Here is a 115,343-nt window from a genome sequence, read left to right as displayed (position 1 = left end):
TAATTTGTCTCGTACATGGCTCTTCCTCCCTCAACCGTGAATGGCGTGCCAGACGCGATCGGGCGTCGCCGGCATTTCCAGCTTGTTGTTCCCGATGGCGTCCGTGATCGCATTGATCACGGCAGCCGAGGCGCCGATCGCGCCGGCTTCGCCACAGCCCTTGACGCCGAGCGGGTTGCCCGGACACAGCGTCGTGGTGTGGGAGAGCTGGAACGAGGGCAGGTCGTCCGCGCGCGGCATGGTGTAGTCCATGAAGGACGCGGTCATGAGCTGACCGGTGCCGTCATAGACCACACCTTCGAGCAGTGCCTGGCCGATGCCCTGCGCAAGACCGCCATGGACCTGGCCCTCGACGATCATCGGGTTGATCAGCCGGCCGAAATCGTCGGCTGCGACGAAGTTGACGAAGGAGGTCTTGCCGGTGCCCGGATCGACCTCGAGCTCGCAGATATAGGCGCCGGCCGGGAAGGTGAAGTTGGTCGGGTCGTAGAACGCCGTCTCCTTCAGGCCGGGCTCCATGCCATCGGGCAAATTATGTGCGGTGTAGGCGGCGAGCGCGACCATCGGCAGCGCGATCGACTTGTCGGTGCCGGTGACCTTGAACTCGCCGTTCTCGATCACGATGTCGCTCTCGGACGCCTCGAGCGCATGCGCCGCGATCTTCTTGGCCTTGGCCTCGACCTTCTCCATCGCCTTCACGATCGCCGTACCGCCGACCGCGAGCGAGCGCGAGCCGTAGGTACCCATGCCGAACTGCACCTTGTCGGTGTCGCCATGGACGATCGAGACCTGGCTGATCGGCACGCCGAGCCGCTCTGCGATGATCTGGCAGAACGTCGTTTCGTGGCCCTGGCCGTGGCTGTGCGAACCGGTGAGCACCTCGATGGTGCCGACCGGGTTGACGCGGATCTCAGCCGACTCCCACAGGCCGACGCCGGCACCGAGACTGCCGACGGCCTTCGATGGGGCGATGCCGCAGGCCTCGATGTAGCAGGAGATGCCGATGCCGCGCAGCTTGCCGTCGGCCTTCGCCTTGGCCTTGCGGGCCGGGAAGCCGGCATAATCGATCGCCTTCATCGCGGCATCGATCGAAGCGTGGAAGTCGCCGATATCATACGCCATGATCACAGGCGTCTGATACGGGAACTGGGTGATGAAGTTCTTCTTGCGCAGCTCGGTCGGATCGACCTTCAACTGCCGCGCCGCCGTCTCCATCATTCGCTCGATCAGATAGCTCGCCTCGGGGCGGCCGGCGCCGCGATAGGCGTCGACCGGTGTGGTGTTGGTGTAGACGCCGATCACCTCGGCGTAGATCGACGGAATCACGTACTGGCCCGACAGCAGCGTCGCGTAGAGATAGGTCGGGACCGCCGAGGAGAACAGCGACATATAGGCGCCGAAATTGGCGTGGGTCTTCACCCGGAGGCCAAGGATCTTGTTGTCCTTGTCGAACGCCATCTCCGCCTTCGAGACATGGTCGCGGCCATGCGCGTCGGTGAGGAAGGCTTCCGAGCGGTCACCGGTCCACTTCACCGGACGGTTGACCTTCTTCGAGGCCCACAGCGCCACCATCTCTTCCGGATAGATGTAGATCTTGGAGCCGAAGCCGCCGCCGACGTCAGGCGCGATGACGCGCAGCTTGTGCTCGGGTGCGATGTTGTAGAACGCCGACAGCACGAGGCGGGCGACGTGCGGGTTCTGCGACGTGGTGTAGAGCGTGTAGTGCTCTTCGGCCTCGTCGTAATGCGCGATCGCCGCGCGCGGCTCCATCGCATTCGGCACCAGGCGGTTATTGGTGAGGTCGAGCGTCACCACATTGGCCGCCTTGCTGAAGGCATCCTTGACTGCGGCTTCGTCGCCGAGATGCCAGTCATACACGATGTTGCCGGGAGCTTCGGGATGAAGCTGGGCGGCGCCCGGCTTGATCGCGGCCTTGATGTCAGGCACCGCGGGAAGTTCTTCGTAGTTGACGACGACCGCTTCGGCGGCGTCCCTGGCCTGGTTCTTGGTCTCGGCGATCACGACCGCGACCGCCTGTCCGACAAAGCGCACGGTCTCCGGCGCCATCGCCGGCCACGCGCCCATTTTCATCGGCGAGCCGTCCTTCGAGGTGATGGCCCAGCCGCAGATCAAATTGCCGACCTTGTCGTCGACGATCTGCTGTCCGGTCAGCACTGCGATCACGCCGGGCATCTTCATGGCCTCGGCTGAATCGATGCCCTTGACCTTGGCATGCGCATGCGGGCTGCGGATGAAGTGAGCGTAGCTCATGCCGACCATTTTGACGTCGTCGACGTAACGTCCCTGTCCGGTGATGAACCGGCGATCTTCCTTGCGCACGACACGTGCGCCAATTCCTTCAACACCCATTGTCTAGTCCTCCCGACCGGAGATTTCGATTTGCCGCCGTTTCCATCGAGACCGGCGGTGGTGAGCTTGATCGTACGCGGTGCGTGGCGCGCTATTCGGCGGCCTGCGCAACCTTCATGCGGCCGGCAGCGTCGAGCACTGCCTTGACGATGTTGTGGTAGCCGGTGCAGCGGCAGATGTTGCCTTCGAGCTCGTGGCGAACCGTTTCCTCGTCGAGCTTGCCGCCATGCCGGTGCACGATGTCGACCGCGGACATGATCATACCGGGGGTGCAATAGCCGCACTGCAGGCCATGATTGTCGCGGAACGCCGCCTGCATCGGGTGCAGCTCGTCGCCCTTGGCGAGGCCTTCGATCGTGGTGACGTTGCAGCCCGCGGCCTGGCCGGCCAGCATGGTGCAGGACTTGACCGCCCGTCCATCGACATGGACGACGCAGGCGCCGCATTGGCTGGTATCGCAGCCGACATGGGTGCCAGTGAGGTTCAGGTTTTCGCGCAAGAGGTGCACGAGGAGGGTTCGGTCCTCAACGTCGACCGAGACCGCCTTGCCGTTTACCGTCAGTTTGACTGTAGACACGCGTTTCTCCCACTAGCTTCGTTATGGGCCCAGTAGACCACGCTTCATGTGGGTCGTAACCGCGATCAAAGTCGTAGTCGCGACCCTGTCATGAAGGCGCCGGGCAGTGCCTGCGATCCTAGCAGGCGGCCGTTCAATGGGCAATTTGCAAGCAGCCGGCGGCGTGCTCCGGCGCGACGAAATTGCCCGGCAGCGCAAGCGGTTTTCGGCAAACTGACGGTGCTCGCCGCACGCCAAAATCGTCGCCGCGATCGCTACTACCTTCCGCCTATAACGACGCATAAGCGTTGCTGTCATTTTCATCGCCGACGCAGCGGCACAAGATCGCTGGTTCATGAAATTCGGTAGCGATCCGCGCGCGCGATGCATCCATCGCGGCAACAAAACCATATTGGAGGAAGCCAATGAAGCTGAGGAGCGGGATTTTCTTTGCCGGCGTGTCGCTGGTCGCCATGGTGCTGGCAGGCATTGGTGCGTCGAAAGCGAATGATTCCGTCGTGAAAGCGGCATCCGATCCGAACGGATGGGCGATCGCCGGCCACGACTACGGCAATACGCGTTTCAGCCCGTTGAAGCAGATCAATTCCGAGAATGCCGCCAAGCTGCAGCTGGTCTATTCGCTGTCGCTGGCTTCGCTCCGATCCAACGAGTTGTCGCCGGTCGTGATCGGCAAGAACCTGTATGTGTCGACCTCGTGGGGCCCGAAATACGTCTATGCGATCGATGCCGCGACCGGCGCGCGCAAATGGACCTGGCAGCCCGACATTCCGGATGACGTGCTCCAATATGCCTGCTGCGACGTCAACAATCGCGGCGTGTCCTATGCCGACGGCAAGATCTTCGTCGGCCGGCTCGACGGCAAGCTGACCGCGCTCGACGCCGAGACCGGCAAGGAGCTCTGGACCTCGACGGTCGTCGACTACAAGCAGGGCTCGGTCATCACCTCGCCGCCGCTCGTCGTCCGCGACAAGGTCATCACCGGTTTCGGCGGCGGCGAATATGGCGTCCGCGGCGCGTTGCAGGCCTTTTCGCTCAAGGATGGCAAGCTGCTCTGGCAGACCTACACGGTGCCGGCGCCGGGCGAGCCCGGCAGCGAGACCTGGAAGGGCGACACCGGGCTGCATGGCGGCGGCGCCGCCTGGCTGGTCGGCTCCTATGACGCCAAGTCCGACACGGTCTACTGGGGTACCAGCAATCCGGGGCCGTGGAATACCGCAGTGCGCTCCACCGGCGACGGCAATTTCGGCAAGCTGACCAACCTCTACACGGCCTCGACGCTGGCGATCGATCCCAACACCGGCAAGATCAAGTGGCACATCCAGGGCACGCCGGCCGACGCCTGGGACTATGACGGCGTCAACGAGCTGCTGCTCGCCGACCTCAAGATCAAGGGCACCGAGACGCCCGTGCTGATGAAGGCGGACCGCAACGGCTTCTTCTTCGTGGCCAACCGCGAGACCGGCAAGATGATCTCCGCCGAGAAATACGTCTTCGCCAACTGGGCCAAGAAGTGGGACATCAACACGATGCGGGCGGAAGAGGATCCGGACAAGCGTCCGGGCCCGGGCCATCCCGCCAAGGACATCTGCCCGAACCTGATCGGCGGCAAGAACTGGCAGCCGATGTCGTTCAACCCGCAGACCGGCCTCGTCTACATCCCGAGCAACAATGTCTGCATGGACTGGTCGGTCTCTGACGTGAACTACAAGCGCGGCGTGTTCTATCTCGGCGCCGAATTCCCGACCAAGCCGGGCCCCGGCGGCTTCCTCGGCGAACTCGTGGCCTGGGATCCGATCGCCAACAAGAAGGTGTGGAGCATCAAGGAAGACCTGCCCTTCAACGGCGGCACGCTGACGACCGGCGGCAATTTGGTGTTCTCCGGCAATCTGCATGGCGACTTCCGCGCCATCGATGCCAAGAACGGCAAGGTGCTGTGGAGCAAGAACCTCGGCAGCGGCATCGGCGCAGGTCCCGTGACCTATTCGGTCGACGGCAAGCAGTATGTCGCGATCGTGGTCGGACGCACCGCGGCGCTGCCGGCCTTCCTCGGTGACATCGGCAAGAAGATGGTCGCCGCGGCGCCCGAAGGCGGCTCGCTGTTCGTGTTCGCCCTGCAGTAACGATCGTCAAGGAGGCAGCATTGTCCGTGTCTTGCATCGCCCGAAACGAACTGCGCACCCCCTCGCGCAACACGCGGTTGGAACATGCAATCCGGACCGTGCTGCTCTCCGCCCTGCTTATGGTGCCGGCCCTGGCGGCCGGTGCCGACGAGACAAAACCGCCGCTGCGGCTCTGCGCCGACCCGACCAACCTGCCGTTCTCGAGCGACGACCCGGGCAAGCCCGGTCTCTATCTCGAAATCGGCCAGGCGGTGGCGCAGAAGCTCGGCCGCACGGTGAGCACCAATTGGTACAAGTCCTATTTCGGCAAGCGCACGGTGCGGGAGACGCTGCTCAGCAAGCAGTGCGACGCCATGGTCGGCCTGCCTTTGATCGACGATTTCATGGGCCCGGCGGTGATCTTCTCGAAACCGATCGCCCATGAAGGCTACGCGCTGGTCGGCAGCAAGGATCGCAAGCTTGCCGGCGTCGACGACCTCAGGGGATTGCGGGTTGCGGTGCAGTATCAATCGACGCCGCAGAACCTGCTCGCGCTGCGCGACGACGTCCAGAAGGTGACCGTGCTCAGCCCGGAGGAGGGCATGGCGGCGCTCGAACAGGGCAAGGTCGACATCGCCTTCATCTGGGCGCCGGTGGCGGGTTGGCTCAACAAGACCAGCTACGGCGACAAATATCAGATCGTGTCGACCGAGGGCGACGGCCTGCTCTGGGCGACCGCGATCGGTTTCGCCAAGGCGTCCGGCGCGCTGCGCGATGAAGTCGACGGCGTGCTGCCGTCGCTGCAGCCGGAGATTTCCGCTCTGTTTGCCAAATATGGCGTGCCGAACGGCGCCCCGGTGAAGTTCGGACAGGCCGACCGGGCGACGACGTCGTCCGTCGGCGCCAGCGAGCCCGTCACGGTCGGGCAGGCGGCCGCGGCCGAGAAACCGGTTCAGACCGCCGCGACCGCCGGCGATGCCAAAGGGGATGCCACCGCCGGGCGCGAGGTCTTTAACGGAACCTGCGCGCATTGCCACGGCCCGGACGCGGTGCAGGCCGAGCGAAAGATCGATCTCAGGCTGCTCAAGAAGCGCTATGCTGACGATATGGAATCGACTTTCTGGAAGACGGTCCATGACGGGCGGCCAGCCAAGGGCATGCCGGCCTGGAAGGACGTCTTCAACGACGACGAGCTCAGAAACGTATATGTCTATCTGCAGAGCGTGCAGGATACCGGCGGATCGAACTAGAAGCTGGGATTCGCATAGGAGCGTTTTCGAGCGAAGTGGATACCGGTTCGCGTGAAGAAAACGCGTCAGAACATGAATCGAGAGCCCCGTTCCGATCCAATCGGAACGGAGGCTTGAGCAGTGCGAGGGTCCTCATGATGGGGTTCCTGATCATCGACGATCACCCCCTGTTCGGGGAGGCGCTTGGCAACGCCATTCGCATCTCGCATCCCGATGCCCGGATCTATGAGGCCACCTCGATCAAGGGGGCGCTTGGCATTCTCGCCAGCGAGCCGAATATCGACCTGGCGCTGCTCGATCTGCTGCTGCCCGACGTGGTCGGCTTCTCCGGCTTTCAGAAGATCAGGGATCGCTATCCGCGGCTGCCGATCGCCATCGTTTCGAGCGAAGAGGACAAGCATACCATCCGCGAGGCGCTCGAGATGGGCGCGGTCGGCTATCTGCCGAAGTCGACCTCGCTCGGCGAGCTCTCGCAGGCGATCGCGCGTGTGCTGAGCGGGTCGGTCTCGGCGCCGCGGGATTTCGTCGCGGTCGGTGCGCTGGAACAGTCCGAGACGGCGCGGACGCTGCGCGAGCGCATTCAGAAGTTGACGCCGCAGCAGATCCGCGTGCTCCATCTGATCATCCGCGGCCTGCAGAACCGCGAGATCGCCGCCGAGCTCAAGCTCGCGGAATCCACCGTGAAGGCGCATGTCACCGAGATCCTGCGCAAGCTGAAGCTGTTCAGCCGCAACAAGGCGATCATCGAGCTCGGCAAGATTCCGCTTCCGGTCCCGGAGGCCTGCTCGGGCGCAAAGGCGGAGAAGGCGCCCTAGTGTGCTGAATGCGAAGTTCGTGCGATTTCGCGGCAGCCACTTTCACGAACTTCGCATTCATAAAGCACACTAGAATCATAAGTTTGCTAGTGTCCTTATCGAATCCGAAGTTCGCTCCGAAGGTGCGGCAAATGATGCGAACTTCGGATTCGGGACACTAGCCGTGCTGCACTGCGAGGCGGGCGCATTGGAAATCCTGCCTATAGGCTGCCATCCGGCTTTGAGATAACGTCGTGCGCACAATGGCTGTCATGAGCATCCGAGGGAGGACGGCGCAGCATTGACCACGACCGTGCCCCTGGCGGACGAGCCGCTGCCCGGCAAGGCGGGTGCGCCTCGATTGCTGATCGTCGAGGACCACCCGCTGTTCCGTGCCGCCCTGATCGGCGTGATCGGGGCCGAATTTCCCGACGCCGAGGTGCTGCAGGCGACGTCGATCGACGGTGCGCTGGATGTGATCGCGGCGCGCGACGGCCTCGATCTGATCCTGCTCGATCTGTCGATGCCCGGCACCACGGGCCTGCTCGGCGCCTACCGGGTGCGTGCCGCCGCGCCGCGCAGCGCACTCGTGATCGTGTCGGCGCATGACGATCCCCGGATCGTCGGCGGCGCGATCTCGCTCGGCATTTCCGGCTACATCCCGAAGTCGACGCCGAAGCTCGAGCTGGCGCGGCTGTTGCGTGGCATCCTCGAAGGCGCGGTGTGCCTGCCGCCGCGCTTCCGCGATACCGCCGCCGCGCGGAAGGCCCAGGCCGAGACGCGCGAGCTGGTTCAGCAGCTCGGCCAGTTCACCGCGCAGCAGCTTCGCGTGCTCGACATGATCTGCCGCGGCCTGCAGAACAAGCACATCGCCTATGAGCTCGATATCTCGGTCACCACCGTGAAGGTGCATGTCTCGGAGATCCTGCGCAAGCTCGGCGTGCGCAGCCGCACCGAGGCCATCATCGCGCTGTCGAAGCTGGACTTCGGCAAGCACGACCACGCGCCGGTGACGGCCACGCCGTCGTCGCATGGCGCGGAATCATAACCGCGCACCCGACTGCTCCGCCGCCAGCAGGAACGACAGCAGTGAGCGCATCTCGGCGGGCTTGATCGGCTTCTTCAACAGCTCATGGCCGAAGGCCGATACGTCGGAGGCAGCCTTGGCCGAGTAGTCGGCGGTCACGATGATCGCCGGTACCTTGGCGTTGATCGCGCCGCGGATGACATCGACGGCCTGAATTCCGGTCTCGCCATTGTCGAGATGCAGATCGGCGATGATGGCGTCGGGAATGCCGTCGAGCGCGTGGATGCGCTCGAGCGCCTCGGTCTTGGAGATCGTCACCGCGACGTCGCAGCCCCATTTCTCCAGCAAATGGGCGAGCCCCTCGGCGCTCGAGAGGTCGTTCTCGATCAGCAGGATCTTGGCGCCCTCCATGCCGCCATAGCGATAGTCGACGCTGGCCTGCTCGCGCACCGGGATCGCAACCGGATCCTGGGTGCGGGGCACGGTGACCGAGAACACCGAGCCTTTGCCGGCGCGCGAGCTCAGCCTGATGTCATGGCCGAGCAGGTCGGCAAACCGGCGCACGATCGAAAGACCTAGCCCGATGCCGGCCTTGTCGCCGGCGCTGGTCTCGCCACGCTGAAACTCGACGAAGATGGCTTCGCGCTGCGCTTCCGGAATGCCCGGCCCGGTGTCGTGCACCTCGATGCAGATGTCATCGCCCCTGGTCCGGCATCCCATCAGCACGCTGCCGCGCTGGGTGTAACGCAGCGCATTGGCGACAAGGTTTTGCAGGATCCGACGCAGCATCAGCGGATCGGAGCGAACCACCGCAGACGACGGCATGATCCGGAAGCCGAGATTGCGCTTGGCGGCGGTCGCGACAAATTCCTGCTCCAGCGGCTCGAACAGCGAAGCGATCGCGACCGGTCCGAATTCGGGCCTGAGCACGCCCGCATCGAGCTTGGAGATGTCGAGCAGCGTCCGCAGCATGTCCTCGAGCGTCGCCAGCGAACGGTCGATCTGATCGGTCAGCGCGACGCTCTTCGACTCGCTTGCCATCTCGGTCAGCGCGGACAGCGTCAGCCGCGCCGCATTCAGCGGCTGCAACAGATCGTGCGTCACCGACACCAGCACGGATGATTTCAAAGAGCTCGCCGCCTCGGCTTGCTGCTTGGCCTGCAGCAGGCGACCATTGGTTTTCTCCAGTGATTGCAGCGCCTGCTTGAGCTGCTGGGTGCGGTCGCGCACCTGCTGATCCAGCGCAATGGCTGTTTCAAACAGAGAAAAGGCGTTGAGCTGCTGATCGGTCGATCGCTCGACGCGCGACATCAGCGCCGCGTTGATCTTGCGCAGCTTCTCGGCCTCGCGTTCGAGCGCCGCAATTCGCGTGGTCTTGGTATCCGTCATTGCGGCGCGAGTGCCCGCTTGCCGATGGCGATGCCGGTCAGCGTCTGGTTGACATGCATGGAGCGATACTGCTCGCCATAGGTTTGAAAGCCAATCACTTTGTTGCGGCGATAGAGCTCCGACATCTCCCGCGACAGCTGGCGCTGCTCGACGTCGAGCCGGCGCAGCACGCATTCGAAGCCGATGAACATCGAGACCTCGCCGAGATCCTCGGTCAGCTCCTTGAGCAGGCGGCTCGTCACATCGATCGGGTCACGCTCGCGCGCCACCGTCAGCACCATGCCCTCGTCGATGGCGCAGAAGAATTGCAGCGATCCGTCCGGGTTGGTGCGCTGGATCGACCGCGCGTAATAGGCGCCGCCGACACGAACCAGCACAGGATGCGCGGCGAATGAGAACAATTCGAGCTTGCTGTCGCTGAGGCCGACGGCACGGGAATATTCCAGCGCGGCCGGCTCGGCATTCAACTCCTTGACGATGCGGTGCTCGATGTCGGCCTCGGTCACCACCATCTTGGTCGAGGTCGGTTCGAAGTGATCGCACTTGAACAGGCGGAACGGCAGCCGGGTCCGGATCAGGATCAGGACGGCGGCATCGGTAAAGGCCTCGCCGCCATGGAAGACCCACGATTTCTCGAAGCGCAGGCCGTCGCCGGCGGAGCCGCCGACCACCGGGATGTCGCCGAGCGACGCATAGATCGCCGACATGATGGTCTCCTCACGCTGGCACATGCCGTCGATGAAGAGCAGCCCGAAGGAATCATGGGTGTGATCGCAGTGCTCGGTGCGTTGCGCGAATTCGTTCTGCAATTCGGTGCAGATTGAGCGGCCGTGATCGACCCGAAATGTCGAAAGGTCGAACAGCGGCCGGGCCGCGATGACGAAATCGGCCGCATTGAAGCCCATCGCGACGACGCTGTCCTCGTCCCAACCGCCGGGCGACAATTCGCCTGCCGTGGTACAGCCGAAGATCGGAACGTCCGGCATCCGGCTGGACAGTTCGGCAATGAATGTCTGCGGCTCATAGACCGGCGACACGAACACCACGAGCATCGCGAGATCAGCTGCCGCCAATTGGCGCGCGATCTCGTCGGCTGCTTCCCGCGGCCCGTCGGTCTTTGCCTGCACCACGACAATGCTGTCGGCGGCGCTACCGTTCTGCTTCGCCAAAGGCGCTCTCCCTGACCAGAATTTTTTGCTTTTCTTGGCGCGGCCGATTGAACCCGCGCGGGTCGTGAGGGCATCCGGGCCAGGCCGCGATGGCTCGCGTTCCGGCTCGCCCGTGTCTTTCAGGTCGTGAGGGGAAATGCCATTGGCCGGACTATTGCGCCGGCAGCTACGCTCGCCGCAAGCGCCAGTGGCGCCGGTCGACGCGATGACATGGGACACCTCCCGATGTGTTCTCCTGGCCCGGGCAGGGACAGGTTTGATCGGTTCTAAACTATCGGGCCGGACCCGCGCGTCAATCACCTTACCCACCCGCCTAGCCCGACCAAGGTAGTATCGCGCCGGGCCGGCCGGCCGCTGCCCATTTACCGGGCCTTATCGATTCTGCCTGAGTTTTGCGCTCCGGGGTCTGGGGCGGGTTGCTGCCGGACCCCGCGTGGTTTTCAGAATGAAGACGGGGGTTGGAATGCCGGGGCTGAAGCGATCGTTGTCGATCAGGATCCCAACCCTCAGATTTCGCGCCAAGATCATGCTCGGCTTTGCCGTCACGCTGGCGCTTTCGGCAGCCACCATGGGCTTTGCCTATATGGGCTTCGAGCGGGTCTCCGCCGGCGTCGGCTCCTACCGCCAGAGCGTCGCGGAAGCCGATCTGGCCCGCAACATCGATCGCGAATTGATCTCCTACCGTTCGCTGGCGCGCTACTTCGTCGCGACCGGCAAGGAGGACGACGCCAAGGCCGCGCTCGCCGCCGAGGGCAGCCTGAAGGATGCCATCATGGCGTCGATGAAGGGCACCACCAATCCGGCCCGGCTCGAGCAGATCACCAAGCTGGAGCGCGAATTCCGCGCCTTCACCAAGATCTTCGCCGAGATCGTCCGCATCAAGGACGACAGCGCACAGACCGCGCAGAACAAGCTGACCCGCAGCGCAACCTCGATGCGCTACAAGCTCGACGATCTGCCGAGCAATGCCGATGATTCCGAGCTGCAGTCGATCCAGTTCGGCGCCAAGAAGGTGGCCGACCAGCTCCAGTCGATCACCGGGGCCGTCAATACCTTCGTCGTCAACGGCGACAAGACGGTCGCCTCGAGCGCGCTCGCCCGGCTGAAATTCGCCGACAATCTGGTGAAAGCGATCACCTCGAATAACGAGCGGATCACCCAGAGCGTGAAGGACATCACCGCGCTGCTCGAAGAGTACCGCGAGGCCCTCGCCAAGCTGATCGCGAATGCGAAGTCGATCGACGAGCTGACCGTCGAGATGACGGAGTCCGCGGCCGCCATCAGCCAGGGCGCGGCGGCGATGAAGTCCGATCTGCTCGCCGACCAGAAGCGGCTTGAAAACGAATTGCACACCATGATCGGCGAGACCGAGCGGCTGATCCTGATGCTGGCCGCCGGCAGCTTCGTGCTCGGGCTGGTCTGGGCGTTCCTGCTGGGCAAGGGTATTTCGCGACCGATCGCGGCGATGTGTGCGGCAATGCGCGAGCTCGCGGCAGGCAATTTCGGCGTCGTGCTGCCGGGTCTCGGCCGCCGCGACGAACTCGGCGAGATGGCCGGCGCCTTGGAGGAGTTCAAGGTCCAGGCGATCGCCAAGGCCGAACGCGATGCCGCGACCCAGGAAGCGCAGAACAAGGCAAGTGCGACCGCGCGGCGCAACGAGCTGATTCGTTTTGCCGACGAATTCGAATTTGCCGTCGGCTCGATCGTCTCCAACGTGTCGGCCTCCGCCGTGCAGCTCGAATCCGCGGCCGGTACGCTGACCCGGACGGCGGAGACCACGCAGAATTTGTCGAGCCAGGTCGCCGGCGCCTCCGAGGAAGCCTCCAGCAACATGCAATCGGTCGCCTCCGCGACCGAGGAACTGTCGGCGTCTGTCGACGAGATCGGCCGTCGCGCCAAGGAGTTGAGCCAGATCGCCGATTCAGCCGTGCGTCAGGCCGAGCAGACCGACGCGCGGATCGGCAAGCTCTCGCGCGCTGCGCAGGAGATCGGCGACGTCGTCAAGCTGATCACGGCGATCGCCGAGCAGACCAATCTGCTGGCGCTGAACGCCACCATCGAGGCGGCGCGCGCCGGCGACGCCGGGCGCGGCTTCGCGGTGGTCGCCGCTGAGGTGAAGTCGCTGGCGAGCCAGACCGCCAGGGCCACCGACGAGATCTCCACTCATATCTCGGGCATGCAGGCGGCGACGCAGGAATTCGGTCGCCGCGATCAAGGAGATCGGCGGCACCATCGGCCAGATCTCCGGGATCGCGACCAACATCGCAAGCTCGGTCGAGCAGCAGAGCGCGGCAACGCAGGAGATCGCGCGCAGCGTGCAGAACGTCGCGCAGGGCACACAGGAAGCGGCGTCCAGCGTCACCCAGGTGAATCGCGGCGCCACCGAGACCGGAGCTGCCTCCGAAGAGGTGCTGAACTCGGCTCGCTCGCTGTCGGTCGAGAGTTCGCGGCTGCGCGAAGAGCTCGACCGCTTCATGGCGAATATCCGCGCGGCGTAAGGCGCGCGCGGGTCTACCAATTGCTGATCTATTATCGTCGTCCCGGCGCAAGCCGGGGACCCGATAACCACCACCGTTCGTTGGCGTACGGACACTGGCCGCTTGCCCTTTCCGATGGCCACGGCGTATGGGTCCCGGCCTCCGCCGGGACGACGCCGTTGGTTGGCGAGATGATGCGGCTAATCCCGTCCGAACTGGTGCTTCAACTCGACCTTGGCGCGCTCCAGGCGCGACCGCTCGGTCTTCGGCAGCGTCTTGCCGGCGCGGTTGATATAGAAGGTCAGCATCGAGAGCGCGGAACGATAGGCGCCGCTCTTGCGGCGCGCGCTGTGCTGGGCGGATTGCTTCAGCGATGATGCGATCTTCTTCGCGCTGGTCTGCTTGAACACACCGTGCTTGAGGTCGAGCGCGTCGCTCTCCTTGGTCACCCGCTGCGACCAGCGCTTCGCCGTCCTCTTGCTTGCGCCACGCCTGCGACGCGTCGTGCTCGTGGACCGTGCCGGTGATGTCCTTACCGTCTTGCGCGTTGCTTTCTTGTGTGCGGCCATCGATGCCTCCGTGTCTTTTGAGCCGAGAACAGTTCGCTGCGATCGCGGTTCCTATGCCGCATTGCGGGAACCCTTGCCGGCCTGCGGCGTTGACGTCGCGTGGCGGGCACTACGTTTGCCGCAATTCCGGGTGAGTGAGCCTTGGAACAGATCGTTCCGGGGTTTTTCTCATTGGTCGATTCTGATGACAGTGCAGCCGACACAATTGAGTTCCGCGACGACGCAAGAGGCCGTGGCTCCGGTCACGCCGAACGATGACCGCATCATCGAGACCTCGATTCCGGTCCGGCTCGACAATCTCAGCTGGAGCCGCTTTCACACCCGCGTCGTGCTGGCGCTCGGCATAACCTGGATCCTCGACGGGCTGGAAGTGACGCTCGCGGGTGCATTGTCGGGCGCGCTGAAGGACAGCCCGACGATGAGCTTCTCCAACGCCGATGTCGGTCTTGCCAGCAGCGCGTATCTCGCCGGCGCCGTGCTCGGCGCGCTGGGTTTCGGCTGGCTCACCGACCGGATCGGACGCAAGAAGCTGTTCTTCATCACGCTCGCGCTTTATCTGTCGGCGACCGCCGCGACCGCGCTGTCGTGGAATGTCGCGAGCTACGCGCTGTTTCGCTTTCTCACCGGTGCCGGCATCGGCGGTGAGTACACCGCGATCAACTCGACCATCCAGGAACTGGTGCCGGCCCGCTATCGCGGCTGGACCGATCTCGTCATCAACGGCAGCTTCTGGATCGGGGCGGCGATCGGTGCGCTGAGCGCCATCATCCTGCTCGATCCCGCGTTCCTTGCGCCGGACCACGGCTGGCGGATCGCCTATTTCACCGGCGCGGTGCTCGGCCTCGTCGTGCTGTTGATGCGGATGTGGATTCCGGAAAGCCCGCGCTGGCTGATGATCCACGGCTACCCCGACCGGGCCCACAAGATCGTCGCCGATATCGAGACCTCCGTGCTCGGCCACGAACAATCGAGCGCAGACTTCGAGAAGATCAGGCTGCGGATGCGCGATCACACGCCGCTGCGTGAGGTCGCGGTGACGCTGTTCTCCACCTACCGGCAGCGCTCGCTGGTCGGGCTCACGCTGATGGCCGCGCAGGCGTTCTTCTACAATGCGATCTTCTTCACCTTCGCGCTGATCCTGACCGACTTCTTCGGTGTCGCCGCCAGCAATGTCGGCTGGTACATCCTCCCCTTCGCCGCCGGAAACTTCCTCGGGCCGCTGCTGCTCGGCCGCCTGTTCGATACGCTCGGCCGCCGCACCATGATCGCGCTGACCTATGGCATCTCGGGCGTGCTGCTGGCGCTGTCCGGCTATCTGTTCTCGATCGGCGTGCTCAGCGCGCAGACCCAGACCATCGCCTGGATGGTGATCTTCTTCTTTGCCTCGCCGGCCGCGAGCGCCGCCTATCTTACCGTCAGCGAGACGTTTCCGCTGGAGGTCCGCGCGCTCGCGATCGCCGCCTTCTATGCGATCGGCACCGGCATTGGCGGCGTGATTGGACCGGCGCTGTTCGGCGTGCTGATCGACACCGGATCGCGCAACAGCGTCTTCGCCGGCTACCTGCTGGGGTCGGCGCTCATGATGGTCGCCGCAGCGGTCGCATGGCGCTATGCCGTCGCGGCCGAGCGGAAATCGCTCGAATCTGTCGCGCGACCACTGGCATGTGTGGAGTAGACTATGACGAAACATGACGTGGCCGAGATGCCCATGGATGATGACATCGCCCCTGACGCCAGGACGGACAGCGTGCCGACGCCGGCGTCGCTGATTCCGCCGCTCCGCCAGGCCGCGGTGCTGCTCGACATCGACGGCACCCTGCTCGATTTCGCGCCGACGCCGCGCGAGGTCTGGGTGCCGCCCGAACTGTCGACCACGCTGAAGCAGCTGCATGAGCGCACCCACGGCGCGCTGGCGCTGGTCAGCGGCCGCTCCCTCAATGACATCGACCTGATCTTCGCGCCGGAAGTGTTTCCTGCGATCGGCGGCCATGGCGCCGAGATGCGGCTGCAGCCGGACAGCGAGGCGGTCGCCGCACACGCGCCGCCGCTCGACAAGGAATTGAAGCGCCGTCTTGCCGCGATCGCAAAGCTCAGCCCCGGCATTCTGCTCGAGGACAAGGGCTATTCGCTGGCGCTGCACTATCGGCTGGCGCCGCAGGCGGAGAAGGCGATCTACGAAGCGGTGTCGCTGATCCGCGCCGAGCTGCCGAATGCGCCGATCGAGGTGCTGCCGGGCAAGAGCGTCTGCGAGATCAAGCATTCCGGCTTCACCAAGGCGACCGGCGTGCTCGAGCTGATGACGCATGAGCCGTTCAAGGGGCGGCGCCCGTTCTTCATCGGCGACGACGTCACCGACGAGACCGTGTTCGCGATCATGCCCGATTTCGACGGTCTAGCGTTCTCCGTCGGCCGTCGCGCAACCGGCGTCGCCGGACATTTCGACGGACCGAGCGATGTGCGCGAATTCCTCGCGCATCTGCTCGACGTTGATAGGGACGTCAGCCTGTCCTAACCGAAACGCATTCATCGCAGCCGAATCGAATACGGTGCTTTTGCGTCGTGGCGTCAACCTCGCGCGTAATTTTCTTTTCGCGAGTTCCCGCGAGTTCCGTGCGTGTTCGCCAGAATTTGGTTTCAATTGGGAGATTCCTTGATCAGGAACCATCTTGATGAATGGTTGTTAATACGCGAGTTGACCAACAGGAGGGGACCTGGTGAACCTCGTCGTCGTATCGAACCGCGTCTCGCGCGGAAAACCCAATGAACCCATGACGGGGGGGCTGGCTGCGGCATTGTTGCCGGTGGTGGAAAAGACAGGGCAATATGGGTTGGTTCCAGCGGACGCGTCCGCGACGGGAACCTGAAGGAACCTTTCGCAGAGGTCGAAGCGCTCGGGGCGGGCGCGCTGGCGATGCTCGATCTGCCGGCCGCGCACTATGGCGGCTATTACGAAGGCTTTGCCAATTCGGCGCTGTGGCCCGCGATGCATTCGCGCGCCGATCTGATTCGTGCGTCTCGCGAGGACTACGCGAGCTATCGCGAAGTGAACGCGTTCATGGCGCGCGCGTTGCTGCGCTTCCGCAAGCCGGATTCCGTGTTCTGGGTCCAGGACTATCATTTCCTCGCGCTCGGCGCCGAGCTGCGCGACCTCGGCGTCACGCAGCCGATCGGCTTCTTCCTGCACACGCCATGGCCGGCGCGCGCGGTAATCGCGGGCGTGCCCAATCATCGCGAGCTGATCGAGGCGATGCTGTCCTATGACCTGATCGGCTTCCAGACCGATGAGGACTGCGAGAACTTCCTGAGCTATGTGCAGCACGATCTCGACTTCGAGGTGCGCGACGGCGTGATCAATTCGTCGTTCGGCCGCACCCGCGCCGCGGTGTTTCCGATCGGCATCGATCCCGGCAGGTTCGCGCAGCAGGCGACCAAGGCGATGACGCATCCCGACGTGACGCGGCTGCGGCGCAGCCTCAACGGCGAGAAGCTCGCGATCGGCGTCGACCGGCTCGACTACTCCAAGGGCCTCGTCAACCGCATCAAGGCGTTCGACAAGATGTGGACGCTGCATCCGAACCTGAAACGTTCGGTGTCGCTGCTGCAGATCGCAACGCCCTCGCGCGGCGCGATCGAAGCCTACGGCAATCTGCAGAGCGAGGTGGCGAAGCTCGTCACCGACGTCAACGGCGTGCATGGCGAGGTCGACTGGACGCCGATCCGCTACCTCAACAAGGGCTTTGGCCAGGGCGTGCTCGCAGGCCTTTACCGCACCGCGCAGGTCGGCGTCGTGACGCCGCTGCAGGACGGCATGAACCTGGTCGCCAAGGAATATGTCGCCGCGCAAAACCCGGCGGACCCCGGCGTGCTGGTGCTGTCGAAATTCGCCGGTGCGGCGAACGAGCTCGACGCCGCGCTGCTGGTCAATCCGCACGATATCGACGGCATGGCGCGCACCCTGGCGACGGCCCTCGCGATGCCGCTGACCGAGCGGCGGATGCGCTGGGAAGCCATGATGGAGAAGCTCAACAGCGGCACCATCCAGCAATGGTTCGCCGATTTCATCGAGGCGCTGCAGGATACGCACAATGCGGGAAACGCGGCGCTGCCGGAGCCACCAACCCTGTGGCCGCGCCGCACGGCGGATTTTGCCGCGCGCTATCACTGAGCGAGCATGACGATGCAGGATGGGTGCGTTGGTTCGCCCATCCGCGGTTCTGTCGTCCCTGCCTAGTGCGCAATTGCGCACGGGAGCAGGGACCCATACGCCGCGGTGGATGTTGTGAACGGGCTCGTCGTAGCAGCATCGCGCAATAATCGGCACTTGTGGTTATGGGTCCCTCTTTCGCTGGGACAACACTGAGTGTGTTGCGCGGTCAGTGGTCATAACCTCGCATTCCCGCGACGGGGCTCGCGAACGCGAGAACCCGGCATCCATTCTTCCACGAATGAGGCGGCCCAATAGATTCCCGGCTCTCGCCTGCGGCGAACCCCCGGAATGACGAAACGGCGGGTTGATCGCATGCACTCATTGATTTGCGCCGGTCCCTGACCGACCGCCGGCCAAAATCGCGCGCGGCCGCGCGCAAGGCCGCGGCGCGCGGCCGCCATCGTTATCAATTTACCCAATGTTTTCAATCTGTTGTGGAAATTTCGCGCTCCCGGCCTGCGCTCCCTTGCAAAATCCGCCTCAGCCCTTCAAGAGAGGGCCTCCCGGAGAGATGGCCGAGTGGCTTAAGGCGCACGCTTGGAAAGCGTGTGTGCGGGAAACCGTACCGTGGGTTCGAATCCCACTCTCTCCGCCATTTGACCTTGCACGCCAAACGACGATTGCGCCCGCTTGGGTTGGCAAGTTGTGCTGAATGCACGCCCATGGCCAAGGCAACAACAGAAGCCGTTTATGAGACCTGGTCGGGGCGGAATGTAAAGAATCGCCGCACCGAAGCCGCCCGTCGTCGGCGGAACGACAACAACGCGGCAAAACGCCATCGCCGATGCCGGCCTAATTTCAAACCGCGACAGAACCGTACGAGACGTCGATCCCTCGCTGCTGCGGCGTAGGACACGCACAATGGATAATCCGGAAGGAGTAGTGGGCTCCCCCATGGGGAGAAATAGCGCGCGCCGATGAACTGCATGAAACTACGACAAAATCACCGATCGGCAAGGGTGGAGATCCCATGGGACAGACCGCAAAAAGGGAATTGCACCCGTTGCGCATGCTGGCGCTGCTGATTCCGCTGCTCACGACCGTTCCGCTGTCAAACGTGGATGCACAGGCGCAACCTGCTGCACCGCGTCAATTGCGCCGTGAGCCGCCGCCGCAAAAGCCGCAGGTGACGATGAATGCCTGGACGATCGGCCTCGCCGGGGGCCTGCTCGAGGGCGCGCCCATTCGTCTCGCGGCCGAAATCGCCCGCGTCGTAGACGATGGCGACAAGCTGCATGTGTTGCCGGTCGTGACGCGCGGGCCGACGGAGAATGTGAACTCGCTGCTGTATTTGCGCGGCATCGATGCCGCCATCATCAATTCCGACGTGCTCGAGGAATACAGGAGCCAGGTGCCGGATATCCAGCAACGGCTGGCTTTCGTGCTGAACCTGTTTCCGTCCGAACTGCATATCTTCGTTCGTCCCGAGATCCAAAGCCTGAGCGATCTCGCCGGCAAGAAGGTGAACTTCAATAATCTGGGTACCGCGGCGGCCTATTCGGGGCCGCTGATCTTCAGCCGCCTTGGCCTCGATGTGGAAAAAACCTTCATTCCCCATCAGGTCGCGCTCGAGCAGATGCGCAAGGGCGAGATGGCCGCGGTCGTCTTCATCACCTCGAAGCCGGTGGATGCCTTCGTGCGCGGCCGCTGGGACCCGGGGTTCAAGTTCCTGCCTGTTCCCTATGACAGGAGGTTCGAAGACTTTTATCTTCCCGCCTCGCTCGAGGCCACGGAGTATCCCAATCTCATCAAGCAGGGCGAGCGCGTCACGACAATCGCCGTGCCGACCGCCCTGGTGGCTTTCAACTTTCCGGCCAAATCGAACCGCTATGAGCGCCTTGCGCGCTTCGTGGAGTATCTGTTCTCGCGGATCGACAAGCTGCAGCAGCCGGGCTTCGACCAAAAGTGGAAGACGATCAATCTCGCCGCGACCGTTCCCGGCCTGACGCGCTTCCCCGCAGCGCAGGCGTGGCTCGATCGCGAGCCGCGCGCCGCCGCAAATACATCGCAATGAGACGCGCGGCGACCTGCGCGGTGGCTGGAGTCTTGCTCGCAAGCGGCATTGCTTCGGCGCAGGCGGCAGGATATCGCCAGATCGCTCAGCTCCGCGATTGCTCCGCCAAGGAACGCTCCGAACGGCCGGAGTGCTCCGAGAAGACACCGCGGGCGTCGGCGCTGCCCCAGGCGAACCTGGGTAACAGCTGGGTCGTCAGCCTGACGACTTCACCGCTCGACTATTCACCGGTCGCCACCGCCACGACGTCATCGCGCGACGGTGCTGGCGAAAGCGCAATGACGCTTTCGATTCGCTGCCATGGCGGGCGGAGCGAACTGATCGTCGCGGGCTCCCGCGTGTCCGGTCGCGGCGATGGATATGCGATTTCCTACCGCATCAACGACGGTCCGCCGCAGCGAGTCGCGGCAGCTGTGCCTGCGTCCGGGACCGGCGTTGCGTTCGGCGGTGACGTGGTTCGCTTGCTGCAGTCCCTTCCGGACGGCGGAGGTCTCAATATTCACCTCGCACCCCGTACCGGACCGGCGCTGGATGCGGTGTTTCCGTTGGGCGGGATGGATGTGGTGCGCGCGAAGATCACCGCTGCCTGCAGGTGGCCACAACCGACCGCAAAACCCAACGGCTAGAGATTTCAATAACGTGTCTTTAACAGGAGGTATCCATGCGCGTGTTTCAGCATATTGCGAAGGTAACCATCATCGGAGCCGCAACGGCGCTCCTGGCCGCTTCATACGCTGCGGCGGAGCAAGGCGGCGGACGGTATTGGACACCGACAACAACGAACCGCACTGCGGACTATCAGCACGTTTCAGAAAAGGTCCAAAGGGTTCATATCTCGCGCAAGGCGACCACCCACAAGAGGGAACGATCTCCTCTCGACGCCAACGCCCGGCTTCCATCCAACGCCAAGTCGCACAACCTGATCCTGCAGGTGAACACGAACGATCCCGCAGCCATGAATCTCGCGCTCAACAACGCAGTCAACGTTGCGCAATACTACAAGGATCTCGGCGAGAAGGTGAAGATCGAGGTGGTCACCTTCGGACCCGGCCTGCACATGCTGCGCGACGACACCTCGCCGGTGAAAGCCCGTCTCGAGGAAATGGCGCTGAGCACGCCGGAGGTCTCGTTCAAGGCCTGTGGCAATACCCAGGAAAAAATGCACAAGGCCGAGAACAAGGACATCCCGATTGTTCGCCAGGCGGAGGTGGTGAAGTCAGGCGTCGTGCGCGTGATGGAACTGCAGGAGAAGGGCTGGTCCTATGTGAAGCCGTGACCTGTGGCCTAACCCGAAAGGGGTGGGTGGGGTCCTCCATGCGGGCTGTAGGCTTCGCGCTGCGGTACGGCGCATAATGCCGTACCTCAACAGATCGTGTCGCCGTGCGACAGGTGATTGCGGATGGGCCCGGTGATCCTCAAGGACAAGGCAGTTGCCGGCTGCGACATCGCAGATTCGTCGCGCCGCCTGCTGCCCAAGGCGGGACGGTCCGCGCTGTCGTGGACGACTGCTGCCATGCTCGCAATGGTGTGCGCGCCGGAAACACGGGCTTCCCCAGATCCGGCCCGCCCTTCGACGCAACCGCAGCATTCGGCGGCTGCCGGTAGTCCCGGTTTCATCGAAGCGGCAAGGAACGGCGCTCCCGAAGCCTTGCCGCCGGGTCGAGGCGGCAATGACAGACCGGTGCAGGTCGCCCAAGCGAGCGTCGGCGACACGGGGCAGGCCTCGAAACGGGAATACAACTGGGCGGAGTCGCTCTCCTGCGAACTGACGAATGCAAGACGTGACATCGAGTTGCTGCAACGTCTCGAGCAGGAGCGCTATCGGGCCGAGTCGCTGGAGCAGAGTCTCGCGGCGGCGCGCCGCGATATCGAGGCCCAGGCCGCGTTGGCGGGCAAGGCGGTCCAAGAGAAGCAGGCCGCGCAGGACGGAGCGGAGCTGCTGAACTCCCTGCAAGAGACGCGTGAGCGGGCGGAGCGCCTGGAGCGGGACCTGGCGGCAGCGCGGCGTGATGTCGAAACCCAGACTGTGCTGGCGACAAAAACAGGTGAGGAAGCGTCTCGGCTGAAAGCAGCGGCGGAAGGCGGTGGGGCGGATCTGCAGCGGGAGCGCGAGCGGTCCGCGCGGCTCGAGCAGGATCTCGAGGCATTGCGCCGCAACGTCGAGACTTCAGACGGCGCTGGCGGCAAAGGCAGGCGAGGAGGTTTCCCGGCTGAAGGGGATGCGTGAAAGCGGCGCTACGCAGTTGCAGTCGGCCCTGCTACGGGAGCGCGAGCGGAGCGCGCAGCTGGAGCAGGATTTGGCGGCAGCGCGGCGCGATGTCGAGACCCAGATGGCGTTGGCGACAACGACGAAGCAAGAAGCCCTGCGGCAGAAGCAGGCAGCGGACGTCGGAGCTGCCGAGCTCAGGCAATTGCGCGAACGAGCCGAGGCGCTGGCACAAGACCTCTCGCTGTCGCGGAGCTCGATCTACGCATACGAAGCCCAAGTCCGCAAATCCGGAGACGAAGCGACGGAGCTCAGGCAGGCGGTTGCAAGCTGTACGGCCTCGGCCGGCAAATTCACACCCGACGAAGGTGAGCGGTTCGCGCGGCTGGAGCGGGATCTTGCGGCTGCCCGCAGCAATGTCGAGACCCAGGCCGCGCTGGCGACCAAAGCAGGCGAGGAGGTTTCCCGACTGAAACAGCAAAGCGAAAGCGGAGCGGCCGAGTCGCAGGGCTCCCTGCAAAAGGAGCGAGAGCGGTCCGCAAGGCTGGAGCAGGATCTCGCGATCGCGCGGCGTGATGTCGAGGCCCAGACCGCGCTGGCGGCAAAGGCGGCCGATGAAGCCCTGCGGCAGAAGCGGACGGTGGAGGCCGAGGCCGCCGAACTGCGGGAATCGCGCGCGAAGGCCGACGCGCTGGCACAGGAGCTTTCCCAGACGCGAAGCACGATCTACGCCTTCGAGGCGCAGGCCCGCAAAGCCGGTGAAGAAGCAGCGGAGCTCAGGCAGGCGGCTGAGAACGGCGCAGCTCACAAAGCCACACCGGACGAACGTGAGCGACTGGTGCGGCTGGAGCAGGATCTTGCGGCTGCCCGCAGCGATGTCGAGACGCAGACCGCACTGGCGGCGAAAGCAAGCGAAGAAACCGCCCGACTGAAGCGGGAAAGGGAAAGCGGTGCGGCGGAGTTGCAGAACTCACTGCAAGCGGCGCGGGCTGACCGGCTGGAGCTGGATCTTGCGGCAGCGCGGCGCGATGTCGCGACCAAGACGGCGCTGGCGACGAAAGCAGACGAGGAAGTGTCCCGGCTGAAGGCGGTGGAGAAGAGCGGTGCGGCCGAGCTGCAAAAGGAGCATGAGCGGTCCACCAGGCTGGAGCAGGATCTTGCGGCAGCGCGACGTGATATCGAGAGCAAGGCCGTGCTGGTGAGCGAAGCGGGCAAGGAAACGTCCCGGCTGAAGGCGGCGGAGAAGAGCGGTGCGGCCGACCTGCAAAAGGAGCGTGAGCGGTCCGCCCGGCTGGAGCAGGATCTTGCGGCGGCGCGACGTGATGTCGAGAGCAAGGTCGTGCTGGTGACCGAAGCGGGCAAGGAAGCGTCCCGGCTGCAAGCCGTGGGAAAGAGCGCTGCGGCGGACCTGCAAAAGGAGCGAGAGCGGTCCGCGCGGCTGGAGCAAGATCTGGCGGCAGCGCATCGCGACAGCGAGACCCAGACGGCGCGGGCGGCAAAGGCAGGCGAGGAAACCTTGCTGCAGAAGCAGGCGGCGGAAGCCAGCGCTGCCGAATTGAGGCAATTGCGCGCCAGGATCGACGTGCAGCCACAGCACCTCCCTTTGTCGCGGAGCGCAATCCATGCGTATGAGGCCGAGGATCGCAAGGCGCACGGCGCGGCGTTGACGACCGGTGCGACCGCGCGGGACAAGTCCATCGAAGTCGCCACCAATCCAACCGCCGAACGGACGCGAGCGGCGCCTGCTCGCACGGTTGCGCAGCCGGCTCCCGAGCAGGCTGCGGAAGCGGGAGGGCTGGTTGCGCGGGCGAGCTCCTTGTTGCGTCAGGGCGACATAGGCGCGGCGCGGCTTGTACTCGAGCGCGCCGTGGAAATGGGCAGCGCCCAGGCGAGCTTCGCGCTGGCAGAAACCTACGATCCCCTGATTCTTGCGAAGTGGGGGACTTACGGCACGCGCGGCGACGAGCGCAGGGCGCAAGACCTCTATGCCAAGGCCAACGCCGCGGGAGTCCATGAGGCGAAATCGCGTCTGGAAGCGCTGCGCCGATAGCGCATCTGCCAATCCACCGGCAATTTCACCGCCATCGTCCTAACGACGGGCACCACCGCGATCAGCTTCGCTCTCACGCGAGTGGCGCCTCGCCCGGCCGCAACGTCCGGCGACCGGCTTCGCTTTACCGTTCGCGCAGGGCCTCCTGCCGGTACCGTGCCAGCGGCGAAAGCAGGTAGCTGATGATCCTGCGCGTGCCGGTCTTGATTTCGACCGTCACCGCCATGCCCGGCCCGAGCTTGACGAGCTTGTCCTCGATTTGCATGTGCGTCCGGTCGAGCGAAACGCGCGCGGCATATTCCAGCTCCTGACCTTTAGGCTCGCTGCTGCTCTGCGCCGCGCCCAATGTCCGGTCATTGGGGTTGCCCTGTTGCTTTTCGCGCGTGATGGCATCCGTCGACACGCTGAGCACATCGCCATGAAGCAGCCCGTATCGGGTGAAGTTGAACGTATCGACCTTGATCTCCGCCTTCTGGCCGGGATGAACGAAGCCGATGTCGCGGTTCGAGAGCATGGCCTCAATCTCGAGCTGGCTCTCGCTCGGGACCACGACGGCCAGCGCCTGAGCGGGCGTCACCACGCCGCCCACCGTATGAACAGCAAGCTGCTGCACGACGCCGTCGACCGGTGCGGTCAAGCTCTGCAGTTTCGTTCGCCGATCCGCCTTGACCACCTCCTGCGCGGCGCTCGCAGCCTTCTGCTCGGCCTTCGCAAGGGCATCATAGGTCGCGCGGCGATACTCCGCGGCGGTCTTGTCCTTGGTCTCCTTCAGCAGCGCGATCGCCGCATCGGCTTCGCGCAGCCGGCTCTGCTGCAGGACGAGGTCCTGCTGCATGGCGACCAGCTCCTGATATTCGGAGAGATAGACGACCTTCGACGCCAATGCCTTCTCGACGAGACCCTTGCGGATGTCGACGCGCTCCTTCAGTACCGGGATCGTCGCCTCCAGCTTGTCGACGCTCGCCGATGTGGTCGCCCGTTCCGCTTCCTTCTGCCCCTGCTGGCGCTCGATTTCAGAAAGCTTTGCGCTCTGCTCGGCGCGCTGGCTGATCAGGAACTGGCGATGCATCTCGATTTCTGCCGCACTTGCGTTTTGCGGCGGCCGGAAGGCCGCGAGCGGGTCTGCGGCCAGCGCGGCGCGCAGCCGCGCGACGTCCAGCTCGGCTGCAAGCAGATCGCTCTTCTGGCGCTCCTGGTCGGCTTCCGTCATTGTCGGGTCCAGCTCGATCAGGACGTCACCGGCCTTGACGCTCTGGCCGTCGCGGACGCGGATGGCGCGGACCACACCGGTCTCGAACGGCTGGATCAGCTTGGTGCGCCCGCCCGGCACGATCTTGCCGGTCGCGCTGGCGACGATATCGACGCTGCCGAGCGTCGCCCACAACAGCGCGATGCAGAACGCGGCGATGATGCAGGCCCCGATCGCGCGCCCGATCGGCGATGGCGGCGATTCGGCGATCTCGAGCGCCGCCGGCAGAAAGGCGATTTCGTGCTCGCGGCGGCGAGGTTCGCGTCTCGGAAACGCGACGACATTGCGGCTAGCGGACGTCATGGATACCGGCCTGCAGATAATGGAGGTTGGCGTAACGGCCGTTGGTGCGGATCAGCTCGTCATGGCTGCCGTCCTCGACGATGCGGCCATGCTCGAGGGTGATGATCCGGCTTGCATTGCGCACGGTCGAGAGCCGGTGGGCGATGACGAACACGGTCCGTCCGGCGGAAATCCGCCTCATGTTCTGTTGGATCGCGCGTTCGCTTTCGTAGTCCAGCGCGCTGGTCGCCTCGTCCAGGATCAGGATGCGTGGATCGGTGATGAGTGCACGTGCGATTGCGATTCGCTGGCGCTGCCCGCCGGACAGGCTGCTTCCGCGCTCGCCCACAACGGTGTCGTAACCCTCCGGCAGTTCGAGGATGAAGTCGTGAGCGCCGGCTAGCTCTGCCGCTTCGATGACGCGCTCCATCGGCATCGCCGGATCGGCCAGCGCGATGTTGTCGCGAACCGTGCAGTTGAACAGTACGTTCTCCTGCAACACGACGCCGATCTGGCGCCGCAGCCAGCTCAGATCGACCATCGCGAGGTCGACGCCGTCGACCAGCACGCGCCCGCTTTCCGGGACATAGAGACGCTGGATCAGCTTGGTGATGGTGCTCTTGCCCGAACCCGACGAACCCACGATGCCGATGACTTGGCCTGGCTCGACGCTGAAGGACACGTCGTGCAGCACCTCGGGGCCGTCGATGCGGTAGCGGAAAGTCGCGTGCTCGAATGTGACCTGACCGCGGATCGGTGGCAGCGCCGCGCGGGCCGGCGTGAAGCTCGGCTCGGGAATGGTGTTGAGGATGTCGCCGAGACGATCGATCGACAGGCGGGCCTGATGGAAGTCCTGCCAGATCTGCGCGAGTCGCAGAACCGGCGCGCTGACACGCGCGGCCAGCATGTTGAACGCGACGAGCTCACCGACAGTCAGGTCCCCGCTGACCACCAGGCGGGCGCCGAAGTAAAGAGTTGCGGCGATGACCAGCTTGTTGATCATCTGGACCGCCTGGCTCGCCGTGTTGTTCAGGCTGAGCACGCGGAAGCTTGCGGACACATAGCCGGCGAGCTGCTCCTCCCAGCGGCGCTGCATCTGCGGCTCGACCGCCATGGCCTTCAGCGTCTCGATACCGGTGACGCTCTCGACCAGGAAGGCCTGGTTCTCGGAGCCGCGATTGAATTTCTCGTCGAGGCGCCGACGGAACAGCGGCGCGGCTCCCGCGGAGATGCCGATGTAGAGCGGGAATGACGCCAGCACGATCCACGTCAACGTCGTCGAGTAATAGAACATCACCGCAAGGAAGACGACGGTGAACAGCAGATCGATCACCAGCGTGAGCGCCGAGCTGGTCAGGAACTGGCGGATGTTCTCGAGCTCGCGGACGCGCGCCACCGAATCGCCGACGCGGCGGGTCTGGAAATAGGCGATCGGCAGCGCCAGCAGGTGACGGAACAGCCTGGCGCCGAGCTCGACGTCGATACGGTTTGTCGTATGCGCGAACTGATAGACGCGCAGCGTCTCGAGGACGGCCTCGAACACGGTCAGTACGACAAGCCCGACGACCAGCACGTCGAGCGTGCTCATGCTTCGATGCACGAGCACCTTGTCGATCACCACCTGGAAGAACAGCGGCGAGACAACGGCGAAGATCTGAAGGAAGAACGACGCCGCCAGCACCTCGCCGAGCAGGCGACGATACTTTTGCATGGCGCCGACGAACCAGGAGATATCGAAGCGCCGCGCGAGGTCGGTCAGGCTGGCGCGCCGGGCCATCAGGATGATGCCGCCGTCCCAGATCGCCTCGAGTTGGGCCTGGGTGATTGCTTCGGGCCGCGGAGACAGCGGGCGCTGAACGAGAAGCTTGTCGTCGATAACCTTGCCGAGGATCAGGAAGCTGCCGTCGCGCAGCACCGCAATTCCCGGCAGCGGGGTGACGGCAAGCCTGTTCCAGCTGGTCCTCTGCACCTTTGCCTTGAGTCCGAAATCCTTGGCGCAGCGCAGGATTTCAGTAACGCCGAGGCGCGCCGCGCCGATCCGGTGACGAATTTGGCCGGGGTCGGCAGCGATGCCATGGCAACGCAGCAAGATCGCCAGCGCAATGAGCCCGGATTCATCGTCATGTTCGGATTCGACGCCGGCGGCCGGGGATTCGGTGTTTGTGTTCGCCGGATGGATTGCGGCATCGTCGCGAGGCCCGCGCATCAGGATGCCAGGTCTCATCGCCCAGAAGCTCTTCGTGAGACCGTCACGAGCCCGCATCAGGCCCTCGCCGGCGCGGTGCATCAGGCCGGCGCCCAGGTCAAACGAGCGCGTGCGGAAGCCGGCAAATGCATGACGTGCGCGCTGCGCGAGGCTCTGTGATCCAGCACAGATCAAACCGCCATCCCAGATCGCTTCGAATTCCGCGCGCGTCATCCGACTCGGATGCGGCGAGGTCGGGTGCAGCACAAGCGCCACCTGGTCGTCGATCTTGCCCAGCAGCAGAAATCCGCCGTCACGCAGCGAGGCGATTCCGGGCAGCTGGATACCCGCAAGGCGGGTCCAATCCATTGTCCGCGAGCGGACCTTGACCCCGAATTCGCGCGCGCAGCGAAGCATCGCGCGGACGCCGATCTCGTCGCTCCCGCAACGATCGCGGAGCTGGTCCGGCACTGTATTCACGCCATGGAGGCGCAGGAACAGAGCTAGCGCGCGAAGCCCTAGATCTGCGGCGGGGGCATTTCCGTTCTGGATCGCCATTCTTACTCAACCCTTCGCGGCTACCCGGCCGCGTTAGTGTTCCTTCTCATGCATTTCCAAAGACTGGGAATTCCAATGCCGCGCATCGACAGAGCATGCGACATACCGCTTGCTCGCGGCCAAAAGGCGCAAGCAACATCAAAGCACTAGGGCCTCGAACCGCGAGGGGATTTCAAAGCAGTGGGATTTTAGACCTGCCCCCCGACTGCTGAACCGGTTCGTTAATGCGCAAAAATGGCGAAAAAAGTTTCAAATCTTGATTTTTGCACCGTTATGTTGCGCGCAAATTTGCCGCATACCCGAAGCTGTTGCGCCAGCACGCATTTTGATCGCTCGGAAACAGATGCGAGCGATGAAGCCAACCGAGACCAGGACCCGCGCGTGACAGTCTCCTCGCCGTTACCGTCCGCGATCGACCGCCTGTTTCCAATTCCCAACACGTTGATGGTACTGCACCCGGCGCAGAGCCCCCGGGTGCAGTAGCCGGATCAACCCTGAGGTTTGCTCAGGAACGAGTTGTGCGTCCAGCTGTTCGCATTCGACATGGCCGCCGCGATCTGACCAGCGTCGACCCGACCGGAGCTGCCGGCCAGATACTGGTTCAGCAGCGCAAAGCCCTGGCTTGCCTGGGACGCTCGCGTGCCTTGATCGGCCCAACCGGTCGTCTGTGCTGCGTTCGCCAGGGTGCTGGTGTCCCCGCCCATCTGCTGCTGCAACTGCGCAAAGCCGTGGTTTGCCCAGCTCCCGGCGTTTCCGCCAGTCGAACTGGACGGCCGGGGATCCGTCACGCGGATCGTCTGCGGGTCCGACGACATCACAGCGCCGGTGGTCGGATCCATAGCGCTCGCGGTCAGCGTGAGGTTCGCGACCGGATGAGCATTGCCCTTGTAGTACGATGTCAGCGTCAGTCCGCTGTCGACCTGCGCGGACGTCAGGGTGATGTTGTTGCCCCTGAGCGTCGTGCCGTCGCCGGTCGTGATCGTCTCGTATCGCGGCAATCCCATGATACTGAGGGTGAGGTTATCGTTGGGGTCGGTCGTCGTAATGGTCGTCCCCAGGTCGACCTGACCGCCTCTGCCGGCCACCCAGAGCGACTTGTCCGCGACGTCGAGCACCGGTGCGGTCACGCTTGGAGTCGTGGGGGTTGTCGGCGTCGTGGGGTCGGTCGGCGTCGTCGGCTGCGCCGGTATCGTGGGATCGGTCGGCGTCGTCGGCGTCGTCGGTGTCGTGGGCGTCGTCGGCGAAGAGGTGCCCTTCAGCGGAGGCGGCAGATCGGCCTGCAACTGCGCAGAAGTCATCGAGGTGAAGTAAAGGGTCTTGTAGTTCGTCGTCAGTGCGACCCAATCGCTCATCCCGGCACCGGGATTGTTGGAGAAGCCATCGACGTATGCGGCCGTCGAGTTCGACCACCAATCAGCTCCCAGATCGGCAACGAGATGCTCGTTCGGATCAGTGGTCCTCATATCGGCCTGGACATAGACGCCATCGACCGTTCCGGCAGAATAGGTGCCGCGCGAGCCCGGCCAGAAATGGTCGTTGTATCCGCTGAGGGGCGCAGCGCCCATCGCACTGCCGTCCGCCTGCCTTGTCACGCTCCATGCAGAGTTCGTGTTTCCAGAAAAGTCGGCGAGAAACTGAGATCCGGCGATCGGGTCCGTCGCCTGATCTTGCACGAGAGACCAGCCGCCAGTTTTCAGATGCACCCACGTCTGGAAGTTCGCGATCTGAACGTTGGCCGGATTAGAATCGTTGCTTGCCCCGGATTGGGGATAGACCTGTCCCCACCCTGTGACGGCGGTGAAATTGGAGGGCGGGGTGCTACCTGTATGGCCGGTGCTCCCGCCGTACCAGGAATAGCTTGTGGGAACGCCAAGCGGAAACCCTTCGCTGTTGCCAGGCGTGTTTTGATAGGTGACATCGGTCAGCGCCACTTTTGTTCTCCATTGCAGACCAGATTTAAGGACGTGAAATTCCGCTGCCGCGCATCAGGGATGTGCGACATATTGCATGCTCGCAACTTCAGTAGTCGCGAACAGATTCCAAAGAATTGCAGCCTCGAACCGCGAGGAGATTTCAAGCAGTGGGTTTCTTGGAAGTTGGCCCCCCCGACTGCTGAGCCGGTTGGTTAATAATCAAAAATGGCAAAAAAACTTTCAAAGTGTGATTTATACACACGTATACCTGACCGGCATTTACTCCACACGGACGATTTTCCGCTGACATTTGCCGCGGTGGTCGGTTTCACGCCATATTTGATTTCTGCAAGGTCGCGTCGGTTTCGCTTGGCTCAGCCTACGGTCTCATGGCTTGCGCAGACCGAGCGCTGCCAAGAGCTCTGGGATAAATGCACCGTTGTCGCTGGTGATGCGAAACGACTCATCAAGGTCGTGAACGCACCAGCCAAATCCGTTGTCCTCGACGGCCTGACGCACCGACTGCAACCACGTCGCCCGATCCGATAACGCGGCACCGGTGCGACCGGCGAAGTCGCCAAAACATCCGAACTCACCGCACATGATGCGCTTGCGATCGACCTTGTTCTGGTCGGACCAAGCGGCGACCTCGCCCACTCTGCGACGGACGAACTCGATATCCTGAGGGACATTGAAATATTGATCGGCGCCGCTCATCAGCTGCTGGACAAGGTACTCCTTTCGCAACACGGAGGTTTGCTCATCCGATTTCAACAGACCTATCGCTCGCTCGATCGCCCGAGCGCGGTCGCCGGGTTGCGGGGGAAACTGGAGGCGATGCAAATATTTGCTATAGGATAGATTGACGCCCTGAAGAGTGAATATGAACGGCTCGTAGTAGTGAAAAACGAATATCGTATTCGCGTCGAAGGCCTTTACGTCGATCGAGAGCAGACCATCGATGCTCGCGTAATTCATTCCTGAAAGTAGCAGCGTGTGTTTCGGGGCGGCTGATCGTACTGCGTCGTAAAGATGTTTGAGCTGTTCCGCCCAAGCTGTCTTGGAGCTGAAATCCGACGGCGGCGGCGGTTCATTGAACAGCTCCAACGCGACCGACTTGGGCTCATATCTCGTCTGCAATGCCGCTGCGATGCTCGTCTCGACTTCGACAAGACGCAGGAAATGCGGGCCTGCGAGTCCATCGGTCAACGTCTGAATGTTCCAGTCCTCGTGCTCCGTACTGACGTGAACGTCGAATAACACCTTCATGCCAGCCTGAAGGACGGCGTCGACCGATCGAAGGACAGTTTCGATGCCTGAGGTCAAATCGGCCTTGGTCTCGACAGCGAGTAGCGGCGCTGGATCGACACAGATGCGCAGGAAGTCGACTCCGCTGGCAGCGATTCTTTCGAGCCGCTGTTTCGGCATCCAGCTGTCCCAGCCCCTGCGGATGTTCCAGGGCTCACCTTTCTGCCAATGCGCGAAAGGCTGCTGGATGTTTATGCCGCGCAGGCGGTCGTGCGACGACGTGAACGCGACGTCCGACTGGCGATCAAGGGACGGCGCGGCGGTTGGCTGTCCGAAGACCGGCGATCGCGTCACGCCGTACGCAGCCGCGCAGGCGGCGGCCCGAAGTGCGTGACGCCGGCTCAATCCAGGTCGAGATCTAGGTGGAACGCCGTTCTTCCGCGACTGCAAGGTTACGTTCTCCAAATGCTGCGCTGGCCGGCGAACCGGCGGTCATCAAAAGCTGGCGGAAGGACCATCCGGGGTTTCGCGCGGTGACCGCTTCCGGCTGAGACAGGATTATGAAAACGGTGACGATCAAATGCGAGAACGCCACTGTTTCCCGGTTAAAGCTTTGATCGAGTAATGCAACCAGCGTCACGCCGACAAAGATGGCAACCCAGAAATGCAGAATTCCGGCTTCCGCTGATTTCTTTCCGAATGTGTTGATGATCCGTCGCCGGTCGGACATTGCAGCCAGCGGAAGGCTGAACCAAAACGCGGCAAAGGAGATCAGGCCTACCATGCCCGTATCGAAGAATATCTCCACGAACTGATTGTGTGCCTGCAGAAGGAACGGACTGTAGATCGGGGTTTGACCGGGGCCATATCCGATCCATGCTCGTTCCAACCCAAGCGTGGACAGATAGTACCAGTGGTGAATGCGCCAATGGACCGAGGTCACCGCGGTTTGCCAGTCCCACACCACATATTCGCCGTTCATGATGTAGTCCGGAACGGTCTTCAGGTCCGAAAACAACTCTCCAAATGGAGACAGCCATAGGAGGATCGCGAATGCTGCCGCGAACGCGGGAAGGAGGCGAGGCCTCTGGATGAAGAGGTATACGCTGAGGGCCACCCCGAGCAGCGCGACGCCGGTCCTTGAAGCAGAAAGGACCAGGGCAACAACAAACAGCAAGTACACCGCGAGGTGAAAGTGCTGAATGGGAAGGCGCATTTTCCGTCGCGACAGCTCGCAAACGAAAAAGGTCAGCACGATCTCCAGGCTGTAGGGTACGGGGTGCGAAGAAAGACCCGCCACTCGTTCAAACTTGTCGTATTGCGTGACGAGCTCTGCATGACCGGTCAGGTATTGACCGAGCCCCACCGCGGAAATGATGAACAACAGCCACATATAAACACGATGGAGGCGCGGGCAAAAATCCGGATGACGATAAAGGGCAGCAAGTAGTGTGACGAACATGATCAGGTGCACGTACCTGAACATCTCGTACAAGGCGGCATACTGGTTGACGATCTTGCCGGCTCCGAAGCCATTGGTGACAAAAGACAGGATGCAAGCGGCAACAAAGACGGACATGGCTATCAAGAGCACGAACAGTCTTTTATGTATCCTGACATGTCGCGCATGCCAGGCGGCCACAACACCGATCCCGATGACGGTGAGCGACAGGATCATGGAAAAGCTCGTCCCGGACAGACGGTCGAGGCCGTTGGAGATCGATCGAAAGAACGTATAGATGAGGAAATACAGCAAAAGCATATTCATCTTGAACGTCGCTTTGGTTCGATCGGTTTGAGGCGATACCTCAATTGCGGGACGGGAATCGCGCGTTGGCCGATGCGCCGCGTGCGCAGCTCGCTAGGCGGTGCTGGGCGGCGCCGTCCGGGACCGCGCATGAGGACCGCCTCGACGAGGTTCAATCGCCCTGCGATAGCATCCGAGAGTGCGCTCTGCGATCGAGCGCCAGTCTTCCCGTTCGGCCAACCAGTTGCGTGTCTTCTCGCGCAACTCCAACGGCCACGAACTGTGTGCAAACGATGCCAGGCGATCCGCGAGCGCTGATACATCTCCCACATGAAAATAGTGCGCGTCATTCAATCCGATCTCCAGGTGAGCAGGAATGTCACTGGCCACCACGGGCAAACCGAAGCTCAGAGCTTCCAGCAGCGCGATCGGCAAGCCTTCGTGCGAGGATGGCAAAACGAAAATGCCTGCGTGGGCGTATAGCTCCCGCAGTGCGAGCCCGCACTGGAAGCCCGCCATGATCACCCCAGCGGTTGCCTCAGCGCGTGCCGCAAGCATCTCCGTATACGCGTCTGGATGCTCGGAGGCGCCGACGAACACGAGCTTCCATCCGGTGAGCCTGGCGTCGGCAAAGGCCTGAATCAGGTCGGTGTGCCGCTTCTCCGGCACCAGCCGGCCCACCATCAACACGTATCGTCCCGGCGTAAGCCCAAGCTTGTCCAGCACCGAAGTGCTCTTGGGCACGTCGGGCAAGGTGACGCCGTTTGGAATGAGGTCCGAATTCAGGCCGTACTTTTCCCGCACCAGCTTTCGGATGGTCTGGGAGATGACGATGCGGCCGTCGGAAAATCGCATGCCCCAGGCCTCGCCGGCGCGCAGGGCCATCCTGGCCAATCGGCCCCACTTCTCCCGTTCGTAATCCGGGCCGTGGTGCGTCACGACAACATGCAGTCCCAGCAAGCGCGCGAGTGGCGCCATCAGGGCCGGTCCGATGGCCTGGATGTGCAGCACGTCCGGCCGCTGCCATGCAGCGACAAGCACCCCGAGGAACGAATGGACGATTGTCTCAAGACCCGAGGTCTTCGGACACCATACCCGCTGGTAGCGTACGCCGTGCCACTCGTCGCCGCGATCAGGCGGCATATAGGAGGAGCGAACGATTACCTCGACATCGCAGCCCAGTTCCTTGAGATGGGGGCACAGGTGCTCCGCGTGAACTTCCACTCCTCCCTGCACATTGGGAAATCCACGCAAGCCAAGCATGATCACCCGCAGTACCAGATGATCCGCACTCACTGCACCCTCCTGTCGAATTAGTTATTGATAAATTCCTTGAGTGGATATCGGGCGTCGGCCGTGTCTCTCCCGCGCACCAACCGTGCCTTTTGCTTTTCGTTGAGGAATGACGTTCGCTGGACGCGCGGAGTAGGCGCGACGTTGGAATAATCAATGTATTGATCGAAACAGATCGGTCGGCCGAGCTCGACCTTCAGCTTGTTCTTCAGCACCCAGATGAGCGGCCCCATCTTCGGTGCCTGCGGAATCAGCGTTGAGCGCATTGCCGTGCGCGCGGTCGTCACCATCCAGCAGTTCTGTTGGCAAGCGTGAACCTTGGCGACGGAGTTCTTGGCCGTGTCACTGGCCATGATCTCGCTCCAGGACTGGCGCGCCAAATTACCGAGCGGCAGGTCCGACCGCACGTTGCAGGCCCACACATCGGACCATGGGTCGATGAATGCGAAATCCGTCCCCGCGCTGCAGCGGATCAACCGCGGGTGGCCGAGGATCTTTTCGATCAAGCCCAGATTCAGGTAGGCGCGAAACCAGTTCTTCGGCTTGTTGCTCTTGAGCATCGCAGTGATAAGCCCTTCGACTTGCCGGGCCACCGCGACGCGTTCATAGAAATAATTGTCGTTCTTGTAGAATTGCCACGCGTTGTGCAGCGTCGATGTCGCAAGTTCGAACCCCATCGAACGCGCCAGTTCATAGGTTCGAACGAGCTGCGCCACATTCTCATCCTGGATGACGAAGGCGAATCCCAGGTCTTGTCCGCCTGCCTCCTGCAGCATGCGAAGTCCGGCGACCTTCGTGGCGTAGCCGTCCTTCTCGCCGCGGATGCAGTCGCTGGTGGTCGCGTCACCCTCGAGGCTGAAACGAACCTTGATCTTCGGGTGCTTCTTGACGATGGGCAGGAGACGCTCGGGATGCAGGCCGTTCGAGCTGATCTCTATGATCCGGGCCTTTGGGTGGAGCAGGTCCACCATCTCGGCCAGATCCTTCCGCAGGGTCGGCTCTCCGCCGGAGATATTGAGATTATCGAACCCCGCAGGAAGTTTCGCCAGGGTCTCGAGCGTGACCTCTTCCTTTGGATCGGTCGGATTCTTCCAGATGTAACACATCTGGCATCTCGAGTTGCAACGAAACGTGGAGATTACGGTGAGGTCCATTTGCAATCCTCAATGCGATGAATGCCGCTCGCTCACCAGTGATCGGTAGACGGCCATCAGCTCGGTGTTATGCTTCTCGAGGGAGAAGTCCGCTTCGACGCGACTTCTTCCTGCTGCTCCCATGCCTGCACGGCGTGCGGCGTCGTTCATCAGGCAGTCGACGTGCTGACGAAGCTCGTCCGTGTTGCCGGGCTCAAACAAAAGCCCCGTCACTTGATCGTCCACGAGCTCCGGAATGCCGCCGACCCGGGTCGCTATGACTGCCTTGCCATAGGCCATCGCCTCCAGCACCGACATCGGACAGTTCTCGCACCACTCCGAAGGCACAACCACCACGGAAGCCTCGGCGATCGTCTCGTTTAAGGTCTCGCCGGATAGCTGGCCCGCGAAACGCACATTCCGGGTGAATTGCGCCTTCAAACTATCCGCCAGCGGGCCGGAGCCTGCGACGACGAGAGGCCATCGGCAGTCGGCTGCTTCGTGGGCGCGCAACAGCGTCTCCGCACCTTTTCCCGGCGCGAGCCGGCCGCAATAGAGCACGTATCCCTTGTCCCGATCGCTCGCCGAAATGCCGCTGACATCCACGCCATTGTAGAGCACCTGTACCCGGTCCGCGGCGAACCGAGGCAGCACCGACTCCCGCATGAACCGGCTCGGCGCGAGGAAGCGATCCACCTTCTCGTAGCTGCCGAACCAGCGCTGAATGACCGCTTCCATGTAAAGCGTGGCGCTCTGTGCGATCGAGCCGTCAGCGCAACGGTGCATCAGCACGTGATGGAAATCGCCGGCGAGACACGATGAACACAATTGGTCCTCTCGCATGCGGGTGTGCACCGGACACACCGGCTTCGAATCGTGCAGTGTCAGCACGACCGGAATCCGCGCGACTTGGCGACGCCGACAATCGACGGGGTCAGCTGGTGATAGATGTTGTGGCAATGCATCAGATCCGGTCGGGTCTCCTCGATCAGGGATGCGAGTTTGCTCACGGCTTCGCGCGAGTGAATCAATGAGAGCGCGCTTTTGATCTTGGCGAGATGGCCGCCGGTTCGGTATTCCTGGCGAGACACGAAGTGATTTGCATAGCGGGATTCGATGTTCCGCTCGTGCTGCATCGCGAAGTCAATGACGTCCGCTCCGCTGCTCGTCAGGAACATTCTTTCCTGAAGCAGCACTGCCTCTGCGCCACCGTTGTTGAACAGAAACTTATTGGCGAGCAGTACTTTCATTGAGGCCCTCGACACGCGCATCACGAAGGCCGGCATCACCAGTGGCCGGTGCACTCTGTGTCTGACGAAAAGCTACCGTGAAAGCAGTTCGATGCAGGCGGCGCATTCAGAGTGGGGGCGATGAAATCTGGGGTACCCAGTAGTGAGTACCAGCGCCGTGGTTGCCAGAGCGGCGCGGTTTGTCGATAAATGGAGGGGTGTTTCCCATCGGAAACACTGCTGTGTTCACGAGGGCTATTTGAGATGAGCATGGGCAGATCGCGCACGCAATCACATGAGCACCGAAGACGCTTGGTCGGCTTGCGCGCAATCAACCTGTCCGGTGGTGATTTCGCGTGAAGCGACTACTGAGCCGAACGATATTCCATGCGGCAAGTTGGGCGGGACTTGCGCCTGCTTTGCGCATGGCATTTGCCGGCAGGGCCACTATCTTGATGTTCCACGAGATTCAGCCGGATTGGCGCTCGGAGCTGAAGACCGGTGCATCGCCTGATTTCTTTGAATACACGCTGAAGTGGCTGCGCCAGCAAGGATGGGAGATTGTCAGTCTCGATGCATGTCTCGAGCGGCTGGCGGTGGATCCTGAACCCCGTCGCTATGCGGTGCTTACCTTCGACGACGGCTACAAGGACAACGTCACGACGGCATTGCCGATCCTTGAGCGAAATAACGCGCCCTTCACCGTTTATGTTCCAACGGGTGCGGTGAAGCGGACGCTGCAACCGTGGTGGCTGGGCTTGCGCGACCTATTCCGCTCGAGGGACAGTCTTGCGATCGACGCAATGAACATGCGATTCAGCTGTCGCGATTTTGACGAGAAAGCATCGGCCCTGGAGAAGGTGAGCAACTGGGTCCATGAAGATTACCTACGAGTTGAGATGCTCGCCCCTACGTTCAGCAAGGCCGATCTGTCGCTGGAGGCCTTGAACGACGCCTATTTCATCAACGAGCGGGAGCTTCAGCTCCTGGCACGACACCCCCTGGCTACGATTGGCGGGCATACGGAATCGCATCCAGCGCTCGCGTACCTGAATGCAGCTTCAGCGCGCGCCGAAATGGCGGGTAATCGCACCTATCTGGAGAGACTGCTTCAGCGCCCGGTTCGGCACGTCGCTTTTCCCTACGGCAACTCCAGGGCATGCGGTGATCGAGAACAACATCTCGCGGTGGAGGTCGGTTTTTCGACCGCAGTCACAACCCGGCATGGACAGATATCTGATCGGAAGCTGAATCCTTTTGGGCTCCCCCGCATCGCGGTCGGAGGTCCTTCCGACGGGAGAATTCCGTTCGAGGGGCGAATGAATGGCGTCCAGTCGGCGGTCCAGATGCTGTTCGGCCGCGGCGACTGATATCGTGCATTCCGATCGCGTCGAAGAGTCGAGGGCACGCGAATTCTGGCTCGGGCACGCGAAGTAGGTTGAGCCGCCGGCGATCTCGTGCGCCAGGATCGGCGCCCGACACGATCAGGCCTGACTGGCGATTCCTGATATCCAGCGGTGGAAGCCGGATCCGGGTGGGCAGGTCGCGAAATTGTAGCCGATTTTGGGGTTCACCTTCAGGCGATCCAGTGTGCCGAGGTCACTGACCTTCGTGATTGATCCGTCTGCAGCAAGAGCAAACACCGGAAGTCCGAGTGCCTCGAACACATACCTCGTGGTCGCGTGGCTGCGATCCTGGCCATGATCTTCGTAGATGATCAGCGTGTCGCGCTTCAGAGCCTGCCGAGCGCCCTTCAGGGCCGCAACCTCCTGGCCCTCGACGTCGAGCTTGATGACGAGCCGATCGCTGTCGGTCAGCTGCTGATCCCTTGCCAACGCATCGATCGTTATCGACATGACGGGTTCTGTGTGTGACGGACGGCTGCTCTGCGACGTTACGATGTGCCGGGCCGAATGAGGTCCGTCGTCGGAGAAGAACAGGCTGCGCCCGTCGTACTCGAACAATGCCCTTCGGCAGATCTCGAAGCGCTGATCATTCGCGTCACGGTTCTGCTCGAGAATTGCAAGCGTCTCGCGTGAAGCCTCGACGGCAATCGCGCGCTTGCGACCCAGCATTTCCGACGTGACGAGAACGGACCAGTATCCGATGTTTGCACCGCAATCGAAGAACGTATAGTCGGTATCCTTCAGCCGCAGCAGAAGCGTCGCTATGTCCGGCTCGTAGGTCATGCCGGGCTGGCCGATGAAGAACGCATTCCAATAGACGTCGTTCAGCTCGAAGTACAAGCGGCTACCGTCGGCGAAATGGACGCAAGACAGCTGGGAATGCAGAAGCGGCTTGACCGCCCGCATGGCAAGTCCCATACCGCGCCCGGTACTCCGCGCAACAACGGTGTGCAGAAGCCTCACCAGCCCCATGGAAAGCCGGCTTCCTGACACCTCGTAATCGAATGTAGACCGGCCCATCAGGTACCGCCTCCCGCGCGTAAATCCAATTGCAGCAATCGCGTCCTCGGATGACAGCGAACGCATTCAACTATCTCCCCAATTCATGTACGTGTGTCCCGACTGCCGCGAGCAGGCTGCAGGTCAAGAATGGTGCCGCTGGCTTCTGGCCGTATTGCCTCGCTACGCGGTTCGGATACTCCTCGGCTCGTTGCGCGCCTAACCAACGCGCGGAGCGCCGTGGTGGCGGTGATATCGATCCCTTCCGCCGAATAAATGTAGGCCGCAGTCCACACCCTGGTCGCGATGCCCGCGCAGGAGCCAGCAACCGCTGCTCCTATCGTCCCGAAGGCCCAAGTCGCGCCGACCATGGCCAGGATTCCCGACACCCAAGTGATCACCACGATGTGCATCGCGGCGCGCTGATGGCCTGTCATATTCAGGGCGATGGGGCCGATCCCGAAATATGTCGACACCAGCATGCCGGTTGCCAGGACCATCAGGACGCCGTAGGCGCGGGTGAAAGTCGCTCCGAACGCCATCAACGCGAGGTTGCCGCCAAGCGCCAACGTCGCAACGCAGCCGAGCACAGCGACAAACGCAGCCAATGACGCTCCCGACGTGACGCGCGTGATTTCCGCATGACGATTCTCATCGAACAGACGTGCGATGAGGGGCGCCGCGGGAATACAAAAGGTCGCCAGGAAGAAATCAAGAAGGAGCGCGATCCGGCTGGCAGCGTAGTAATATCCTCCGGCTTCCGGGCCGACCATGACCGAGATGACGACGAGGTCGACTGTGCCGCCCATGATACTCGTGACGCTGGTTACCCAGAACGGTCCCGACGTGGAAAGGATGTCGCGAAGCCGGTCATTCGATCGCCCCACCGCCATGGTGAATACCTTACACCCCTCCGCGAGATGCCGCAGGTAGATGTTCTGGGCGGCGATCAACACGATCAGGATTCCAGTCGCAATCAGCAGAACGTCTTCAGCCGGCAGCGGATGGCCAGACGTCCCGAAGAGAACGGCGCCCAACAATATGATGAGAAATCTCCACAGCACATCCTTCGACACGAGTGCGAGATTGACGGAGCCGAGCGCGCGCCCCAGCGAACTCTGCATTTCGATCAAGGACAACGGCAATATCAGGAGCACGCTCGTGGCATATTGCCAGCCTCCGAATATTCCGTCGCGGCCGTGAGCGGCGACGAACGGAAGGAGGGCGAGTACGGTCACGGCAACGCTGCCCAGACACGCCACACGAACCCGCTTCGCGACGATCGAGCCGATCTCCGGGTAGTTCTTCCGGGCGGCGATGCTTGGTATTTCCCGCAACACGCGAAATTGCTGACCGATGAGGCCGACCGTGGAGGCGACGAGCGCGAACGTCATCAACGACATGAGCGCACCGTATTCCTCTATGTTCATCATCCGCGCAAAACTTACGCCGAAGAGGAGGGAGACGACGGCGCCCGAGCATCGGTATGCCAAGGCCAGCCATGACTGCCGGAAGACATTGCTGAACATGGTCGCCGGTCCGCCGGACGGTCGAGTAAAGCTCGTCATTGCTCAAGCCAACGTTGGTGGACGCCACGCGGCGCCCAGTAATTGTGATCGAGCTCTTGCCCGGAATTCCCGGTTCGGCGCACCTCGTGGGCGGAGGAGCGGACTGCGCGGAGGCTGAGCGTTCAAATGTTACACATTGTCAAATCGGCACATTGTCGCAGGGTCGAATATAACCCCACGGCTGCGGAGAGCGTCCGGCCCTTCTGGATTACCCACTCCGGTGGCCGTAACGAGAAACATGCTGCCTTCGTCGCGATGAAGGCGGTTCGCCGACGAGCATTGTTCGACGGGTGATGTACGGGGCGTTTCAATCGAGCTTGCGGTATCGCGATCGGGAGCCAATTCATGCGACTATAAGTCAGGATTGGCCTCCTTGTAGGTGTGTTGCTTCTCGACCTTGAACGAACCATCGAAATGAGGCTTGACGCCGTTCGCCTTGAGCCCCTGGACGACTCCAGTTCCTCCGGATGCGGTGGCTGCAGACCTGCGCGCGGGCGCGCGTTCCCGGTCCGACCTGTCGCGCAGCAATCCTATTCCGATCCCCAGAAGCATGCCGCCGAGGATCGCTGATCCAAGTATCAAACGGGCGTTTGGCGAGCTGGCCGTGTAGGGATGAGACACTCCGGTGAGCAGACGAGCCTCGAACACCGGCGCGGATTGCTGCTGCATGGCGTCCATGTAACGCAACATCCGGAGGAAATTGTCATACGTTCTGGTGGCGGCGTCCGCCGTGGCTTCCAGTTCGCGGAGTTCGTCTTGCGCCGTTCCGGTCGACTGCGACGAGGGTGGACCTGCCTCGGCGGTGTTCGCAGGAGCCGCGATGCCATTCCTGGCCCTGTTGTAATCCGCTACGGCCTTTTTGGCAGTCGACGCCTGGTTGCTCAATTCGTTGACACGTTCCTTGACCCATTTCTCGTTTTGCAGACCCCATTTGTATTTCGCGTCCATTTGCGTCGTGATGTAGGTCTCTACAACGGTGTCCAGGACCTGCGCGGCCCGATCGGGGTCGGCGGAGCTGAAGGCGAGATCGACTATGTAGGTGAGACCGGCGCGCTTCACCGAGAGCTTGCGCGCGAATGCTTCCATCGCATCGCGCGTGACGACGTCCGTGTCCTGCCTGCTCCAGCCGAGCAGCCGGGATGTCGACCGACTGAGGTGGTGCAGGGCGCCGCCGGAGAATTCCCGGTCTCCCGCCAAACCGAGCTTCGCAATCGCTGCGCGAGCGACGCTCTCCGACTTCAGGATTGCGACCTGACTTTCGACGGCCGTCGTTGCCGACGCCGTGTCGTTGGAAGAAGTCGTCTTGGCGTCGACGATGAGTTGCGCGGTTGCCGTAAACGTCGGAACTGCGACAACGAGATAGAGCAAGCCGGCGCCAAACATCAAGAAACACGTCAGCAGTATGATCGAGAGACGGCGGCGCAAGAAGGCGAGAACCTCCGCCACGAATTCGGCCGGCGAGCCAAATTCAGGCGGCATCGTGTCCTGAGGTGCCGAATTGTCAGTTCTGTGAGTTTGCAGCATTGTCTCGAACCTGCAGTTACTGGTGGCCTACCGAAGCCTCCGCCGATCAAACGGGAACGGGATCGACTGCAATGCCCTTGCGATCTTGCTGTACGGACTGCATGCAGCAATCGTCATCGCGCTAGAAGGCATTCCAATAGACCTTTCTGGAGAAGAGGGTCATGACGATGATCTTGAGATCGAGAAGGAATGACCAATTGTCGATGTAATACAGGTCATGCTCGACACGACGTTGCATCTTCTCCAGGGTGTCGGTTTCGCCACGATAGCCGTTGACCTGTGCCCAGCCGGTAATGCCGGGCTTGACGTTGTGGCGGCGGGAGAATGACGAAATCATCCGGGCGAAGCTCTCGTTCTGCGAGGTCGCGTGCGGACGAGGCCCGACGAGTGACATATCGCCGACCAGCACGTTGAAGAGCTGTGGAAGCTCATCGATATTGGTGTGGCGCATGAAGCGTCCCAACCGGGTCACGCGTGGATCGTGTCTGGTCACCTGCTTGAAATTGTCGCCATCCTCCGTCACGGTCATCGATCTGAATTTCAACACGCGAATAGTCTCGTTGTTGTAGCCGTGCCGGGTCTGACGAAATAACACCGGCCCGGGGAATCGAGCTTGATTGCGAGTGGAAGGATGACGAAGAGGGGACTGATGATGACAAGTCCGGCAATTGCGGCCGCGATGTCGAAGGCTCGTTTGATCGCCCGGTGGAACGGCGTCAGGGGAGACTGGAAGATGCGCATCGTCACCATGTTGCCGAATTGCGTGATGCGCGACACGGCCATGAGGTCGATTGCACCGACCGGGACGACGTGAACGTCGACCGGGAGCTCTGACAGGGCGCCGGCGAGCGCGAGGGCCGCCCGAACATCCGACTCCGAAGTCAGAATGACAATGTCATCCGCTCGCAGGGGCCGGCACTCTGCGATCAGTTCGCGGACATGGGATAGCACTTCGACCGCCCCGGAGTGCCCCGATGCTGAAGAGCCCTTGCGAAAGGTCGGCAACTCGAACGAGCGAATGGTGCGGATTCCGGTGGCGCTTACGCGTGCGGAAAAATCCAGGCAGTGGCTCGGTTCACCTATGAGGATCACGCGCCTGGCGTCGATCAGTCCGGATGCGATGGCAGGCTGCAGCAACGAGAAGCATATTGCCCGCGCGAAGAGCACCATGACGATAACGCTTGCCGCCTGGGCCATCACGGTCGCGCGCGAGTAGCCATCCGAGATCTTGAGAAGAAATATCGTTGAGATGAAGAAGGAGAATACGAAGAAGACGGCGCTGACGCCGCTCCATAGGAAGATGTGGCGGGGCTGCGTCTGGATCCGCGAATACTGCCGGAGCCCAACGGATACGAGCAGTTGCAACGTGGCAATCAGAAGAGATTCCAGGATGTATTTGGGAGTGTCCGGATAGTCGAGCGCAAGGACCAGCCGATAATAGAGGACGGCAGCGGCAAAAGCCCCAACGGCTACGAGGAGGAACTCGGCGCCTGCCGCCAGTACCAGCAAGGCGGCCAATCTGTTCTTGCCAAGGTCAGCCGCAATTGCCTTGCGGCCAGTGACCGAATGCGCCGAACGCTCGGTAGGGGCCGGCGAATTGGTGAAAACGCATAACTCACCGGTTACTCCCAAGCAGTCCGTCACGCAGTCCGTCCCCCTGACAAAAACATAGCATTCGGGTCAGGAGGCGGATTGGCAATAAATGGGTAGCCGGGAGTAACTACGATGGTCAGTTGAGCCGAGGCGCTGCGGGATTAGATTGTCGATCAATCCGTGAGACCGAGTTATCGAGCACGCCATGCCGCACGCCAAGCTGCGTAATTTTCTCCGTCTTGACAACCGTCGCGGTCAACCAGGCCATTGCGTCAGGTGGGGCCTGGTGGCTGTTGGCCTGACGATTTCCGCGCAGGCGAAAGCCGAATATCGAGTGAGCGTCGGAGATGTTCTGGAGGTCGCGGTAGCCGGCGTGCCGGAGCTGCGGCAGCGCGCGCCCGTCCAGGTCGATGGCAATATCTCTTTGCCGCTGGTCGGGATGGTCCCGGTCGCCGGCCTGCCGTTGCAAGAGATTCGGGCCAAGGTCGGGGCCGCAATGACGAGCAAGGTCTTTCGACAGAGGACCGTGGACGGCCGCGAGGTCGTCGTCGTGATAGATGCAGATCAGGTCACGGCGATCGTTGCGGAGTACAGGCCTGTTTACGTCAACGGGGACGTGTCGAAGCCGGGAGAGTACCCTTATCGTCCGGCGAGCACCGCGCGCCAGCTCATCGCCATGGCGGGTGGCTACGACATCATGCATATCAGGATGAACAACCCGTATCTCGAGTTCGGCCGACCTGAGAAGCGAGTATGGTTCGCTTTGGACAGAACTCGCCAAGGAACAGGCGCGGATGTGGCGCATCAAGAGCGAGCTCGGGGAAGGGACGCAGATCAATCCAAGCGCTTCTCTTGCCGACGTGCCGATAGCCCGGTCGGCGGTTTCGGAAATCGTCAATGCGGAAGCCGAATACCTGAAGACGAAGCAGAGCGACTATCAGCAGGAAAAGGCGTACTTGCAGCGCAGCGTTCGGCAGGGAGACGACGAGGTCCGCGTGCTGTCGGAGCAGCAAAAGAAAGATGAAGAGGGACTTCAGTCCGACGTCGAGGACCTTCAGAAAGCGACCGACCTGTTCGGCAAGGGATCGTTGATCAGCCCTCGCGTGACGGATGCGCGTCGCGCGGTTCTGCTGTCGGCGACCCGGAGGTTGCAAACCTCTGCGCAATTGCTCCAGGTCAAGAAACTGCAGGACGAGTACGCCAGACGGCTGGCAAAGCTCGACGATCAGCGGAAGCTTGATCTGTTCCGTGAGCTGCAAGAGACCAGCTTAAAGCTCAATCAGATTCGCGAGAAACTGCAGAGCGTCGGCGAGAAGCTTCAATACACTTCGATGGTTCGATCGCAGCTCGCACGGGGAGCCGGCAGTAAGCCCGATATTGCTATTATCAGAAAGAGCGAGAAAGGACCGGAACGGATTGTCGTGAACGAGGATGCCGAGTTGCAGCCCGGTGACACCATCGAGGTCTCGCTGCGATATCAGGATGGTCCCGACGCGGCACCCCGAAAGCTAAGCAGTTCAAACGTTCCTGTCGTGATAGGCCGGACGGACGTGACCGCGGCAGACTCGCGGCGTGACAGCAGGTGACAAAGCCGGAAGCGGCATAGTGATCGGGATTGGCACGTCGGGAAGACAGGAGCAGCCACGGAGTTTGATGCCGCTTGTCCGTATATTTTTAGCCTATGCGACGGTGTCGCCGCTTAGGCATAGGGTAATTCCGCTTGATCTGAACCTTGAATATTTTGCGACCTTTACCGTTCTCGATCCGATGTTCCGCTTCGCTGCAATCTGAACTCACAGAAGGGGCAACCTCCTTGTGCGGCTTCGTTGGCATCTTTGGATTTAAAGAATTGCTTGAGTCGGCGCGCAGCCGGGCGCTCGAGATGGCCAAGACGGTCAGGCACCGCGGGCCAGACTGGAGCGGCATTTATTCCAGCGACGGCGCAGTGCTCGCGCACGAGCGCCTTTCCATTGTCGACGTGGAGCACGGCGCTCAACCCCTTCTCGACGTGACCGCGGGTCGCGCTTTGGCCGTGAACGGAGAGATCTACAATCATGTCGGTTTGCGCGAGGCGCTGAAGCTGCCGCACGCATGGAAAACGAAGTCCGACTGCGAAATCATCCTGTATCTCTACGACGAGTACGGCCCTGCCGTGTGCAATATGCTGAGTGGAATCTTTGCATTTGCCCTCTTCGATGAGCGCAGTGGCGATTTCTTCGTCGCCCGAGACCACATCGGAATTGTTCCGCTTTACATCGGATGGGGTAGCGACGGCACGACTTACGTCGCGAGCGAAATGAAAGCTCTCGATGGCGTATGCGAGACGATCCGGGAATTTCCTCCGGGACATCATTACAGCGCCAAGGCCGGAAAGTTCGTCAAGTGGTATGATCCACAATGGGCACATACTCTTCCAAGCAGGAAGGTGTCCCTGCAGGAGCTCCGATCTTCGCTCGAAGCTGCGGTCAAGCAGCAGATGATGTGCGATGTGCCTTACGGGGTGCTTATTTCCGGCGGGCTCGACTCGTCGCTTATCGCGGCGCTTGCAGCGCGCCACCGCTTCAAGCGGATCGAGTTGGGAGAAACCGAGGAAGCATGGTGGCCGAGGCTGCACTCGTTCTCTGTCGGCCTCGAAAACTCACCCGACATGAGGCATGCGCGAGACGTGGCGGCTCACATCGGCACGGTCCATCACGAGATTGTTTTTACCGTGCAGGAAGGATTGGACGCATTGCCGGACGTGATCCGGCACCTGGAGACCTTTGACGTCACCACCATTCGTGCCGGCACGCCGATGTATCTCATGGCGCGCAAAATCAAATCAATGGGCATCAAAATGGTGTTGTCCGGAGAAGGCGCTGACGAAGTATTCGGCGGCTATCTCTACTTCCATATGGCGCCGTCAGCAGAAGAATTCCACGAGGAGACTGTCCGAAAGATCTTTGCGCTCAGCAAGTATGATTGCTGTCGCGCGAACAAGGCAATGGCGGCTTGGGGGGTCGAAGCCCGTGTGCCCTTCCTGGACAAGGAATTCCTGGACTACGCAATGTCGATAAACCCCGCCGAGAAGATGTGCCCTGGCGAGAAAATCGAGAAGGGCATATTGCGGGAAGCATTTACCGATCTGTTGCCGCAAGCGATCTTGTGGCGTCAAAAGGAGCAGTTTTCCGACGGGGTAGGGTACAGCTGGATTGAAAGCTTGAAGCATCAAGCCGAGAATAAAGTCTCGGATCAGATGCTCGCAGAGGCGAGCAAGCGCTTTCCGCGGCAAACGCCGACGTCCAAAGAGGGATATTTCTACAGGACCATCTTTGATGGCATTTTCAACAATCCGACAGCCTGCCTGACTGTGCCCGTCGGTCCTTCGATCGCCTGCTCCACGCCGACCGCGTTTCTCTGGTCTCAGCAATTTGCGAGCATGAATGACCCATCCGGAAGGGCCGTGAAAGGGATCCACGTTCAAGCCATTGATCATGTTCAATCAGCTGGAAGCCTCGACAGTTCGGAGGCCCCATCGGGCGAACGGGTTGCAGCGGCGGAGTGAAATCCTCCTTCAAGCGGATCGCCTACCGTTGTGGGTGAATCCGGCGCGCCGTTTGCTGTGTCGGTCGCCGCGACCATTCAAGCCCGGCCCGCCGCCCGAAGAGCCGGCACTCGGCCTTCGTGCAACCAATGCCAGAGCGACGCCTCAACGCCGCGTCAGGATCATGACATCGACGCGACCACCTCAAGCATCACTTCGGTCGCGCCGCCGGCGATCGAGAGCACGCGGGCGTCACGCGCGACGCGCTCGATCGCGCTCTCGCGCATGACGCCCATGGCGCCGTGGAACTGCACGCAATCATACGCGACCTCGTTGACGAGTTCGCCGCAGATGGCCTTCAACATCGAAATCTCGCGCAGGCAATCGTCATCGGCCGCCATGCGCCAAGCGGTGGCATAGAGAAACCCGCGGCTTGCCTCCACTTTCGCAGAAAGCATCGCGAGCCGCTGACGGATCGCCTGCATGTCCCAAAGGACGCCCCCGAATGCCCGGCGGGTTTTCACGTAAGTGAGGGTCATGTCGATCGCTGCCTCGGCCATCCCTATCGCCATGGCGGCGAGGACAAGGCGCTCGTTCTGCAAGTTGCGCATGATTGAGTAGAAGCCTTGTCCCTCTGCGCCGAGCACGTTCCCGGCGGGGATGCGGCAGCCGTCGAAGACAAGTTCCGCCGTGTCGGAGGAGCGCCAGCCGAGCTTGTCCAGCTCGCGCGCGACGCTGAAGCCTGGCGTTCCCTTCTCGACGAGGAACATCGTGATCCCGTTGCTTCCGGCCGAGGGATCAGTCTTGGCCGCGACGCAGTAGAGATCCGCGTGGACGCCGTTTGTGATGTAGAGCTTCGTGCCGTCGAGCACGTAAGAGTCGCCATCTCGCACCGCGCGCGTGCGGATGGCCTTCACGTCGGAGCCCGCATCCGGCTCCGTAATGGCGATCGCGGTGATCACCTCGCCGCTGATAATGCCCGGCATCCAGCGGGCCCGCTGGGCTTTGGTCCCGTCGTGAAAGACGTACGAGGAAGCCATGTCGGCATGGACGAGCATCGCGTCGGCGGCGCCGCCATAGGTCGAGCGCCCGAGCTCCTCGGCGAAGACCGTTGACGCGACAGAGTCCATTTCGGCGCCACCATACTCAGCCGGGTAGCGGATGCCGAAGAAGCCGAGTTCGCCCATGCGGCGCAGGATCGAACGGGGAATGAACCCGTTCTCTTCCCAGTGATCCGCGCAGGGCTTGATTTCCTCCTTGACGAACCGGCGGACCTGGTCCCGCAAGAGCTCATACTCCGCCGCCATCCAGGGCAGCTCCGGCTCTTGCGCCGCCTTCCAAGCTTTGTCCATCATCTTCATCCGATCTGCTATGAGCCTGACTCAAAGGCTCCTGTCCCGCCCAAGACCAGGCGGAGACCTTCCGGCTAGAGTTCGACCTCCTCTCTCGGTCCCTCCGAGAGGGAAGGGGCACTGGAATTGGCCACCCAGCGCATTCCGTCGATGACTTCCGCCAGTTCGGCCAGTGTCGGGCGCTCAAAGAGGTTGCGAAGCTGCACGTCGACGCCGAAAATCTTTCGCATGCGCGACACCGCCCGCACCACCAGGAGCGACTCCCCGCCCAGCTCGAAGAAGTTGTCGTGGCGTCCGATCGACTCGAGCTTCAGGAGTTGACACCATAGCGCGGCCAGCGCCTTCTCGGTCTCTGTCGAGGGGGCGGCGAAGACCTGCGCCGGCTGGATGTTTTCCGCCGTCGGCTCGGGAAGCGATGAGCGGTCGATCTTGCCGTTGGACGTGAGCGGCATCCGCTCGAGGCGAACGTAGTGCGTCGGAATCATGGACTCCAGCAGTTCTTCGGCGAGGTGCGCGCGCAGGTCCGCCACGGTCAGAGGTTTCGACGCGACATAGTAGGCCACAAGTCGCGCGATGCCGTCTTCGGGCGTCGACGGTTCGCCATTGCCGATCTGGGCCGTTTCTTGTTTCGCTGCTTTCGTTATCGAGGTGACGACGGCGCATTCGTGAACGTCCGGGTGCTTGAGAAGCCGTGCTTCGATCTCGCCGAGTTCGATACGGGTGCCGCCGACCTTCACCTGATGATCGGCGCGGCCGAGAAATTCCAGGTGTCCTTCCGAGTTCCAGCGGGCGAGATCGCCCGTTTTATAGAGCCGCAGCTTCGAGCGCCCATCTCGGGGATCGGTGACCGTACGGAAACGCTCGTCGGTCAGATCGGGGCGATTGAAATAACCTCTCGCGAGACCGTCGCCGGCAATGAACATCTCACCGATAATCCCGGGGCCGGTGGGCTGATATCTATGCTGAGGACGTAGATGCCCGCATTCGCGGCCGGAACGCCGATCGGCACCGATGCGGATTGATCCCGATCGGTGTCGAAACGGTGAATCATGCAGCCCACCGTGGCTTCGGTGGGTCCATACTCGTTGTAGATCTCGATAGGATGGGGAATAGCGCTGGTGATATCGCGAGCCAGCGCGGCCTTGAAGTCCTCACCGCCCACGATGAACTTGCGCAGTCTTGTGGTCTCAAGATTGCGGTCGCGGATCATCGCGAGATGCGCCGGCGTCAGCTTGATGATGTCCACCGCATTGTCGTCGATCACCTTCAGCACGACCATGCTCTGCACTCCGGGATCGCCAAGATAGACCACGATGCGGCCGCCGGTGATGAGTGGCGTAAAGAGCGTTGTGACGGTCAGGTCAAATGCGAGAGATGAGAAAAGGGGCCATGCGAGGCTTTCGTCGGAACTGTACACCTGGGCGGCCCACCAGATGTAGTTCACCAGGCTTCGGTGCTCGATCTCGACGCCCTTGGGAGTGCCGGTCGAGCCGGAGGTGAAGATGATATAGGCGGCGCCGTCCGGCGTCGCAGCGGACGGTCGGGCCGAGGCCGGCTGATTCGAGATCGACGCGAGATCGGCGTCGAGCACGAAAATGTCGGCAAGGTTCGGGGCAATGCCCGAACGCAGGCGCGACTGGGTGATCGCCACGGGCGCCCGCCCGTCGGTCCCGTTGGAAATGTCCTGCAGGATTGTTGTGATACGCCCCTTCGGCGTTGCCGCATCCACCGGCACATAGGCTGCGCCGGACTTCAGCACGCCCAGGATCGCAACGACGACTTCAATGGAATGCTCCATGAAGACAACGGCAATCCGGCCCGGGCCCACGCCGGTCGAGCTCAAATACGCGGCCATCTGGTTGGAGCGTTCGTCGAGCTGCCGGTAGGTCAGCGTTGCACCGCCAAAGCGGATCGCTTCAGCGTCAGGACTACGCGTCGCCTGGTCGCGGAAGAGATCGATGATCGTCCTGTCCGACGGATAGCGTGCCGCCGTGGCGTTGTAATCGACAACCAGCGCCTGATGATCGGAATCCTTCAGCAGGGGAAGCGCTACGCCCTCCGGCGCGATAGGTAGGACTTCGTTCATGAAATACGCTCCCGTCGGGAAAACTAAAAACGAAAATCACGTCAATTGTTCTGCTTTTGGGTTGCCTCGCGATAGAGGTTCGCAATGGCAGGTGCGTCAGGTTCCATCAGCATCGAGGCTTCGTTGCAGTCATCGGGCCCGAAGTAAAATTCGGCATGCGGCACTACTCGCAGCCATCGGTGTGGCGCCGCACCCGATCGCAGCCAGGCTTTGTTGGGAAGGATTATGCAAACCCGACCCGAATACGGAGTGGGAGTGTACCGCTGAAAGGCCGCGATCGCCGTGGATTTGAGCAGAGCCCTGCTCGCCAATACCGGGTCTGTCGCGACAGGCTCATTGCTCTTGCCAACGAGGGGTACGAGGGCGCGGACGTGCTCGCGCAGGCGACTGCCGAAATATCGGAGACGGGCGCCGAATGTCGGCAGCTTCGCTGTCTCATGCAGGAACGATTCCGCCCTGCCCCTCGCAATGAAATACAGCCGGCGCGGCCATTCCCCATAGGTGGTGGGGTGAAGCGGGCCAAACAGCGCAACGCATGAGACCTCGGACTCGCGCTGTCCCAGGATTCTCGCCAGTTCAAAAGCTGTTGGAGCGCCCGAGCAATAGCCGACGATGATGTACGGACCGGTCGGCTGATATTCGACGATCTGGCGGGCGAAGTACTCGGCGATATCTTCGACGCGATCCATCGGCTCGCTCTGCCCATCGAAGCCAGGCGGTTGGAGGGCGTAGAACGGTTGATCGACTCCCAAGTGCTTCGAGAGGTCCAGGAATGAGGACGGTGCCCCGACATGACCGGGTACGGCGTAAATGGGTGTGCGTGTGCCGCGAGACTGCAACGGAACGATTGCAGACGGTTGCTTGGCCGCGGCCGTGGCCATGTTCAGAAACGCGATGATCTCGCCCTTCCGACCCTGCAACTGATCGCGAAGCTCCGCCGTCAGCGCGCCGGCCGGGGCGTTGCAGCGCAGCCGGTCGCCATCCACCCAGACCTTGATGTCCTTGACCGCGAGGTCTGCGAGCAGCTCCGAAAACTGCATCACGTGCGCTGACATCGGGCTTTTCATCGATGAAGCTGACATTTCCTGTTCCGTGCGCCATCGCGGCAACTTCGACTCCGGATGACAGTTCATTTCCGGACGACCACGCTCCCAACATATCCAGGTTGCGGTACGAAGCTTCGGACAGCCCAATCCCTTTCGTCCCAGGAAATCGGCTGTCCCAAGCCGCACCCCAGCGCCTTCGAGACAGCCTCCAGCCGGGTCCAGCGCCGGAGGAAGCCCTCCAGCCGGTCTTCCGGATCGAGGGCGGCGTAGGACTCGTATTCGGAGGTGGAAAGGCAGAGCACTGCGATCTCGTCCGCTTCGGGCACGGGGAGAACCGCCTCGATGTCCACGCCGACCTCTTGCCTGATCGAGAGGGCGATGACCGCTACTTCTCCGGATCGCGAGACGCTGAAGCGCAAGTCGCGGGCGGGCATGCGGCGGGAGAGGTGGGGTTTGCCCAGCCGTCCATATTCCAGCTCGATCTCCGAGGGCGAAATTCCTAGTCTGGAAGCGAGGACCTGGCGCAGCTGCCCGCGGCTAACAATGAAGCGGCCGCGATCGCGCTCCAATCTCAATCCCGCGGAGCGCCGACGTTCCTCTTCGTTGAGGCATGCGCTTAGCTCCCGGATGGCGTCCTGCTCCGCATGGAGCATGAATGCCAGGACCTCCAGACCATCATGCTCGAGAACCGGCGTGATGACCCCGGGTCTCAGCTCAACTGCTTTGTCCAGAAAGCTCGAAGGCGCGGTGCCGGCTCCGCGAGTCCCGCGTTCAAGTCTGCGATAGCCTGGCCCGTCAAAGGAACGACTATTTTCCCACTCGCTCTGTTCACAGGCACCTGTGCGAAAAGCCATCACAACTTGCTTTCTATTAGCCTCGATCCGGAGTGCCGCCGGTAGGTTGCGAGCGGTATTGCGATGGGCATTCGAGCGGACTGCTGATTGAAATTTTAATCGCGCACCGCCATGGCTCAATGGACCATCGTAATTACCCATTTTTTGCCAGTTCCCATCCGGTGACCCGGACCGGACTGCTTGAGTTGGGTGGCCCGGCGGCAAAGCCGCCGCGTCCTTCCGCCAAGAGCGCAAGCGGGGAATATTCCTAGGGGAATTGGACCGCCAAACGGTCAATGGATGCAGTCCGGGCGTCAGCGCCTGCCGGGGGCAGCACCGACATGGCCACATCGCCAACCTGGACGTTGGTTCTCGCCAAAGAGCCCAAACCCATCGACTAGGAGCCAGCCCCGAATACGGAATACAGAGCCGCGGTCTTTTTTGGAAGATTCGTGGCAATGGTTCGTAGCATCCGCTTGGCGCTGCGCAACTTGGCCTCGATGTGGCGCTCTGGACTGTCTCTGCCGACAGCGATCCACGTCATGGCCTGCTCCCGATTGGCCAGATGGGACTTGTGCCCGCCGCCACCGGCCAGGAAGTCGTAGCCGCTTTCCCCGCGTGCAATGCTATCCTCAATAGCCAGCACATGGCTGACGAGCCCGGGCTTGAGCCGGCTATCGCTCTCATAGAGAAAGCCGCTCTGGTAGTTCAGGACACGGCCGTCGTGCACGAAATTGTACACGACCCCAATTGTCTCGTTTCCAACCAACGTCCGTGAGATGCGAACGGCCCCCGTGGGGATTCCGCGCGCAATCAGCTCCTCGTGAAACGGACGGAAGCCGGGATTGGCGAAGGCTCCCTTGCGTCCCCATCGCGACCGATGAAAGTCGCTCAGCAAATCGAATGCGACGAGGGCCTCCGTCGTCGTGTCCATGATCCGGAGTTCAACGGGACCGCGTTCGGCATACAACCGCATGGCGCGGTTCACGGCCTGGCGCGTGCTGCGGCCCAATGTAGCGCGATAATCCCCCCCGCGCTGGCGGACCGGGGCAAAATCAACCCACAATGCCGCATCAGCCTTTTTCACCTCGGTCACGAGCCCGGCCCGGCCTGCGGCGCGACTGGCGGTCGCCTCAAGGTCCGGATCAATTCCGGAGAGCACCAACTGATCCGAGCGGTGCAAGCGGGACGTCAACGCATTGAGACCTGCCGATATGATGGCATCGGATTGCTCTGCAAGAATACCGTTGTACTCGATGAACAATCGGTCGAAGCGAGTATCTCCCGTTTCATTGAGCAGCCAGCGCGTCCGTGCATGCAGCCCGAGACTCCACGCCCTCCGCCGGCAAATAATCGCCAGGCCAACGATCTTGCCTGATGACCGGGCCACGAGGACGTGTGGTCGCGCGCCATCGGGGATATGCCGCAGCCAAGTGCCGATCCAGAGCCAGGACAGGAAGAACGAGTGAGTCACTCGCGCTTCGAGCTCCTTCCATGAGGTTTCAAGCCAGGCGATGCTTTCCAGGGCATCCAGGCTGACATCGGTGACCGTCTCAGGCATGCTTTCCCGTTCCAACGCCGGAGGGCTGAATGCGCGATGTGACGGGAATACCGAAGGATCGAGCTGCAATGTTCGCGCAAGATCCGATGATGGATGGCTCGTCACGCGCGGATATCCCTCTGGCAGACACGTCCTGGTGGGGCGTCTCTGACCGTTGTCTCGGCGAAGGCCGATAACGGCAACTATATCCGGAATTCGATCGAGGTGCGGACCCTTTCTGATTACCCACGGTAGCTGCTTGTGCCAGCGCAGCAACTGTGCCGAGGTGAAGCTGTGATCGACCGGGTTCGAGGCGGGTGCAGCGCGGTCCGGCCTTCGGCGTCCGGCGGCCTCGATGCTCCGCCCGCTCATCGGGGCGTGTCATGGCTGACGTCCGATTTCTCACGTGGCGCTCGATCCCGAGGCGAGTTTTTCAAATCTCCGCCGCAGGTGATCCACGAGCAGTTCCGCACCGATCAACAGGCAGCCCGGATGTCCGCCAGGCACCTGTATCAATTCCAGTTGAGGGCTGAGATGCCGCCACGCTCGGCCATCGTGGTCGGCCGCGTAAAAGGCCACCGGGATCTCGAGCGGCGCCGGACAATACCGCGCCATTGCGATTGAATGAGCGTCCCACAACGCCGTTGGAATTGCGACCTTGGCGATCGCAGGCTGTTTGTTCACCGGGAGCTTCAGGTATCGCTCCAGTCTCACCATTTGCTCGAAGGTCCAACGCAAGAGATAAGGCGAAACCAGCGGCTTCAGCAGCCCCAGGATCGCCCGTGGCATTGGACGGGCACTGACGGTCGGCGGGTCCACCATCGTAACCAAATCAACCGTGTGGCCGGCAGCCATCAGCTGGCGGGCCACTTCGAACGCCACCATGGCGCCATTGCACTTGCCGCCCAGAAGAAAGGGACCGCTCGCTTGCCTTGCCAGGATGAACGGCAGGCGGTCGGCGGCCATCGCCTCGATGGAGCCCGGAATAGGCTCGCCATGAAGACCGTGGGGATTGATCGAGATGATCGGATAATCCGGCCCCAGAAGCTCTACCACCCGCCGCACACTCGCGTGGCCGCTGACAAGGTCGCCGTTGAAAAAGTACAGCGGAGACCGCGTGCCAGGCGCATGGGGCTGGAAGAACGGCGTCGTCCACGTGTCCGTTGGTGCGGAAACCCTTGCGGCAAATTGCCGGACGGTTTCTGCCCCGAACATGATGGTTTCCGGCACGGGATAGCCGACGAGCCGCTCGACCTCGATCAGCATCTCCATCGCGAGAAGGGAGTCTCCGCCGCTGGCAAAAAAATCATCGTCAACGGTCACGGCCTCGTTCTTGAGCAGCCTGCGCCAGAGGGGCAGCAACTCGGCTTCCAAATTCAACGGCCCGTTCGCGACGGGCGCCGGCGTCGTCGCCGGTGCCCCCGTGGCCGGTCGATCAGCTCGCGCAGACGTCGCCGCTGAACCTTTCCCGTCACCCCCTTCGGCAGATGGTCGAGCGTCAGAATGCGTCTCGGAATCTTGAACGAGGCCAGCTCGCGTTGCAGGAACAGGCGAAGCTCCGCAGCGCTCGCCTGCGCGCCGCGATGAGGGACGATGGCGACTGCGACGTCCTCGCCCAGGCGCGGATGCGAGATCGCGAAGGCTGCAGCTTCGGCGATGGCCGAATGTCGCAATAGCGCGGCCTCGATCTCGGCGGGAGAAATCTTCTCACCGCCGCGATTGATCAGCTCGCTCAGGCGGCCGTGCAGCGAAAGGAAGCCGTCTTCGTCGAGGCTGCCGATATCGCCGGTGCGAAACCAACCCTTCGTGAAAGCGGCTTGATTGAGTTCCGGCGCATCGAGATAGCCCGACGTCACGGTCGGTCCACGAATCCAGATCTCTCCGCGCTCGCCGGCTGCCAGGGGATGTCCATCCTCACCAACGATGGCCACGGTATCGGGCCAGGGTCTTCCGCAGGTGCCCGGCCTGTTCGGACCGGGCGGCAGTTGGTTGGCGGCGATCTGGGCCGCCTCGCTGGAGCCGTAATGCTCCAGCACCGGCACGCCGAGAGCGTGTTGCAGGCCGTCCTGCACGGCCCTCGGGAGCGGCGCGCCTCCCGACATGGCGAACCGCAAAGTGTGCGCAGCCCGTGCATTCTCAAGGCTTTGCGCCTTGTCCAGCACCGTGGTGTGAAGCGTCGGGCCTGCCGAGTACCAGGTCGGCCGCAGGACATCGAACCATTCATCGAGTGCGACGACGGCACTGTTCGCCGGGATCGCAATGCTGCCTCCGGTCAGCAACGGCGTGAAGACCGTCACTTTGAGTCCATGGGAATAGTAGGGGGCGACACGCTCAGGCATCGGTCCCGGGACGTGAGGCCGAACCAGGCCTGAAGGCGTTCGGCCGCCGCCAGCATATTGTCATGGCTGAACGGAATGAGCTTCGGCTGCGCGGTCGTGCCCGACGTCTGCAAAATGAAGGCGGGGGAGCGCGGATCCGGCTCGGCGTCGATGGCAGGGGAGCCGGCAACTTGCACGGCGATCTCGAGTCCAAGCTGGCCCTGTCCGACCGGAGCGGCTTCTATGACGGCAAGCCTTCTGCGTGCTGCGGCCTGGCGAGCTTCAGGGGCACTGCCCTGCAGCACAACGAGGGCGCTCAAGTTGAGCATGTCGAGGCGCTGCTCGATTTCAGGCAGGGAGAGGCGTGGGTCGAGGGGCACGGCGATGCTACAACAGGCAACTGCCACGATGGCGAGAACCGCCTCCGGGCCGTTCGGCATCAAGACCCCGATCCGGGTATTGCAATCGAAGCCGGCCAGGCGCAGCCGCCGGCGGATTGCGTTCAACTGGCGTTCAAGACCGCCGTATGTCAGAGGCTCGAAAGCGCTCGAGACGATCGCCGGCTGGTTCGGAAACCGACTGGCAGTTCGAGCGACGACCTGGCCTATTGTGAGTCGGGCTTCCAACTCCCCATGGTCGCGAGCGTGGAAGCTCTCGGAACACATGGTGGCGCCAGGCGTCTCGTTGTCCAGAAGCATTCCGTCCTACCTTGAACAACGTAAGTCGGCTCACAGGACCATAGCCGGCCTCTCCCGAAGATGCCTTGCCGTACAGCAAGTGAAGCTAGCAATTAAGGATTAGCCAATATTCGGTGCGTCATCCTGCCATCCTGCCGATTGCGACCACCGGTGAGTGGTGGCGTAACCAGGCAGCGGCGCGACTTGAGCTTGCCGATGAGAGCAGTCGTCTGGCTTGCGCGGGATTGAGCAGGCCTCGAACAAGACAGAAATTCTCGAAGACGCAGATGGCTCTCGCCGACTACGTGCCGCGATAGCCATTCGGGTTCTTCATCTGAAAATGCCAATGGTCGGCACACATCTGTGTCAGCGATCGCGTTGATGTCCAGCCCAACAGGTTCTTCGCGAGAGTTGGATCGGCATAGCAGATTGCGACGTCACCGACCCTGCGTTGGTCGATCACATACGGCACGGGCCGGCCACTCACTTCCTTGAATGTCCGGATCACGTCCATGACGCTACTGCCGCTTCCTGTTCCGAGATTGACCGTCAGAAGGCCGGGCTGTCTCAGTTGGCTAAGGGCGCTCAGATGTCCGGATGCAAGATCGACAACGTGAATGAAGTCGCGGATCCCGGTGCCGTCCGGAGTATCATAGTCGTTTCCCCAAACATGCACCGTCGGACGTCGTCCGATCGCCACTTGTGCCACAATCGGCAACAGATTGTTCGGCACATCCAGGGGATCTTCTCCGATCAGTCCGCTTTCGTGGGCGCCAACCGGATTGAAGTAGCGCAAGATGGCAATCCGCCAATCCTTGTCGGACTCATGAAGGTCCCTCAGTATTTCTTCGATGAAGTATTTTGTGCGGCCGTACGGATTGATCGGTGCGACGGGATGCTTCTCGTCCAGCGGCAGGTACGCGGGTGTCCCGTAAACGGTTGCGGATGAACTGAAGACCAGCGTCTTGACGGATGCTCGCGTCATGGCCGACACGAGCCGCATCGTTCCCACGACGTTGTTGTCGTAATAGGTGATGGGTTGAGCGCTGGACTCGCCCACCGCCTTGAGGCCGGCGAGATGAATGACCGCAGTCACGTCGTGGGCGCGCAGGATCTGGTAGATCGCCTCTTCATTGCGAATATCGGCATGCCGGAAAATGACCGATCGCCCGCAGATGGCTCGTATCCGTTCGAGAGAGGCGCTGTTGCTGTTGGAAAGATTGTCGACCGCGACGACATCGAGCCCGGCGTCGAGTAGGGCGACAGCGATGTGGGATCCGATATAGCCGGCACCGCCGGTCAACAAGATCATTTCCGCTTCCGTTTCGCGTCTGCGTGGTCAATGCTCGCCGGGCGCGGGAAATCATCCCGCGCGGTGATGCCGATGCGCCAGACCGGACGAGTTCAGCTATTTCCGCAGTCGGATCGCCCCGTCGGCTTTTGAGCTCATGTCCTTGCGGGTATGGCCGTTGGCGAGGGAGACTTCGAAGTAGTTCTCCGCATGGTCGATCGCGCCAAGTGGCGCCGGCCGGCCCGCTCTCGCAATCTTGGGAATTTCCCGGCCAGGTGGGAGGAGCCGCTCGGTCACGTCAACGATCTGATGCGCCGAACTGCTGTTTCTCGACCAAGCCGCAGATCGATGGTTCAATCCCCAGATTGCTGCCTGCGTTCTGTTTTGAACCCGGATCTTGCGAAGGATCGCCTTGATGTGAACCTTCACCGTGGCTTCGGCAATCTTGATCTTGCGCGCAATGCACTTGTTGGAATTGCCTTCAATCAGGCACTGCACAATTGAAACTTCGCGCGGCGATAGTTGCTGAGCCAGCGTGTCATCTGCCGTTGCGACGGCATGATCGTCATCGTTGGGTACAGGAGCATCGTCCACCTCGCGTTTCTCGGTCTCGAGAGCGGACTCCAAGAATGCCGGCGGGAATACCGTCCCACCCATCATGACGAGTTCGATGGACTTGATGAACGCGTCGCAGTTCATCACGTCGATGAAATATCCGGTGGCGCCGGCTCGGAATGCGGCAACCAGATCATTCAGATGAAAGTGATCCGCTACAACTGCGACACGTGCATCCGCGTGACGGCGCTTGAACGAGTCGATTTGCTCGACTGTCGGGCGAAAATCATCGCCACTATGAACGATGAGGAACAATGCCGGACTGGCGGGGGCTTTCTGAAGCGCCTCGTCGCTGGGCCAATCATCGGCGTCGTATATCGAGGTTAGGACGAAATTCTCCGAATTTAGAATTCTTGCAAGGCCTTCTTTGCGAAGACTATTTTCACCAACCAGTGCAATGGCAAAAGGATATCGTCGTCTCATGGAAACTCTCCCGGACGCTACAATGATACAAGCGGTTGAAGGGTTGAACCCGGTTCATTTTTGGTGGCCCGCCCAGCTGAAAAGAACGACGTAAAAACAAGCTTCCTCAGATTCGGTCGATAGAACAAACCTGGGACGACAAGCGCTTAACCCACTCTCAAAATATTTAAGAATGTTAGATGCTAATCCCCAATATCCCTATATACCGTTGGTTATAGGCATTTGGGGCTGCCAAACTGACGAGGGTGATCTCTCGGTCCTGGTCGACAGGCGCTCGCTGAGGGTGCGTCGGATCGTCGCTGCGATTACGCGTTGTGGAATCGTGTTTGTCGGCGCGCTCCAGGCGGTAGATTCACGGGACCAAGCGACAACAAAACCTTACTGAAATGTCTCATATTGGAGTAGCTTGTTAATGACGTGGGCGCCGATCTGAACTGAGGGGGACTGAGGGTTGATCGGAAATGCATTTCAGTCGTGTAGTCATTGCCAGTAGATATCCAGTCGTTTTATTGGGTCTGAACAGCCTGCTCGAAGCAGAGCGTGATTTCAAAGTTGTTGCTCGCTGCAATGATATTGCGAGCTGCTTCAAGGCAATACAGAGCCTCGCGCCCGACATCGCCATTTTGGACATGTCGATGCCTGACATTTCTGGGCAGGCCATGCTCGAGGTCGCAAATTCCGGGGCGCTTGGTGTGCGGCTCGTGTTTCTTGCCGCCTCGGTTGAGGATCGCGATCTCGCCATGCTCGCAGCAGCAGGAGCTTGCGGTGTTCTTCTGAGCGAGGAGGAGCCCGAAACGCTCTTGCAGACGTTGCGGCAAGTCGCCGACGGCCAGAAGACGTTGCCTCCGCCCTCGTACGAAGAAGCCATCCCTTATGCGCAAACGACGATCCCGGAGAAATATCTTGCGGTGCTGACGGACCGCGAGCGTCAGATCATGCGTTTGGTGTCGGAGGGCTTGTCGAACAAGGAGATTGGCCGCCGTCTGAAGGTGGCCGACGGTACCATCAAGGTTCATCTGCACCACATCTTCCGCAAGCTCGAGATCAGTAACAGGACCGTCCTTGCTACGCTTGCCGTCTCATATTCCGGGCCGACCGGGTCTCCATCCGTCGAATAGCGGCGACGGACCGGCGTTTTTCATCGAGCTTCATGCGCGATGATCATCCCCGCTAGGCCAACGGGCTGTCTGTCCGCCTGGAGATTGCGGAAAACGAGCGTCTCAAGGCAGTTGCGATGAAAACGCCTGCACAACAGCCGGCGCCTTTGACGAACATGTCCTTTACGTATCCATGTCTGTCGGGGAGCAGTCTTTGGATGAGTTCGAAGCCGACGACTATAGCGAGAAGGACGAGCAGGATTGGCAGCACGTGCTTCGGATAGGCGAGCGAAAAGGCGACCCCGACAATGAACAGAGCTGCAAAACGATCGATGTTCGCCGATATCAACGTGTGCGGACGGAATGCCAGCGGTGTATCGGTGACGATGAAGAGGCCTAGGATCAAACCCCAAGCCAAGCATCGGAATACGGTTTGCGTCATCCCTTGTGGTTCAGCAAGAGCGCAGTAACCTGGTTTCATCATTCGCATTCGCAACTACTCTTCAGGCGCGGCCGTTTTAAAGAGATGGATCGTCGTTGCACGATGGGGGCAAGCTCAACTGCGGATCACCATGGCGGGCTAGGTTTTGCCAAGCCACTGGCCAATGTCTCTGGATCCGATGACCCGTTTGGGCCGGTACGGGTTGATCGTTCCAGCTGAAAGTCTCTCGATGCGCTGGTCCTCCGCCAGTTTCCTTGTGAACTGCTTCGCATCCTGTTCGGATACGAATGTCGCAGTCCTTCGTGCGTGCCTGTCGGGCGGAGCATCGCGTTGATCAATGAAGGAGACGTACCAGATGTGCCTTGCTGTCATGCGGGACCTCCGAGGTCAGGTCTAGGCGCGAATACAAATTCGAGACACCAGGCGGTGATATCTGAAAGCTGATCGGCAGAAAGCTTCTTCTCCATTGTGTAGTCGTGATTGGTTTCTGCGAGCCAAAGCAAGCCGGCGATTGGTCCGTCCGCAATGGACGGGAATTGCAGCTTTCGCTCAGCGTGTCGCCGGGGCTTTCAGAGTACTCCTCCTGGACATCAAGCTTGCATGCTTCGTTCCATCGGGAAGTTTGAAGATGGCCACGAGGCGCTGCAAGCGAGCGCTGCGTTCGCTGCTATTCATGCCGCAATGGAAAACTGAAGGACGAACAGTGACTGGCCGCCCGGCTCGGGGCTGTCGCTGATTTCGACATGCCAGCGAAGATGACGCAAGAATGGCTCCGTCACGTCGTGCTTGAGTATCTCGCCGCTCAGTTCAATCGCCGTCGTCCGTGCGGCGAAAATGTCGGGAAGATCCAGGCCGACATCATCGAGCACTGAATGGCCGCCGTGGATATGAAAAAAATACCGCGGCATTGATGTCTCCGGATGAGGCGAACATTCCGACGACTGCGACGAGCTCGACGCATCAAAGTGGTGTCATCGCACCACGGTGAGGCGGACGGCAAGCCGCTATTCTAGGAGGGCGGATCATCATTGTTGGGTACCCCGACGTGGACCTGCACCATCATCGGTTCGGAAGGTCGAGCGACGCATCGGGTCGACAGAGGAGACCAGCCGAATTCGTGCGGGCTTGTCGGCAATGAGCCAGCGATTCGGTCATCGTGATTTCGAGACAATGGCAAGCGGCCGGCGGGAAGCAGAGAACGCCGCTCGTCACCGCGAATACAATCACGCCGTTACAGAAGCTGAGGCAGGCGGCCGACCAGCGGGAAACGGCTGCGGACCACCGGGCGCGCCGAGATCTCTCGGATGGTCAGGGAAGCGTGCGGCAATACCTAACACCCGAAGCCGGCAAGCAGTATTTCGCGACGGCCCCGGTACTCGCCAAGCGCGTCGGCGATCAATTATTTGTGCGGTGCGGCAATATTGATATTGCATTGCAATAATAGCTGACTAACTCTGCTTCTCACGTGCCATTGAGGAGCCTTCCGTGATCAAGATTTCCCTCTCCACCCTTGCCGCACTCGCGATCGCAACCGCCGCGTCCGCTGCGGAGCTTCCGACCTATGAGGCTGCGGGCCTGCCGATCTCGGCGGTGCAGGCCGGCGTGATTGGCGCCGCCAATGCCCGCGAGCAGGCGCCTGTTGCGACCACGTCGGCGACGCCGCATCAGCTCAGCGTTCTGACGCCCCGCAACAAGATGACGACCGCGCGGGCCGCTGCCCGCACCGACCATTCGGTCCACTGATCGGCATAGCCGTTCCCGGGAGGCCCGCGACGACGTCGCGGGCCTTCGGCGGGCCAAGCCTCCTAGACCAAAATAGATCGCGCCGCCGCCAAGTCGCGCTTGCCGGCGGGTGATACGCCTCACGCCGTTGGCGCGAACTCCCGCAGGTGGAGTTTGATTGCGGTGTCGACCTCGTCCGGGTGATCGACCTGAGGCAGTCGCCGAGGTCGAGAAATGGTGGCCGATCGTCAAGTCGGCGAATATCAAGGCGGAATAGCTACAAGGATGATTTTCGGCATGATTGGCAGATGCGCGCCAAGGCATCCGCTGTCATGGCAGGGCTGGCAGCTTGCAAGCCCGGCACTGGAAATCGTCGCCGCGCTCGTCGGGCGAACTTCGAATTCCTCCGAGATCCGAACAATTCGGTTGCGAAGCGGGGCGACCTCGGAAAGCTCAGCGTGGCCCGTGCGTCGGCATTTCGGGCACCGCAGGATCTCGATCCAGCTGGAGTGGGTCATGACGCCGTCTGCAAACGCTTGCCGGAATGATAGCCCCGTCTGGCGCGAAGAAAATTGATCCAGCTCAAAAACGCGGCCGTATCTCCCTCAATTTCACATCTGTTCAAACGCCAAAGCGCGTTTCGAGGCCCCGGGGCGAGCGCTGTCCAAATCGGTGAAAACCCTGATCGCGTTAACCTTTGATTAACCATGCGGTCCGATTGTTAACCATTCGACAAGACAACCGAGTCAGGGGCGATGGACGCAACTCAACAGGTCGCACGTCAGCAGGTCCGCATGCGCGGCCGTTCCTACGTTGCGTTCGTTTTCTCGCCGGTCGTGCCTGTCGTGTCCTGGCTGGCCGAGATCGACGCGACGCTGGCGAAGTCGCCGGGCTTCTTCACCGGCAAGCCCATCGTGCTCGACCTCTCGGCGGTCGATCTCAGCCAGACCGCGATCGCGCATCTGATCGGCAGCCTCGGTGAGCGCAACATCCGCATCCTCGGCATCGAGGGTGTCGACGAATTCGAAGCTCGGCGCCAACATGCCGCCGCTTCTGACCGGCGGCCGGGCCTGCGCGATCACCCATGTCGAGCCGCAGAAGCCGCAGGTGCAGGAAAAAAGCAAGGACAAGGACAAGACCAAGTTGCCGTCGCTGCTGCTGGAGAGCCCGGTCCGTTCCGGCCAGTCGATCGTGTTTGCCGAGGGCGACGTCACCGTGCTCGGCTCGGTCGGCTCCGGCGCCGAGATCGTCGCCGGCGGCTCGATCCATGTCTACGGAACGCTGCGCGGCCGGGCGATGGCCGGCATCAACGGCAATTCGGCGGCCCGCATCTTCTGCCAGAGGATCGAGGCCGAGCTGCTCGCGATCGACGGCTACTACCAGACTGCGGAAGAAATCGCCGACAGCTTGCGCAACCGGCCCGCCCAGGCGTGGCTCGAGGGCGAAATGCTGCGCATCACACCATTGAACTGACCGACCACAAGGAGAGAGAGAATGGCCAAGGTTTTGGTCGTGACGTCTGGAAAGGGGGGCGTCGGCAAGACGACCTCAACCGCCGCGCTCGGCGCGGCGCTCGCGCAAATGGGTCAGAACGTCGTCGTCATCGATTTCGACGTCGGCCTGCGCAACCTCGATCTGGTGATGGGCGCGGAGCGTCGGGTGGTGTTCGACCTCATCAACGTGGTGCAGGGCGTTGCCAAGCTGCCGCAGGCGCTGATCCGCGACAAGCGGCTGGAGAATCTCTGGCTGCTGCCGGCGTCGCAGACCCGCGACAAGGACGCGCTGAGCGAAGAGGGCGTCAAGCACGTGATCGCCGACCTCAAGACCAAGTTCGACTGGATCCTGTGCGACAGCCCGGCCGGCATCGAGCGCGGCGCGACGCTCGCGATGCGCTACGCCGACGAGGCCGTCATCGTCACCAATCCGGAAGTGTCGTCGGTGCGCGACTCCGACCGCATCATCGGCATGCTCGATTCCAAGACGGTCCGCGCCGAGCGCGGCGAGCGCGTCGAGAAGCATCTTCTGGTCACCCGCTATGATGCCGGCCGCGCGGCGCGCGGCGAGATGCTGTCGATCGACGATATCCTGGAAATCCTTGCGACCCCCTTGCTCGGCATCGTCCCGGAAAGCCAGGACGTGCTGCGCGCCTCCAATGTCGGCTGTCCGGTCACGCTGAACGCAGCAAGCAGCGCGCCGGCGCGGGCCTATACCGACGCGGTACGCCGCCTGATGGGCGAGGCGGTGGAGATGACCGTGCCGGTTCAACGCAAGAGGTTGATGGATCGGCTACTGCGACGGAGGGCGGCATGATGAACGTAATGCGGCTGTTCGGCGGCCGCGCCGCATCGGCGCCCGTCGCGCGGGAGCGGTTGCAGATCCTGCTTTCGCATGAGCGTGGCCGGACCGGCGCGCCAGATCTCCTGGAGACACTTCGCTCGGAAATCCTGAGCGTGGTTTCCAAGCATATCGACGTCGACCCGACAAGGTCGTGGTCCGGATGGACCGTGGCAAGTTCGTCTCGATGCTCGAGGTCGACATCGAGGTTCCCAATGGCGTGCAACGATCAAAGATGGTGGCGGCCACATGACGGCAGACAGCGATAGCCACATTGCCTGGCAGCGCGCGCAGCTCAAGAAGCTGCGGGCGGCGTTGAAGGCGATCGAGGCCGATCAGCTCGGCAAGGCCAATTGCGGCCGCGCGACGCAGATGACGATCGACGAGTTGCAGCGCAAGATCGGCGAGTTGGGCCGCTGCATCGCGGAGTACGAGCGCCGCACCCGTCGTCCGCTGGCGACGGATCTCGGCAGCCTCGCCAGCGTCAGCTGGACGCACTGGAACGCCAACATGCCGATGGCCAAGGCGCCGCGCCACCGCGCGTGAGAGCTGGTTGTGACTGCTTGCTCCGTCATTGCGAGCGAAGCGAAGCAATCCATCCCTCCGCGTATGCGGAACGATGGATTGCTTCGTCGCTTCAGCGCAAAATTGCTTTGCAATTTTGTCGCGAGCTCCTCGCAATGACGGGAAGAGACAGGCGACCTACAGCAAGAACGCCAGCGCGCTCTCGCAACTATCCTCGATCTTGAGGGTAAGCAGCTCGTCGGCGCGGGTGCGGCCGAGATTGACGGCGGCAATCGGCAGGCCGCGCTGCTCCGCCATCCGGACGAAGCGAAAGCCGGAATAGACCATCAGCGAGGAGCCGACCACCAGCACGGCGTCGGCCTGCTCGAGATGCGCCTGCGCCGACGCGACCGTATCGCGCGGCACATTCTCGCCGAAGAACACCACATCGGGTTTCAGCACGCCGCCGCAGGCGTCGCAGGCCGGCACCACGAACGACGAAAAATCCTGCTCGAGATCGGCGTCGCCGTCGGGAGCGTCGGCGGCATCGAGCGTGAGCCAGGCGGGGTTTCGTTGCGCGAGCTCGTGCTGGAATTGTTCGCGCGGCATCGTCGCGCCGCAGCCGAGGCAGCGCACCACGTCTAATTCGGCCGTGCAGGTCGATCACCCGCCGGCTGCCGGCGGCCTGGTGCAGGCGGTTCGACATTCTGGGTCAGCAGCAGCTCGCAGCGCCCCTGCTGTTCGAGCTTGGCCAGCGCGCGATGCGCGCCGTTCGGCGCGGCGCGGCCGAACCGTCGCCAGCCCACCATGCTGCGCGCCCAGTAGCGCTGCCGCGTCGCCGCCTCGCCCAAGAACGCCTGGATGGTCACCGGGCGCGTCCGCTTCCAGTTGCCGTCGCTGTCGCGATAATCAGGAATGCCGGAATTGGTGCTGCAGCCGGCTCCGGTCAGGACAAACAGGCGCTGGTGGCCGGCGACGAAATCCTCGAGGGCGGGGTGTGGCATGGCAGCACATCTAGTGCGGCGCACGCACCTGCGCCAGATGTGGGGCCTGCCGCGAGCGGACCTTTCACGCCGCCTCTGCGTTGACGGCATGGCATCCGAGGCGTGGTGCTGCGCGCGCCTGTCTGCCTGGCGCAATTGCCGACGGAGTGATCGATGCGGCCGGGATTCATCGTCGTCGTTTGCGGGCTGATGTCGCTGGCGCTGTCGCCGTCCCATGGTCAGGATGCGGGCGTGTCCGGCGAGCAGGCGTTCAACAATTCCTGCCGCACCTGCCATACGGTCAAGGACGGCGACAACCGCGTTGGCCCGAACCTGCACAATGTCGTCGGCCGCAAGGCCGGTCGGTTGCGAGCTTTGCCTATTCGGAAGCGATGAAATCATCCGACATCGTCTGGGATGAGAGCACGCTGCTGCGTTTCATCGAGGATCCCGAGGCCGTGGTGTCGGGCAACGGCATGAAGCCGTATACCGGCGTGCGCTCGGCGGAGGATCGCGCCAGGATCGTGGCGTTCCTGAAATCCCCCGGCAAGTGACCGTTGGCGGAAGGCCGGTCTCACCGTGCCGGGACGACGAAGACCTGGCCGGGATAGATCAAATTGGGATTGCGGATCTGCTGCGAGTTGGCCCGATAGATCACGGCGTAGCGCTGTCCGGCGCCGAATGCGCGCTGGCTGATCCGCCACAGGCTGTCGCCGCGGGCGACGGTGGTCGTGGTGATCTTCGGCACGATCACGGCGGAGGGGGACTTCACATCGGATGCGGTGGCGGTTGCCGCCGCGGCGAGCTGCGGTTTGGCCACATCCGCACGGCCGGGCGAGGTTGGCGATGCCGGGATCGATGCGGTCGTCATCGTGTCCGGAACGTTGAACGGCACCTCGGCCCGCGCGCGGACCTTGCCGGAGGTGGGGTCGACGTCGTCAAGCCGCACCTGATAGTTGCCGGCGGTCACGCCCTTGTTGATCGTGACCGAGAGATGCCCCGCCTCGTCGGCCGTCGCGGACGTGATCAAGCTGCCGTTGAGATAGAGCCGGACGGTCGCGCCGGGAACTGCCTGACCGCTCACATGGAGCTTGCCGTCCGGTTCGGTCTGGACGGCCTCGATGGCCACTTTCCCAGCCGCCGGCGCCGTGGCCGCAGGTTGCGACAGCACGCGGACCGGTTTGTCCGGTGCCATCAGCGCCACCATCGGGCGCTCTCGCGTCGCAGCCTCGAGCGCCACCGCCACGCTTTGCTTGGAGGTCACCTGCTTGCCGTCGCGCGTCATGCGCAGGGTCAGGTCATAGTTTCCCGGCGGAAGCGGGTGCGGGACCATGACGAACTGGCCGGATTTGTCCGCCACGACGCGATCGTGCACCTCGCCATTGCGCAGCAGTTCCACCGTCGTGCCCGGTAGCGCCTGGCCGGCAACAACGGTCTCGCCGGTCGGCTCGATGTTGACGACGTCGAACTCCGGCACCGCGTCGCCGCCTGGTGCCGTCGCCGGTCCCGCCAGCACGTCGGCCAGGGCCGCGGTCTCGGTTTGCGCCTTTGCCAGCGCGGTCTTGTTTTGGTCTCGCGCCGGAGGCGCTGGCGCGGATGGTGCCGTCGCCGTCAAAGGCGTGCTCCCGCCCAGGATTTGCTGGGTTTGGCGGATGCCGAAGACGAGCGCCGCCGTGCCGCCGGCGGCAAGTGCCAGCAACGGAATGACCAGTCGGATCGCCGTGGCGTTCATGATTGTCATCCGCGGATGATGTCCCCCGCGCATCCGCGCGCGACCCCCGCCCCCCGCGGGGATTTAGTGAGAGACTGCGCCGGTTTGCGCCGGCCATCAAGTCGGATGAAGGGATTACTTCTCTCGGGCAGGCCGGCTGGCCTGGCGGCTCGCGGCGCCCGGCCCGTCAGGTTCAAAACTCCAGCGCCGCATTGTCCACCACCTCCTTCATGACGAAGAAGGTGCGGGTCTGCCGCACGCCGGGCAGCGCGATCAGCTGATCGCCATGGATGCGCTTGAAGTCGTCGACGTCGCCGGCGCGGATCTTGAGGAAGTAGTCGAAATCGCCCGCGACGAGGTGGCAGTCGAGCACGCATTTCGAGCTTCGCCACCGCCTGCTCGAAGCTCGCAAAGCTTTCCGGTGTCGAGCGGTCGAGCACGACGCCGACCATCACCAGCGTGCCCTTGCCGAGCTTGCGAGGCGCCACCATGGCGCGGACGCCGCTGAGATACCCCTCGTCGAACAGCGCTTGCGTCCGGCGATGGCAGGTGGCGGGGCTGACGCCGACCTGATCGGCCAGCTCGGCATTGCTGAGCCGGCCGTTCTTCTGCAGCAATCTCAACATCTTGAGGTCGATGCGGTCGAGTTGGGCGGACATGGAAGAATCTCTCAGCATTGGCGAATTTTGTGAGAGAAAGCATATCATCTGGGCCAAATCCGGCAATCTTCAGGAACTGCGCGAGCTGAGTTAGAGAGCACCTTTCGCGCCAGGGGTGATAGCTGTGGCCGCCGTTTCAGACCACCAAAGAGGATGCCAGCATGCTGGAGAAGTTCGCGCGCTATCCACTCACATTCGGGCCGACTGCCATCGAGAAGCTCGATCGGCTGTCAAAGCATCTCGGCGGCAAGGTCGAGCTCTATGCCAAGCGCGAGGATTGCAATTCCGGGCTCGCCTTCGGCGGCAACAAGCTGCGCAAGCTCGAATACATCATCCCCGATGCGATCGCCTCCAACGCCGACACGCTGGTCTCGATCGGCGGCGTGCAGTCGAACCACACCCGCATGGTCGCGGCCGTCGCGGCCAAGATCGGCATGAAGTGCCGGCTGGTGCAGGAAAGCTGGGTGCCGCATGAGGACGCGGTCTATGATCGCGTCGGCAACATCCTGCTTTCGCGCGTGATGGGCGCCGATGTGCGGCTGGTCGACGAAGGCTTCGACATCGGCATCCGCAAGAGCTGGGAGCAGGCGATCGAGGAGGTCAAGGCCGCGGGCGGCAAGCCCTACGCGATTCCGGCCGGCGCCTCCGTGCACAAATATGGCGGGCTCGGCTATGTCGGCTTCGCTGAGGAGGTGGGCGCGCAGGAGCGTCAGCTCGGCGTCAAGTTCGACTACATCATCGTCTGCACGGTGACCGGCTCGACCCATGCCGGCATGCTGGTCGGCTTCGCCGCCGATGGGCGCGCGCGCAACGTGATCGGCATCGACGGTTCGTTCACGCCCGCGCAGACCAAGGCGCAGGTGCTGTCGATCGCGCAGAACACCGCAAAGCTGGTCGAGCTCGGCCGCGACATCGTCGAGGATGATGTCGTGCTGATCGAGGACTACGCCTATCCCGCCTACGGCGTGCCGTCGGAGGAGACCAAGGAGGCGATCCGGCTCAGCGCGCGGCTCGAAGGCATGATCACCGACCCCGTCTATGAGGGCAAGTCGATGCAGGGCATGATCGATCTGGTGCAGAAGGGCTTCTTCCCGGCCGGATCGAAGGTGCTCTACGCCCATCTCGGCGGCGCACCGGCGCTCAACGGCTACGCCTACGCGTTCAGGAACGGCTGAGGCGGGCGGCCTTCAGATTTCGTGGCTTCGTAGCCCGGATGCAGCGCAGCGAAATCCGGGGATCGCATTCTTACCTCCCCTTGAAAGGGGGAGGTCGCTTTGCTCGCAGAGCAAAGCGGGTGGGGATCTGCTCTCTCCGCTTGCATCATCGCCTGCGGCTGACCCCCATCCCGACCTTCCCCCATCCGTTCCATGTCCCACGTCAGGTCCGCGTCAGCTTCGCCCGGTATTTTTGCCGGGCCGGGCGAGTTGGGAGACCATCGCGTGAGGATGAATGCATTCGGCCGAGCCATCGCCGCGCTCGGCACTGGCATCGTCGCCGTGGGGCACTGGGTCTGGACCTACCAGGGCCAGGGTGCCGCGCCGCATCCCCGCCTGCTGGCGATGAATCATGCGGTCGAACTCTACGCCGGCATCTTCCTGATCGGCGTCGGCGTCCATGCCCTCGCATCCTGGTACTGGTTCAGCGATCCAAATCCGCCGGCGCGCTCCTCGGTCGGGGAGCCGCAGTAGCGTCCGCCTTGGCGGCAATGCTCCGGTTGAGGTGCTGTCCTGGTTAGGGCACTCGTACAGGGGAATTAGGACATCTGATGCCCGGTGGAATCTGGAAATGGGACACAGCCGCTGACTGACATACGCTAAAGCGCCCGCTGATCCGACGTGTAATGCTTTGAACATTATGTTCAGGACCGATTTAGATGGCGTCGAGTTCAGCCTCATAGGCTTGGCGGGGATATCGCTCGTCGCGTTCATCATCAGCTTAGGCTGGCTTCTGATCGGCTGAACTGCCGTAGCTCATTGGAAACGTCAACTTGGCCTTAGCGCTCTCCCGGCGCTGGGGCCGTTTTCTAATCAGGACACTTCCAAAATCAACTTGGGACACGGGGCCTAAATGCGGACAGCACCCCGGTTGAGATGCTGTCCCAGTTAGGACATTCGCTTGGGGAAATCAGGACACTCATTCACATATGCAAATGCCCTTCCGTACCATCGAGGTTCTAGCTCACGCGGGGGTGTCCATAATCTTTCCCTACCCCACGGGCGCTCCTCGGCCTCAGCCTCCTTGCCCGAGTGCTGGGGCCGTTTGCTTGAGTGCCGCATCGCATCTGCGATGAAACGCAAGCTGACTTTCCTATGCAAATGCGGGAACAGACCTATTGGGCGCAGGGTCGCGTTCTCATGGGAATGACAATCCCTCTGGCCCCGGCGCTAGCTACGTGCCGGGGCCGCCTTATTCTCAGCGGCGCGGCAAGGCGGCCTCAGCGTTCGTTCCAACGCGCTGGGGCCGTTTCCTTGAGGGCGTCACGGGGAACAGTTTCGCTGGAGGGCCTGATTGATCGCCACTCTCTACGTCGCCATCTCGGATTGGTGTGCCAGCATACGCGATTGGGCTGCGACGTTCCGGACAATGGCGCGCTCGGGAGCGAGTAGCTTCAAGGCCACATCATCACACTGCGCTGCCATCGCTCGCATCTCTTCCGACGTCATGGTGTCGTATTAGAGGGCGCTTCGACCGGGGCTGCATTTGCCTATGTTTCAGCCCCAAGCCGGGGATTGTGCCGGAGATTCAGCCGCGAGCTTGCGGAGAATGGGTCGCAACTACAGGAAGGGACGCGCCGCTCTCATTTGGCGTGACGGCTAACTCGGAAGCAGAAGTGCGCGAGCGATTTGAATTGAGCTTGCGCCGATGGATCGAGATCATAAAACGGAGAGGCCGCCAACTGAGGCGGCCTTACTCAACGACGCCTTTGATATCGGACTTTCGCCGGAACAGTTTTATTTGTCCGATCAGCGGTCGGATCAGATATTTTAGAACAAGGCCAAGACCTATGATCGACACCAGGATTGGCCAGTAGGCCAAGATCGCAAGAACGGCCAACCATTCCGGGCTGCGCCGCTCCGGCCAATAATACACCGACGCCGCGATGACGTGGGCCACCAATAGCGCGGCCCAAATGGCTAGCGCGACGATGACGGGCTCATCGAATGTCCACGCTTCCCATGCGGCTTCACCCGGCCCTGAAGGCGCGCTTTCGCTTTCCATGGCTTGCTCGACCTCCCTCAGCTTCCAACCCCTGCGATGGCGGGCTTATTCCATGCGGAATGCTAAGGGAGACGGTAGCGGAGGCTGGAACTCCGTTCACCCACGGAGAACCCCGGTAACACTTCTGCCCTGGAGGGAGAACACTTGGCGGATTGCAAAAGCCAGAACATCTGGCGTGCGACTCAGTAGTCTTGCCGAGAACATCGGCCAAGCTACGGTTTTCGTTCGCTTAATCGGAATTAGGAACTCCAAGATTCAACTTGGGGACACCGGGGCTTAAATACGGCCAGTACCTCGGTTGACATAGGAACATAATAGGAACATAGGTTCTGTAACCTGAGGGTGTGGCGATCGCCTCATTTGCGGCGGACTTGCGTGGCCGCAGGACCAAAGACCAAGCCGCGCACCACTTGCGGATGAATTTCGCCGCCTCCTATGATGGGTTGTGGCTGGGGGAGTGCGCGTCATGAGAGTTGCGATCTGGGCGGCCGTTGCGGCCGCGTGGCTGTTTGCGTCTGCAACTCCGTCGAGCGCCCGCGGTCCCTACGGCTCGATCACGGTCGGCAACTGGAAGGGCGGCGCTTTCACCAACGACAAGAATGGCGCCTTCACCCATTGCTCGGCGGGCACCACCTATCAAAGCGGCATCTTCTTCATGGTGTCGATCGCCGAGAATGGCAGCTGGCGGCTCGGCTTTGCCCATGACAGCTGGCGTCTGACGCCGGGCGAGGCCTTTCCGCTGGCGCTGACCTTTGACGGCCAGCCGGCGTTCAACGTCTACGGCATGCCGCTCGGCACCCAGCTCGTGAATGTCGAGATGCCGGTGAATTCCAGCCTGATCAACCAGTTCCGCAAGGCGCGCCAGATGACGGCATTCGCGCAGAGACAATTGTTTCAGTTCAACCTCAATCAGACCGCGCAGCTGTTGCCGACTCTGCTCAACTGCGTCGTCTCGGTGAAGAAGAACGGCGTCTCCAATGCCGGCGAGTTCGCTGTCGCGACAAAGCCTGCGGCGGCGGCGCCGCAGCAGGCTGCAGCACCCAGCGCGCCGCCAGCGAAGCAGGCGAGATCGGGGACCGGCACCGGCTTTGTGGTCAGCAGCAGCGGCCACGTCGTCACCAATCACCATGTTGTCGGCGGCTGCAGCGAGATCACGGGCAACCTGAGCGGCGAGGCGCCGGTCAAGCTGCGCCTGGTGTCCGATGACGAGACCAATGATCTCGCGTTGCTGCAGGCGCCGACCCCTTTCAAGGATGTCGTCAGCCTCAGGCAAAACCCCATCCTGGTCGGCAACGGCGTCGTGGCGATCGGTTATCCCTATCATGGATTGCTGACATCCGATTTCACGGTCACCACGGGCATTGTCTCTTCGCTGAGTGGCATCCTCAACGATACCCGTCATCTGCAGATCAGCGCCGCCGTGCAGCCGGGCAACAGCGGCGGTCCGCTGTTCGACCTCACCGGCGCGGTGGTCGGCGTGGTGGCTGCCAAGCTCGACGCGGTCAGGATGGCGCGGGCGACGGGGACCATCCCGGAGAACATCAACTTCGCGATCAAGACCGGCGCACTGCGCGACTTTCTCGACAACAGCGCGGTGGCGTACCGGACCGCCGAGTGGCGCGAGGAGATGAAGAAGGAAACCGCCGAGATTGCCAAGAATGCGCGCGGCTACACGCTGCTGATCACCTGCACGGTGAACGAGCAGAGCGCGAACGCGAAACGGGGAAACTGAGGCCTCCGCCACTCCCTCTCCCCGTCCTTGGGGCAGGGCGACTGCATCTGGCTACCGGCCACGCGTCTTTCCTTGCGACGTCCGGGCAGCCGCCGACTCCTTTGCATGGGGTTGTTTTCTATATTTTGGCAATGGGCGCCTGCCAGGTACGGGCGGAGCTCAACCGAGCCGCCGCAGCGTATGCACCGTGATCTCGGCCGGGCAGTTCAGCCGCACCGGCGCCAGGCTGGTGCCTGCGCCGGCCGATGTGTAGCCGGCAAGCGCGCCGAACCGCCAGGCGCCTCGGCCCATCCGGCGCGGCAGCCGCGCCTCCAGCTTGATCGCGATGCCGCCGGGCAGGCAGAGCTGACCGCCATGGGTATGGCCGCTCAGCATCAGGTCGAATCCGGCCGCCGCCGCCGCGCGGTAGGATTCCGGCGTATGTGCCAGCAGGATCGAGAACGCATCGCGCGGGATCGCCGCGGCAGCCTTTGCAATGTCGTCGGTGCGGTAGAAGTGCGCGTCGTCGATCCCGGCGAGGTGGATCGTCGCGCCATCGCGCGTGATCGGCTCCTGCTCGTTGAACAGCATCCTGATGCCCATCGCCTCCAGCGCCGGCGTCATGCGGATGCTGTCATGATTGCCGAGGACGCCGTAGAGCGGCAGCTTGATCCGCGCGCACAGATCCCGCATCAACATGAGGCTCGTTTCAAACGGACCATATGTCTTGCCGCGGTAGTCGCCGGTGAGAACGCAGATATCGCAGGCGATGTCGCGCACGATGTCCATCAGATGCCGCATCGCGTCCTGGCTGATGTCGGCGTGGAGATCGCTGAGATGCAGGATGGTGAAGCCGTCGAACGCCGCCGGCAGGCGCGCCGACGTCACCAGATTGCGCCGCACTTCGACCCAATTGGCGTTGCGCCGCGCGCGGCCGTGCAGGCCGGTCACCTTGAGCGCGGTCTCGATGATCCGCGGCGCCAGTTTCCAGTTCTCGACGTTGAACAGCAGCGTGCCCTGGCCGAACACCTGCTTCTCTTGCGCGGCCTCGATCCCAAGCCGGCGCACGACGTGATCCGCGCCGATCCGCTCGACCAGTCCCTGCAATGCCGTATCGGCCATCGTCCCCCGTGCGGCCCGCGATGCGAAGCGCGGACCGGCGCGACACTATCATGCGCAATCCCGTTGGGGATACCGCCGGCACTCAGACCACGGGAACCCGCTTCGCGGCGACCGCGGCCGGCGAGATCACCTCGATGTCGAGCGGCACCTGCCAGCGCTCGGTGAAGCGCACCTGCGGCGGCGCATTGCCGTTGCGCCCACCCTGCAGCACGAAGCCGTCGTAACCCGAGTTCATCACCTCATTGCACTTCTGCACATAGATCGGGAAGCCGCCGATATAGGGCATGAACACGCGGGGACGGCCCGGGATGTTGGCGCCGACATACCACGAGCTGCAGGTCGAGCGCAGCGAGACCGTGGAGACGTCGTTGACATGGGCGACCCAAGCGTCCTCGTCGTCGCGGACCGCCTCGATCGTGCCGGCGCCGATGTCGCGCATATGACTGATGCAATCCGCCAGCCAGTCGACATGCTGCTCGATCGCCTGGATCATGCTGGCGAGCACCGACGGGCTGCCGGGCCCGGTGATCATGAACAGGTTCGGAAAGCCCTCGGAGGCAAGGCCGAGATAGGCGCGCGGGCCCGCCCGCCATTTCTCGGCCAGCGTCTGCCCGCCGCGGCCGGTGATCGCGATCTTGTCGAACGAGCCGGTCATGGCGGCAAAGCCGGTGGCGGAGACGATCGCGTCGAACTTGTATTCGGTGCCGTCGACGATAATGCCTTCCGTCGTGAAGCGCTCGATCGGCGTCGTCGACACGTCGACCAGCTTCACATGCGGCAGATTGTAGGTTTCGAAGTAATTGGTGTCGACGCAGAGCCGCTTGCAGCCGAACACGTTTCGCGGGCACAGCAGCTCGGCGGTGGCGGGATCCTTGACGATGCCGCGGATCTTCTCGCGCGCGAAATCGGCGATGGTGTCGTTGGCGGCCTTCTCGAACAGGAGATCGCCGAACGCGCCGAGGAAGGGCAGGCCGCCGCGCTGCCACGCTTCTTCGTATTGCTGCTCGCGCTCCCGCTCGCTCGCCTGCAAGGCGGGCTGGGCGTTGAACTGGAAATAGAAGCCGGTCGGGCGCGCACGGGCCTTGGCACGCAGCTCCGGATAATGCGCCTTGGCTTCCCTCAGATATTCCGCCGACAGCCGCTCGTTCCATGCCGGCACCGACCAGGTCGCGGTGCGCTGGAACACGGTGAGCTCGGAGGCCTGCTGCGCGATAATCGGGATCGACTGGATCGCCGACGAGCCGGTGCCGATCACGCCCACGCGCAGGCCGCTGAAATCGACGCCCTCATGCGGCCATTCGCCGGTGTGATAGATCGGCCCGCGGAAATCCGCCATGCCCGCGAAAGCCGGCCGGTTCGGCGCCGACAGGCAGCCGACCGCCATGATGCAGAACTTTGCTGTGACCCTGTCGCCGCGGTCGGTCTCGATCAGCCATGTGCCTGCCTGCTCGTCGAAGGCCGCCGCGGTGACGCGGGTGTCGAACACGATCTGGCTGCGCAGATCGAAGCGATCGGCGACGTGATTGGCGTAAGCGAGAATTTCGGGCTGCGGAGAATACTTCTCCGACCAGCTCCAGTCCTGATCGAGTTCCTCGGAGAACGAGAAGGAATATTGCAGGCTCTCGACGTCGCAACGCGCGCCGGGATAGCGATTCCAGTACCAGGTGCCGCCGACGCCGCCGCCGGCTTCATAGACCCGCGCGGTGAAGCCGAGTCCGCGCAGCCGATGCAGCATGTACATGCCGGCGAACCCGGCGCCGATCACCACGGCATCGAACGTTCCGGTCTCGGCAGGGCGCGCAGCCTTGCGCGCGGTGCTCTCCTGAGCCATGGGCCGTCTCTTCCCTATATCGTTATGTCTTGCCCGCGTCTCGTTGGACGCGATGGGCAAAGATTAGGGCGAGGGCGGCGCGGCCCGCAAGCAAGCGTATTGCCGTCCAGCGAATAGCTCCTATGCTGTCTCTGGGAGAGGATGAGGATAAGCGGTGATCGGGTAGTTGTTCTGTCGTGACCGTTCATCTGCCGGCAAAGATCGAGGTCCCATGAAGAAGGAAGAAGTAGAAGCTATCTTCGAGCGGGGCGATTTGGGGCCGATCGAAGACTATCTTGAGGCCGTCGCGACCGAGAAACAATTGCCTGCGGCCGCAGTCGGAATGTGCCTGATCAGAATGGAAGAAGCGGCCCCCGCGCTGCGCGCCATCGTCGCCCGGGCAGGGAACGGCGAGGAACTGTCCGACGATGAGGCCAGGCTGCTGTTCCGAGGTGTCTACATCCTCGGTGGAGCTCGTGACACGGATGTTTGCCGCGACCTGCTGCGACTGCTGCGCAGACCCGAAAGCGAACTTGATGACCTGTTGGGTGACTGCCTGACCGAAAGCATGGCGCGCATTGTCGCGGGTGTCTTTGACGGGGATGTCGACGCCTTGTTGAGTCTGGTCGTGGATCAGTCCGTCGATCAATTTGCGCGCGAGCAGGTTCTCGGCGCGGCCACCTTCCTCACATGGAATGGGATGATCGGGCGGGAGCGCATGCAGCGCCTGCTCAAAGCATTCCACGAGCAAAACCTGGCGGATGACGAGAACCATGCCTGGTACGCGTGGCAGCAGGCAATTGCCCTCCTGGGGCTGCGCGAGCTGGCGCCCTTGGCGTATCGCGCTTTCGATGACGGGCGTATACCCGATTGGATGACAGGACGCCGCGAGTTCGACGAGATGCTCGTCGATGCCGAGCAGCGACCCGAGGAAATCGCACGATTCGAGGAAGTTGGCCTCGGCTATATCAAGGATGCGGTCCAGGAAATGGAAGGGACCGACTACGGCTACAACGAGACCTTCGACGATCTGGATGCCCCCTTTGGGGACGATCTCGATACATTGTGGAGCCACACCGAACCCGTGAGGAATCCCTTGCGCCATGTCGGGCGCAACGACCCATGCCCGTGCGGCAGCGGCAAGAAATACAAGAAATGCTGTCTCGCTGACCAGCGTTGAGCTGCGGCTCCCTCGGTCTCAGCGCCGGCCAAAGCGACTGTCGTCGCTTCGGCGTCGAGAGGACCGGTCACGCTCCTGTCGTCTTCACGATGCGGATCAGCTCGTCGCCGTAATGCTCGAGCTTCTTGTCGCCGATCCCCGCGATGTTGCGCAGCTCGCTGAGCGTGTCCGGCCGCATCGCGGCGATGCCGTCGATGGTGGAATCGTGCAGCACGACATAGGCCGGCACGCCGCGCTGGCGCGCGACGTCCGAGCGCCAGGCGCGCAACGCCGCATGCAACGCGGGATTTGCGACGCCACCCGGGCTGTCGGCCGCGGGCACAAGCTCGCCGCGGCGCGACTTGCCGCGGACCGCGCGGTTGCGCGCGCCCTCCGGCTGCTCACGCAGCATCACCGCGGTCTCGCCCTTCAGCACGCCGCGGGCGCTGTCGGTCAGCACAAGCGCGCCGAAGGCGTCGCTGTCGGCGCGCAGATGGCCCATCGCCACCAGCTGGCGCAGCACCGCGCGCCATTGCTTCTCGTTGAGCTCGCGGCCGATACCGAACACCGACAGCTGGTCGTGGTTGAATTGCTTGACCCGTTCGGTCAGCCGCCCGACCAGCACGTCGATCAGGTGCATGGCGCCGAAACGCTGCCCGGTACGGTAGACGCAGGACAGCAGCTTTTGTGCAAGCACCTTGCCGTCGCGGACGCGCGGCGGCGTCAGGCAGTTGTCGCAATTGCCGCAGCTTTCCTCCGCGCGGGTCTCGCCGAAATAGCCGAGCAAGCGCTGCCGGCGGCAATGCACCGTTTCAGCCAGCGCAACCAGCGCGTCGAGCTTGCCGACCGAGACGCGCTTGAAGGCGTCGGAGCCGGTCGATTCATCGATCATGCGGCGCTGCTGCACGATGTCGGACAGGCCGTAGGCCATCCATGCCGCCGACGGCTTGCCGTCGCGGCCGGCACGCCCGGTCTCCTGGTAGTAGGCCTCGATGCTCTTCGGCAGATCGAGATGCGCGACGAAGCGTACGTCGGGCTTGTCGATCCCCATGCCGAAGGCGATCGTGGCGACGATCACGAGCCCGTCCTCGTTCAGGAAGCGGTCCTGGTGCCGGGCGCGCACGCCGGCATCGAGCCCGGCATGATAGGGCAACGCCGGAATGCCGGCCTCGCTGAGCGCCGCCGCCACATCCTCGACCTTGGCGCGGGACAGGCAATAGACCACGCCGGCGTCGCCGGCATGCCGCTCCTTGATGAAGTTCTTCAGCTGCGTGGTCGCATTCTGCTTGTCGACGATCTCGTAGCGGATATTGGGCCGGTCGAAGCTCGCGACGAATTGCGGTGCGTCGGTAAGCTGCAGCCGCTCGGCGATCTCCCTTCGCGTCAGCGCGTCCGCAGTCGCGGTCAGCGCGATGCGCGGCACTTTGGGGAAGCGCTCGGCAAGTGCGGACAGGCCGATATATTCCGGGCGGAAATCATGGCCCCATTGCGAGACGCAATGCGCCTCGTCGATCGCAAACAGCGCGATCTGCGCCTGGCCGAGCAGATTGAGGCAGCGCGGCGTGAGCAGCCGCTCCGGCGCCACATAGAGCAGGTCGAGATCGCCGGCGAGCAGCCGCCGCTCGACCTCGGAGGCTTCCTCATAGGACAGCGTCGAGTTCAGCACCGCGGCGTTGACGCCTGCTTCAGTGAGGCCCGCGACCTGGTCGCGCATCAGCGCGATCAAAGGTGATACCACGATGCCGCAGCCGTCGCGCAGCAGCGACGGCAATTGGTAGCACAGCGACTTGCCGCCGCCGGTCGGCATCAGCACCAGGCAATTGCCGCCATCGGTGACGTGACGGATGATGTTTTCCTGCGCGCCGCGGAAGCCCGACAGGCCGAACACGGAACTGAGCACGGACAGCGCATCGCGAGACGGGGCGGAGGCGCGATCGAGGGCGGGCTGGGCGGTCATGATCCCTTGCGCGATCCCTTTGGGATTTTCCAGGATTCCTTGAGGTCAACAGGCGGTGATCGAGGTCTTCTGGCCGAACGATACCGGAATGAAAGGTGTTAATACACGTCCCAACAACAAACTCAATTCAGCATGACTGGTCAGCTGCGGATCATCACAGGCATTGCCGCGATCGTGCTGGTCGCGGGCGCGGCGGCAGCCTTTGCCGTCGCCTGGCGGCCGCAGATTGCCGCGATTGCGCCGCCGCGGGCCGATACCTTCGACCCTGATGTGGTCAAACGCGGCCGCGAACTCGCCGCGATCGGCAATTGCAACACCTGCCACACCGTGCAGGGCGGCGCGACTTATGCCGGCGGGCTCCCGGTTCCAACGCCGTTCGGCATCGTCTTCTCATCCAACATCACGCCGGATGCCGAAACCGGCATCGGGCGCTGGCCGGAGGAGGCGTTCGTCCGCGCGATGCGCTCCGGCGTCGCCCGCGATGGCCAGCATCTCTACCCGACCTTTCCCCATGACCATTTCACCAACGTCTCGGATGCGGACGACCGGGCACTCTATGCGTTCCTGATGACGCGACAGCCGGTCCACGCGTCGCCGCCGGCGAATCAGCTTTCGTTTCCGTTGAACTATCGACCGCTGATTGCAGGGTGGAAGCTGCTGTATCTGCGCAGCGGCGACGCCCCTCAGGACTCGGCGAAGGGCGCGGAATGGAACCGCGGCGCCTATCTGGTGGAGGGGCTCGCGCATTGCGGCGCCTGCCACACGCCGCGCAACGCGCTCGGCGCCGAGCGTGTCAATGCGCAGTTCGCGGGCGGCGAGGTCGACAATTGGCACGCCTACGCGCTGAACGACACCTCGCACGCCCCGGTGCGCTGGACCGCCGACGCGCTCTACGCCTATTTGCGCCACGGCTGGCAGGCCGATCATGGCACCGCGCGCGGGCCGATGGCTGAAGTGGTCGACAATCTGGCGACGGTGCCTGACAGCGACGTGCGGGCCATCGCCGTGTACATGGCCAATATTTCGGGCGCGCCGGCGCCGGATCGCAATCAGCCGGCCGACGTCATCGCGCAATCGTCTTCCGATGATGCGGCACAGACCCATTCGGCCGGCGCGGCGATCTATGCCGCGGCGTGCGTCTCCTGCCATGAGGGCAACCGCGCGCTGCCCTATGGCGGCGTCAATCTCGCGCTCAGCACGGCGATCGCAAGCCCCGACCCGCGCAACCTCCTCAATATCGTGCTGTCGGGCGTTGGCGCCGTCGAAGGCGAGCGCAGCCCGATCATGCCGGGCTTCGCCGCCAGCATCGATGATGCGCAGATGGTCGCGCTCACGGCCTATCTGCGCGAGCGGTTCGGCAAGCGGCCGGCGTGGGCCAATCTCGACAAGGCGGTGCGCGATGCGCGGGCGGTGCAGGCCACGTCGCTTGCGGCGCGCGACACGCCAGCGGAATCCAGACAGCGAGGCAAGCCATGATGACATTGAAGGTCAATGGCAGGGATCATCAGGTCGATGCGGAGCCGGATACGCCGTTGCTCTATGTGCTGCGCAATGATCTGGCGCTCAATGCCGCCAAGTTCGGCTGCGGGCTCGGGCAATGTGGCTCCTGCACGGTGATCGTCGACGGCAAGGCGGTGCTGTCCTGCGTCACGCCGCTGGTCCTGGTCGAGGGCAAGCAGGTGACGACGCTCGAAGGGCTCGGCACCGTGGCCGCGCCGGCGCCGATCCAGTGCGCCTTCATGGAGGAGCAGGCGGCGCAGTGTGGCTACTGCATCGCCGGGATGATGATGCGCGCGCAGGCGCTGCTGATGCGCAACCCGAAGCCATCGGATGCGCAGATCCGCGCCGAGCTGGAGCCCAATCTCTGCCGCTGCGGCACCCATATGCGCATCCTGCGCGCGGTGCACCGCGCCGCCAGGTTGATGGATACGGCCGACGCCGCAAGCGACAGGAGCGTCCGATGACCGTACCGGTGGTTCTCGATCGCCGCAGTGTGCTGGCCGGCGGCGGCGCGCTGATCGTCAGCTTCTCGCTGCGCCATGCGGTGGCGCAGGAGCAGAAGGCTGCGCAGGGCCCGGCGTTGCCGGGCAGCCTGGCCAAAACGCCCAATCTGGATTCCTGGATCCGTATCGATGCCAATGGCCAGGTCACGGCCTTCACGGGCAAGGCCGAACTCGGCCAGGGATTCCGCACCGCGTTCCAGCAGATTGCGGCCGAGCAGCTCGATATTCCCTTCGATGCGCTGAAGGTGATCACCGCCGACACCAAGCTCACGGCGAATGAGGGTTACACATCGGGCAGTCATTCGATGCAGGACAGCGGCACGGCGATCCTGCATGCCGCGGCGCAGGCGCGCATGTTGCTGGTGGCCGAGGCGGCAAAGCGTTTCGGCTTGCCGCCCGACGGCTTGCGAACCGAGAATGCGGCCGTCGTCGCTCCCGATGGCCGGCGTCTGGGCTATGGCGAGCTTGTCGCCGCGGACATGTTGCACGTCCAGGCGCAACCGACATCGAGCCTGAAGGATCCGGCGAGCTTCAAGGTGATGGGCCAGCCGGTGCCGCGCGTCGATATTCCGGCCAAAGTCACGGGCGCCGCCGCCTATGTGCAGGACATGCGGCTTCCCGGCATGGTGCATGCGCGCGTGGTGCGCCCGCCGAGCTACGGCGCGCAGCTCGTGGAATGCGACACGGCCGCGATCGAGAAGATGCCCGGCGTGATTCAAATCGTGCGCGAGGGCAACTTCCTGGCCGTGGTGGCGGACAAGGAATTTTCGGCGGTCAAGGCCATGCACACGCTGACGGTCGCGGCGAAGTGGCGAGAGAATGCGAAGCTGCCCAACCAGCATGATCTGGTAAACGTGCTGACTGCGCTGCCGTCGCAGGACTTTGCAATCTTCCAACGGAATGATCCCACGGTGAGCGGCGCGCGGTCGCTCGAAGCCACCTACACGCGGCCTTACCAGTCGCACGGCTCGATCGGGCCGTCTTGCGCGGTCGCGCAATTCGTCGATGGCGCGATGACGGTATGGACGCACACGCAGGGCGTCTATCCCGACCGGCAGGCGATCGCCGAGATGCTCGGCATGACGCCCGCCAGCGTCCGCCTGATCCATGTCGAAGGCTCCGGCTGTTATGGCCACAATGGCGCCGACGATGCCGCGGCCGACGCCGCGCTGATCGCCCGGGCGCTGCCAGGGCGCCCAATTCGGGTGCAGTGGATGCGCGAGCAGGAGCACGGCTGGGAGCCCTATGGTCCGGCGATGGTGACGAAATTGAGCGCGTCGCTCACGGCCGACGGCAAGATCGCCGACTGGAATTTCGCGGTGTGGAGCAACACTCATTCGATGCGGCCGGGCGGCGCCGGCGCGCTGCTTGCGGCCCAGCACATGGCGCGATCATTCGCGGTGCCCGCACCAAAGCCGTTGCCGTTGCCGGAAGGTGGCGGCGATCGCAACGCGATCCCGATCTACAATTTTCCGAACGCGCATGTGATGCATCATTTCATCCCCGCGATGCCGCTGCGGATCTCCGCGATGCGCGCGCTCGGCGCCTATCACAACGTGTTCTCGACCGAGAGCTTCATGGATGAACTGGCCGATCTCGCCGGCGCCGATCCGGTCGAGTTTCGCCTCAGGCATCTCGACGATCAGCGGGGCCGCGCGGTGGTCGAGAAGGCCGCGGAGGAGTTCGGCTGGACGCGCGGACAGCAGCCGCTGCGAAATCACGGCTACGGCTTTGCGTTCGCGCGCTACAAGAATCTCGCCGCCTATTGCGCCATCGCATCCGAGGTCGAGGTCGATCGCGAAACCGGGCGGGCCCGGCTGGTGCGCGCGGTCGCCGTCGTCGATGCCGGCCAGGTCGTCAATCCGGACGGCATCACCAACCAGATCGAGGGCGCGATCGTGCAGTCGACGAGCTGGACGCTCCATGAAAGCGTCACCTTCGACGAGACAAGGATCACCAGCATCGACTGGCAGACCTACCCGATCCTGCGCTTCAATGCGGTGCCCGACAGCATCGCCGTCCACATCATCAACCGCCCCGGCCAGCCGTTCCTCGGCAGCGGCGAGACCGGGCAGGGCCCGGCCGCCGCATCGCTTGCCAATGCCATCGCGCACGCAACCGGCAAGCGGCTGCGCGACCTGCCGCTCAGCCGCAAGCGGATCAAGGACGCGATCGATACGTAGCGCGTGGCGAGATTAGGTCGAATGCGACGGCGCTACGCTCCCTCTCCCCGTGCTTACGGGGAGAGGGGTGGGGTGAGGGGCTCTCTCCGCGTGTACGGTGATAGCTGCCTTTGCGGAGACTCCCCCTCACCCCGGAACGCATCTGGCGATGCGTTCCGACCTCTCCCCGCACGCGGGGCGAGGTGAAGCGGAGTGCGCTGTCCGATCTAAGGTAAATTCAATTCTGGCCTTCAGGCCGTCGGGGCGGGTGGCGCCGGGGACGGCGTCATCGGCTCGATCTTGTAGGTCTTCGGCATATTGATCGGCCTGTAGGCCGGATCCCTCTCCATGCGCTCCAGCACCGAGGCATGGATGGTCGCGCCGTCCGCAATCGGCCGCGGCTCGCCGCGCGGCAGATAGAAGCCGAGGAAGGATTTCCGCTCCGGCCATTCCTTCCATTTGTCGCTCTTCGGAATCCATTCCAGGATTTCCCAGGCGGCGGTCAGCGAATTGTGCAGCGGGGCGGTTGCGCTCGGCGGCACATATTCGTGCTTGTGCGGCGGCAACGGCATCCCCCAGGCGAGATGATCGATCAGCGCCTGATCCATGTGCAGCCCGGCCGCCTTGGCCTGCTCGAGCATCCAGATCAGCGGAAACTTTGACGGTCCGCTCTGGTCTTCCGGATAGCCGCCGCCGACGTCGGAGTGCACGCCGGCAAACCAGACCTGGCTGATGTTCTGCTCCACCTCCGTCGCCGGATCGAACGGATCCGAGCGGAATTTCTGCGGCTCGATCCAGCGATTGAGTCGGAACATGCGCCTGCGCTCGTCGATCGAGATCGCCTGGCGGAAGTGTTTGACGCTGGAATTGGTGCGGGTGAACAGCAGCGTCTGCAAGTCGAACAGGAAATTGTCCTGTCGCGGCACGATGATCGAGGCCACGGTGTCCCAGACCCCGACGAACTCGATGTCGATGTTGCGGCCGCCGGCAATCTGGCTGAAGTGCCAAGCCTCCTTCAACGGAGCATAGTCGAACGTGCCGTCGGATTTCTGGGCGTCGGAGCTGGCTTTCTTGTAGGTGCCGAAGGCGTAGCTCGCGAGGTCGAGCTGATCGACGGGCAGCAGGCCCATCACATGGACGAAGGCTGCGAGCACGCGCACCGTGTAGGCACCGCGGCTGAAGCCGAACATCCAGACCCGGTCACCTGGCTCCCACGTTCGGCACAGGAACAGGTAGGCGCCGAGTGTGTCCTGGTCGAGACCGGCGCCGAAGGCCAGCCCGAACAGGCCGCGCATCTGCTGCTTGAAGCGGCCCCAGGCGCTTTGCAGGCCGATGGTGCCGAGGCCGGGATGATAATAGATCCGCTGCCGGTCATTCTTGTCGGCGACGCGGAACAGCTTCAGCACGTTGGAAATATTGTCACCGATCTCGTTGCCGGTGCCGTCGCAGCAAATCACAATATCCTTCGGCATCCGTTGCCCTCGCGGCCGCCGTGAAAATTCGCGGCCTCTATGTACGGCAGAACGCGGAGAAAATTCAATCTCCAATTGAAGACGGTTCTATGGCGGCGGCGTGACCGCCGGTGGTGCCGGGTAGCCGAAGCGCGATGCGCGTCGACGCTGCCTGCCTTTGGCTCGAATTGAATCTGGCCGCGGCCGGGCAAAGCTGCGCCAGGGACGGCGTCGCTTCAGCTCGCGGATGCCCGGCCATGACGGAGTGTCCGTGAGAGACCCAATTCAGTTCGCGATGCTTTGGGCCGGCCGCCAATGGCGCTCCCAGAATTCAATTGCAACGCTTTGGAAAAGATGGAAATCTGCTCGTCGATCATTGCCATATGCGTCGGCATTTTCTCCCTTTCAGGGACTTCGCGGTGCACGCGATCATCTTTCCTGCTGCCTGCCGCAGCTTCCTCAGCGACAACAGGAACGGGTCGGCATGAGCCCTCAAGCTCTCGTGACGGTCATTCTCTCAGGACTTGTGGTGGTGGCGTTCGGACTGTTCTGGTGGGTCGGCAGCTATTCCGATCGCGTGTTCGCAAACAGGTTCCGAACCCGCTTTCCGGAGAAGACGCTCAGCTACACCGGCGACCAGCTTGGCGAGCTGGTGCAGTCCGATCTGCGGATGAAGTATGTCTTTCCGATCCTGTTTCCGCTCGATCTCATCGTCATGCTGGCGCTGGCGGGCGCGATGGGGGCGGCGTCATCGCACTGGCTCAGCCGGATCTACCCCTCCGCGGCGTGGCTCGGCCTGGTCGTGCCAGCGGTGTACCTGCTCAGCGATCTGATCGAGGATTGTCTCCTGGCGTGGCTGCTGCTGCACGGCGACCCGCATGCGGCGGCGCGGTCGGTCTCGATCCTGAAGGCGATCACGACGATCAAGCTGGTCGGCATCTTCGCCTCGATCGCGCTGACCTTGGCTGCGTTCGTCGGGTGGCTGTTCCACGGCGAGTCGCTTGTCATCTAAAGCGCGGCCGGCGGCCTATTGATACGTCGCGACAATATCCGATACGGCGCGCTCGAGCTGCTGCGCGGTCGCGCATTGCCGTACCACGCTGCAGAAGGTTGCGTAGCGCGGCATCTCGGAATCGCCAAAACCCCAGACCATGCGGCCTTCGGGGTTGAGCCAGACCAGCCGCTTGGAGCGTTCGCCGATGCGGCGCAAGATGTCGGCGCGCGGATCGAGATTGTTGCTGCGGGCGTCGCCGAGCACGATCACCGTGGTCTGCGGCGTGATCGCGCTCATCCAGTTGTCCTCGAAATCGGCCAAGGAATTGCCGTAGTCGGACGAACCGAAGCCGACCTTGGACATGATCTCCTTCATCGCCTCTTCCGGCGATTTCGATTCCAGGATGTCGCTGACCTCGATCAAATGGCCCGAGAAGGCGAACGAGCGGACATCGTCCACCACCTCGTGCAGGCTGTGGATCAGGAGCAGGAAGAAGTCCGAGACGCGGGCGACCGAGCCCGAGACGTCGCACAGCGCGACGATCTTCGGCCGGTCGCGATGCTTGCGCTTCCAGGCGGTGAGGAAGGGGACGCCGCCCCAGGCCGCGTTGCGGCGCAGCGTGCGGCGGACATCGAGATGACCGCGGCGCTGGCGCTTGCGCGGCTTGGAGTAGCGCTCGCGCAGCCGGCGCGCGATCTGCCGGATCAGCGTGCGCATCTGCTCGACCTGCCGCGGTTCGATCCGTGCCAGCGGCGCGTTGCGCAGGATCTCGTTGCGCAGATTCTCCGCTTCCTCGCGGCCGTACAGCAGCAGGGCCTGCGAGACCGCATCGCGAACGGTGCCGCGCAGGCCGTTGAGCGCCTCCTGCAGCCGTTCGGCGAGCGCGGGATTGCGCGTGGTCTGCTCATCGATGTCGTCGCGCAGGCGCTGGATCCCCATCGCGTCGAGGATCCGGGTCTGGAAGATGCCGCGCTGGGTGAAGTAGCGGATATCCGGCAGCGAAGCGGCGCCGGAGGCGCTGGCGATCGCGCTTGATATCGCGGAGCGGTCCTGCGACAGCAGCATCTGCGCCAGCGGCCCGACATTCTCGCTGGCGGCGCCGCCCGACGCATCGCCATGCTCGTCGGCCGACGGGTTGGCGCCCGATTGGCCGCTATCGTCGGTCTTGCTCTGCTCGGCGTTCTCCTGCTGCGGCTCGGGCTGGCTGAAGAACAGGTCGAAGCATTCGCCGAGCGCGCGCTTCTCGTCCTGGGTCTTGGCCAGCGTCAGCAGGAAGGTGTCGCGGAGGATGTCGCGATCGGCAAAGCCGACCTGGGCGACCGCCCGCATTGCATCGATGCTTTCGGCGGGCGAGACCCGGACCCCGGCTCCCCGCGCCGCACGAAAGAAGCGATGCAGGTTCTCGCGCATCTTGGTTTAGCTGAACACGCCCTGGCGCGACGCCTTGGCGATGAAGGACGAAATCTGCGGCGTCGCGGCCTCGATGTCGGCCTCGTATTTCAGGAGCACGTTGAGCGTGTCCTTGACGATCTCGGTATCGAGCTCGCTGGCCTGCAGCAATACCAGCACGCGCGCCCAGTCGATCGCCTCGCTGACCGAGGGCAGCTTCTTCAGGTCCAGCGAGCGGATCTCGTGGATGAAGCCGACCATTTGCTTGCGCAGCGTCTGCGAGATGCCGGGCACCCGGCTCTCGACGATACGCTCCTCCAGCTTCTGCTCGGGAAAGCCGATGTGCAGATGCAGGCAGCGCCGCTTCAAGGCGTCACCAAGATCGCGCTCGCTGTTCGAGGTCAGGATCACGGTCGGCGGCGCCACCGCGGAGACGGTGCCGAGCTCGGGGATCGTGACCTGGAAGTCCGAGAGGATTTCCAGCAGCAGCGATTCGAATTCGGCATCCGACTTGTCGATCTCGTCGATCAGGAGCACGCAGCCGGCCGGCTGCTCCAGCGCCTGCAACAGCGGCCGCGGCTCGACGAATTCCTTGGAGAAGAACACATCGCCGAAGGTGTGTAGCTGGTCGAGCGCAGCCGCCAGCGACTGCGCGCCGCCGAGCACCTCGCCGAGCTTGTCCTTCAGGATCTGGGTGTAGAGCAGCTGCTTGGCATATTTCCACTCATACAGCGCCTTGGCCTCGTCGAGGCCCTCATAGCATTGCAGGCGGATCATTTTCATGCCGCGCCATGCGGCGATCGCCTTCGCCAGCTCGGTCTTGCCGACGCCGGCAGGGCCCTCGACCAGGATCGGCTTCTCGATCTGCTGCGACAGATAGACCGCGGTCGCGATCTGCCGGCTCGCAATATAGCCTTGCGCGGCGAGGCCGCTTTCCACGGCCTCGATCGAGGCGGTGGGCCTGGTGTCAGCCACGAGGATCAGCTCCGAATTTGCCTTGAACTCGGATCTGTTCTGCGCCCGTTGCGGACAAAGCACAAGGCTCGTTTGGCCCGCAAAGGCATGGGGTTAGCGCATGGTTCCGGGGTATTTCCGCCAAGCGCAATACGGGCTACGCTTGTTAGCGTGTAGGTCGAACCTCCCCTTGAAAAGGGGAGGTCGCTTTGCTCGCCAGAGCAAAGCGGGTGGGGATCTACTCTCTCCATCAACGCCGGCGTCTGCGGCTGACCCCCATCCCGACCTTCCCCCTTTCAGGGGGAAGGAGAGGAATCTCGTAGCCCGGCTACCGTCAACCGGCGCAGCTCTTCACGAAATCCTTGCGCTGAGGGCCCGTGATCTTCTGGTCGATGGCCTGCTTCAGGCAGTCGAGATGCGCCTGCGCCATGCAGAGCTGCATCTGGTCGTGCCGCTCCTGACCCTTTAGCGCCTTCGCCGAGCTCTGGCAGGCCGCGCGCTTCGCGCCGGGCACGGGCGCCGCCGTCGACGCGCTCTGTTGCGCGGGAGCTGCCGCCGGCGCTGTTGCGGGGGCTGGTGTTGTCTGCGCGAGCGCTGCAGCCGAGAGCAGCAGCGAACCAGCCGAGACGACGGCGACGACAAGACGTTTCATGGGAAGTGCCTCCGCGAGGCATGATCCGGAGAAGTGGACGTTGGTTTTCCGGAACGTCATGCTCAGACCAGGAAAGGGGTCACGATGCGATCGCGCCGTGACCCGGGGGAGGCCGACAATTAGAAGCCGCCGCGTGAATGCGGCATGAATAGGCGCGTAGCCCGCTTCACCTCAGCGTGAGGCCGGTCGCGGCTTCAAGCTCGCCGATCGCCTGCGCGGCATTCGCGACCTTGATCGTGGTCATGCCCATCTCGCGCGCCGGCTTCAAATTGACGCCGAGATCGTCGAGATAGACGCAGTTCTTCGGGTTCACTTGCAGCGTCTCCACCATCATCCGGTAGATCCGCGGGTCGGGCTTGCGCAGGCCGATCTTCGCGGACTCGATGACGTGGTCGAACAGCGCCATCACTTCGGCCACATAGAGCGTGCGTCCGCTACGGCTGCCGATCGCGTTTGCCGGCAGATTGTTGGTGATGCATCCGGTCTTGAATTTCGCCTTGATGCGCTTCAGCGCCTCGACCATCTCGGGGCGCAGGTCGCCGGAGAGCAGCGGCAGCACGTCCTTGCCGCGCACCTCGGCGCCGAGCGCCTTCGATTCCGTAGCGAACAGCGCATCGAACGCCTCGATATCGATCTCGGCGCGCTCGAACTTGGCCCAGGCGTTCTCGAGATGATTGGCGGCGTTGGTGCGGCGGATGATGTCGATCGGCAGGCCGCGCTCGGTCTCATAGCGCGCGAATGCCTCGAACGGTGAGGTGGTCAACACGCCGCCGAAATCCCAGATTACTGCCTCGATCATGCTTTCCTGCCCAATGATGCGTTGCTTGAGGAGCGGCTAACACGGATCGCAGACCGGGACCAGCCCGATCCGGCGCTTGTTCGGCGCTCGTTCGGCGCTTGGCGACCCGCGCGGAGCGGGCTATTGCTTCGCCGATGAAGACATCCCGCCTGATCCTCGCCGTTCTCGTGTCCCTGGTCTGCCCTCCGGCTTTCGCCATCGTCGGCGGCGGCGCGCCGTCGACGGATGGCGTTGCGCGCTCCGTCGTCACGATCGTCGGCTCGCGCGGCAATTTCTGCACCGGTGCGCTGATCGCGCCGAAGGTCGTGCTGACCGCGGCACATTGCGTGCAGCCCGGCGCCGATTACAAGATCGTCGAATATGGCGCGGACAGGCAGCCGAAGCTGCAGGACGTCAGGACGGTTGCGATCCATCCCGGCTTTCGGATGCAGGCGATGACCAATCATGTCGCGACCGCCGATGTCGCGCTGCTGCAGCTCGCGGCGCCGGCCGCAGGCAAGGCGCCGGCCGCGCTCGGCATGCCAAACATTCCGATCCAGGTCGGCGGCCGCTTCACCATCGCGGGCGTCGGCGTCACCGTGCGTGGTGACGGCAAGAGCGGCGGCGCCACCCGCGTCGCCGGCCTGATCGCGAGCGGCAAGCCCGGCACGTTGCAGATCCGTCTCGTCGATCCGGTCGGGCAGGGCGTGCGCGACGGGCTCGGGGCCTGCACCGGCGATTCCGGCGCGCCGGTGTTCGAGGACAAGCAGGGCGGCCCCGCAATCGTCGGCGTGGTGAGTTGGTCGACGGGACCGAACGGCGCCGCCGGCTGCGGCGGCATCACCGGCGTGACGCCGCTGACACTCTATCGCGACTGGGTGATGCAGACCGCGCGGCAATGGGGCGCGAGCTTTTAGCCCAAGATGCATGCTTCGGACAGACCGCACACTCGCAGTTCCGTCATCCTGAGGAGCGCGTAGCGCGTCTCGAAGGATGAACGGCCCAGAGCCGGGCCGATTCATCCTTCGAGGCTCGCTTCGCTCGCACCTCAGGATGACGGTGATGAATTTGCGATGAACCTAATGCCCCGCGGCCTTGTTCGCGGCGGCGTTGTTCAGCACGATCAGGCCGTCGACGGCGACGCCGAGCTTGCTGTTGATCAGGAACGGGTTGACGTCGATCGAGGCAATGCGGCCGTTGGCGTCCGCCATCAGGTTGGAGAGCCCGACCAGCGCCTTCACTGCCGACGGCTCGTGCAGCGCGGGCTTGCCGCGATAGCCCTTCATCTTGACCCCGGCCTTGGTCCTGGCGATCAGCTCCTTCGCCTCGGCGGCGTCGAGCGGCGCGCCGGCGAGCGCGACGTCCTTCATCAGCTCGATGTCGACGCCGCCGGTGCCGAACAGCACGACGGGGCCCATCTCGGCGTCGAGCGAGGCGCCGACCACGAGCTCGAGGTCGGCCTTGACCTGCTGCGCAATCAGGATGCCCTCGAGCTTCGGCTTGCCCTTCAGCTTCTTCACCCGCGCGGTGATGTCGATGAAGGCTTTCTTCACCTCGGCCGCATTGGCAAGGTTCAGCACCACGCCGCCGATATCGGATTTGTGCAGGATGTCGGGGCTGACCACCTTGGCGACCACCGGGAAGCCGATTTGCTTGGCGATCTTCACGGCCTCCGCCGCGGTCTGCGCGACCTCTTCCTTTGAGATCGGGATGCCATAGGCCTTGAGCAGCTTCTTCGAGGCAACCTCGTCGAGCGCGGCGGCGCCGTTGGCGGCCTTCAGCGTCTTCTCCAGCACCGCGCGCGCAGATGCCGTCGAGCTCGACGCGATATCGGGCACTTCCTTGCGCAGGCCGGCATATTCGATCAACGACTTGATCGCGCCGACCGCGCGGTCAAGGCCCTGCATGACTGCGATATCGGGCAGCGACTTGCGCAGTCCTTTGGTGAATTCGGTGAAGCCGATCGACATCGCGCTGATATAGATCACCGGCTTGTTGGCCTGGCCCGCCATCTCGTTGACGATGCGCAGATTTCGCTCGCGCAGCTCGTGTGGCGCCTTCGGCAGCTCGGCATCGATGATGACGATATCGGTGTCGGGATCGTCGATCATGATCTTGATCGACTTCATGTAGACGGAGGGATCGACCACCGCGGCAAAGCCGGCGTCGAGCGGATTGCCGACAATGCTGCCGGGGCCGAGCATTTTTGCCAGTTGCTCCGATGCGTTCGGGCTCAGCGGCGCGAAGTTCAGCCCGGCGGAATAGAACGCGTCGATCAGGAGGCCGCGCTTGCCGCCTGACAGCGACACCGCCGCGAGGCGATTGCCCTTCGGCGGATCGGCATGCACGAAGCACTCGGTGGTTTCGATCAGTTCATCCAGCCCACGCACCCGGATCACGCCTTCGCGGGTCGAGATCGCATCGAAGGTCTCGATCGAGCCGGCAAGCGCGCCGGTATGCGCCATCGCCGCGGCGCGGCCGCCCTCGGAGGCGCCGAGCTTGAGCGCGATCACCGGCTTGCCGGCGGCGCGCGCGGCCTTGCAGGCATCGCGGAATACCTTCGTGTTCCTGACGCCTTCGAGATAGACCACGATGACGCGGATGCTCGGATCGGCGGCGAAATAGCTCATCAGGTCCGGGGTCTCGAGGCCGGATTCATTGCCGGTCGTGACCATGTAGCCGACGCCGACGCCGCGATCCTCCAGCGCCTGGCGGATTGCCATCACGATCGCGCCGGATTGGCCGGCGATCGCTACCGCGCCCTGCTCCATGGTGACGATGCGGTCGTCGATATTGGTGAACAGGTTCTCGCCGGCGCTGAGATTGCCGAGGCAATTCGGACCGGTGACCGCAAGCCCGGTCTCCTTGATCGCCTGCTTCAGCTCGACCGCGAGCCGCTGGCTCTCTTCATCCTGCAATTCGCTGAAGCCGGAGGTGACGATGGTCGCCGAGCGCGCGCCGGCCGCGGCCGCATCGCGGATCACCTGCACGGCAAACCGGGCCGGCACCAGCACCAGCACATGGTCGGGCTTCTCGGGAAGGCTGGCGAAGTCCTTGTAGCAGGTGACGCCCCAGATCGCTTCGCGCTTGGCGTTGATCGGATAGAGGCCGCCAGCATATCCGTACTTGACCAGATTGTTCCAGATCCGTTCGGCGTAATTGCCGGGCTTGTCGGTGGCACCGACCAGCACGATGTTGCGCGGATGCAGCATCGCGTGGATGCTCTTGACGATATCGCTGGCGTCAGCGGGCGGCGCCCATTCGTGGGACACATGAGACGCGGTGCTTGCGAAAGCTTCCATGGAGCCTGCCCTTATCCTTGTTGTCTTTGTTTTCCTCTGGCCACGGCGGATCACCGTGAGGCGCGCGATTTTTCATTGTTTTTATGGCGAGGGAAAGGGGGTAGCAACTCATGCTGGCGCAGGTCAGGGCACCGCGCGCAATATCCCGGCAGGCGCAAAATTGATTGCCTATCAGGAACCGGATTCGCGCGGGCGCGAATCCGTTTCGATCAAGGTCCCGTGCAGCAAGTAACGCTCAGGGCCTGCCGTCAGCGCGTCGAACGGCCAGCAGGTCGACAGCACCAGTTCATGTCGGTCGATGAGCGGATCGATGCCGGATTGATCGAATCGGACCACCGAACTGCGATCGGCCCGATAGCGAAACATCTTGCCGTCGCTTCGCGTGACGTCGATCTCGTCACCGATTGTGACATCCCTGAGAAAGCGAAAATGCGTGTCACGGTGCGCGGAATAGACCGCGACGCCCCGCTCGCCGGCATCGACGGTCTGTTCGACATGGCCGGGGCCGAACGCCAGTGCCTGGCCGCTGCTGCCGGCAAGCACGATCGCGGAGGCGTGCAGGCGCTTCACCTCGATCCGCGCCACCGGCCAGGTATCGGCCCAGCTCCAGGGCTTCACCGGCTGGCCGGTCGCGATGCTCTGTGCGAAGGCGCGCTCCAGCAGCACCTGCGCCAGCAGCGCCTTGGCATGGATATAGGCGCCCTGGCCGAACAGGATCAGGCCGATGAGGGCGAAGGCGAGGGCCGGGATGAAGCGGGCCATTTTGTTTTGTTTCTCGTCATTGCGAGGAGCGAAGCGACGAAGCAATCCATCTTTCCCCGTATGGCGACATGGATTGCTTCGCTTCGCTCGCAATGACGGTTGGAAAAGAGTTGCGCGCGCGGCCCCTGGGGGACGGGTGGGAAGGCCGCGCGCGCTCTTGAAGGAGGAGGTTGGGGGGCACCTCCTCCTTTCATCCGACGTCATTGGGGCGACGTCTGACGCCGGTTGAACACCAGGAGGAGAAGGCTGACCGTGAGCAGGATCACGCCCGCGATCATCTTCAGCTCCGCATCGGTCGCGGTCTTCGGCAGCTGGATCGTGCCGGGAGCGTGCGTCGCGACCGATGACCGCTTCAGCGCAGCGAGCTGCAGCTTGCCGTCGCCTGCGTCGGCGCGCCGCTCGCCCGGGGCGGCCGGCAGACTCGGACGCTCGCCGAACAGCTTCGCAAAATCCCAGCCGGCGGGCAGGTTGAGCGGCAATTCGGAGAGCTTTAGCGGCTCGCCGTCGGGACGGCTCGGCGTCTTGTCGACCGCGACAAGGCTGGTCAGCCGCGTGACGAGCTGATGCTCCAGCGCCAGCGCCAGGATGGTCTTGTCGGCGTCCTCGGGGTTCTGCTGCCGCGTGGTGCGCGCGACCTCGGCATCGGCGATCTTGCGGCGCGCCCACAGTTTCGACAGGCCCTTGCCTTCAGCGGCATTCGCGAGCGGCAGCGTCACGCTCCACGGACGGTCGCCGATGCGGCCCTTGATCTCGACCGAGCCGGCCAGCTTGTCGAGCTTGGCGGCCAGCACCAGCGGCTCGTCGCGATAGACGTCGGGCAGTGCCGACGGCGTCAGGTCGGCCGTCGCCTCGGAGAATTTCGCGGAGAGGCTCGTCACCGCGGGATTCTCCAGCCTGGCGAACAGGCCGCGCATCCGCTCGTCGACCTGCTCGACCGAGCCGATATGGGTGAAGGTGCCGCGGCCGAGCTCGGCGGCGCGTGTCATCAGATAGGTGTTCGGCGCCGAGCCGATGCCGACCATGAATACCCGCGAGCGGCCGCGCAGCGCGCTGATGGTCTCGAACAATTGCTGCTCGTTGCCGATGGCGCCGTCGGTCAGGAACACGACCTGGCGGACGTAATTGGCGTCGTCATGGTTGGTGTCGGACAGCGCCGCGCGCATCGCCGGCACCATCTCGGTGCCGCCGCGGGCCTGCAGCGCGCTGACGAACGCCGTCGCGTTGCCGATATTGGCGCTATTGGCCGCGACCGGCGACGGGAACAGCGTGTCCATGGTGTCGTCGAACCGGATCACGTTGAAGCGATCGGTCGGCTGCAAGCGGCCGAGCGCGTAAATGAGGCTCGCCTTGGCCTGGATGATCGAGGTGCCGCCCATCGAGCCGGAATTGTCGATCACGAAGATCACTTCGCGCGGCAACGGCTTCTGTTGCGCCTGCTCGACCGACGGCGGGGTGACGAAGGCCAGCAGATAGTCGGAATTGCCGACATGCTCGCGGAACAGCCCGACCGACGGCGCCTTCTCGGCGGCCGGCTTCCAGGTTAGCTCGAAATCACGATCGGCCGGCACCGGGCCTTGGGCGAGCTTGACGATGCGCGTGGTGCCGTCGGGGCTCTCGATCCTAACCTGGTGGAAATGGCTCTTCACCTCGCCGAGCGGGAAGCCGGCGTTGAGGCGCACCGTGATGTTGGTCGGATTGACCGGCGCATTCTCCGCCGGATCGAGCGCTTGCGAGGCAATGCGGTCGCGGTCCGGCACGGGATCGGTTGACGTGGCGCCCCAGCCGTTGCCATCGGCGCGAAGGTCGACGCTCTGCACCACCGGGCGCGGATTGTAGCGCGGGCCGACCACCATCGGCACCCGCAGCGAGAATTCGCTGCCGTTCTGCTGCACCGGCTCCTGATATTCGATCTGCACCAGCACGGTCTCGCCAGGGCCGATATTGGCAACGGAGTTGGTGAAGATGTTGGGCCGCTCCTGTTCGGTGAGCGCGGCCTTTTGGCCATTCTGCTTGGCCTGCTCATAGATGGCGCGAGCCTGCTGCCGCTCCTTGATGTCGCCGACCACGACGCGGTCGCCGACCACCATCTTCAGCGTGTCGACCGCGCCGCCCGCCGGCAGCGGATAGACATAGGTCGCCTCCACCCAGTCCTTGGTCGGGTTGCGGAAGATCTGCGTGACGCGGGCGCGGACCGTCGGACCCGACACCGTGAGGTCGACGTCAATGCCGAGCCTGGTCGCGTCGGCATAGCCGTCGTCGGTCTTGAACAGCAGCGAGCCGGAACGCGCATCGCTCGGCCGCAGCACCGCCTGTCGCGGCAGCTCGGCCGACCACACCGGATCGAAGCTCACGAACAAGGCTGCAAAGCCGATCGCCAGCGCGGCCACACCTTCCACCAGAAAGAACAGCGCAATGCGCATCCTGCGCGACAGGCGGATCTGCGGGCTGCTCTCACATGCATCGTAAATCGTCATTTTCGTCACTCCCGAGCGAGGCTTTCGCTGCCTCGCGATCATGGAGAACGGCGGTTTTGGCGCGAGCAGAATGATCGGCAATGATTGGCCGCCGTCCGGCGCGGCCCGCCGCCGGCTGAGGCGGATTTGTGCGGTTTGGTGATGGATTGTCCGGTCTGCTAGACTGCGCGGAATCAAGGGGAACCGGGCAGGAATCTGGATGCCGACGCCTGACAAGCAGCTATCCGCCGAGCAGAGCCAGCAGGTCGCGGAGACCATTCGCGAGGAAATCGCGCGCCGACGCATCTCGCGGCAGACGCTGGCCGAGCAGGCCAAGCTCAGCCTGTCGACGCTGGAGAAGGTGCTCGGCGGCCGCCGCCCGTTCACGCTGGCGACTACGGTGCGGCTGGAGCAGGCGTTGGGTGTGTCCTTGCGCAAGCTGCCGGAGACGATCACGGTGGCCGCACCCGCCAATGGCGGGATCGCACCCGACAGCCTCGGGTCCTATTCCCGCCGCGCGGTGGCGCGGATCGAAGGGACCTACATCACGGTGCGTCCGTCGTTCGGCGAGCAGGGCGCGCTCTATGCCTATCGCACCGAGATCACGTGGGACGAAGCGTCATCGTCGCTCGGCTTCCGCGAGGGCGAACGGCAGGACGCCGACTACACCCAGTATGGCGAGGTGGCGGTGCCCAATGAATCAGGCTTCGTCTACCTCGTGACCAATAGGCACGGCCAGCATCGCGTGATCACGGTGTCGCGCCCGCGCAATTCCGGCGAGATGTACGGCATCATCACGACGCTGCTCGCGGGCCGCGGCTCGCTGCTGACGCCGGTCGCCGCGCCGATCGCGTTCCTGCCGGTGAAGAACGTACCCAAGCCAAGCCTCGGCCGGGTGTCGGCGGATGACGCGAACTACGCCGCCTATCGCGAGCATCTGCGTCGGACGATCGATGAGCCGTTCGCGATTTTCTTGCCGGGCTGACAACGGCAGAGTTAGCTCCGTCATCCTGAGGTGCGAGCCTTGCGGCGCGATTGCGCCGCTGGGCGAGCCTCGAAGGATGCACGGCCCGTATGCATCGACTCGGGAGAGAGCCGGGCCGTCGACCCTTCGAGACGCCGCTTCGCGGCTCCTCAGGGTGACGATAGCTTGCACGACGCTCGGCTTGGCTCCATCCGCGATTCGCAAAACAAACGAAGCCGCCCGGATGGGCGGCTTCGCGATGGCTGATGTTTGGTGGCGGTGCGCGTCGCGCTAGCCGCCGGTCTCGGCGCTGATGATGTCGCCGAACAGCTCCCACTGCCCGTTCTTGAACTGCATCATCTTGAGTTGCTCGACCGGCGCGAAGTCGGTCGAGCTGGTGTTGATCCTGATGCCGGGGATGAGCGTGTCGGGCGCAAAATCCTTGAGGCTGGCGGCCTGCTTCATCACGTTCTCACGCGTCAGGTTGTCGCCGGCCTGCTTCAGCACCTGCACCATGGTCTGCGCCGCGGCGTAGCCATAGACCAGATTGGCGTCGGCGAGATTGGCGCCCGGCATGTACTTCTCGGCGAAGGCCATGAACTTCTTCATGCCCTCATCATTCTTCCATTGCGGATCGGACGCGTCCTTCAGATAGCCGGCCGACAGCACGCCTTCCGAGGCCTCGAGCCCGGCGGGCTTCATGACCGCGCCGATCGAGATCGAGACGTCGGTCATCACCTGCATCGGCTTCCAGTTGAGCTCGGCGATCTTCTTGATCGCCTGCGCCGCGAATTTCGGCGTCGAGATGTTGACGAACACGTCGGCGCCGGTGTCCTTCAGCTTGACGATGTGAGAGTCGATCGACGGCTCGGTGGTCTCGTAGCTCTCTTCGGCGACGATCTTGACGCTCGACTTGTCGAGGATTTCCTTCAAGCCGACCAGGTAGTCCTTGCCGAAATCGTCATTGGCGTAGAAGATCGCGACCTTGGCATCCGGCTTGGCCTTCAGGATGTACTTGCCGAAGATCCGCGCCTCGACGCGATAGCTCGGCTGGAAACCCATGGTCCACGGGAAATCCTTCGGATCGTTCCATTTGCTGGCGCCGGTGGCGAGGAACAGCTGCGGCACCTTCTTGGCGTTGTGATACTTCTGCACCGCGGTCTGGGTCGGCGTGCCCAGCGCGTTGAACACCAGGAAGACCTCGTCGCTCTCGATCAGCTTGCGGATCTGCTCCACGGTCTTCGGCGGCGAGTAGCCGTCGTCATAGGAGATCCAGTTGATCTTGCGGCCGTTGATGCCGCCCTGGTCGTTGATCATCTTGAAATAGGCTTCTTCGGTCTTGCCGATGACGCCGTAGGCGGAGGCGGGACCGCTATAGGCCTCGACATTGCCGATCTTGATCTCGGTGTCGGAGGCGCCGGTATCATACTTCTTTTGTGCAAAGGCGGCCTGGGTGGAGAGCAGGCAGAGCGCCGTGGCGGCTGCCAGCAGCGACAGTGTTGTTGTTTTCATAAAGGCAATTTCCTCGATTGATCTTGGTTGGGGACTTACGCAACGAACCCGCAGCCGGTCCCGGCAGACGGCAGCGGGGCAATCCTTGTCGCGGCGAATCCGGAACGCGCGGCGCGCGTCTGGCTCACGCTGCGGTATCGGTTGGCTTCGGCCGGCTGAATTGCTGCCGGAGCGTCGGCTTATGAATTTTGCCTGTCGCGTTCCGCGGCAGGACCTCGATGAATTCGATCAGGCGCGGGCATTTGAACCGCGCCAGATTGGCCTGGCAATGCGCGTGGACCTCGGCCGGGGTCAGCGAATGGCCGGATTTCACGGCAATGATCGCCATGCCGACTTCGCCCCATTGCTCGTCAGGGATGCCGATCACGGCGGCCTCGGCGACGGCCGCCAATTGATGCAGCACGCTCTCGACCTCGGCCGGATAGACGTTCTCGCCGCCCGAGATGTACATGTCCTTCCAGCGATCGACGATGTAGTAGAAGCCTTCCTCGTCGATCCGCGTGGCGTCGCCGGTGTGCAGCCAGCCGTCGGTGAAGGAGGAGGCATTGGCGTCCGGCCTGTTCCAGTAGCCCGGCGTGATGTTCGGGCCCTTGACCCAGAGTTCGCCGAGCTCGCCGACCGCGGCGTCGCTGCCGTCGGGCCGCACGATACGGACCTCGGTGTGCAGCACCGGCTTGCCGGAGGAGCCGGCCTTGCGCGCGGCATCCTCGCGGTCGAGCACCATCACCGCCGGCGACGTCTCGGTCATGCCGTAGCCCTGCTGCAGCGCGACGCCGCGCGCCTCCCAGGTCTTGAGCAGCGGCACCGGCATCGGCGCGCCGCCGACGCCGCCAATGACGAGGCGGCTGAAATCCGCCGTAGCGAAGGACGGGTGCTGCGCCATGAACTGGTAGATCGCGGGCACGCCGAAGAACACGTTGATGCCCTGCGCGGGATCGTCGATCAGCTTCAGCGCCTCGCCGGGATCGAAGGCGCGCATGATCAGCACGGTGCCGCCGGCATGCAGCACCGGGTTGGTGTAGCAGTTCAGACCACCGGTGTGGAACAGCGGCAGCACCGTGAGCAGCACCGAGGCCGGCGAGATGTAGGCGGGGCCGCCGAGATTGACGCAATTCCAGAACGTCATCCCATGCGTGATAATCGCGCCCTTGGGCTGGCCGGTCGTTCCCGAGGTGTACATGATGGTCGAGATGTCATCGAGCATGACCTCCTCGAACCGCTCGAGCGGCGTGGCTGCCGCGATGCCGGCCTCATAGGCGCCGCCGGGGCCGAGCCTCACGGTCGCAGCAACATTGCAGAGCTTTGCCACCGCAAGCGCGGTCTCGGCGAGATCGTCGTCGTGGATCATCACCTTCGGCGCGGCGTCGCCGGTGATGTAGCGCAGCTCGGGAACGGTGAGGCGGGTGTTGAGCGGCAGGAAGATCGCGCCGATCCGGAAGCAGGCGAACTGCACCTCCAGCGTATCCGTCGTGTTCAGCGCCAGCACCGCGACGCGGTCGCCGCAGGCGACCTTGAGCCCGTCGCGCAGCCAGGCCGCGAGCCGCGACACGCGGGCGTCGAGCTCCGCATAGCTGAAGCGGCGTCCGCTGGCGAGATCGACAAGCGCCATCTTGTCCGGCGTGCGCCGGCGATGATGCGCGATCCAGTCGTAATAACGAACCGGCAAATTTCCCTCCTCCGGAACGGCAGTCTTGCGCCGCCTGTTCCTGGCTCAATTGATGCCATGAATTGGCAGTGGAGGGGGCGTATAAGGATACTGTCTTGCGTTTAGTGGCTGGCAAATCGCCGGATCGGGCGTCGGCGCCGATGGCAGCCACTCGACGCAAGTGAACCGGGAGAAATCCGGACATCGTCGGAGGAAGAATCAACGGAGCACGCGGATGGCAAACCCGTTCTACACCGGCGAGCATGAGGCCTTTCGCGAGGTGATGCGGCGCTTTGTTGCCAGGGAAATCGAGCCTTATGCCCATCAATGGGACGAAGACGGCGAGTTTCCGCGCGAGCTCTATGCCAAGGCATCTGCGATCGGGCTGCTCGGCCTCGGCTTCCCGGAAGAATATGGCGGGATCGCCGCCGACCAGTTCATGAAGATCGTGGCCTCGCAGGAGCTGGCGCGTGCCGGCGCCGGCGGCGTCTCCTCGAGCCTGATGAGCCACACCATCGGCTCGCCGCCGATCGCGCGCGCCGCGCGGCCCGAGGTTAAGGCGCGGGTGCTGCCGGACGTGCTCGCCGGCAAGAAGATCTCCGCGCTTGCGATCACCGAGCCGAGCGGCGGCTCCGATGTCGCGAACCTGCGCACCAAAGCGCGGCGCGATGGCGATCACTATGTCGTCTCCGGCGAGAAGACCTTCATCACCTCGGGCATGCGCGCCGACTATCTGACGGTCGCGGTGCGCACCGGCGGCGAAGGTCCCGGCGGCGTCAGCCTGCTGCTGATCGAAGGCAATACGCCCGGCCTGTCCCGCACCAAGCTGAAGAAGATGGGCTGGTGGGCGTCGGACACCGCGACGCTTCACTTCGACGAGTGCCGCGTGCCGGTCGAGAACCTGATCGGCGAGGAAGGCCAGGGCTTCAAGATCATCATGCAGAACTTCAACAGCGAGCGCATGGGCATGGCGGCGAGCTGCACCGCCTATGCGCGCGTCTGCCTCGACGAGGCGGTCGCCTATGCCAAGGAGCGCAAGACGTTCGGCAAGCCGATCGCGCAGCACCAGGTGATCAGGCACAAGATCGTCGACATGGCGCAGAAGGTGGTGGCCTCGCAGGCGATGCTGGAGATGCTGGCGTGGCGGCTCGGCCAGGGCGAAAGCCCGGTCGCCGAGATCTGCATGATGAAGAACCAGGCGACGCAGACCATGGCGCACTGCGCCTCCGAGGCGGTGCAGATCTTCGGCGGCGCCGGCTTCATGCGCGGCGTCAAGGTCGAGCGCATCTACCGCGAGGTCAAGGTCAACGCCATCGGCGGCGGCACCGAGGAGATCATGAAGGACCTCGCGAGCCGGCAGATGGGGTTGTGATCGCGTCAGGTGATGATGTGGTCGCGGCGAAAAGGCGGATTGTGAACCCTCCCCCTGAAAGGGGGAGGGCAGGGTGGGGGTCAAGCCGCGAGTCGGACTGCTCAGTTTGACCCCCACCCGGCCCGCTCGGCATAGCCGAACGTGCCGACCTCCCCCTTTCACGGGGAGGTGAGAAGGCAAGGTCATTCCGGGGCGCGCGCCAGCGCGAACCCGGAATCCAGAGGTAATGGATCGAGATTCCGGGTTCGATGCTTCGCATCGCCCCGGAATGACAAAGGATAGTTCGAGAACATGCTCTTCACCGCCGACCACGACGAACCGCGCCGCGCTCTACAAAAGTTCATCGCGGCCGAGATCAATCCCCATGTCGACGAATGGGAGAAGGCCGACATCTTCCCGGCGCATGAGCTGTTCAAGAAGCTCGGCGATCTCGGCTTCCTCGGCCTCAACAAGCCCGTCGAGTTCGGCGGCCAGGGACTGGATTATTCCTACGCGCTGATGATGGCCGAGGAGTTGGGGGCTATCACCTGCGGCGGCGTGCCGATGGCGATCGGGGTGCAGACCGACATGGCGACGCCAGCGCTGGCGCGGTTCGGCTCCGACGAGGTGCGGCGCGAATTCCTCAGCCCCGCGATTGCCGGCGATCAGGTCGCCTGCATCGGCGTTTCTGAGCCCGGTGCCGGCTCCGACGTCGCCTCGATAAAGACCAGTGCGCGCGCCGACGGCGACGACTACGTCATCAATGGCGGCAAGATGTGGATCACCAACGGCACCCAGGCCGACTGGATCTGCCTGCTCGCCAACACCAGCGACGGCCCGGTCCATCGCAACAAGTCGCTGATCTGTGTGCCCATGAAGACCAAGGGCGTGCAGATCGCGCGCAAGCTCGACAAGCTCGGCATGCGTTCGTCGGATACGGCGCAGATCTTCTTCGACAATGTCCGGGTCCCCAAGCGTAACCGGATCGGCGAGGAGGGCCGGGGCTTCACCTACCAGATGATCCAGTTCCAGGAGGAGCGGCTGTGGGGTGCGGCCGCCTGCCTGAAGGCGCATGAATTCATCATCAACGAGACCATCGACTACACTCGCAACCGCAAGGCGTTCGGCGGCTCGATCCTCGACAACCAGGTGGTGCACTTCAAGCTCGCGGAAATGCAGACCGAGGTCGAGCTGCTGCGCTCGCTGATCTATCGTGCCGGCGAGGCGCTGGTGGCCGGCGAGGACGTGACGCGGCTCGCGACCATGGCCAAGCTGAAGGCCGGCCGGCTCGGCCGCGAGCTTACCGATGCCTGCCTGCAATATTGGGGCGGCATGGGTTTCACCAACGAGACGCCGGTCAGCCGCGCCTATCGCGACAGCCGCCTGACCTCGATCGGCGGCGGCGCCGACGAGGTCATGCTCATGGTATTGTGCAAGATGATGGGCACGCTGCCTGGCCTGAAGCAAAAGGTAAACGCCTGATGATCACGCTCTATCACTGCGACGCCGCGCGCTCGTTCCGTCCGCTGTGGATGCTGGAGGAGCTCGGGCTTGCCTATGAGCTGAAGATGCTGCCGTTCCCGCCGCGCGTGTTCGCCAAGGAATATCTCGGCATCAATCCGCTCGGCACCATCCCGTTCATGATCGATGGCGAGACCAGGATGACGGAGTCCTCCGGCATCTGCCATTATCTCGGCACCAAATACGGCCCGACGCCGCTGATCGTCGGCGTCGACGAGCCGGCCTATGGCGCGTTCCTGAACTGGATGTATTTTTCCGACGCGACGCTGACCTTCCCGCAGACGCTGGTGCTCCGCTACAGCCAGCTTGAGCCGGAGGAGCGGCGCAACCCGCAGGTCTCGGGCGATTATGCAAAATGGTTCCTGGGCCGCCTGCGCGCGGTCGAGGCCGCCGCCGCGAAGTCGGAATTCCTCTGCGCGGAACGCTTCACCGCGGCCGACATCGCTAACGGTTATGCGCTCCGTCTTGCCAGCAATATCGGCCTCGCCAAGGATTTCGGGCCGAATGTCGCGGCCTATTGGGCGCGGCTGCAGCAGCGCGACGGTTACCAGCGCGCGGTCGCGGCGGAGCAAAAAGCCGGTCAGGAACAGAACGTTGCGCCGCGGGCGCGGCCATAACTTCTCCGTCATTCCGGGACGATGCGTCAGCATCGAACCCGGAATCCCGAGATTCCGGGCTCGCATCTTCGATGCGCCCCGGAATGACGACATTTCGCATCGGTGACAGCGTGCGAATTTGCGTTATGGTAGCTCCGCCGCAGCGGCCCAAAGAGCCGCGCGAGGAGGAACCGCCATGGACGCGATCGTGGACGCGAAGTGCCAGAGCTCCAGCCAGCAATCCGGTCACCGGATGCTGATCACGCCGGAACGGGTGTTCTATGCCGGGCTGCTCGGACGCCCGCGCGAGCGCTGTCCCGGTGCATTCCATGTCTATGTCGCGATCCGCGACGGCTTGCATCTGTCGACCAGCGAAGGCCGCGAGTTCGCATGGCGAGCTCGCGGTGACGATGCCGAACCTGCGCCACACCATCACCAGCGAATATCGCTCGGCGATCTGCGTCGCGATCGAGCCGGAAAGCGTGCCCGACGGCACGCTCGAAGCCGTCGCCCGCCGTCTGCAAGGATCGGACTCCCATCTGTTCGCCAATCGCATTCGCAACGCTTATGCGACGCTCGCCGAGATGCAGCATCGCGACGCGATCGCGAATGCCGAGTTCGACACCATGTGCTTCGGCGACGCGCTGCCGCAGCGCGTGCTCGATCCGCGTGTCGTGCGCGCGATCGGCCGCATCGGGCAATTCTCCGGCGAGCCGGTGACCGCGGCAGGCTGCGCCGCCGAGGCCGGGCTATCGCCCTCGCGCTTCCTGCATCTGTTCAAGGAGGAGACCGGGATCTCGTTCCGCTCCTTCCGCGCCTGGAAGCGCGCGCGGCATCTGCTGCACTTCGCCAACCAGGACATCAACCTCGCGCATCTCGCGCAGGATATCGGCTATCCCGATAGCACGCATTTCAGCCACTCGATCCGCCGCTTCTATGGCTTGAAGCCGCGCGCGATCTTCTCCGGCTCGCGGGACCTTGCGATCTACCGCACCGGGCAAACCGCGAGCGAGCGCGCGCTGACTTAGATCGTCGTCCCGGCCTAGTGCGCAATTGCGCACGGGAGCCGGGACCCATAACCACAGCCGGTTATTGTTTCAAAAGGCCTCTGCCATCCCGCATCACAGATAGATCACGCGGTATGGGCCCCGGCTTTCGCCGGGACGACGGTTAGAGATTCGCGCCCTGAATCACCTCGCCGAACCGCAGCCAGCCCGGACCTTCGATCCGTTGCAGCTGAAGCTGCTGCAGCGGGTGATGATTGGTCGGGCTGGTGTTGACGCGGATGCCGGGCAACAGCGTCGGGACCTCGATGTCCTTCAGGTTGTTGGCCTGCGCCATGATGTTGTCGCGCGTGAAATTGCCCTTGCACTGCTCGAGCACGATCTTCAGCACCTGCGCCACGGTGTAGGCGTAGAGGTTGTAGCCTTCCTTCGGATTGCCGTCGGGGAAGTACTTCTCCATGAAGGCGAGGAAGTTCTTCACGCCGGGATCATTGGCCCAGGCGGGGTCGGCGACGTCCTTGACATAGGCCGACGAGATCGTGCCCTGCGACTTGTCGAGGCCGACAGGCGCGATGGTCGAGGAGATCGAGGCGGCGCCGCTGGCGATGAAGTGCATCGGCTTCCAGCCGAGCTCATAGATCTTGCGAATCGACTGTGCACAGAACTTTGCCGTGGTGCCGGAGATCAGCACATCGGGATTGGCGCCGCGCAGCGCAACGATCTGGGAATTGATCGTGGGATCGGTGACCTCGTGCGAGGCCACCACGGCCGCGGTCGCGAACCGCTCGGCGAGCACGTCCTTGGCGCCGGCGACGAAATCCTTGCCGAGGTCGTCGTTCTGGTAGAGCACCGCGAATTTCGCGTTCCTGTTCTGGCTCAGTGCATATTTGACGAACACCTGCGCCTCGGTCCGCGCGCTCGGCGCAAAGCCCATGGTCCAGGGATAGGTCTTGTGGTCGCCCCATTTGTCGCCGTTCACCGACAGAAACAGGTGCGGCACCTTGGCGGCGTTGATGTATTTGACGACCGACGAGTTCGGCGCGGTGCCGAGCATGTTGAACAAGAAGGCGACATTGTCGCTTTCGATCAGGCGGCGCACCTGTTCGACCGTCTTCGCCGGATTGAATGCATCGTCGTAGTAGATGTACTTGATCTGTCGGCCGGCGATGCCGCCTTGCTCGTTCAGCATCTTGAAATAGGCTTCCTGGCAGCGCGCCTGCACGCCGAGCGCCGATACCGGGCCGCTCAGGGAGGTGGTGCTGCCGATCCTGATCTCGGTCGCGGTGACGCCTGGCGTGTCGTCGGCCAGCGAAGGCTTAAGACCCGCGACTGCGGCAAGTCCCGCGCCTGCCGCGCCTGTGAGCCATCTGCGCCGGTTGATCGAGACCATGACGTTCTCCCCGTGAAGCCGGCTTGCTGCGCCGCTTCTGCTTGGCAGCAAGGTTAGGCGACACGCGGGCGCCGCGTCTTGTGTTAACCGGCTGACGACGGATTGTGCCGTGAGCGCATCCACTTAGCCAGTCAACGCAAGATGGCGCGAAGGCAAAGTTCTCATCATGGCGAAATCAGCAGCGCATGTGCGCCGCAAAAGCGGACAAGAGACCCATGAGCGACAAGGCCGTCATCACCTGCGCGCTGAACGGCGTGCTTACCGACCCGAAGCAGCACAACGTTCCGGTGACGCCGGAACAGATGGCGCGCGAGGCCAAGGCCGCGTTCAACGCCGGCGCCAGCATCATGCACATCCATCTGCGGCAGCAGGAGCCGAACAAGGGCCACCTGCCGTCGTGGGATGTCGGCATCAGCAAGGAGATCCAGCAGGCGATCCGCGAGGCCTGCCCCGGCGTGATCATCAACCACACCACCGGCACCTCTGGCCCGAACTACCAGGGCGCGCTCGATTGCGTGCGCGAGACGCGGCCCGAGATCGCCGCCTGCAATGCCGGCTCGCTGAATTATCTCAAGGTGAAGGCTGACAACACCTGGGCCTGGCCGCCGATGATGTTCGACAACGCGGTCGAGAAGGTGCAGGACTATCTCGACGTGATGAAGGCGGCCGGCACCATTCCCGAATTCGAGTGCTTCGATGTCGGTATCGTGCGCTGCGTCGGGATGTACCGGCAGACCGGGATGTATTCCGGTCCGCTCGAATACAATTTCGTGATGGGCGTCGCCTCGGGCATGCCGGCCGATCCGGAGCTGCTGCCGATCCTGTTGAAGCTGAAGGCGCCGGAGGCGCATTGGCAGGTCACCGCGATTGGCCGTGCCGAGATCTGGCCGCTGCACCAGCGGGCCGCCGATCTCGGCGGTCATCTGCGCAGCGGGCTCGAGGATACGTTCTATCTCGGCGACGGCACCAAGGTGACGTCGAACGGGCAACTCGTCGAAGGGCTCGCCGCCTGCGCGCGCCGCGCCGGCCGCGAGATTGCGAGCCCGGCGGAAGCGCGGCAGATTTTCGGGGTGAGGCACTAGGCGCTGCCCCGTCATTGCGAGCGAAGCGAAGCAATCCATCTTCCGCGTGGAAGGTATGGATTGCTTGGTCGCTTCAGCGCAAAATTGCTTTGCAATTTTGTCGCGAGCTCCTCGCAATGACGGTTGATAGGAGAACCAAGCATGCACAATCTCGCAGCAACCGGCGGCGTCACCGGGCCGGGTCGTATCGGCCGGGTCGCGATCGGCGACCTGTTGAAGCGCGCCGCGCGGCGGTTTCCGGATCGCATCGCGCTGACCGACGGCAGCAGGCAGGTCACCTTCACCGAACTCGAGCGCGACGCCAATCGCTTCGCCAATCATCTGGTGCAGCGCGGGCTGAAGCCGGGCGAGAAGATTTCGACCATCTGCAACAACTCTGTCGAATTCGTCAAAGCGCTGTTCGGCATTCACCGCGCCGGGCTGGTCTGGGTGCCCATCAACACCATGCTCGGACCGGCTGATATGGACTACATCCTCGGCCATGCCGAGGTGCGTTTCGCCATCATCGATGACGCCCTTCATGCCCAGGCCGACCGCCGCGCCGCGCTGGAAGCGCGCGGCATGGAGATGATCGCGATCGATCTGACCGGCAATGCCGGCAAGACCGGATTGCAGGAGTTCAACGGTCTGCTGGAGGGACAGTCCGATATCGAGCCTGACATCGAGATCAACGACCGCGACCTCGCGATGATCATCTATACGTCAGGCACGACCTCGCGGCCGAAGGGCGCGATGCATTGTCACCTCGCCGTTGTCATGGCCGTGATGAGCAATTGTATCGAGATGCAGCTCTCGCGCGATGACGGGATCACCGGGCAGTTTCCGCTGTTCCACTGCGCCGGCCACGTGCTGCTGCTCAGCTATCTCTCGGTCGGCGGCCGCATGGCGCTGATGCGCGGCTTCGATCCGGTGGTTTGCATGGAGGCGATCGTGCGCGATAAGCTCACCGTGTTCGTCGGCCTGTCCTTGATGTATCAGGCGATCCTCGATCATCCGCGCCGCCGCGACTACGACCTGTCGGGCCTGCGCTGCTGCATCTACACCATGGCGCCGATGGGCAAGCCGTTGCTCGAGCGCGCCATGGCCGATCTCTGTCCGAACTTCGTGCTATCCAGCGGCCAGACCGAGATGTATCCGGCGACGACGATGTCCCGCCCGGAGGTTCAGCTCGACCGTTTCGGCAACTATTGGGCGAATCGCTGATCGTCAACGAGACCGCGATCATGGACGACAATGGCAACCTGCTGCCGCGCGGCGAGCTCGTGCATCGCGGGCCCAACGTGATGATGGGTTACTACAAGGACCCCAAATCGACCGAGGAGGCGCGCAAGTTCGGTCGGCACCATACCGGCGATCTAGCCTTGATCGACGGCAATGGCGAGGTGCTGTTCCTTGACCGCAAGAAGGATATGATCAAGTCGGGCGGCGAGAACGTTGCCTCCGTCAAGATCGAGGAGACGTTGCTGGCGCACCCCGCCGTGCAGAACGCCGCCGTGGTCGGCCTGCCGCATCCCCAATGGGGCGAGGCGGTCTCCGCCTTCGTCAAGCTGAAACCCGGCGCGGTGGCCGACGAGGCCGGCATCGAGGCGCATTGCAGAAAGCATCTCGGCGGCTTCCAGGTGCCGAAGCTGGTGCGTATCCTCGAGGAGATGCCGATGACCGCGACCGGCAAGCTGCGCAAGGTCGAGCTACGGCAGCAATACAGTGGGCATTTTGTGGAGCGCGCCTAGTGGCCATCATCGAGAACACGATTTCCACCGGCAGCGCCGCCTTCCAGGGCAATCGCGACGGCATGCTGGCGCTGATCGCCCGGATGCGCGCCCTGGAGGAGCGGACGCGCGCAGCCTCCGCCGCGGCAAAGGACCGCTTCCACAAGCGCGGCCAGCTATTGCCACGCGAGCGAGTCGCGCTGGTGCTCGATCCCGGTTCGCCCTTCCTCGAACTGTCGACGCTCGCCGGTTACATGTTCGACGTAGCGGATGCGGACAAGAGCGTGCCCGGCGGCGGACTGGTCGCCGGCATCGGCTTCGTCTCCGGCATCCGCTGCATGGTCAGCGCCAATGATGCCGGCATCGACGCGGGCGCATTGCAGCCTTACGGCCTCGACAAGACGCTGCGGGTGCAGGAGCTCGCGCTGCAGAACAAGCTGCCCTATGTGCAGTTGGTCGAGAGCGCCGGCGCCAACCTGCTGCGCTACCGTGTCGAGGACTTCGTCCGTGGCGGCAACATCTTCCGCAACCTGGCGCGGCTGTCGGCGGCAGGGCTTCCCGTCGTTACCGTCACCCACGGCTCCTCGACCGCGGGCGGCGCCTACCAGACCGGTCTCTCCGACTACATCGTGATGGTGCGCGGCCGCACCCGCGCGTTCCTTGCCGGGCCGCCTCTGCTCAAGGCGGCCACCGGCGAGATCGCGACCGAGGAGGAGCTCGGCGGCGCCGAGATGCACACCCAGATCTCCCGGTCTCGGCGATTATCTCGCCGAGGACGACCGCGATGCGCTCCGCATCGCGCGCGAGCTCATGGCCAAGCTGCCTTGGGATCGTTCTTGGGATCGGCCGGCCGCCGAACCGGTCGCGTTCAAGCCGCCACGTTACGACGCCGAGGAACTGCTCGGCATCATGCCGATGGATCACAAGCGCCCCGTCGACATGCGCCAGGCGATTGCGCGCTTCATCGACGATTCCGACTTCACCGAGTTCGGCGCCAATTACGGCCCGGCGACGGTCTGCGGCCACGCGCGCATCGAGGGGCAGGCGATCGGCATCATCACCAATAATGGTCCGCTCGACGTGCCCGGCGCCAACAAGGCGACGCACTTCATCCAGGCCTGCTGCCAGTCGCGCACACCGATCCTCTACATGAACAACACCACCGGCTACATGGTGGGCCGGGCCTATGAAGAGGCCGGCATGATCAAGCACGGCTCCAAGATGATCCAGGCGGTGACCTCGGCGACGGTGCCGCAGATCACGCTGTATTGCGGCGCCTCGTTCGGCGCCGGCAATTACGGCATGTGCGGCCGCGGCTTCCATCCGCGCTTCTGCTTCTCCTGGCCCAACGCCAAGACCGCCGTGATGGGCGGCGAGCAGGCCGCCGAAACCATGGCGATCGTGACTGAGGCCGCCGCCGCGCGGCGCGGCAAGCCGATCGAGAGGGAGAAGCTGGACGCGATGAAGGCGCAGATCACCGGGGTGTTCGACAGCCAGATGGACGTGTTCTCGACCAGCGCCCGGGTGCTCGACGACGGAGTGATCGATCCGCGCGACACGCGGACGGTGCTTGCCGAGGTGCTTTCGATCTGCCGCGAGGCCGAGGCCCGCAGCCCGCAGCGCATGCAGTTCTCGGTGGCGCGGCCATGAGCGGGGCAATCGTGAAGCGGACGCCGTTCTTCAAGATCCTGATCGCCAATCGCGGCGAGATAGCGCTGCGCATCATGCGATCGGCACGGCGGCTCGGCCATGGCGTCGTCGCGGTCTATTCGGACGCCGACCGTGATGCGCTGCATGTGCGCGAGGCCGACCAGGCGGTGCGGATCGGCGAGGCGCTTCCGGCGCAATCTTATCTGAAGATCGACGCGATCATCGCCGCCGCCAAGGCGAGCGGCGCCGGCGCGGTGCATCCCGGCTATGGCTTCCTCGCCGAGAACGAGGATTTTGCGCAGGCCTGCCGCGATGCGGGTCTGGTGTTCATCGGTCCGTCGCCGGAAGCGATCCTTGCGATGGGCAACAAGGCCGGCGCCAAGGAGATCATGCGCGAGGCCGGTGTGCCTTGCGTGCCCGGCTATCAGGGCGCCGACCAGAGCGATGCCGTGATGCTGGCGGAAGCCACGGCCATTGGTTTTCCGGTCATGATCAAGGCGGTCGCCGGCGGCGGCGGCCGCGGCATGCGGCTGGTCGAGGACGCGGCGGCATTTCCCGACGCGCTGCGCAGCGCGCGATCGGAGGCGCAGGGCGCGTTCGGCGATCCGACCGTCATTCTGGAGCGCGCGATCGTCAATCCCCGCCACATCGAGATCCAGGTGTTCGGCGACCGCCATGGCAACGCCATCCATCTCGGCGAGCGCGATTGCTCGGTGCAGCGGCGGCACCAGAAGCTGGTCGAGGAGGCGCCGTCGCCGGCGGTGACGCCGGAGCTGCGCGCGCGGATGGGCGCGGTCGCGGTGCAGGCGGTCAAGGCGATCGGCTACGAGGGTGCGGGCACGCTGGAATTTTTGCTCGATCGCGCCGGCAATTTCTACTTCATGGAGATGAATACGCGGCTGCAGGTCGAGCATCCCGTCACCGAGGCGATCACCGGGCTCGATCTGGTCGAATTGCAGCTGCGCGTCGCCAGTGGTGCGCCGCTCGGCTTGACCCAGGAGGACATCAAGTTCTCCGGCCATGCCATCGAGGTCCGGCTCTGCTCGGAGGATGCCGCGCACGATTTCATGCCGCAATCCGGCACGATGGCGCGGTGGCAAATGCCCGACGGCATCCGCGTGGAGCACGCGCTGCAGTCCGGCTCGGAGATTCCGCCGTTCTATGATTCGATGATCGCCAAGGTCATCAGCCATGGCACGGCCCGCGATGAAGCGCGCGGCAAGCTGATTTGTGCCCTGGAGCAGGCCACGGCCTTCGGCGTCACCACCAATCAGGGCTTCCTGATCGATTGCCTGCGCCATCCGGTCTTTGCCAGGGGCGAGGCGACCACGGCCTTCGTCGGCGACAACCGCGATGCGCTGCTGGCGCCGCGGCCGGATCGCGGCAGCGATCTCGCGCTTGCGGCGCTGCTGCTCTACGTCACCAATCCGCACGCACCGCCATGGCAGCGCGGCCGGTCGCTCGCAGCGACATTCCCGCTCGGCCTGCGGATCGATCTCGGCCACGGCGTGCAGGAGATCGAGATTGTCCGCGAGCGCGACGGCAGCTACATCGCGGCTCGTGATGGTGACCGATTCAGCTTCGTGATCGACGAGCTTAGTCAAGACAGCATCCGCTTCCACCACGATGGGGTGATGGAGCATGCCCAATTCCTGCGCGATGGCGACCGGCTCTATATCCTGCATCGCGGCGTCATGCTGTCGGTGCGCGATCTCACCCTCGCGCCGCCGGAGAGCGCGACGGCGGCCGGCGGTGACGGCAAGGTCCGCGCCGCCATGAACGGCCGGGTCGTCGCGGTGCTGGTGAAGCCGGGCGACAAGGTTGCGGCCGGCCAGCCGGTGATGACGCTGGAAGCGATGAAGATGGAGCATGTCCACACCGCCGGCGTCGCGGGCACGGTATCGTCGATCGATGTCGCCGAGGGGGAGCAGGTGACGACGGGGAAGATCGTGGTGGAGATCGAGGCCGCCGCATAACCGCCGTCGTCCCGGCGCAGGCCGGGACCCATAACCAGCGAAGCTGATCGTTGGAGCGCGCTGGGGCCACAGCGCGGCGCAACAGCGAACATTTGTGGCTATGGGTCCCTGCTTTCGCAGGGACGACGGGGACTATTCCTCGCGCCCGGTCCCGTCATTCAGCCAGCAGGCGACCTGATGCGCCGGGCCGGCCGCCTGCAGCGCCGGGCGTTCGCTCTTGCAGCGATCCATCGCGTAGCGGCAGCGGGTGTGGAAGGCGCAGCCTGAAGGTGGATTGATCGGGCTCGGGACATCGCCGTCGATCAGGGGCGCGGTGCGTTTCGCCTTCGGGTCGGCGATCGGCACCGAGGCGAGCAGCGCCTGGGTGTAGGGATGGCGTGGATTGGCGAACAGCTCGTGCTTGTCGGCGATCTCGACGATGCGGCCGAGATACATCACCGCGACGCGGTGGCTGATATGGGCGACGACCGCCAGATCATGCGCGATGAACAGGTATGAGAAATTCTGCTTGCGCTGCAGGTCGATCAGCAGATTGATCACCTGCGCCTGGATCGAGACGTCGAGCGCGGACACCGGCTCGTCGCAGACGATCAGCCGCGGCCCGAGCGACAGCGCACGCGCGATGCAGATGCGCTGGCGCTGGCCGCCGGAGAACTGGTGCGGAAAATTCTTCATCTGGTCGGGCCGCAGGCCGACCTGCTGGAACAGTTCCGCGACGCGTTCCTGCTTCTTCGCGCCGGTCGCGAGGCCATGCACGATGAGGGGCTCGCCGACGATGTCGCCGGCCGTCATGCGCGGGTTGAGCGAGGCGAACGGATCCTGGAACACGATCTGCATCGAGCGCCGGTACGGCCGCAGCGCCGTCTTGCTGAGCGGCGCGATGTCCTCGCCATCCAGCTTGATGGCGCCGCTGGTCGGCTCGACCAGCCGCAGCACGGTGCGCGCCACCGTCGACTTGCCGCAGCCGGATTCGCCGACCAGGCCGAGCGTTTCGCCGGCGCTGAGCGCGAAGCTGACGCCGTCGACCGCATGCACGGTGCCGACCTGCCGGCGCAGCACACCGCCGCGCACCGCGTAGTGCTTGACGAGGTCGGTCACCTCGAGGAGCGGGCGCTGTTCGGTCATGACGCCTCCGCCATCTCGCCGGCGCGCCAGCACGCGGCCCAGTGATTGCTCTTGATCTCGTCGAGCGGCGGATATTCCTGACGGCAGCGGTCGACCGCCAGCTTGCAGCGCGGCGCGAAGGCGCAGCCGGGCGGCAGCTTGGTCAGCGACGGCACCATGCCGGGGATTTCGGTCAGCCGCGCATCGGTCTTCGCGCCGAGCGCGATCACCGCCGGCATCGAGGCCATCAGTCCGCGCGTGTAGGGGTGCAGCGGCGTCTCGAACAAAGCTTCGACCGTCGCCTCCTCGACCTTCTTGCCGGCATACATCACGATCACGCGCTGCGCGGTTTGCGCGACGACGCCGAGGTCGTGGGTGATCAGGATCAGCCCGGTGCCGAGCCGCTTTTGCAGATCGACGATCAGCGCCAGGATCTGCGCCTGGATGGTGACGTCGAGCGCCGTGGTCGGTTCGTCCGCGATCAGGAGCGCCGGCCGGCACGCCAGCGCCATCGCAATCATCGCGCGCTGGCGCATGCCGCCGGACAGCTGATGCGGATATTCCTGCGCGCGGCGCTCCGGCTCCGGAATCCGCACCAGCCGCAGCATGTTCGACCGCCTGCTTCCAGGCCTCCTTGCTGCTGACCTTCTGGTGCAGCCGCACCGCCTCAATGATCTGGT

At 63.3% G+C, this 115,343-nt stretch carries 86 protein-coding genes, 1 tRNA gene and 11 pseudogenes (2 of these 98 only partly in view); 45 read left to right on the top strand and 53 right to left on the bottom strand.

From position 1 onward, the window contains the following. From ACSKB9_RS22635 to ACSKB9_RS22625, 3 genes are all read right to left on the bottom strand, one after another. Positions 1-17: the 5' end (the start) of an FAD binding domain-containing protein gene (locus tag ACSKB9_RS22635; protein WP_438075862.1), read on the bottom strand. It extends 784 nt beyond the left edge of the window; only the first 17 of its 801 coding nucleotides appear in the window; its start codon is at positions 15-17; the stop codon falls past the left edge of the window. A gap of 13 nt (positions 18-30) precedes the next feature. Beyond that, positions 31-2,370, bottom strand: a complete 2,340-nt coding sequence (locus ACSKB9_RS22630; protein ID WP_438075860.1) for a xanthine dehydrogenase family protein molybdopterin-binding subunit — start codon at positions 2,368-2,370, stop codon at positions 31-33. Between the two features lie 91 nt (positions 2,371-2,461). Next, a complete protein-coding gene (locus tag ACSKB9_RS22625) occupies positions 2,462-2,947 on the bottom strand; it encodes a (2Fe-2S)-binding protein (protein WP_028335209.1) in 486 nt (161 codons plus the stop codon). Positions 2,948-3,351: 404 nt separating this feature from the next. Here ACSKB9_RS22625 and ACSKB9_RS22620 point away from each other — a divergent pair, with 404 nt between their 5' ends. The 4 genes from ACSKB9_RS22620 to ACSKB9_RS22605 all read left to right on the top strand — a co-directional run bounded on the left by ACSKB9_RS22620 (position 3,352) and on the right by ACSKB9_RS22605 (position 8,138). Further along, positions 3,352-5,067 carry a PQQ-dependent dehydrogenase, methanol/ethanol family gene (locus ACSKB9_RS22620; RefSeq protein ID WP_438075858.1) on the top strand — a complete coding sequence of 572 codons (1,716 nt, stop codon included), beginning with the start codon at positions 3,352-3,354 and terminating at the stop codon, positions 5,065-5,067. Positions 5,068-5,165: 98 nt separating this feature from the next. After that, entirely contained in the window at positions 5,166-6,296 is a 1,131-nt protein-coding gene (locus ACSKB9_RS22615) for a c-type cytochrome (protein ID WP_438075856.1), read from the top strand. A 134-nt stretch (positions 6,297-6,430) separates the two neighbouring features. Further along, positions 6,431-7,111 (top strand): response regulator, encoded by a 681-nt coding sequence (locus ACSKB9_RS22610; RefSeq protein WP_016843264.1) that lies wholly within the window; start codon positions 6,431-6,433, stop codon positions 7,109-7,111. Between the two features lie 280 nt (positions 7,112-7,391). Next, a complete protein-coding gene (locus tag ACSKB9_RS22605; RefSeq protein ID WP_438075854.1) occupies positions 7,392-8,138 on the top strand; it encodes a LuxR C-terminal-related transcriptional regulator in 747 nt (248 codons plus the stop codon). On the opposite strand, the gene ACSKB9_RS22600 is transcribed toward ACSKB9_RS22605, so the two are convergent. Together ACSKB9_RS22600 and ACSKB9_RS22595 are read right to left on the bottom strand one after the other, a co-directional pair. Continuing rightward, on the bottom strand, positions 8,133-9,506 hold the full coding sequence (locus ACSKB9_RS22600) for an ATP-binding response regulator (RefSeq protein WP_438075852.1): 1,374 nt from the start codon (positions 9,504-9,506) through the stop codon (positions 8,133-8,135). The two genes, ACSKB9_RS22605 and ACSKB9_RS22600, sit on opposite strands and share 6 nt — an antisense overlap. Then, entirely contained in the window at positions 9,503-10,675 is a 1,173-nt protein-coding gene (locus ACSKB9_RS22595) for an FIST N-terminal domain-containing protein (RefSeq protein ID WP_092079249.1), read from the bottom strand. Before ACSKB9_RS22595 ends, ACSKB9_RS22600 begins: the two co-directional genes overlap by 4 nt. 463 nt (positions 10,676-11,138) lie before the next feature. Here ACSKB9_RS22595 and ACSKB9_RS22590 point away from each other — a divergent pair. Further along, a pseudogene (locus tag ACSKB9_RS22590) lies at positions 11,139-13,173 on the top strand (methyl-accepting chemotaxis protein). A 179-nt stretch (positions 13,174-13,352) separates the two neighbouring features. Here the strand turns inward: ACSKB9_RS22590 and ACSKB9_RS22585 are convergent. Further along, positions 13,353-13,721 carry a DUF3175 domain-containing protein gene (locus ACSKB9_RS22585; protein WP_438075850.1) on the bottom strand — a complete coding sequence of 123 codons (369 nt, stop codon included), beginning with the start codon at positions 13,719-13,721 and terminating at the stop codon, positions 13,353-13,355. A 184-nt stretch (positions 13,722-13,905) separates the two neighbouring features. Here ACSKB9_RS22585 and ACSKB9_RS22580 point away from each other — a divergent pair, with 184 nt between their 5' ends. From ACSKB9_RS22580 to ACSKB9_RS22540, 9 genes and pseudogenes are all read left to right on the top strand, one after another. Beyond that, positions 13,906-15,396 (top strand): MFS transporter, encoded by a 1,491-nt coding sequence (locus tag ACSKB9_RS22580; RefSeq protein WP_438075848.1) that lies wholly within the window; start codon positions 13,906-13,908, stop codon positions 15,394-15,396. 3 nt (positions 15,397-15,399) lie between these two features. Next, positions 15,400-16,233: a trehalose-phosphatase gene (gene otsB / locus ACSKB9_RS22575; RefSeq protein WP_375166737.1), complete on the top strand. Its 834-nt coding sequence runs from the start codon at positions 15,400-15,402 to the stop codon at positions 16,231-16,233. Between the two features lie 202 nt (positions 16,234-16,435). Beyond that, positions 16,436-17,886: pseudogene (locus ACSKB9_RS22570) on the top strand (trehalose-6-phosphate synthase). 547 nt (positions 17,887-18,433) lie between these two features. Next, positions 18,434-18,523, top strand: a tRNA-Ser gene (locus ACSKB9_RS22565). Between the two features lie 414 nt (positions 18,524-18,937). After that, positions 18,938-19,942, top strand: a complete 1,005-nt coding sequence (locus tag ACSKB9_RS22560) for a TAXI family TRAP transporter solute-binding subunit (protein ID WP_057021156.1) — start codon at positions 18,938-18,940, stop codon at positions 19,940-19,942. A 32-nt stretch (positions 19,943-19,974) separates the two neighbouring features. Then, positions 19,975-20,568, top strand: a complete 594-nt coding sequence (locus ACSKB9_RS22555; protein WP_438075845.1) for a hypothetical protein — start codon at positions 19,975-19,977, stop codon at positions 20,566-20,568. Positions 20,569-20,603: 35 nt separating this feature from the next. Continuing rightward, positions 20,604-21,218, top strand: a complete 615-nt coding sequence (locus ACSKB9_RS22550) for a DsrE family protein (RefSeq protein ID WP_057021157.1) — start codon at positions 20,604-20,606, stop codon at positions 21,216-21,218. A gap of 123 nt (positions 21,219-21,341) precedes the next feature. Continuing rightward, a complete protein-coding gene (locus tag ACSKB9_RS22545) occupies positions 21,342-22,169 on the top strand; it encodes a hypothetical protein (protein WP_438075843.1) in 828 nt (275 codons plus the stop codon). Beyond that, positions 22,162-24,198, top strand: coding sequence for a hypothetical protein (locus ACSKB9_RS22540; protein ID WP_438075841.1), 2,037 nt, complete (start codon positions 22,162-22,164; stop codon positions 24,196-24,198). The genes ACSKB9_RS22545 and ACSKB9_RS22540 overlap by 8 nt, the downstream gene beginning before the upstream one ends. A gap of 124 nt (positions 24,199-24,322) precedes the next feature. Here the strand turns inward: ACSKB9_RS22540 and ACSKB9_RS22535 are convergent, their stop codons facing one another. The 9 genes from ACSKB9_RS22535 to ACSKB9_RS22495 form a co-directional block, all read right to left on the bottom strand. Beyond that, positions 24,323-25,750 (bottom strand): HlyD family type I secretion periplasmic adaptor subunit, encoded by a 1,428-nt coding sequence (locus ACSKB9_RS22535; RefSeq protein WP_092079172.1) that lies wholly within the window; start codon positions 25,748-25,750, stop codon positions 24,323-24,325. Beyond that, entirely contained in the window at positions 25,737-28,385 is a 2,649-nt protein-coding gene (locus ACSKB9_RS22530; protein ID WP_438075839.1) for a type I secretion system permease/ATPase, read from the bottom strand. The genes ACSKB9_RS22535 and ACSKB9_RS22530 overlap by 14 nt, the downstream gene beginning before the upstream one ends. Positions 28,386-28,960: 575 nt before the next feature. Beyond that, entirely contained in the window at positions 28,961-30,403 is a 1,443-nt protein-coding gene (locus ACSKB9_RS22525) for a hypothetical protein (RefSeq protein ID WP_438075837.1), read from the bottom strand. 369 nt (positions 30,404-30,772) lie between these two features. Next, positions 30,773-31,987: a glycoside hydrolase family 5 protein gene (locus ACSKB9_RS22520; protein WP_438075835.1), complete on the bottom strand. Its 1,215-nt coding sequence runs from the start codon at positions 31,985-31,987 to the stop codon at positions 30,773-30,775. A 64-nt stretch (positions 31,988-32,051) separates the two neighbouring features. Beyond that, positions 32,052-33,401 carry an O-antigen ligase family protein gene (locus ACSKB9_RS22515; RefSeq protein WP_229189966.1) on the bottom strand — a complete coding sequence of 450 codons (1,350 nt, stop codon included), beginning with the start codon at positions 33,399-33,401 and terminating at the stop codon, positions 32,052-32,054. A gap of 93 nt (positions 33,402-33,494) precedes the next feature. Beyond that, entirely contained in the window at positions 33,495-34,676 is a 1,182-nt protein-coding gene (locus ACSKB9_RS22510; RefSeq protein WP_438075833.1) for a glycosyltransferase family 4 protein, read from the bottom strand. A gap of 17 nt (positions 34,677-34,693) precedes the next feature. Continuing rightward, positions 34,694-35,827, bottom strand: coding sequence for a radical SAM protein (locus tag ACSKB9_RS22505; RefSeq protein ID WP_225162373.1), 1,134 nt, complete (start codon positions 35,825-35,827; stop codon positions 34,694-34,696). Between the two features lie 9 nt (positions 35,828-35,836). Continuing rightward, positions 35,837-36,697 carry a glycosyltransferase family 4 protein gene (locus tag ACSKB9_RS22500; RefSeq protein WP_438075831.1) on the bottom strand — a complete coding sequence of 287 codons (861 nt, stop codon included), beginning with the start codon at positions 36,695-36,697 and terminating at the stop codon, positions 35,837-35,839. Further along, a complete protein-coding gene (locus tag ACSKB9_RS22495) occupies positions 36,691-37,056 on the bottom strand; it encodes a hypothetical protein (RefSeq protein WP_438075829.1) in 366 nt (121 codons plus the stop codon). Before ACSKB9_RS22495 ends, ACSKB9_RS22500 begins: the two co-directional genes overlap by 7 nt. Positions 37,057-37,391: 335 nt before the next feature. Between ACSKB9_RS22495 and ACSKB9_RS22490 the strand changes: the two genes are divergently transcribed. Further along, positions 37,392-38,405, top strand: a complete 1,014-nt coding sequence (locus ACSKB9_RS22490; protein WP_438075827.1) for a polysaccharide deacetylase family protein — start codon at positions 37,392-37,394, stop codon at positions 38,403-38,405. 114 nt (positions 38,406-38,519) lie between these two features. Here the strand turns inward: ACSKB9_RS22490 and ACSKB9_RS22485 are convergent, their stop codons facing one another. From ACSKB9_RS22485 to ACSKB9_RS22465, 5 genes are all read right to left on the bottom strand, one after another. Beyond that, positions 38,520-39,527 carry an FkbM family methyltransferase gene (locus ACSKB9_RS22485; RefSeq protein ID WP_438075825.1) on the bottom strand — a complete coding sequence of 336 codons (1,008 nt, stop codon included), beginning with the start codon at positions 39,525-39,527 and terminating at the stop codon, positions 38,520-38,522. A gap of 17 nt (positions 39,528-39,544) precedes the next feature. Further along, on the bottom strand, positions 39,545-40,969 hold the full coding sequence (locus ACSKB9_RS22480) for an oligosaccharide flippase family protein (RefSeq protein ID WP_438075823.1): 1,425 nt from the start codon (positions 40,967-40,969) through the stop codon (positions 39,545-39,547). A 390-nt stretch (positions 40,970-41,359) separates the two neighbouring features. Further along, the gene (locus ACSKB9_RS22475) at positions 41,360-42,487 is read right to left on the bottom strand and encodes a GumC family protein (protein WP_438075821.1); all 1,128 of its coding nucleotides are present in this window, start codon (positions 42,485-42,487) and stop codon (positions 41,360-41,362) included. Positions 42,488-42,653: 166 nt separating this feature from the next. Beyond that, complete coding sequence (locus tag ACSKB9_RS22470) at positions 42,654-43,079, bottom strand: sugar transferase (RefSeq protein WP_438075819.1); 426 nt, start codon at positions 43,077-43,079, stop codon at positions 42,654-42,656. Then, positions 43,073-44,050: a hypothetical protein gene (locus tag ACSKB9_RS22465; RefSeq protein ID WP_438075817.1), complete on the bottom strand. Its 978-nt coding sequence runs from the start codon at positions 44,048-44,050 to the stop codon at positions 43,073-43,075. Before ACSKB9_RS22465 ends, ACSKB9_RS22470 begins: the two co-directional genes overlap by 7 nt. 280 nt (positions 44,051-44,330) lie before the next feature. Between ACSKB9_RS22465 and ACSKB9_RS22460 the strand changes: the two are divergent. From ACSKB9_RS22460 to asnB, 3 genes and pseudogenes are all read left to right on the top strand, one after another. Then, positions 44,331-44,774 (top strand): annotated as a pseudogene (locus ACSKB9_RS22460) (polysaccharide biosynthesis/export family protein); the annotation flags it as partial. A gap of 145 nt (positions 44,775-44,919) precedes the next feature. Continuing rightward, the gene (locus tag ACSKB9_RS22455; protein ID WP_438080655.1) at positions 44,920-45,711 is read left to right on the top strand and encodes a hypothetical protein; all 792 of its coding nucleotides are present in this window, start codon (positions 44,920-44,922) and stop codon (positions 45,709-45,711) included. Positions 45,712-45,938: 227 nt separating this feature from the next. After that, a complete protein-coding gene (asnB, locus tag ACSKB9_RS22450) occupies positions 45,939-47,669 on the top strand; it encodes an asparagine synthase B (protein WP_438075815.1) in 1,731 nt (576 codons plus the stop codon). 161 nt (positions 47,670-47,830) lie between these two features. Here asnB and ACSKB9_RS22445 read toward each other — a convergent pair whose 3' ends face one another. The 11 genes from ACSKB9_RS22445 to ACSKB9_RS22395 all read right to left on the bottom strand — a co-directional run bounded on the left by ACSKB9_RS22445 (position 47,831) and on the right by ACSKB9_RS22395 (position 59,829). After that, positions 47,831-49,009 (bottom strand): acyl-CoA dehydrogenase family protein, encoded by a 1,179-nt coding sequence (locus tag ACSKB9_RS22445; RefSeq protein ID WP_438075813.1) that lies wholly within the window; start codon positions 49,007-49,009, stop codon positions 47,831-47,833. Positions 49,010-49,074: 65 nt separating this feature from the next. Then, a complete protein-coding gene (locus tag ACSKB9_RS22440) occupies positions 49,075-49,923 on the bottom strand; it encodes a phosphopantetheine-binding protein (protein ID WP_438075811.1) in 849 nt (282 codons plus the stop codon). Then, positions 49,869-51,086: an AMP-binding protein gene (locus ACSKB9_RS22435; protein ID WP_438075809.1), complete on the bottom strand. Its 1,218-nt coding sequence runs from the start codon at positions 51,084-51,086 to the stop codon at positions 49,869-49,871. The genes ACSKB9_RS22440 and ACSKB9_RS22435 overlap by 55 nt, the downstream gene beginning before the upstream one ends. A 41-nt stretch (positions 51,087-51,127) precedes the next feature. Continuing rightward, the gene (locus ACSKB9_RS22430; protein WP_438075807.1) at positions 51,128-52,168 is read right to left on the bottom strand and encodes an alpha/beta fold hydrolase; all 1,041 of its coding nucleotides are present in this window, start codon (positions 52,166-52,168) and stop codon (positions 51,128-51,130) included. Between the two features lie 47 nt (positions 52,169-52,215). Then, positions 52,216-53,127, bottom strand: a complete 912-nt coding sequence (locus ACSKB9_RS22425) for a 4'-phosphopantetheinyl transferase family protein (RefSeq protein WP_438075805.1) — start codon at positions 53,125-53,127, stop codon at positions 52,216-52,218. Between the two features lie 235 nt (positions 53,128-53,362). Continuing rightward, complete coding sequence (locus ACSKB9_RS22420) at positions 53,363-54,526, bottom strand: GNAT family N-acetyltransferase (RefSeq protein WP_438075803.1); 1,164 nt, start codon at positions 54,524-54,526, stop codon at positions 53,363-53,365. Between the two features lie 381 nt (positions 54,527-54,907). Continuing rightward, positions 54,908-55,885 (bottom strand): thioesterase domain-containing protein, encoded by a 978-nt coding sequence (locus tag ACSKB9_RS22415; protein ID WP_438075801.1) that lies wholly within the window; start codon positions 55,883-55,885, stop codon positions 54,908-54,910. Continuing rightward, positions 55,882-56,844, bottom strand: coding sequence for an AMP-binding protein (locus tag ACSKB9_RS22410; protein ID WP_438075799.1), 963 nt, complete (start codon positions 56,842-56,844; stop codon positions 55,882-55,884). The genes ACSKB9_RS22415 and ACSKB9_RS22410 overlap by 4 nt, the downstream gene beginning before the upstream one ends. Next, positions 56,799-57,521, bottom strand: coding sequence for an AMP-binding protein (locus tag ACSKB9_RS22405; RefSeq protein ID WP_438075797.1), 723 nt, complete (start codon positions 57,519-57,521; stop codon positions 56,799-56,801). Before ACSKB9_RS22405 ends, ACSKB9_RS22410 begins: the two co-directional genes overlap by 46 nt. A 280-nt stretch (positions 57,522-57,801) precedes the next feature. After that, positions 57,802-58,812, bottom strand: coding sequence for a UDP-glucose 4-epimerase GalE (gene galE, locus ACSKB9_RS22400; RefSeq protein WP_438075795.1), 1,011 nt, complete (start codon positions 58,810-58,812; stop codon positions 57,802-57,804). A gap of 96 nt (positions 58,813-58,908) precedes the next feature. Beyond that, positions 58,909-59,829, bottom strand: a complete 921-nt coding sequence (locus tag ACSKB9_RS22395) for a LuxR C-terminal-related transcriptional regulator (RefSeq protein ID WP_438075793.1) — start codon at positions 59,827-59,829, stop codon at positions 58,909-58,911. A 461-nt stretch (positions 59,830-60,290) separates the two neighbouring features. Between ACSKB9_RS22395 and ACSKB9_RS22390 the strand changes: the two genes are divergently transcribed. Continuing rightward, a complete protein-coding gene (locus ACSKB9_RS22390) occupies positions 60,291-60,947 on the top strand; it encodes a LuxR C-terminal-related transcriptional regulator (protein ID WP_438075791.1) in 657 nt (218 codons plus the stop codon). A gap of 52 nt (positions 60,948-60,999) precedes the next feature. Here ACSKB9_RS22390 and ACSKB9_RS22385 read toward each other — a convergent pair whose 3' ends face one another. Together ACSKB9_RS22385 and ACSKB9_RS22380 are read right to left on the bottom strand one after the other, a co-directional pair. After that, positions 61,000-61,416: a hypothetical protein gene (locus ACSKB9_RS22385; RefSeq protein WP_438075789.1), complete on the bottom strand. Its 417-nt coding sequence runs from the start codon at positions 61,414-61,416 to the stop codon at positions 61,000-61,002. Positions 61,417-62,039: 623 nt separating this feature from the next. Continuing rightward, entirely contained in the window at positions 62,040-62,276 is a 237-nt protein-coding gene (locus ACSKB9_RS22380; RefSeq protein WP_028335246.1) for a DUF6894 family protein, read from the bottom strand. A gap of 248 nt (positions 62,277-62,524) precedes the next feature. Here ACSKB9_RS22380 and ACSKB9_RS22375 point away from each other — a divergent pair, with 248 nt between their 5' ends. The 6 genes and pseudogenes from ACSKB9_RS22375 to ACSKB9_RS22350 all read left to right on the top strand — a co-directional run bounded on the left by ACSKB9_RS22375 (position 62,525) and on the right by ACSKB9_RS22350 (position 65,970). Continuing rightward, positions 62,525-62,809, top strand: a complete 285-nt coding sequence (locus tag ACSKB9_RS22375; protein ID WP_438075788.1) for a hypothetical protein — start codon at positions 62,525-62,527, stop codon at positions 62,807-62,809. Positions 62,810-62,853: 44 nt separating this feature from the next. Next, the gene (locus ACSKB9_RS22370) at positions 62,854-63,111 is read left to right on the top strand and encodes a hypothetical protein (protein WP_438075787.1); all 258 of its coding nucleotides are present in this window, start codon (positions 62,854-62,856) and stop codon (positions 63,109-63,111) included. A gap of 734 nt (positions 63,112-63,845) precedes the next feature. After that, a pseudogene (gene minC / locus ACSKB9_RS22365) lies at positions 63,846-64,563 on the top strand (septum site-determining protein MinC). A gap of 21 nt (positions 64,564-64,584) precedes the next feature. After that, complete coding sequence (gene minD / locus ACSKB9_RS22360) at positions 64,585-65,400, top strand: septum site-determining protein MinD (protein WP_438075786.1); 816 nt, start codon at positions 64,585-64,587, stop codon at positions 65,398-65,400. Then, positions 65,400-65,677, top strand: a pseudogene (gene minE, locus ACSKB9_RS22355) (cell division topological specificity factor MinE). The gene minD and the pseudogene minE overlap by 1 nt, the downstream one beginning before the upstream one ends. Beyond that, positions 65,674-65,970 (top strand): hypothetical protein, encoded by a 297-nt coding sequence (locus tag ACSKB9_RS22350; RefSeq protein ID WP_438075785.1) that lies wholly within the window; start codon positions 65,674-65,676, stop codon positions 65,968-65,970. Before minE ends, ACSKB9_RS22350 begins: the two are co-directional and overlap by 4 nt. Before the next feature lie 156 nt (positions 65,971-66,126). Here the strand turns inward: ACSKB9_RS22350 and ACSKB9_RS22345 are convergent. Beyond that, positions 66,127-66,932: pseudogene (locus ACSKB9_RS22345) on the bottom strand (NAD-dependent protein deacetylase). 153 nt (positions 66,933-67,085) lie between these two features. Here ACSKB9_RS22345 and ACSKB9_RS22340 point away from each other — a divergent pair. Together ACSKB9_RS22340 and ACSKB9_RS22335 are read left to right on the top strand one after the other, a co-directional pair. After that, complete coding sequence (locus ACSKB9_RS22340) at positions 67,086-67,307, top strand: c-type cytochrome (RefSeq protein ID WP_438075784.1); 222 nt, start codon at positions 67,086-67,088, stop codon at positions 67,305-67,307. Then, on the top strand, positions 67,304-67,465 hold the full coding sequence (locus tag ACSKB9_RS22335) for a c-type cytochrome (protein ID WP_438075783.1): 162 nt from the start codon (positions 67,304-67,306) through the stop codon (positions 67,463-67,465). Before ACSKB9_RS22340 ends, ACSKB9_RS22335 begins: the two co-directional genes overlap by 4 nt. A gap of 20 nt (positions 67,466-67,485) precedes the next feature. Here the strand turns inward: ACSKB9_RS22335 and ACSKB9_RS22330 are convergent, their stop codons facing one another. After that, positions 67,486-68,643, bottom strand: a complete 1,158-nt coding sequence (locus ACSKB9_RS22330) for an Ig-like domain-containing protein (RefSeq protein ID WP_438075781.1) — start codon at positions 68,641-68,643, stop codon at positions 67,486-67,488. Positions 68,644-68,815: 172 nt separating this feature from the next. Then, a pseudogene (locus ACSKB9_RS22325) lies at positions 68,816-69,281 on the bottom strand (Lrp/AsnC family transcriptional regulator). 161 nt (positions 69,282-69,442) lie between these two features. Here ACSKB9_RS22325 and ACSKB9_RS22320 point away from each other — a divergent pair. Together ACSKB9_RS22320 and ACSKB9_RS22315 are read left to right on the top strand one after the other, a co-directional pair. Then, positions 69,443-70,456 carry a 1-aminocyclopropane-1-carboxylate deaminase gene (locus ACSKB9_RS22320; RefSeq protein ID WP_438075779.1) on the top strand — a complete coding sequence of 338 codons (1,014 nt, stop codon included), beginning with the start codon at positions 69,443-69,445 and terminating at the stop codon, positions 70,454-70,456. A gap of 270 nt (positions 70,457-70,726) precedes the next feature. Beyond that, positions 70,727-70,969, top strand: a complete 243-nt coding sequence (locus ACSKB9_RS22315) for a hypothetical protein (RefSeq protein WP_438080345.1) — start codon at positions 70,727-70,729, stop codon at positions 70,967-70,969. Positions 70,970-72,188: 1,219 nt separating this feature from the next. On the opposite strand, the gene ACSKB9_RS22310 is transcribed toward ACSKB9_RS22315, so the two are convergent. Beyond that, positions 72,189-72,500, bottom strand: a complete 312-nt coding sequence (locus ACSKB9_RS22310) for a hypothetical protein (RefSeq protein WP_438075777.1) — start codon at positions 72,498-72,500, stop codon at positions 72,189-72,191. Between the two features lie 466 nt (positions 72,501-72,966). Between ACSKB9_RS22310 and ACSKB9_RS22305 the strand changes: the two genes are divergently transcribed. Next, positions 72,967-74,232, top strand: a complete 1,266-nt coding sequence (locus ACSKB9_RS22305) for a S1C family serine protease (protein ID WP_438075775.1) — start codon at positions 72,967-72,969, stop codon at positions 74,230-74,232. Between the two features lie 159 nt (positions 74,233-74,391). On the opposite strand, the gene ACSKB9_RS22300 is transcribed toward ACSKB9_RS22305, so the two are convergent. Both ACSKB9_RS22300 and ACSKB9_RS22295 read right to left on the bottom strand, forming a co-directional pair. After that, positions 74,392-75,333: a metallophosphoesterase gene (locus ACSKB9_RS22300; RefSeq protein ID WP_438075774.1), complete on the bottom strand. Its 942-nt coding sequence runs from the start codon at positions 75,331-75,333 to the stop codon at positions 74,392-74,394. A gap of 82 nt (positions 75,334-75,415) precedes the next feature. Then, positions 75,416-77,164, bottom strand: coding sequence for a flavin-containing monooxygenase (locus ACSKB9_RS22295; RefSeq protein WP_438075772.1), 1,749 nt, complete (start codon positions 77,162-77,164; stop codon positions 75,416-75,418). A 211-nt stretch (positions 77,165-77,375) separates the two neighbouring features. Here ACSKB9_RS22295 and ACSKB9_RS22290 point away from each other — a divergent pair, with 211 nt between their 5' ends. After that, on the top strand, positions 77,376-78,323 hold the full coding sequence (locus ACSKB9_RS22290; RefSeq protein WP_438075770.1) for a DUF1186 domain-containing protein: 948 nt from the start codon (positions 77,376-77,378) through the stop codon (positions 78,321-78,323). 67 nt (positions 78,324-78,390) lie between these two features. On the opposite strand, the gene recQ is transcribed toward ACSKB9_RS22290, so the two are convergent. Next, positions 78,391-80,259 carry a DNA helicase RecQ gene (recQ, locus tag ACSKB9_RS22285; RefSeq protein ID WP_438075768.1) on the bottom strand — a complete coding sequence of 623 codons (1,869 nt, stop codon included), beginning with the start codon at positions 80,257-80,259 and terminating at the stop codon, positions 78,391-78,393. A gap of 132 nt (positions 80,260-80,391) precedes the next feature. Here recQ and ACSKB9_RS22280 point away from each other — a divergent pair, with 132 nt between their 5' ends. From ACSKB9_RS22280 to ACSKB9_RS22270, 3 genes are read left to right on the top strand one after another with little or no spacing between them, the layout of a single operon-like run. After that, complete coding sequence (locus ACSKB9_RS22280) at positions 80,392-81,735, top strand: cytochrome c (RefSeq protein WP_438075766.1); 1,344 nt, start codon at positions 80,392-80,394, stop codon at positions 81,733-81,735. Further along, positions 81,732-82,223: a (2Fe-2S)-binding protein gene (locus tag ACSKB9_RS22275; RefSeq protein ID WP_438075764.1), complete on the top strand. Its 492-nt coding sequence runs from the start codon at positions 81,732-81,734 to the stop codon at positions 82,221-82,223. Before ACSKB9_RS22280 ends, ACSKB9_RS22275 begins: the two co-directional genes overlap by 4 nt. Beyond that, positions 82,220-84,445: a molybdopterin cofactor-binding domain-containing protein gene (locus tag ACSKB9_RS22270; RefSeq protein WP_438075762.1), complete on the top strand. Its 2,226-nt coding sequence runs from the start codon at positions 82,220-82,222 to the stop codon at positions 84,443-84,445. Before ACSKB9_RS22275 ends, ACSKB9_RS22270 begins: the two co-directional genes overlap by 4 nt. A 230-nt stretch (positions 84,446-84,675) precedes the next feature. Here the strand turns inward: ACSKB9_RS22270 and ACSKB9_RS22265 are convergent, their stop codons facing one another. After that, positions 84,676-85,896 (bottom strand): DUF2235 domain-containing protein, encoded by a 1,221-nt coding sequence (locus ACSKB9_RS22265; RefSeq protein ID WP_438075760.1) that lies wholly within the window; start codon positions 85,894-85,896, stop codon positions 84,676-84,678. A gap of 463 nt (positions 85,897-86,359) precedes the next feature. Here ACSKB9_RS22265 and ACSKB9_RS22260 point away from each other — a divergent pair, with 463 nt between their 5' ends. Next, on the top strand, positions 86,360-86,887 hold the full coding sequence (locus tag ACSKB9_RS22260; protein WP_438075758.1) for a hypothetical protein: 528 nt from the start codon (positions 86,360-86,362) through the stop codon (positions 86,885-86,887). 15 nt (positions 86,888-86,902) lie between these two features. Here ACSKB9_RS22260 and ACSKB9_RS22255 read toward each other — a convergent pair whose 3' ends face one another. The 4 genes from ACSKB9_RS22255 to ACSKB9_RS22240 all read right to left on the bottom strand — a co-directional run bounded on the left by ACSKB9_RS22255 (position 86,903) and on the right by ACSKB9_RS22240 (position 90,663). Then, positions 86,903-88,279, bottom strand: coding sequence for a vWA domain-containing protein (locus ACSKB9_RS22255; RefSeq protein WP_438075756.1), 1,377 nt, complete (start codon positions 88,277-88,279; stop codon positions 86,903-86,905). A 6-nt stretch (positions 88,280-88,285) separates the two neighbouring features. Further along, positions 88,286-89,233 (bottom strand): AAA family ATPase, encoded by a 948-nt coding sequence (locus ACSKB9_RS22250; RefSeq protein ID WP_194457917.1) that lies wholly within the window; start codon positions 89,231-89,233, stop codon positions 88,286-88,288. Positions 89,234-89,546: 313 nt separating this feature from the next. Further along, the gene (locus tag ACSKB9_RS22245) at positions 89,547-89,864 is read right to left on the bottom strand and encodes a hypothetical protein (protein WP_438075754.1); all 318 of its coding nucleotides are present in this window, start codon (positions 89,862-89,864) and stop codon (positions 89,547-89,549) included. Positions 89,865-90,030: 166 nt separating this feature from the next. Next, positions 90,031-90,663, bottom strand: coding sequence for an HAD-IA family hydrolase (locus ACSKB9_RS22240; RefSeq protein ID WP_176936737.1), 633 nt, complete (start codon positions 90,661-90,663; stop codon positions 90,031-90,033). Between the two features lie 134 nt (positions 90,664-90,797). On the opposite strand from ACSKB9_RS22240, the gene ACSKB9_RS22235 reads away from it, so the two are divergent. Then, positions 90,798-91,559 carry a S1 family peptidase gene (locus tag ACSKB9_RS22235; RefSeq protein WP_057021193.1) on the top strand — a complete coding sequence of 254 codons (762 nt, stop codon included), beginning with the start codon at positions 90,798-90,800 and terminating at the stop codon, positions 91,557-91,559. Positions 91,560-91,721: 162 nt separating this feature from the next. Here the strand turns inward: ACSKB9_RS22235 and ACSKB9_RS22230 are convergent, their stop codons facing one another. The 3 genes from ACSKB9_RS22230 to ACSKB9_RS22220 form a co-directional block, all read right to left on the bottom strand. Further along, a complete protein-coding gene (locus ACSKB9_RS22230; protein WP_438075752.1) occupies positions 91,722-93,944 on the bottom strand; it encodes an acetate--CoA ligase family protein in 2,223 nt (740 codons plus the stop codon). Between the two features lie 171 nt (positions 93,945-94,115). Further along, on the bottom strand, positions 94,116-94,706 hold the full coding sequence (locus ACSKB9_RS22225) for a class GN sortase (RefSeq protein WP_438075750.1): 591 nt from the start codon (positions 94,704-94,706) through the stop codon (positions 94,116-94,118). A 200-nt stretch (positions 94,707-94,906) separates the two neighbouring features. Continuing rightward, a complete protein-coding gene (locus ACSKB9_RS22220; protein WP_438080344.1) occupies positions 94,907-97,126 on the bottom strand; it encodes a marine proteobacterial sortase target protein in 2,220 nt (739 codons plus the stop codon). Positions 97,127-97,379: 253 nt separating this feature from the next. On the opposite strand from ACSKB9_RS22220, the gene ACSKB9_RS22215 reads away from it, so the two are divergent. Continuing rightward, positions 97,380-98,144: a helix-turn-helix domain-containing protein gene (locus ACSKB9_RS22215; protein WP_076834862.1), complete on the top strand. Its 765-nt coding sequence runs from the start codon at positions 97,380-97,382 to the stop codon at positions 98,142-98,144. A 270-nt stretch (positions 98,145-98,414) separates the two neighbouring features. On the opposite strand, the gene ACSKB9_RS22210 is transcribed toward ACSKB9_RS22215, so the two are convergent. Together ACSKB9_RS22210 and ACSKB9_RS22205 are read right to left on the bottom strand one after the other, a co-directional pair. Further along, positions 98,415-99,635, bottom strand: a complete 1,221-nt coding sequence (locus ACSKB9_RS22210) for an ABC transporter substrate-binding protein (RefSeq protein WP_438075747.1) — start codon at positions 99,633-99,635, stop codon at positions 98,415-98,417. Positions 99,636-99,759: 124 nt separating this feature from the next. Next, a complete protein-coding gene (locus ACSKB9_RS22205; protein WP_438075745.1) occupies positions 99,760-101,301 on the bottom strand; it encodes an acyl-CoA synthetase in 1,542 nt (513 codons plus the stop codon). Between the two features lie 214 nt (positions 101,302-101,515). Between ACSKB9_RS22205 and ACSKB9_RS22200 the strand changes: the two genes are divergently transcribed. The 4 genes and pseudogenes from ACSKB9_RS22200 to ACSKB9_RS22185 all read left to right on the top strand — a co-directional run bounded on the left by ACSKB9_RS22200 (position 101,516) and on the right by ACSKB9_RS22185 (position 105,776). Continuing rightward, entirely contained in the window at positions 101,516-102,652 is a 1,137-nt protein-coding gene (locus ACSKB9_RS22200) for an acyl-CoA dehydrogenase family protein (protein WP_438075743.1), read from the top strand. 291 nt (positions 102,653-102,943) lie between these two features. Beyond that, positions 102,944-104,113, top strand: a complete 1,170-nt coding sequence (locus ACSKB9_RS22195; protein ID WP_438075741.1) for an acyl-CoA dehydrogenase family protein — start codon at positions 102,944-102,946, stop codon at positions 104,111-104,113. After that, a complete protein-coding gene (locus ACSKB9_RS22190) occupies positions 104,113-104,769 on the top strand; it encodes a glutathione S-transferase family protein (RefSeq protein WP_283066846.1) in 657 nt (218 codons plus the stop codon). The genes ACSKB9_RS22195 and ACSKB9_RS22190 overlap by 1 nt, the downstream gene beginning before the upstream one ends. Positions 104,770-104,944: 175 nt before the next feature. Next, positions 104,945-105,776, top strand: a pseudogene (locus ACSKB9_RS22185) (helix-turn-helix domain-containing protein). A 142-nt stretch (positions 105,777-105,918) separates the two neighbouring features. Here the strand turns inward: ACSKB9_RS22185 and ACSKB9_RS22180 are convergent. Continuing rightward, positions 105,919-107,142, bottom strand: coding sequence for an ABC transporter substrate-binding protein (locus ACSKB9_RS22180; RefSeq protein ID WP_438075738.1), 1,224 nt, complete (start codon positions 107,140-107,142; stop codon positions 105,919-105,921). Between the two features lie 215 nt (positions 107,143-107,357). Here ACSKB9_RS22180 and ACSKB9_RS22175 point away from each other — a divergent pair, with 215 nt between their 5' ends. From ACSKB9_RS22175 to ACSKB9_RS22160, 4 genes and pseudogenes are all read left to right on the top strand, one after another. Beyond that, entirely contained in the window at positions 107,358-108,224 is an 867-nt protein-coding gene (locus ACSKB9_RS22175) for a 3-keto-5-aminohexanoate cleavage protein (protein ID WP_438075736.1), read from the top strand. 141 nt (positions 108,225-108,365) lie between these two features. Next, positions 108,366-109,954, top strand: a pseudogene (locus tag ACSKB9_RS22170) (AMP-binding protein). Beyond that, positions 109,954-111,583: pseudogene (locus tag ACSKB9_RS22165) on the top strand (acyl-CoA carboxylase subunit beta). Before ACSKB9_RS22170 ends, ACSKB9_RS22165 begins: the two co-directional pseudogenes overlap by 1 nt. Beyond that, positions 111,580-113,559, top strand: coding sequence for an acetyl/propionyl/methylcrotonyl-CoA carboxylase subunit alpha (locus ACSKB9_RS22160; RefSeq protein WP_438075734.1), 1,980 nt, complete (start codon positions 111,580-111,582; stop codon positions 113,557-113,559). Before ACSKB9_RS22165 ends, ACSKB9_RS22160 begins: the two are co-directional and overlap by 4 nt. A 132-nt stretch (positions 113,560-113,691) precedes the next feature. Here ACSKB9_RS22160 and ACSKB9_RS22155 read toward each other — a convergent pair whose 3' ends face one another. Together ACSKB9_RS22155 and ACSKB9_RS22150 are read right to left on the bottom strand one after the other, a co-directional pair. After that, positions 113,692-114,684 carry an ABC transporter ATP-binding protein gene (locus ACSKB9_RS22155; RefSeq protein WP_438075732.1) on the bottom strand — a complete coding sequence of 331 codons (993 nt, stop codon included), beginning with the start codon at positions 114,682-114,684 and terminating at the stop codon, positions 113,692-113,694. Further along, positions 114,681-115,343: pseudogene (locus tag ACSKB9_RS22150) on the bottom strand (ABC transporter ATP-binding protein) (it continues 352 nt past the right edge of the window). The gene ACSKB9_RS22155 and the pseudogene ACSKB9_RS22150 overlap by 4 nt, the downstream one beginning before the upstream one ends.

Source organism: Bradyrhizobium sp. BR 1433, assembly GCF_051547665.1.
Lineage (GTDB): Bacteria > Pseudomonadota > Alphaproteobacteria > Rhizobiales > Xanthobacteraceae > Bradyrhizobium > Bradyrhizobium australafricanum.
The sequence above is the reverse complement of the archived record's forward strand: the minus strand, read 5'-3'. Positions and strand labels throughout refer to the sequence as shown.

What these genes read in the sequence shown, in the direction of transcription:
- ACSKB9_RS22265 (WP_438075760.1), bottom strand. Translation starts at nt 85,896, where the DNA reads ATGCCGAAGGATATTGTGATTTGCTGCGACGGCACCGGCAACGAGATC.
- ACSKB9_RS22330 (WP_438075781.1), bottom strand. Translation starts at nt 68,643, where the DNA reads ATGAACGCCACGGCGATCCGACTGGTCATTCCGTTGCTGGCACTTGCC.
- ACSKB9_RS22300 (WP_438075774.1), bottom strand. Translation starts at nt 75,333, where the DNA reads ATGGCCGATACGGCATTGCAGGGACTGGTCGAGCGGATCGGCGCGGAT.
- galE (WP_438075795.1), bottom strand. Translation starts at nt 58,812, where the DNA reads ATGATCTTGTTGACCGGCGGTGCCGGCTATATCGGATCCCACATCGCT.
- ACSKB9_RS22440 (WP_438075811.1), bottom strand. Translation starts at nt 49,923, where the DNA reads ATGTTCATTGCCGGCGACGGTCTCGCGAGAGGTTATTTCAATCGCCCC.
- ACSKB9_RS22305 (WP_438075775.1), top strand. Translation starts at nt 72,967, where the DNA reads ATGAGAGTTGCGATCTGGGCGGCCGTTGCGGCCGCGTGGCTGTTTGCG.
- ACSKB9_RS22455 (WP_438080655.1), top strand. Translation starts at nt 44,920, where the DNA reads ATGTGGCGCATCAAGAGCGAGCTCGGGGAAGGGACGCAGATCAATCCA.
- ACSKB9_RS22475 (WP_438075821.1), bottom strand. Translation starts at nt 42,487, where the DNA reads ATGCCGCCTGAATTTGGCTCGCCGGCCGAATTCGTGGCGGAGGTTCTC.
- ACSKB9_RS22435 (WP_438075809.1), bottom strand. Translation starts at nt 51,086, where the DNA reads ATGAACGAAGTCCTACCTATCGCGCCGGAGGGCGTAGCGCTTCCCCTG.
- minD (WP_438075786.1), top strand. Translation starts at nt 64,585, where the DNA reads ATGGCCAAGGTTTTGGTCGTGACGTCTGGAAAGGGGGGCGTCGGCAAG.
- ACSKB9_RS22610 (WP_016843264.1), top strand. Translation starts at nt 6,431, where the DNA reads ATGATGGGGTTCCTGATCATCGACGATCACCCCCTGTTCGGGGAGGCG.
- ACSKB9_RS22390 (WP_438075791.1), top strand. Translation starts at nt 60,291, where the DNA reads ATGCATTTCAGTCGTGTAGTCATTGCCAGTAGATATCCAGTCGTTTTA.
- ACSKB9_RS22245 (WP_438075754.1), bottom strand. Translation starts at nt 89,864, where the DNA reads ATGAAACGTCTTGTCGTCGCCGTCGTCTCGGCTGGTTCGCTGCTGCTC.
- ACSKB9_RS22220 (WP_438080344.1), bottom strand. Translation starts at nt 97,126, where the DNA reads ATGCGCATTGCGCTGTTCTTTCTGGTGGAAGGTGTGGCCGCGCTGGCG.
- ACSKB9_RS22420 (WP_438075803.1), bottom strand. Translation starts at nt 54,526, where the DNA reads ATGCCTGAGACGGTCACCGATGTCAGCCTGGATGCCCTGGAAAGCATC.
- ACSKB9_RS22580 (WP_438075848.1), top strand. Translation starts at nt 13,906, where the DNA reads ATGACAGTGCAGCCGACACAATTGAGTTCCGCGACGACGCAAGAGGCC.
- ACSKB9_RS22430 (WP_438075807.1), bottom strand. Translation starts at nt 52,168, where the DNA reads ATGTCAGCTTCATCGATGAAAAGCCCGATGTCAGCGCACGTGATGCAG.
- ACSKB9_RS22240 (WP_176936737.1), bottom strand. Translation starts at nt 90,663, where the DNA reads ATGATCGAGGCAGTAATCTGGGATTTCGGCGGCGTGTTGACCACCTCA.
- ACSKB9_RS22295 (WP_438075772.1), bottom strand. Translation starts at nt 77,164, where the DNA reads ATGGCTCAGGAGAGCACCGCGCGCAAGGCTGCGCGCCCTGCCGAGACC.
- ACSKB9_RS22515 (WP_229189966.1), bottom strand. Translation starts at nt 33,401, where the DNA reads ATGAATATGCTTTTGCTGTATTTCCTCATCTATACGTTCTTTCGATCG.
- ACSKB9_RS22540 (WP_438075841.1), top strand. Translation starts at nt 22,162, where the DNA reads ATGCGTGAAAGCGGCGCTACGCAGTTGCAGTCGGCCCTGCTACGGGAG.
- ACSKB9_RS22385 (WP_438075789.1), bottom strand. Translation starts at nt 61,416, where the DNA reads ATGCGAATGATGAAACCAGGTTACTGCGCTCTTGCTGAACCACAAGGG.
- ACSKB9_RS22535 (WP_092079172.1), bottom strand. Translation starts at nt 25,750, where the DNA reads ATGACGTCCGCTAGCCGCAATGTCGTCGCGTTTCCGAGACGCGAACCT.
- ACSKB9_RS22255 (WP_438075756.1), bottom strand. Translation starts at nt 88,279, where the DNA reads ATGCGCGAGAACCTGCATCGCTTCTTTCGTGCGGCGCGGGGAGCCGGG.
- ACSKB9_RS22235 (WP_057021193.1), top strand. Translation starts at nt 90,798, where the DNA reads ATGAAGACATCCCGCCTGATCCTCGCCGTTCTCGTGTCCCTGGTCTGC.
- ACSKB9_RS22230 (WP_438075752.1), bottom strand. Translation starts at nt 93,944, where the DNA reads ATGGAAGCTTTCGCAAGCACCGCGTCTCATGTGTCCCACGAATGGGCG.
- ACSKB9_RS22155 (WP_438075732.1), bottom strand. Translation starts at nt 114,684, where the DNA reads ATGACCGAACAGCGCCCGCTCCTCGAGGTGACCGACCTCGTCAAGCAC.
- ACSKB9_RS22210 (WP_438075747.1), bottom strand. Translation starts at nt 99,635, where the DNA reads ATGAAAACAACAACACTGTCGCTGCTGGCAGCCGCCACGGCGCTCTGC.
- recQ (WP_438075768.1), bottom strand. Translation starts at nt 80,259, where the DNA reads ATGACCGCCCAGCCCGCCCTCGATCGCGCCTCCGCCCCGTCTCGCGAT.
- ACSKB9_RS22160 (WP_438075734.1), top strand. Translation starts at nt 111,580, where the DNA reads ATGAGCGGGGCAATCGTGAAGCGGACGCCGTTCTTCAAGATCCTGATC.
- ACSKB9_RS22485 (WP_438075825.1), bottom strand. Translation starts at nt 39,527, where the DNA reads ATGCGTTCGCTGTCATCCGAGGACGCGATTGCTGCAATTGGATTTACG.
- ACSKB9_RS22410 (WP_438075799.1), bottom strand. Translation starts at nt 56,844, where the DNA reads ATGCCTGAGCGTGTCGCCCCCTACTATTCCCATGGACTCAAAGTGACG.
- ACSKB9_RS22310 (WP_438075777.1), bottom strand. Translation starts at nt 72,500, where the DNA reads ATGGAAAGCGAAAGCGCGCCTTCAGGGCCGGGTGAAGCCGCATGGGAA.
- ACSKB9_RS22480 (WP_438075823.1), bottom strand. Translation starts at nt 40,969, where the DNA reads ATGTTCAGCAATGTCTTCCGGCAGTCATGGCTGGCCTTGGCATACCGA.
- ACSKB9_RS22200 (WP_438075743.1), top strand. Translation starts at nt 101,516, where the DNA reads ATGGCAAACCCGTTCTACACCGGCGAGCATGAGGCCTTTCGCGAGGTG.
- ACSKB9_RS22335 (WP_438075783.1), top strand. Translation starts at nt 67,304, where the DNA reads ATGAAATCATCCGACATCGTCTGGGATGAGAGCACGCTGCTGCGTTTC.
- ACSKB9_RS22585 (WP_438075850.1), bottom strand. Translation starts at nt 13,721, where the DNA reads ATGGCCGCACACAAGAAAGCAACGCGCAAGACGGTAAGGACATCACCG.
- ACSKB9_RS22600 (WP_438075852.1), bottom strand. Translation starts at nt 9,506, where the DNA reads ATGACGGATACCAAGACCACGCGAATTGCGGCGCTCGAACGCGAGGCC.
- ACSKB9_RS22350 (WP_438075785.1), top strand. Translation starts at nt 65,674, where the DNA reads ATGACGGCAGACAGCGATAGCCACATTGCCTGGCAGCGCGCGCAGCTC.
- ACSKB9_RS22380 (WP_028335246.1), bottom strand. Translation starts at nt 62,276, where the DNA reads ATGCCGCGGTATTTTTTTCATATCCACGGCGGCCATTCAGTGCTCGAT.
- ACSKB9_RS22225 (WP_438075750.1), bottom strand. Translation starts at nt 94,706, where the DNA reads ATGGCCCGCTTCATCCCGGCCCTCGCCTTCGCCCTCATCGGCCTGATC.
- ACSKB9_RS22320 (WP_438075779.1), top strand. Translation starts at nt 69,443, where the DNA reads ATGCTGGAGAAGTTCGCGCGCTATCCACTCACATTCGGGCCGACTGCC.
- ACSKB9_RS22560 (WP_057021156.1), top strand. Translation starts at nt 18,938, where the DNA reads ATGCTGGCGCTGCTGATTCCGCTGCTCACGACCGTTCCGCTGTCAAAC.
- ACSKB9_RS22280 (WP_438075766.1), top strand. Translation starts at nt 80,392, where the DNA reads ATGACTGGTCAGCTGCGGATCATCACAGGCATTGCCGCGATCGTGCTG.
- ACSKB9_RS22275 (WP_438075764.1), top strand. Translation starts at nt 81,732, where the DNA reads ATGATGACATTGAAGGTCAATGGCAGGGATCATCAGGTCGATGCGGAG.
- ACSKB9_RS22290 (WP_438075770.1), top strand. Translation starts at nt 77,376, where the DNA reads ATGAAGAAGGAAGAAGTAGAAGCTATCTTCGAGCGGGGCGATTTGGGG.
- ACSKB9_RS22395 (WP_438075793.1), bottom strand. Translation starts at nt 59,829, where the DNA reads ATGAGACGACGATATCCTTTTGCCATTGCACTGGTTGGTGAAAATAGT.
- ACSKB9_RS22425 (WP_438075805.1), bottom strand. Translation starts at nt 53,127, where the DNA reads ATGGGTAATTACGATGGTCCATTGAGCCATGGCGGTGCGCGATTAAAA.
- ACSKB9_RS22620 (WP_438075858.1), top strand. Translation starts at nt 3,352, where the DNA reads ATGAAGCTGAGGAGCGGGATTTTCTTTGCCGGCGTGTCGCTGGTCGCC.
- ACSKB9_RS22445 (WP_438075813.1), bottom strand. Translation starts at nt 49,009, where the DNA reads ATGAAGATGATGGACAAAGCTTGGAAGGCGGCGCAAGAGCCGGAGCTG.
- ACSKB9_RS22190 (WP_283066846.1), top strand. Translation starts at nt 104,113, where the DNA reads ATGATCACGCTCTATCACTGCGACGCCGCGCGCTCGTTCCGTCCGCTG.
- ACSKB9_RS22195 (WP_438075741.1), top strand. Translation starts at nt 102,944, where the DNA reads ATGCTCTTCACCGCCGACCACGACGAACCGCGCCGCGCTCTACAAAAG.
- ACSKB9_RS22260 (WP_438075758.1), top strand. Translation starts at nt 86,360, where the DNA reads ATGAGCCCTCAAGCTCTCGTGACGGTCATTCTCTCAGGACTTGTGGTG.
- ACSKB9_RS22545 (WP_438075843.1), top strand. Translation starts at nt 21,342, where the DNA reads ATGGGCCCGGTGATCCTCAAGGACAAGGCAGTTGCCGGCTGCGACATC.
- ACSKB9_RS22315 (WP_438080345.1), top strand. Translation starts at nt 70,727, where the DNA reads ATGAATGCATTCGGCCGAGCCATCGCCGCGCTCGGCACTGGCATCGTC.
- ACSKB9_RS22340 (WP_438075784.1), top strand. Translation starts at nt 67,086, where the DNA reads ATGCGGCCGGGATTCATCGTCGTCGTTTGCGGGCTGATGTCGCTGGCG.
- ACSKB9_RS22270 (WP_438075762.1), top strand. Translation starts at nt 82,220, where the DNA reads ATGACCGTACCGGTGGTTCTCGATCGCCGCAGTGTGCTGGCCGGCGGC.
- ACSKB9_RS22630 (WP_438075860.1), bottom strand. Translation starts at nt 2,370, where the DNA reads ATGGGTGTTGAAGGAATTGGCGCACGTGTCGTGCGCAAGGAAGATCGC.
- ACSKB9_RS22180 (WP_438075738.1), bottom strand. Translation starts at nt 107,142, where the DNA reads ATGGTCTCGATCAACCGGCGCAGATGGCTCACAGGCGCGGCAGGCGCG.
- ACSKB9_RS22505 (WP_225162373.1), bottom strand. Translation starts at nt 35,827, where the DNA reads ATGGACCTCACCGTAATCTCCACGTTTCGTTGCAACTCGAGATGCCAG.
- ACSKB9_RS22550 (WP_057021157.1), top strand. Translation starts at nt 20,604, where the DNA reads ATGCGCGTGTTTCAGCATATTGCGAAGGTAACCATCATCGGAGCCGCA.
- ACSKB9_RS22405 (WP_438075797.1), bottom strand. Translation starts at nt 57,521, where the DNA reads ATGCTTCTGGACAACGAGACGCCTGGCGCCACCATGTGTTCCGAGAGC.
- otsB (WP_375166737.1), top strand. Translation starts at nt 15,400, where the DNA reads ATGACGAAACATGACGTGGCCGAGATGCCCATGGATGATGACATCGCC.
- ACSKB9_RS22495 (WP_438075829.1), bottom strand. Translation starts at nt 37,056, where the DNA reads ATGAAAGTACTGCTCGCCAATAAGTTTCTGTTCAACAACGGTGGCGCA.
- ACSKB9_RS22215 (WP_076834862.1), top strand. Translation starts at nt 97,380, where the DNA reads ATGCCGACGCCTGACAAGCAGCTATCCGCCGAGCAGAGCCAGCAGGTC.
- ACSKB9_RS22175 (WP_438075736.1), top strand. Translation starts at nt 107,358, where the DNA reads ATGAGCGACAAGGCCGTCATCACCTGCGCGCTGAACGGCGTGCTTACC.